Annotated in this window: 100 protein-coding genes, 1 other RNA gene and 4 pseudogenes; 67 read left to right on the top strand and 38 right to left on the bottom strand. The window is 59.2% G+C overall.

Annotated elements, in window-relative coordinates:
- From ALO80_RS10900 to ALO80_RS10855, 10 genes and pseudogenes are all read left to right on the top strand, one after another.
- A partial coding sequence (locus ALO80_RS10900; RefSeq protein ID WP_055009017.1) for a primosomal protein N' occupies positions 1-1985 on the top strand: 1985 nt, incomplete at its 5' end.
- A 97-nt stretch (positions 1986-2082) separates the two neighbouring features.
- Positions 2083-3819, top strand: a complete 1737-nt coding sequence (gene argS, locus ALO80_RS10895; RefSeq protein WP_055009012.1) for an arginine--tRNA ligase — start codon at positions 2083-2085, stop codon at positions 3817-3819.
- 1 nt (position 3820) lies between these two features.
- Positions 3821-4516: an SPOR domain-containing protein gene (locus ALO80_RS10890; protein ID WP_002551645.1), complete on the top strand. Its 696-nt coding sequence runs from the start codon at positions 3821-3823 to the stop codon at positions 4514-4516.
- Positions 4517-4929: 413 nt separating this feature from the next.
- The gene (gene hslV / locus ALO80_RS10885) at positions 4930-5460 is read left to right on the top strand and encodes an ATP-dependent protease subunit HslV (RefSeq protein WP_003392345.1); all 531 of its coding nucleotides are present in this window, start codon (positions 4930-4932) and stop codon (positions 5458-5460) included.
- 66 nt (positions 5461-5526) lie between these two features.
- The gene (gene hslU / locus ALO80_RS10880; protein ID WP_055009011.1) at positions 5527-6864 is read left to right on the top strand and encodes an ATP-dependent protease ATPase subunit HslU; all 1338 of its coding nucleotides are present in this window, start codon (positions 5527-5529) and stop codon (positions 6862-6864) included.
- Between the two features lie 108 nt (positions 6865-6972).
- Positions 6973-7347: a gamma-butyrobetaine hydroxylase-like domain-containing protein gene (locus ALO80_RS10875; RefSeq protein WP_162839041.1), complete on the top strand. Its 375-nt coding sequence runs from the start codon at positions 6973-6975 to the stop codon at positions 7345-7347.
- Positions 7348-7658: 311 nt separating this feature from the next.
- The gene (gene phaC / locus ALO80_RS10870; protein ID WP_055009009.1) at positions 7659-9338 is read left to right on the top strand and encodes a class II poly(R)-hydroxyalkanoic acid synthase; all 1680 of its coding nucleotides are present in this window, start codon (positions 7659-7661) and stop codon (positions 9336-9338) included.
- Positions 9339-9401: 63 nt separating this feature from the next.
- The gene (phaZ, locus tag ALO80_RS10865; protein ID WP_055004897.1) at positions 9402-10259 is read left to right on the top strand and encodes a poly(3-hydroxyalkanoate) depolymerase; all 858 of its coding nucleotides are present in this window, start codon (positions 9402-9404) and stop codon (positions 10257-10259) included.
- A gap of 143 nt (positions 10260-10402) precedes the next feature.
- Positions 10403-12089, top strand: a pseudogene (phaC, locus tag ALO80_RS10860) (class II poly(R)-hydroxyalkanoic acid synthase).
- Between the two features lie 66 nt (positions 12090-12155).
- Positions 12156-12770 carry a TetR/AcrR family transcriptional regulator gene (locus ALO80_RS10855; protein WP_055009008.1) on the top strand — a complete coding sequence of 205 codons (615 nt, stop codon included), beginning with the start codon at positions 12156-12158 and terminating at the stop codon, positions 12768-12770.
- Between the two features lie 285 nt (positions 12771-13055).
- On the opposite strand, the gene ALO80_RS10850 is transcribed toward ALO80_RS10855, so the two are convergent.
- From ALO80_RS10850 to ALO80_RS10840, 3 genes are all read right to left on the bottom strand, one after another.
- Positions 13056-13829 (bottom strand): phasin family protein, encoded by a 774-nt coding sequence (locus ALO80_RS10850; RefSeq protein WP_055009007.1) that lies wholly within the window; start codon positions 13827-13829, stop codon positions 13056-13058.
- Positions 13830-13839: 10 nt separating this feature from the next.
- The gene (locus ALO80_RS10845; RefSeq protein ID WP_055009006.1) at positions 13840-14313 is read right to left on the bottom strand and encodes a phasin family protein; all 474 of its coding nucleotides are present in this window, start codon (positions 14311-14313) and stop codon (positions 13840-13842) included.
- A gap of 104 nt (positions 14314-14417) precedes the next feature.
- The gene (locus ALO80_RS10840; RefSeq protein WP_055009016.1) at positions 14418-14696 is read right to left on the bottom strand and encodes a polyhydroxyalkanoic acid system family protein; all 279 of its coding nucleotides are present in this window, start codon (positions 14694-14696) and stop codon (positions 14418-14420) included.
- A gap of 143 nt (positions 14697-14839) precedes the next feature.
- Here ALO80_RS10840 and ubiE point away from each other — a divergent pair, with 143 nt between their 5' ends.
- The 13 genes and pseudogenes from ubiE (at position 14840) to ALO80_RS32510 (ending at position 25105) form a co-directional block, all read left to right on the top strand.
- Complete coding sequence (gene ubiE / locus ALO80_RS10835; RefSeq protein WP_002551635.1) at positions 14840-15610, top strand: bifunctional demethylmenaquinone methyltransferase/2-methoxy-6-polyprenyl-1,4-benzoquinol methylase UbiE; 771 nt, start codon at positions 14840-14842, stop codon at positions 15608-15610.
- The gene (locus ALO80_RS10830) at positions 15610-16233 is read left to right on the top strand and encodes a ubiquinone biosynthesis accessory factor UbiJ (protein ID WP_054988130.1); all 624 of its coding nucleotides are present in this window, start codon (positions 15610-15612) and stop codon (positions 16231-16233) included. Before ubiE ends, ALO80_RS10830 begins: the two co-directional genes overlap by 1 nt.
- Positions 16230-17849 (top strand): ubiquinone biosynthesis regulatory protein kinase UbiB, encoded by a 1620-nt coding sequence (ubiB, locus tag ALO80_RS10825; protein WP_055004899.1) that lies wholly within the window; start codon positions 16230-16232, stop codon positions 17847-17849. The genes ALO80_RS10830 and ubiB overlap by 4 nt, the downstream gene beginning before the upstream one ends.
- Before the next feature lie 67 nt (positions 17850-17916).
- Entirely contained in the window at positions 17917-18309 is a 393-nt protein-coding gene (gene hisI, locus ALO80_RS10820) for a phosphoribosyl-AMP cyclohydrolase (protein ID WP_054988132.1), read from the top strand.
- 2 nt (positions 18310-18311) lie between these two features.
- Complete coding sequence (locus tag ALO80_RS10815) at positions 18312-18644, top strand: phosphoribosyl-ATP diphosphatase (protein WP_054988133.1); 333 nt, start codon at positions 18312-18314, stop codon at positions 18642-18644.
- 44 nt (positions 18645-18688) lie between these two features.
- Positions 18689-18964, top strand: a complete 276-nt coding sequence (locus tag ALO80_RS10810) for a twin-arginine translocase TatA/TatE family subunit (RefSeq protein ID WP_055004900.1) — start codon at positions 18689-18691, stop codon at positions 18962-18964.
- Between the two features lie 4 nt (positions 18965-18968).
- The gene (gene tatB / locus ALO80_RS10805; RefSeq protein WP_055009005.1) at positions 18969-19451 is read left to right on the top strand and encodes a Sec-independent protein translocase protein TatB; all 483 of its coding nucleotides are present in this window, start codon (positions 18969-18971) and stop codon (positions 19449-19451) included.
- Positions 19448-20248 carry a twin-arginine translocase subunit TatC gene (tatC, locus tag ALO80_RS10800; RefSeq protein ID WP_005743129.1) on the top strand — a complete coding sequence of 267 codons (801 nt, stop codon included), beginning with the start codon at positions 19448-19450 and terminating at the stop codon, positions 20246-20248. The genes tatB and tatC overlap by 4 nt, the downstream gene beginning before the upstream one ends.
- Positions 20245-20952 (top strand): 16S rRNA (uracil(1498)-N(3))-methyltransferase, encoded by a 708-nt coding sequence (locus tag ALO80_RS10795; protein ID WP_055009004.1) that lies wholly within the window; start codon positions 20245-20247, stop codon positions 20950-20952. The genes tatC and ALO80_RS10795 overlap by 4 nt, the downstream gene beginning before the upstream one ends.
- Before the next feature lie 90 nt (positions 20953-21042).
- Positions 21043-22104: pseudogene (locus ALO80_RS32725) on the top strand (methyl-accepting chemotaxis protein); the annotation flags it as partial.
- Positions 22096-22959 carry a methyl-accepting chemotaxis protein gene (locus tag ALO80_RS32720; RefSeq protein WP_445940057.1) on the top strand — a complete coding sequence of 288 codons (864 nt, stop codon included), beginning with the start codon at positions 22096-22098 and terminating at the stop codon, positions 22957-22959. The pseudogene ALO80_RS32725 and the gene ALO80_RS32720, both read left to right, overlap by 9 nt.
- 202 nt (positions 22960-23161) lie before the next feature.
- Positions 23162-24247, top strand: a pseudogene (locus ALO80_RS32515) (methyl-accepting chemotaxis protein); the annotation flags it as partial.
- Positions 24230-25105, top strand: a complete 876-nt coding sequence (locus ALO80_RS32510) for a methyl-accepting chemotaxis protein (protein WP_408003282.1) — start codon at positions 24230-24232, stop codon at positions 25103-25105. The pseudogene ALO80_RS32515 and the gene ALO80_RS32510, both read left to right, overlap by 18 nt.
- Positions 25106-25363: 258 nt before the next feature.
- Here the strand turns inward: ALO80_RS32510 and mdoH are convergent, their stop codons facing one another.
- The 4 genes from mdoH to pip form a co-directional block, all read right to left on the bottom strand.
- Positions 25364-27946 (bottom strand): glucans biosynthesis glucosyltransferase MdoH, encoded by a 2583-nt coding sequence (mdoH, locus tag ALO80_RS10780; RefSeq protein ID WP_055009001.1) that lies wholly within the window; start codon positions 27944-27946, stop codon positions 25364-25366.
- Positions 27939-29867, bottom strand: a complete 1929-nt coding sequence (locus ALO80_RS10775) for a glucan biosynthesis protein G (RefSeq protein WP_055009000.1) — start codon at positions 29865-29867, stop codon at positions 27939-27941. Before ALO80_RS10775 ends, mdoH begins: the two co-directional genes overlap by 8 nt.
- 263 nt (positions 29868-30130) lie before the next feature.
- Positions 30131-30577 (bottom strand): D-aminoacyl-tRNA deacylase, encoded by a 447-nt coding sequence (dtd, locus tag ALO80_RS10770; protein ID WP_055008999.1) that lies wholly within the window; start codon positions 30575-30577, stop codon positions 30131-30133.
- Positions 30578-30616: 39 nt separating this feature from the next.
- Positions 30617-31588 carry a prolyl aminopeptidase gene (gene pip, locus ALO80_RS10765; RefSeq protein WP_055008998.1) on the bottom strand — a complete coding sequence of 324 codons (972 nt, stop codon included), beginning with the start codon at positions 31586-31588 and terminating at the stop codon, positions 30617-30619.
- Between the two features lie 280 nt (positions 31589-31868).
- Here pip and ALO80_RS10760 point away from each other — a divergent pair, with 280 nt between their 5' ends.
- The 6 genes from ALO80_RS10760 to ALO80_RS10735 all read left to right on the top strand — a co-directional run bounded on the left by ALO80_RS10760 (position 31869) and on the right by ALO80_RS10735 (position 41008).
- Entirely contained in the window at positions 31869-34319 is a 2451-nt protein-coding gene (locus ALO80_RS10760; RefSeq protein WP_055008997.1) for a glycogen/starch/alpha-glucan phosphorylase, read from the top strand.
- Between the two features lie 281 nt (positions 34320-34600).
- Complete coding sequence (locus ALO80_RS10755) at positions 34601-37402, top strand: DUF2339 domain-containing protein (RefSeq protein ID WP_055008996.1); 2802 nt, start codon at positions 34601-34603, stop codon at positions 37400-37402.
- Between the two features lie 26 nt (positions 37403-37428).
- Positions 37429-38778: a DUF3999 domain-containing protein gene (locus ALO80_RS10750; protein WP_055008995.1), complete on the top strand. Its 1350-nt coding sequence runs from the start codon at positions 37429-37431 to the stop codon at positions 38776-38778.
- A 134-nt stretch (positions 38779-38912) separates the two neighbouring features.
- Entirely contained in the window at positions 38913-39923 is a 1011-nt protein-coding gene (locus tag ALO80_RS10745; protein ID WP_054988144.1) for a class 1 fructose-bisphosphatase, read from the top strand.
- 248 nt (positions 39924-40171) lie between these two features.
- Positions 40172-40426, top strand: a complete 255-nt coding sequence (gene bamE / locus ALO80_RS10740; protein ID WP_054988145.1) for an outer membrane protein assembly factor BamE domain-containing protein — start codon at positions 40172-40174, stop codon at positions 40424-40426.
- 3 nt (positions 40427-40429) lie between these two features.
- On the top strand, positions 40430-41008 hold the full coding sequence (locus ALO80_RS10735) for a lipocalin family protein (RefSeq protein WP_054988146.1): 579 nt from the start codon (positions 40430-40432) through the stop codon (positions 41006-41008).
- Between the two features lie 181 nt (positions 41009-41189).
- Here the strand turns inward: ALO80_RS10735 and ALO80_RS10730 are convergent, their stop codons facing one another.
- Positions 41190-42554, bottom strand: coding sequence for a formimidoylglutamate deiminase (locus tag ALO80_RS10730; protein WP_055008994.1), 1365 nt, complete (start codon positions 42552-42554; stop codon positions 41190-41192).
- A 201-nt stretch (positions 42555-42755) separates the two neighbouring features.
- Between ALO80_RS10730 and hutC the strand changes: the two genes are divergently transcribed.
- The 6 genes from hutC to ALO80_RS10700 all read left to right on the top strand — a co-directional run bounded on the left by hutC (position 42756) and on the right by ALO80_RS10700 (position 47299).
- Complete coding sequence (gene hutC / locus ALO80_RS10725) at positions 42756-43466, top strand: histidine utilization repressor (protein ID WP_162491436.1); 711 nt, start codon at positions 42756-42758, stop codon at positions 43464-43466.
- Positions 43463-44059: a HutD/Ves family protein gene (locus ALO80_RS10720; protein ID WP_055008993.1), complete on the top strand. Its 597-nt coding sequence runs from the start codon at positions 43463-43465 to the stop codon at positions 44057-44059. The genes hutC and ALO80_RS10720 overlap by 4 nt, the downstream gene beginning before the upstream one ends.
- Positions 44060-44109: 50 nt before the next feature.
- Positions 44110-45285 (top strand): Na+/H+ antiporter NhaA, encoded by a 1176-nt coding sequence (gene nhaA / locus ALO80_RS10715; RefSeq protein WP_055008992.1) that lies wholly within the window; start codon positions 44110-44112, stop codon positions 45283-45285.
- Between the two features lie 105 nt (positions 45286-45390).
- Complete coding sequence (locus tag ALO80_RS10710; protein ID WP_055008991.1) at positions 45391-45924, top strand: DUF3455 domain-containing protein; 534 nt, start codon at positions 45391-45393, stop codon at positions 45922-45924.
- A 104-nt stretch (positions 45925-46028) separates the two neighbouring features.
- Positions 46029-46595, top strand: coding sequence for a sigma-70 family RNA polymerase sigma factor (locus ALO80_RS10705; RefSeq protein ID WP_055008990.1), 567 nt, complete (start codon positions 46029-46031; stop codon positions 46593-46595).
- The gene (locus tag ALO80_RS10700) at positions 46592-47299 is read left to right on the top strand and encodes an anti-sigma factor (RefSeq protein WP_055008989.1); all 708 of its coding nucleotides are present in this window, start codon (positions 46592-46594) and stop codon (positions 47297-47299) included. The genes ALO80_RS10705 and ALO80_RS10700 overlap by 4 nt, the downstream gene beginning before the upstream one ends.
- A gap of 12 nt (positions 47300-47311) precedes the next feature.
- Here the strand turns inward: ALO80_RS10700 and epsC are convergent, their stop codons facing one another.
- Positions 47312-48265 (bottom strand): serine O-acetyltransferase EpsC, encoded by a 954-nt coding sequence (gene epsC / locus ALO80_RS10695; protein ID WP_055008988.1) that lies wholly within the window; start codon positions 48263-48265, stop codon positions 47312-47314.
- Between the two features lie 196 nt (positions 48266-48461).
- Between epsC and ALO80_RS10690 the strand changes: the two genes are divergently transcribed.
- The 12 genes from ALO80_RS10690 (at position 48462) to ALO80_RS10635 (ending at position 60950) form a co-directional block, all read left to right on the top strand.
- Positions 48462-49460: a D-cysteine desulfhydrase gene (locus ALO80_RS10690; protein WP_055008987.1), complete on the top strand. Its 999-nt coding sequence runs from the start codon at positions 48462-48464 to the stop codon at positions 49458-49460.
- Between the two features lie 219 nt (positions 49461-49679).
- Complete coding sequence (gene tcyJ / locus ALO80_RS10685) at positions 49680-50477, top strand: cystine ABC transporter substrate-binding protein (RefSeq protein WP_055008986.1); 798 nt, start codon at positions 49680-49682, stop codon at positions 50475-50477.
- Positions 50474-51142, top strand: coding sequence for a cystine ABC transporter permease (gene tcyL, locus ALO80_RS10680; RefSeq protein ID WP_082427053.1), 669 nt, complete (start codon positions 50474-50476; stop codon positions 51140-51142). Before tcyJ ends, tcyL begins: the two co-directional genes overlap by 4 nt.
- Before the next feature lie 3 nt (positions 51143-51145).
- Positions 51146-51889, top strand: a complete 744-nt coding sequence (gene tcyN, locus ALO80_RS10675) for an L-cystine ABC transporter ATP-binding protein TcyN (RefSeq protein ID WP_054988156.1) — start codon at positions 51146-51148, stop codon at positions 51887-51889.
- A gap of 574 nt (positions 51890-52463) precedes the next feature.
- The gene (locus tag ALO80_RS10670; protein ID WP_055008985.1) at positions 52464-53183 is read left to right on the top strand and encodes a hypothetical protein; all 720 of its coding nucleotides are present in this window, start codon (positions 52464-52466) and stop codon (positions 53181-53183) included.
- A gap of 544 nt (positions 53184-53727) precedes the next feature.
- A complete protein-coding gene (locus tag ALO80_RS10665; protein ID WP_223813513.1) occupies positions 53728-54900 on the top strand; it encodes an SfnB family sulfur acquisition oxidoreductase in 1173 nt (390 codons plus the stop codon).
- Positions 54901-54925: 25 nt separating this feature from the next.
- Positions 54926-56131, top strand: a complete 1206-nt coding sequence (locus ALO80_RS10660) for an SfnB family sulfur acquisition oxidoreductase (protein ID WP_055008984.1) — start codon at positions 54926-54928, stop codon at positions 56129-56131.
- Positions 56131-57489: an LLM class flavin-dependent oxidoreductase gene (locus tag ALO80_RS10655; RefSeq protein ID WP_055008983.1), complete on the top strand. Its 1359-nt coding sequence runs from the start codon at positions 56131-56133 to the stop codon at positions 57487-57489. The genes ALO80_RS10660 and ALO80_RS10655 overlap by 1 nt, the downstream gene beginning before the upstream one ends.
- Positions 57490-57720: 231 nt before the next feature.
- On the top strand, positions 57721-58509 hold the full coding sequence (locus tag ALO80_RS10650) for a MetQ/NlpA family ABC transporter substrate-binding protein (protein WP_055008982.1): 789 nt from the start codon (positions 57721-57723) through the stop codon (positions 58507-58509).
- Positions 58506-59636, top strand: a complete 1131-nt coding sequence (locus ALO80_RS10645; protein WP_055008981.1) for a methionine ABC transporter ATP-binding protein — start codon at positions 58506-58508, stop codon at positions 59634-59636. Before ALO80_RS10650 ends, ALO80_RS10645 begins: the two co-directional genes overlap by 4 nt.
- The gene (locus tag ALO80_RS10640) at positions 59626-60270 is read left to right on the top strand and encodes a methionine ABC transporter permease (protein ID WP_002551596.1); all 645 of its coding nucleotides are present in this window, start codon (positions 59626-59628) and stop codon (positions 60268-60270) included. The genes ALO80_RS10645 and ALO80_RS10640 overlap by 11 nt, the downstream gene beginning before the upstream one ends.
- A gap of 56 nt (positions 60271-60326) precedes the next feature.
- Positions 60327-60950 (top strand): class I SAM-dependent methyltransferase, encoded by a 624-nt coding sequence (locus ALO80_RS10635; protein ID WP_055005570.1) that lies wholly within the window; start codon positions 60327-60329, stop codon positions 60948-60950.
- A 275-nt stretch (positions 60951-61225) separates the two neighbouring features.
- Here the strand turns inward: ALO80_RS10635 and ALO80_RS10630 are convergent, their stop codons facing one another.
- From ALO80_RS10630 to ALO80_RS10585, 10 genes are all read right to left on the bottom strand, one after another.
- Positions 61226-64327, bottom strand: coding sequence for an efflux RND transporter permease subunit (locus ALO80_RS10630; protein ID WP_055008980.1), 3102 nt, complete (start codon positions 64325-64327; stop codon positions 61226-61228).
- Complete coding sequence (locus tag ALO80_RS10625) at positions 64324-65409, bottom strand: efflux RND transporter periplasmic adaptor subunit (RefSeq protein ID WP_054985501.1); 1086 nt, start codon at positions 65407-65409, stop codon at positions 64324-64326. The genes ALO80_RS10630 and ALO80_RS10625 overlap by 4 nt, the downstream gene beginning before the upstream one ends.
- Entirely contained in the window at positions 65406-66524 is a 1119-nt protein-coding gene (locus ALO80_RS10620; RefSeq protein ID WP_055008979.1) for an efflux RND transporter periplasmic adaptor subunit, read from the bottom strand. Before ALO80_RS10620 ends, ALO80_RS10625 begins: the two co-directional genes overlap by 4 nt.
- A gap of 291 nt (positions 66525-66815) precedes the next feature.
- A complete protein-coding gene (locus ALO80_RS10615) occupies positions 66816-67367 on the bottom strand; it encodes a hypothetical protein (RefSeq protein ID WP_055008978.1) in 552 nt (183 codons plus the stop codon).
- Between the two features lie 150 nt (positions 67368-67517).
- Positions 67518-68243, bottom strand: coding sequence for an RHS repeat-associated core domain-containing protein (locus ALO80_RS10610; protein WP_055008977.1), 726 nt, complete (start codon positions 68241-68243; stop codon positions 67518-67520).
- Positions 68244-68345: 102 nt separating this feature from the next.
- Positions 68346-68561, bottom strand: coding sequence for a DUF6124 family protein (locus ALO80_RS10605; RefSeq protein WP_055008976.1), 216 nt, complete (start codon positions 68559-68561; stop codon positions 68346-68348).
- A 595-nt stretch (positions 68562-69156) separates the two neighbouring features.
- Positions 69157-70176, bottom strand: a complete 1020-nt coding sequence (locus ALO80_RS10600; protein ID WP_055008975.1) for an ABC transporter substrate-binding protein — start codon at positions 70174-70176, stop codon at positions 69157-69159.
- Between the two features lie 45 nt (positions 70177-70221).
- Complete coding sequence (locus tag ALO80_RS10595; protein WP_055008974.1) at positions 70222-71088, bottom strand: ABC transporter permease; 867 nt, start codon at positions 71086-71088, stop codon at positions 70222-70224.
- Positions 71089-71281: 193 nt separating this feature from the next.
- The gene (locus ALO80_RS10590) at positions 71282-72163 is read right to left on the bottom strand and encodes an ABC transporter ATP-binding protein (RefSeq protein ID WP_055008973.1); all 882 of its coding nucleotides are present in this window, start codon (positions 72161-72163) and stop codon (positions 71282-71284) included.
- Positions 72164-72179: 16 nt separating this feature from the next.
- Positions 72180-73076, bottom strand: a complete 897-nt coding sequence (locus tag ALO80_RS10585; RefSeq protein ID WP_055008972.1) for a TauD/TfdA dioxygenase family protein — start codon at positions 73074-73076, stop codon at positions 72180-72182.
- Between the two features lie 219 nt (positions 73077-73295).
- Here ALO80_RS10585 and ALO80_RS10580 point away from each other — a divergent pair, with 219 nt between their 5' ends.
- The 4 genes and pseudogenes from ALO80_RS10580 to ALO80_RS10565 all read left to right on the top strand — a co-directional run bounded on the left by ALO80_RS10580 (position 73296) and on the right by ALO80_RS10565 (position 79996).
- Entirely contained in the window at positions 73296-76394 is a 3099-nt protein-coding gene (locus ALO80_RS10580) for an autotransporter domain-containing protein (protein ID WP_055008971.1), read from the top strand.
- Between the two features lie 318 nt (positions 76395-76712).
- Positions 76713-78016, top strand: a pseudogene (locus ALO80_RS10575) (DUF6861 domain-containing protein).
- Between the two features lie 10 nt (positions 78017-78026).
- A complete protein-coding gene (locus tag ALO80_RS10570) occupies positions 78027-78644 on the top strand; it encodes a GAD-like domain-containing protein (protein ID WP_055008970.1) in 618 nt (205 codons plus the stop codon).
- Between the two features lie 116 nt (positions 78645-78760).
- A complete protein-coding gene (locus ALO80_RS10565; protein WP_055009013.1) occupies positions 78761-79996 on the top strand; it encodes an alpha/beta fold hydrolase in 1236 nt (411 codons plus the stop codon).
- Between the two features lie 171 nt (positions 79997-80167).
- Here ALO80_RS10565 and ALO80_RS10560 read toward each other — a convergent pair whose 3' ends face one another.
- From ALO80_RS10560 to ALO80_RS10545, 4 genes are all read right to left on the bottom strand, one after another.
- On the bottom strand, positions 80168-80950 hold the full coding sequence (locus ALO80_RS10560; RefSeq protein WP_054985514.1) for a MetQ/NlpA family ABC transporter substrate-binding protein: 783 nt from the start codon (positions 80948-80950) through the stop codon (positions 80168-80170).
- A gap of 200 nt (positions 80951-81150) precedes the next feature.
- A complete protein-coding gene (locus ALO80_RS10555) occupies positions 81151-82101 on the bottom strand; it encodes a sigma 54-interacting transcriptional regulator (RefSeq protein WP_055008969.1) in 951 nt (316 codons plus the stop codon).
- A gap of 80 nt (positions 82102-82181) precedes the next feature.
- Entirely contained in the window at positions 82182-82763 is a 582-nt protein-coding gene (locus ALO80_RS10550; RefSeq protein ID WP_055008968.1) for an alpha/beta hydrolase, read from the bottom strand.
- A 214-nt stretch (positions 82764-82977) separates the two neighbouring features.
- Positions 82978-84261: an MFS transporter gene (locus ALO80_RS10545; protein ID WP_055008967.1), complete on the bottom strand. Its 1284-nt coding sequence runs from the start codon at positions 84259-84261 to the stop codon at positions 82978-82980.
- Positions 84262-84896: 635 nt separating this feature from the next.
- On the opposite strand from ALO80_RS10545, the gene ALO80_RS10540 reads away from it, so the two are divergent.
- Positions 84897-85889 carry an AraC family transcriptional regulator gene (locus ALO80_RS10540; RefSeq protein ID WP_055008966.1) on the top strand — a complete coding sequence of 331 codons (993 nt, stop codon included), beginning with the start codon at positions 84897-84899 and terminating at the stop codon, positions 85887-85889.
- Between the two features lie 230 nt (positions 85890-86119).
- Here ALO80_RS10540 and ALO80_RS10535 read toward each other — a convergent pair whose 3' ends face one another.
- The 4 genes from ALO80_RS10535 to ALO80_RS10520 all read right to left on the bottom strand — a co-directional run bounded on the left by ALO80_RS10535 (position 86120) and on the right by ALO80_RS10520 (position 90549).
- Entirely contained in the window at positions 86120-87349 is a 1230-nt protein-coding gene (locus ALO80_RS10535; protein ID WP_055008965.1) for a 2-octaprenyl-3-methyl-6-methoxy-1,4-benzoquinol hydroxylase, read from the bottom strand.
- Positions 87350-87400: 51 nt separating this feature from the next.
- Complete coding sequence (gene ubiH, locus ALO80_RS10530; RefSeq protein ID WP_055008964.1) at positions 87401-88588, bottom strand: 2-octaprenyl-6-methoxyphenyl hydroxylase; 1188 nt, start codon at positions 88586-88588, stop codon at positions 87401-87403.
- Positions 88585-89919 carry a Xaa-Pro aminopeptidase gene (gene pepP / locus ALO80_RS10525; RefSeq protein WP_054985521.1) on the bottom strand — a complete coding sequence of 445 codons (1335 nt, stop codon included), beginning with the start codon at positions 89917-89919 and terminating at the stop codon, positions 88585-88587. The genes ubiH and pepP overlap by 4 nt, the downstream gene beginning before the upstream one ends.
- Positions 89920-89994: 75 nt before the next feature.
- Positions 89995-90549, bottom strand: coding sequence for a YecA/YgfB family protein (locus ALO80_RS10520; RefSeq protein WP_054985522.1), 555 nt, complete (start codon positions 90547-90549; stop codon positions 89995-89997).
- Between the two features lie 150 nt (positions 90550-90699).
- Between ALO80_RS10520 and ALO80_RS10515 the strand changes: the two genes are divergently transcribed.
- From ALO80_RS10515 to ALO80_RS10505, 4 genes are all read left to right on the top strand, one after another.
- Complete coding sequence (locus tag ALO80_RS10515; RefSeq protein ID WP_002551573.1) at positions 90700-90909, top strand: TIGR02449 family protein; 210 nt, start codon at positions 90700-90702, stop codon at positions 90907-90909.
- The gene (locus ALO80_RS10510) at positions 90906-91235 is read left to right on the top strand and encodes a cell division protein ZapA (RefSeq protein WP_055008963.1); all 330 of its coding nucleotides are present in this window, start codon (positions 90906-90908) and stop codon (positions 91233-91235) included. Before ALO80_RS10515 ends, ALO80_RS10510 begins: the two co-directional genes overlap by 4 nt.
- Before the next feature lie 30 nt (positions 91236-91265).
- Positions 91266-91444, top strand: a non-coding RNA gene (gene ssrS, locus ALO80_RS29370) — 6S RNA.
- A 94-nt stretch (positions 91445-91538) separates the two neighbouring features.
- Positions 91539-92150: a 5-formyltetrahydrofolate cyclo-ligase gene (locus ALO80_RS10505; protein ID WP_054985523.1), complete on the top strand. Its 612-nt coding sequence runs from the start codon at positions 91539-91541 to the stop codon at positions 92148-92150.
- Positions 92151-92195: 45 nt separating this feature from the next.
- Here ALO80_RS10505 and ALO80_RS31595 read toward each other — a convergent pair whose 3' ends face one another.
- Positions 92196-92348 (bottom strand): hypothetical protein, encoded by a 153-nt coding sequence (locus ALO80_RS31595; RefSeq protein WP_004655149.1) that lies wholly within the window; start codon positions 92346-92348, stop codon positions 92196-92198.
- A gap of 194 nt (positions 92349-92542) precedes the next feature.
- On the opposite strand from ALO80_RS31595, the gene ALO80_RS10500 reads away from it, so the two are divergent.
- Positions 92543-92992, top strand: coding sequence for an EVE domain-containing protein (locus ALO80_RS10500; protein WP_055008962.1), 450 nt, complete (start codon positions 92543-92545; stop codon positions 92990-92992).
- A gap of 6 nt (positions 92993-92998) precedes the next feature.
- Here the strand turns inward: ALO80_RS10500 and ALO80_RS10495 are convergent, their stop codons facing one another.
- Positions 92999-93406 (bottom strand): flagellar basal body-associated protein FliL, encoded by a 408-nt coding sequence (locus ALO80_RS10495; protein WP_054985525.1) that lies wholly within the window; start codon positions 93404-93406, stop codon positions 92999-93001.
- A gap of 130 nt (positions 93407-93536) precedes the next feature.
- Here ALO80_RS10495 and ALO80_RS10490 point away from each other — a divergent pair, with 130 nt between their 5' ends.
- The 4 genes from ALO80_RS10490 to ALO80_RS30645 all read left to right on the top strand — a co-directional run bounded on the left by ALO80_RS10490 (position 93537) and on the right by ALO80_RS30645 (position 98164).
- Positions 93537-94520: an NADPH:quinone oxidoreductase family protein gene (locus ALO80_RS10490; protein WP_055008961.1), complete on the top strand. Its 984-nt coding sequence runs from the start codon at positions 93537-93539 to the stop codon at positions 94518-94520.
- Positions 94521-95426: 906 nt separating this feature from the next.
- Complete coding sequence (locus tag ALO80_RS10485; protein ID WP_055008960.1) at positions 95427-97058, top strand: S-type pyocin domain-containing protein; 1632 nt, start codon at positions 95427-95429, stop codon at positions 97056-97058.
- The gene (locus ALO80_RS10480; RefSeq protein WP_055008959.1) at positions 97055-97324 is read left to right on the top strand and encodes a bacteriocin immunity protein; all 270 of its coding nucleotides are present in this window, start codon (positions 97055-97057) and stop codon (positions 97322-97324) included. Before ALO80_RS10485 ends, ALO80_RS10480 begins: the two co-directional genes overlap by 4 nt.
- Positions 97325-97372: 48 nt before the next feature.
- Positions 97373-98164, top strand: coding sequence for a hypothetical protein (locus ALO80_RS30645; RefSeq protein ID WP_055008958.1), 792 nt, complete (start codon positions 97373-97375; stop codon positions 98162-98164).
- Between the two features lie 71 nt (positions 98165-98235).
- Here the strand turns inward: ALO80_RS30645 and ALO80_RS10470 are convergent, their stop codons facing one another.
- Together ALO80_RS10470 and ALO80_RS10465 are read right to left on the bottom strand one after the other, a co-directional pair.
- Positions 98236-98871, bottom strand: coding sequence for a hypothetical protein (locus ALO80_RS10470; protein ID WP_055008957.1), 636 nt, complete (start codon positions 98869-98871; stop codon positions 98236-98238).
- Complete coding sequence (locus ALO80_RS10465) at positions 98868-99533, bottom strand: TonB family protein (RefSeq protein ID WP_375232989.1); 666 nt, start codon at positions 99531-99533, stop codon at positions 98868-98870. The genes ALO80_RS10470 and ALO80_RS10465 overlap by 4 nt, the downstream gene beginning before the upstream one ends.
- A gap of 273 nt (positions 99534-99806) precedes the next feature.
- Between ALO80_RS10465 and glpT the strand changes: the two genes are divergently transcribed.
- The gene (gene glpT, locus ALO80_RS10460; protein ID WP_055008955.1) at positions 99807-101156 is read left to right on the top strand and encodes a glycerol-3-phosphate transporter; all 1350 of its coding nucleotides are present in this window, start codon (positions 99807-99809) and stop codon (positions 101154-101156) included.
- Here glpT and ALO80_RS10455 read toward each other — a convergent pair whose 3' ends face one another.
- The 6 genes from ALO80_RS10455 to ALO80_RS10430 form a co-directional block, all read right to left on the bottom strand.
- Positions 101157-101825: a gamma-glutamylcyclotransferase gene (locus ALO80_RS10455; protein ID WP_054985530.1), complete on the bottom strand. Its 669-nt coding sequence runs from the start codon at positions 101823-101825 to the stop codon at positions 101157-101159.
- Positions 101826-102033: 208 nt separating this feature from the next.
- A complete protein-coding gene (locus ALO80_RS10450) occupies positions 102034-103002 on the bottom strand; it encodes a CDP-6-deoxy-delta-3,4-glucoseen reductase (protein ID WP_055008954.1) in 969 nt (322 codons plus the stop codon).
- Entirely contained in the window at positions 103002-104468 is a 1467-nt protein-coding gene (gene ubiD / locus ALO80_RS10445; RefSeq protein WP_055008953.1) for a 4-hydroxy-3-polyprenylbenzoate decarboxylase, read from the bottom strand. Before ubiD ends, ALO80_RS10450 begins: the two co-directional genes overlap by 1 nt.
- A gap of 127 nt (positions 104469-104595) precedes the next feature.
- Entirely contained in the window at positions 104596-105855 is a 1260-nt protein-coding gene (gene rho, locus ALO80_RS10440; RefSeq protein WP_002551560.1) for a transcription termination factor Rho, read from the bottom strand.
- Positions 105856-106086: 231 nt separating this feature from the next.
- Positions 106087-106416, bottom strand: a complete 330-nt coding sequence (gene trxA, locus ALO80_RS10435) for a thioredoxin TrxA (RefSeq protein ID WP_055008952.1) — start codon at positions 106414-106416, stop codon at positions 106087-106089.
- A 120-nt stretch (positions 106417-106536) separates the two neighbouring features.
- Positions 106537-107241 (bottom strand): FadR/GntR family transcriptional regulator, encoded by a 705-nt coding sequence (locus tag ALO80_RS10430; protein WP_055008951.1) that lies wholly within the window; start codon positions 107239-107241, stop codon positions 106537-106539.
- Positions 107242-107491: 250 nt separating this feature from the next.
- Between ALO80_RS10430 and ALO80_RS10425 the strand changes: the two genes are divergently transcribed.
- The 5 genes from ALO80_RS10425 (at position 107492) to ppx (ending at position 112304) form a co-directional block, all read left to right on the top strand.
- Positions 107492-108277, top strand: coding sequence for a transporter substrate-binding domain-containing protein (locus tag ALO80_RS10425; protein ID WP_055008950.1), 786 nt, complete (start codon positions 107492-107494; stop codon positions 108275-108277).
- Positions 108278-108306: 29 nt separating this feature from the next.
- Complete coding sequence (locus ALO80_RS10420; RefSeq protein ID WP_055008949.1) at positions 108307-108972, top strand: amino acid ABC transporter permease; 666 nt, start codon at positions 108307-108309, stop codon at positions 108970-108972.
- On the top strand, positions 108969-109619 hold the full coding sequence (locus tag ALO80_RS10415; RefSeq protein WP_054985537.1) for an amino acid ABC transporter permease: 651 nt from the start codon (positions 108969-108971) through the stop codon (positions 109617-109619). Before ALO80_RS10420 ends, ALO80_RS10415 begins: the two co-directional genes overlap by 4 nt.
- On the top strand, positions 109606-110340 hold the full coding sequence (locus ALO80_RS10410) for an amino acid ABC transporter ATP-binding protein (protein WP_054985538.1): 735 nt from the start codon (positions 109606-109608) through the stop codon (positions 110338-110340). The genes ALO80_RS10415 and ALO80_RS10410 overlap by 14 nt, the downstream gene beginning before the upstream one ends.
- Positions 110341-110801: 461 nt before the next feature.
- Positions 110802-112304: an exopolyphosphatase gene (ppx, locus tag ALO80_RS10405; protein WP_054985539.1), complete on the top strand. Its 1503-nt coding sequence runs from the start codon at positions 110802-110804 to the stop codon at positions 112302-112304.
- Here the strand turns inward: ppx and ppk1 are convergent.
- Positions 112291-113875, bottom strand: a 1585-nt coding sequence (gene ppk1 / locus ALO80_RS10400) for a polyphosphate kinase 1 (RefSeq protein ID WP_054985540.1), incomplete at its 5' end; no start/stop codon positions are given. The genes ppx and ppk1 overlap by 14 nt on opposite strands.

The following is a 113875-nucleotide window of genomic DNA, read 5'->3' as shown; positions in this document are numbered from 1 at the left end:
CTGCGTTGTTCAGGCTGTGCCTGTGGACATCGCAGTATTACCAGCACAGCCTGGGCGACACGTTGAGCTGGGCCTTGCCCGTGCTGCTGCGTCAAGGTGAACTGGCCGAAAGCCGCCAGGAGCGCTTCTGGCACGTGGCACCGGGTGCCAGTGCCGATGATCCGCGCATCGCCCGCGCGCCCAGACAGCGTGAGGCGCTGACGACCCTCGCCCAGCACCCGCACGGCGTGGCGCATCAACTGCTCAGCAAACTGATGCTGAACAAGGACAGCCTCAATCTGCTGCTGGCCAAGGAACTGGTCTACGTCGAAGTGCGCAGTCATGCGCCCAGTGCACGTCACGAACACTGGCTGGCCCAGCCAGAACTGCCGCTCAACACCGAGCAACGCGCCGCTTACGAAGCGATCCGTGCCGGCTTCGACAGTTTTCATGCGTTCCTGCTGGCAGGCGTTACCGGCAGTGGCAAGACCGAAGTCTATCTGCAACTGATTCGCGAGACCCTCGAGGCAGGCAAGCAGGCGCTGGTGCTGATCCCGGAAATCAACCTGGGGCCGCAGACCCTGGCGCGCTTCGAGCAACGTTTTAATGCGCGCATTGCACTCGTGCACTCGGCCGTCAACGACCGCGAACGACTCGACGCCTGGCTGGCGGCGCGCGATGGCGAGGCCGACATCATCATCGGCACGCGCTCGGCGCTGTTCACCCCGATGAAAAACCCTGGCCTGATCATCATCGACGAAGAACACGACGGCTCCTATAAACAGCAGGAAGGGCTGCGCTATCACGCTCGCGATCTGGCACTGGTGCGGGCGCGTCAGGAAAACATCCCGATCGTCCTCGGCTCCGCCACGCCCTCCCTGGAAAGCCTGCACAACGCTTACACCGGGCGCTACGGCCTGCTGCGTCTGAATCAGCGAGCGGGCGGTGCACAGCAACCACGGTTCATGCGCCTGGACGTCAAGAGCAGGCCGCTGGACAGCGGCATTTCCGGGCCGATGCAACAGGCCATTGGCCAGACCCTCGCGGCAGGCCAGCAGGTATTGGTGTTCCTCAACCGTCGTGGCTTTGCGCCGACATTGCTGTGCCATGACTGCGGCTGGATGTCCGGCTGTCAACGCTGCGATGCGCGCATGACCGTCCACCAGCGCTCGGGCGAGCTGCGCTGCCATCACTGCGGTTACGTCGAGCGCGTGCCGCGCCAGTGCCCATCGTGCGGCAAGGTGGACTTGCGACCGGTAGGCGCGGGCACCGAGCGCGCCGAAGAGCGGCTGGCAATTCTGTTTCCCGACTATCCCGTTCTGCGCGTCGACCGCGACAGCACGTCGCGCAAGGACGCCATGAATCAGTTGTTCGCGACCATCCAGCGCGGCCAGCCGTGCATTCTGGTCGGCACGCAAATGCTCGCCAAGGGTCATCACTTCCCCCGCGTGACGCTGGTGTCGATTCTGGATGCCGACGGCGGACTGTTTTCCGGAGATTTCCGCGCAAGCGAGCGCATGGCGCAGTTGATCGTGCAGGTTGCAGGCCGGGCCGGACGCGCTGAAGAGCCGGGCAAGGTGATCATCCAGACCCATCTGGCCGATCACCCGCTATTGATTCAACTGACCGAGCAGGGTTACTTCGCGTTTGCCGAACAGGCCTTGAGCGAACGTCGCTCGGCGGGCCTGCCTCCGTTTTCGCACCTTGCCCTGCTGCGTGCCGAAGCCCACAAACCCGGACAGGCCGAAGCGTTTCTCGATCAGGCCTGCAGCGACGCCGAACAACGGGTTGCGCAGTTGGGCCTGGGCGGTATCGAGCTGCTGGGGCCGGTTCCCGCACCTATGGAGCGCCGTGCCGGGCGTTACCGGGCGCAACTGCTGATACAGTCCAGTGCACGCGCGCCACTGCACAAATTGCTTGCCACCTGGCTGCTTGCGCTGGAGCAAATGCCCAGCGGGCGACAGGTCAGATGGTCACTGGATGTGGACCCGGTGGATCTTTATTAAGTCACGCCGTTGGCAAGCAGGCTTGAGCAACGGATAATGCGGAGTTTTTCCACCCGCGCATCGAAGCGCCACCGCGCTTGCGGTCGAAGAGAGCCTCATGAAAGACACGATTCGCCAGCTGATTCAACAAGCCCTGACCCGTCTCGTCACCGAGGGCGTCTTGCCAGAAGGGCTGACGCCGGCGATCCAGGTCGAAAACGCCCGCGACAAGACGCACGGCGACTTCGCCAGCAATATCGCGATGATGCTCGCCAAACCTGCCGGGATGAAGCCGCGCGACCTGGCTGAAAAACTGATCGCCGCGCTGCCTGCCGACGAGCAGGTCAGCAAGGTCGAAATTGCCGGTCCGGGCTTCCTTAATTTCTTCCAGAACACTGCCGCACTGGCCGCGCGCCTCGACACTGCGCTGGCCGACGCGCACCTCTCGGTGCGCAAGGCCGGCGCTGCTCAGCGCGTAGTGGTCGACCTGTCGGCACCGAACCTGGCCAAGGAAATGCACGTTGGCCACTTGCGCTCGACCATTATCGGTGACGGCGTGGCGAACGTTCTGACGTTCCTCGGCGACACGGTCATTCGTCAGAACCACGTGGGCGACTGGGGCACCCAGTTCGGCATGCTGCTGGCCTACCTGCAGGAAAAACCCGCGACCAGCGACGAGTTGTCCGACCTGGAAGACTTCTACCGCGCCGCCAAGCAGCGCTTCGACGAGTCCGAAGCGTTCGCCGAGCGCGCGCGTGGCCTGGTGGTCAAGTTGCAGGCCGGCGATGCCGAGTGCCTGGCCCTGTGGACGCGCTTCAAGGACATTTCGCTGTCGCACTGCCAGGAAACCTACGAGCGCCTCAACGTCAAGCTGACTCCGGCAGACGTGATGGGCGAAAGTGCCTACAACGATGACCTGGCCAATGTCGTCAACGACCTGAAAGCCAGTGGCCTGCTGGTCGAGAGCAATGGCGCGCAGTGCGTGTTCCTCGAAGAATTCCGCACCGCCGATGACACGCCCCTGCCGGTGATCGTGCAGAAGGCCGGTGGCGGTTATCTGTATGCCACGACCGATCTGGCGGCCATCCGCTACCGCAGCAAGGTGCTCAAAGCCGACCGCGTACTGTATTTCGTCGATCAGCGTCAGGCCCTGCACTTCCAGCAGGTATTCGAAGTGGCGCGCCGCGCCGGTTTCGTCCATGACGGCATGCAGCTCGAACACATGGGCTTCGGCACCATGAACGGGGCCGACGGTCGCCCGTTCAAGACCCGCGATGGCGGCACGGTCAAGCTCATCGACCTGCTCGATGAAGCCGAAGAGCGCGCCTACTCGCTGGTCAAGGAAAAGAACCCGGAAGTCGCCGAAGCAGAATTGCGCAGCATTGCCAGGGCAGTGGGCATCAGCGCAGTAAAATATGCCGACCTGTCCAAGCACCGGGCCAGTGATTACAGCTTCAACTTCGATCAGATGCTGAGCTTCGAGGGCAATACCGCGCCTTATCTGCTGTACGCCTATACCCGTGTGGCCGGTGTGTTCCGCAAGCTGGGCACGCCGTTCGATGCCGGCAAGGGGCAGATTGTCCTGGCCGCGCCGCAGGAGCAGGAATTGGCTGCACGTCTTGCGCAGTTCACTGAAACATTGAATAACGTCGCAGAAAAAGGCACACCGCACGTACTTTGTGCTTACCTGTATGACCTTGCGGGTCTGTTTTCGAGCTTTTATGAAAACTGCCCGATCCTTGGTGCGGAAAACTCCGATCAGCAACAGAGCCGTCTGCGTCTGGCTGCCCTGACCGGCCGCACCCTCAAGCAAGGCCTGCACCTGTTGGGTCTGGAAACTCTGGAGCGTATGTAAGTTGGCAGTTGCGAAGAAGAAACCGGCACCCAAGCGGGGCGCCAGCCGTTATCAGGCACCCGCGAAGAAGCCGATTCCAGGATGGTTGTGGCTGGCGATTGGCTTGACCGTGGGCGCATTCGTGGTCTTTCTGATGAAACTCGAACCGGGCGGCGAAGACGTCAAGCGGGTCAAGGCAGACGCCAAGGCCGCGAAAATCGCCGAAGCGAACAAGACTCCGCCCAGCCCGACGGCTCCGGTCAAACCCAAGTACGACTTCTATACGCTGCTCCCGGAATCGGAAGTGATCGTGCCGAACGAAGCCGTGCCGGAAAAGACGCCACCGCCCGTGGCACCGACTGCGCCGGTCTCGCCCGAACAGGCAGCCAAGATCGATACGGCACGTGCCCAGGCAGCCCTCAGCGGTCTGACGCCACCACCGGCACCACCGGTCGCCACGACCAAGCCGGCAGCGGTCACGACGTTTTTCCTGCAGGCGGGCTCGTTCCGCAAACAGGCTGACGCCGAAAAAGTCCGCGCGCAGATCATCCTGCTGGGCCAGACATCCACCGTCGAATCAGGCACCGTCAAGGATGAAACCTGGTATCGCGTACTGGTCGGCCCGTTCAGCAACCGCGAACAACTGACCACTGCCCAGAAACAACTGGCAAGCGGCGGATTCAGTAACCTGTTGCTGCAACAGCGCCAGAGCCGATAGTCAAAGTACCTCTGTTTCCGTGCTGATCGCGATGTTTCGATGAGTGCGGAAACAGAGGCTTCTGCCCGAAGGGCGTAGGAGCGGACTTGTGCGCGATCTGCCGGGAACCAGCAGCAAAACCAGCCGCATCGGTGTATCAGACCCAGCCGAGGCAGCCTGTTTGGGGGCCGCTTCGCAGCCCATCGCGGACAAGTCCGCTCCTTGCCCGTTGGGCAGAATCAAAACGGCCTTCTGTCCGCTACAAAAACCGGGAGATCGCGGACAAACGAAGCGTCGCCCGGCCCGCTTAAAGGGTTGGGACAAGAATCATACGGTCATTCCCCCCGATTCATCCCCAAGGTTGAAATACTCACCCACACCCCCATATGAGTTTGCATCAGGGCATTTTCGCCCCGCAGTGTGGAGACTCTCCCTTGACCACCATCGTTTCAGTGCGCCGCCACGGTAAAGTCGTCATGGCTGGCGACGGCCAGGTTTCTCTGGGCAACACCGTTATGAAAGGCAACGCCAAGAAGGTGCGCCGTCTTTATCACGGCGAAGTGATCGCCGGGTTCGCTGGCGCGACCGCCGATGCATTCACGCTGTTCGAACGCTTTGAGGCCCAGTTGGAAAAACACCAGGGGCATCTGGTTCGTGCAGCGGTCGAACTGGCCAAGGACTGGCGTACCGATCGATCGCTGAGCCGTCTCGAGGCCATGCTGGCAGTCGCCAACAAGGATGCTTCGCTGATCATCACCGGCAACGGCGATGTCGTAGAGCCCGAGGATGGCCTGATCGCCATGGGCTCCGGCGGCGCATTTGCTCAGGCCGCCGCGCGCGCCCTGCTGCTCAAGACCGACTTGTCGGCACGTGAAATCGCCGAGACTTCCCTGCATATCGCCGGCGACATTTGCGTGTTCACCAACCACAACATCACTATTGAGGAGCAGGACCTCGCCGGTTAAGCCCCTGCCGGGCCGCACCGTTTGTGGCCCTGTCGGCTTTACCGTACTTGAGGACCGTGAATAACCATGTCCATGACTCCCCGCGAAATCGTCCATGAACTCAATCGCCATATCATCGGCCAGGACGATGCCAAGCGCGCCGTTGCCATTGCCCTGCGCAATCGCTGGCGCCGTATGCAACTGCCTGAAGAGCTGCGCGTAGAAGTAACACCCAAGAACATTCTGATGATCGGCCCGACCGGTGTCGGCAAGACTGAAATTGCCCGCCGCCTGGCCAAGCTCGCCAACGCACCGTTCATCAAGGTAGAAGCGACCAAATTCACTGAGGTGGGTTATGTCGGCCGCGATGTCGAGTCGATCATCCGCGATCTGGCCGATGCGGCAATCAAGCTTCTGCGCGAACAGGAGATCATCAAGGTCCGCCACCGCGCCGAAGACGCAGCCGAAGACCGTATCCTCGACGCCCTGCTACCGCCTGCCCGCGTCGGCTTCAATGAAGACCCGGCACAGAGCAGCGATTCCAACACGCGTCAGCTGTTCCGCAAGCGTCTGCGCGAAGGCCAGCTGGACGACAAGGAAATCGAGATCGAGATCAACGAAGCTGTAGGTGTCGATATCTCCGCGCCGCCTGGCATGGAAGAAATGACCAATCAGCTTCAGAGCCTGTTCGCCAACATGGGCAAAGGCAAGACCAAGAGCCGCAAACTCAAGGTCAAGGACGCGCTCAAGCTGGTACGTGAGGAAGAAGCGGGCCGTCTGGTCAACGACGAAGAATTGAAGGCCAAGGCTCTTGAAGCGGTCGAGCAACACGGTATCGTGTTCATCGACGAGATCGACAAGGTTGCCAAACGCGGTAATTCGGGCGGTGTCGATGTATCCCGCGAAGGCGTTCAGCGCGACCTGCTGCCGCTGATCGAAGGCTGCACCGTGAACACCAAGCTGGGCATGGTCAAGACTGATCACATCCTGTTCATCGCGTCAGGCGCGTTTCATTTGAGCAAACCGAGTGATCTGGTCCCTGAGCTGCAAGGCCGCCTGCCGATTCGCGTTGAGCTCAAGGCGCTGTCGCCGCAGGATTTCGAACGCATCCTCAGCGAGCCACACGCGTCGCTGACCGAACAGTACCGTGAACTGCTCAAGACCGAAGGCCTGAAGATCGAGTTCAAGCCTGAAGGCATCAAACGTCTGGCCGAGATTGCCTGGCAGGTCAACGAGAAGACCGAGAACATCGGTGCCCGTCGTCTGCACACGCTGCTTGAACGCCTGCTTGAGGAAGTCTCCTTCAGCGCCGGTGACCTGGCCATCAGCCCTGACGCAGCGCCGATTGAAATCGATGCAGAATACGTCAACAGCCACTTGGGCGACCTGGCTGAAAACGAAGACCTGTCGCGGTATATTCTTTAAGCACGAGCTGCAAGCGGTTAGCTGCAAGCTGCAAGAGGTCGTTCACTCCTGCAGCTTCTCGCTCCTGCTTGCAGCTTAAACTTGAAGCTGCTCTTTTTGAGGCTGCCTTTGATGCTCCCCACCGCCATCCAGCTGCACAAAGCCTCCAAGACCCTGACACTCAAATACGCGCCGGATGAGGAATACCATCTGCCCGCCGAATTTCTGCGGGTACATTCCCCTTCTGCCGAGGTTCAGGGCCACGGCAAGCCCATCCTGCAATTCGGCAAGCTGGGCGTCGGCCTGACCAAGGTCGAGCCGGCCGGGCAATATGCACTGAAACTGACCTTCGACGACGGACACGACTCAGGACTGTTCACCTGGGATTACCTGTACGAACTGGCAAAGCGCCAGGAGTCTCTGTGGGAAGACTATCTGCAAGAGTTGAAAAAGGCAGGCAAATCCCGCGACCCTTCCGAACAAGTCATCAAGCTGATGCTCTGATTTTTCCAGCCGCGCGCCGCTCTGCAACCTCCCTCGCCCAACCTCACCACTCGCCGTTTTAGGACGCGCTTTCTAATAGATTTTGTTTCAATGTTCCGCGCAGCGGCCAATGAATGGCTGACGCTGCTTGCGATTTTTTTAAATCTCGGGTAACCAATGATTCTGGCAGATTCCATGCATCAACATCGGTGCGGGAAAACAGCCGGCAAGGCATATGAGTTAAACGAGCAGTAGTACTGGCTGACCGCCTGTGTCACTGGTTCACAGGCAAGGAATGTCGGTGTTCGTCTCAAGACAATGGAGCGTCGTAGATGAGTAACGCGAAAGACGATGACCTGCAGCGCCAGGCTTCCGAGCACACCCTGGGCCTAAATCCGGTCGTTGGCCTGCGACGCAAGGACTTGCTGAGCACTGCGCGCATGGTTTTGCGTCAGGCTTTCAAGCAACCGATCCACAGCATCAAGCACGTCGCGCACCTGAGCGTCGAACTCGGAAACGTGATATTCGGCAAATCTGCCTTGCAACCCACGCCGGAAGACCGTCGCTTCGCCGATCCGGCCTGGAGCCAGAATCCGCTGTATCGCCGCTATTTGCAGACTTACCTGGCCTGGCGCAAGGAATTGCATGACTGGATCGGTGGCAGTGACCTCACCCCACAAGACATCAGTCGTGCGCACTTTGTGATCAACCTCATGACCGAGGCCATGTCACCGACCAACTCTGCCGCCAACCCGGCAGCCGTGAAGCGCTTCTTCGAAACCGGTGGCAAAAGCCTGCTCGATGGCCTGTCGCATCTGGCCAAGGACCTGGTGAACAACGGCGGGATGCCGAGCCAGGTCAACATGGACGCATTCGAGGTCGGCAAGAACCTGGGCACCACCGAAGGCGCTGTGGTGTTTCGCAACGATGTACTGGAGCTGATCCAGTACACGCCGATCACCGAGCAGGTTCATGAGCGACCGCTGTTGGTGATCCCGCCGCAGATCAACAAGTTCTATGTCTTCGACCTGAGCCCGGAAAAAAGCCTGGCGCGGTTCTGCCTGCGCAGCAATGTGCAGACCTTCATCATCAGTTGGCGCAACCCGACCAAGGCTCAGCGCGAATGGGGGTTGTCGACCTACATCGAGGCGCTCAAGGAAGCGGTCGATGTGGTGCTGGCGATTACCGGCAGCAAGGACATCAACATGCTGGGTGCCTGCTCCGGCGGCATCACCTGCACGGCACTGCTGGGTCACTACGCAGCCTTGGGCGAGAAGAAAGTCAACGCCATGACATTGCTGGTCAGCGTGCTCGACACCACACTGGACACCGAAGTCGCGCTGTTCGTCGACGAGCAGACCCTGGAAAGCGCCAAACGCCATTCCTATCAGGCAGGCGTACTGGAAGGTCGTGACATGGCCAAGGTGTTCGCCTGGATGCGCCCCAATGACCTGATCTGGAATTACTGGGTCAACAATTACCTGCTGGGCAACGAGCCGCCGGTCTTCGACATTCTGTTCTGGAACAACGACACCACACGCCTGCCCGCCGCCTTCCACGGCGATCTGATCGAGATGTTCAAGAACAACCCGCTGACCCGCGCCAATGCGCTGGAAGTCTGCGGCACACCGATCGACCTCAAGCAGGTAACGGCCGATGTGTTCTGCCTGGCGGGCACCAACGACCACATCACGCCGTGGGGCTCCTGCTACAAATCGGCACGCCTGTTTGGCGGCAAGACCGAGTTTGTACTGTCCAGCAGCGGCCATATCCAGAGCATTCTCAACCCGCCGGGCAACCCCAAATCGCGTTACATGACTCACGACGAGCTGCCTGCAACGCCCGCCGAGTGGCAGGAAAACGCTACCAAGCACACCGATTCCTGGTGGCTGCACTGGCAAGAGTGGCTGACCACGCGCTCGGGCAAGTTGAAAAAAGCACACGCCGGACTTGGCAATAAGGCTTATCCGGCAGCCGAGGCAGCGCCCGGAACCTACGTTCACGAACGTTAGACCCGGCCGTCTTGAGAAAACCCGGGCTGCGTTCCCGGCGGTTCAATCAACAGGGCTTCGCGCATGCCGCAACCGTTTGTTTTTCGCTCCATCGACCTGAACGGTCACACCATCCGTACCGCCGTGCGCCCGGGCAAAAGCCATCTGACACCGTTGCTGATCTTCAATGGCATCGGCGCCAACCTGGAACTGGTGTTTCCGTTTGTCGAAGCGCTGGACCCGGACCTTGAAGTCATCGCCTTCGATGTACCGGGCGTTGGCGGCTCGTCGACACCCAACCGCCCCTACCGTTTTCCGGGGCTGGCCAAACTTGCAGCGCGCATGCTCGATTACCTCAACTACGGGCAGGTCAATGCAATTGGCGTTTCCTGGGGGGGCGCCCTGGCTCAGCAGTTCGCCCACGACTACCCGGAGCGCTGCAAGAAACTGGTGCTGGCGGCTACGTCGGCAGGCATGGCGATGGTGCCGGGCAAGCCTCGGGTACTGTGGTTGATGGCCAGTCCGCGGCGCTATATTCAACCGTCGCATGTGATCCGTATTGCGCCGGAGATCTACGGCGGCGCTTTTCGACGCGACCCCAATCTGGCGGCCAATCATGCTGCCAAGGTGCGCTCGTCCGGCAAACTGGGCTATTACTGGCAATTGTTCGCCGGCATGGGCTGGACCAGCATTCACTGGCTGCACAAGGTTCACCAGCCGACCCTGGTGCTCGCCGGCGACGACGACCCGTTGATCCCGCTGGTGAATATGCGCCTGTTGGCCTGGCGAATACCCAATGCCCAGCTACACATAATCGATGACGGACATTTGTTCCTGATCACCCGTGCCGAAGCCGTTGCGCCGATCATCATGGGTTTTCTGCAGCAGGAACGGCAGCGTGCGGTCATGCATCCGCAGCCCACGCCTCCCAAGGCACGCTGAGAACAGCGCAAGCTCCGCGCCCAGGAATAACCGTTTCACCATTGCGTATTACCAGGAGTATTGACCGCGCAGAGCGACGCAAGCCCGTCGCAACGAAGGCCCGCGTCACCCCATGAGTTGCCCGACGAAGGAGTGTTGCCCTCATGCAAGAAAAACCGGCGAAGGTTGCCACAGCCGCACCTGCAAGCTTTATCAATGCGCAGAGCGCGATTACCGGGCTGCGCGGTCGAGACTTGCTTTCCACCTTGCGCAACGTCGCAGCCCAGGGTCTGCGGCACCCGATTCGCAGCGCTCGCCACGCCCTGACATTGGGCAGTCAGTTGGGGCGAGTGGTGCTGCTGGGCGAAACACTCTACCCGCATAATCCCAAAGACGCCCGCTTCGCCGACCCGACCTGGCGTCTCAATCCGCTTTATCGCCGGGGCCTGCAGGTCTATCTCGGTTGTCAGCATCAAGTCAGGCAGTGGATCGATGATAGCGATCTGTCCACAGAGGACCGGGCACGGGCGCACTTTCTCTTCACGCTGATCAACGATGCGCTGGCACCGTCCAATACCCTGTTCAATCCACAGGCCGTCAAAGAGCTGTTCAACTCGGGCGGCACCAGCCTGATCAAAGGCCTGAGCCACATGGCCGATGACCTGTTGCACAACAACGGGCTGCCCAGCCAGACCACTAAAGACGCGTTCGAAGTAGGCCGTAGCGTGGCGACCACTGCCGGTGCAGTGGTGTTTCGCAATGACATGTTCGAGCTGATCCAGTATCGGCCAATGAGCGAAAAGCAGTTCAGCCGCCCCGTCCTGATCGTGCCGCCGCAGATCAACAAGTTCTACATCTTCGATCTCAGCCCGGCCAACAGCTTTGTTCAATATGCACTCAAGAACGGCCTGCAGACCTTCGTCATCAGCTGGCGTAACCCGGATGTGCGTCACCGGGAGTGGGGGCTGTCCAGTTACGTTGGGGCGACCGAACACGCCATGAATGTCTGCCGGGCGATAACCGCTGCCCGTGAGGTCAATCTGGTGGGCGCTTGCGCGGGGGGGGCTGACCATTGCCGCGTTGCTGGGTCACTTGCAGGCCAAGCGCCAGACCCGCCGCGTGGCCAGTGCAACCTACATGGTCAGCCTGCTGGACAGTCAGATCGAAAGCCCTGCCACGTTGTTTATCGACGAGGAAACGCTTGAAGCGGCAAAGCGGCGCTCCTATCAACGAGGCGTGCTGGAAGGCAGCGAGATGAACCGGGTATTTTCCTGGATGCGCCCCAACGACCTGATCTGGACTTACTGGATCAACAATTATCTGCTGGGCAAATCACCGCCGCCATTCGACATTCTCTACTGGAACAACGACACCACGCGCCTTCCCGCTGCGTTGCATGGTGATCTGCTGGACTTTTTCAAGCACAACCCGCTCAGTCATCCGGGCGGGCTGGAGGTCTGCGGTACACCCATCGACCTGCAGAAAGTCACGGTGGACAGTTTCAGCATCGCCGGGATCAACGATCACATCACACCATGGGACGCGGTCTACCGCTCGACGCTGCTACTGGGCGGTGAGCGCCGCTTCGTTCTGTCCAACAGCGGCCATGTGCAGAGCATTCTCAACCCGCCGGGCAACCCGAAGGCCAATTATGTCGAGAACAGCACACTCAGCAGCGATCCACGCGCCTGGTATTACGACGCGCAACACCATGAAGGCAGTTGGTGGCCAAACTGGCTGAAGTGGATTCAGGAGCATTCCGGTGCCGAGCACGAAACCAGGATAGAGCTGGGCAACGCCAGCTACCCGCCGATGGAAGCCGCACCCGGGACCTATGTGCATGTGCGCTGAAGCGCTGGATGACGCCCTGCACGATCGGGCAATGCTGCCCCTCTGACTCCTGAACAAGAAGACCGGATGAAAACCCGCGACCGTATCCTTGAATGTGCCTTGACGTTGTTCAATCAACAGGGCGAGCCCAACGTTTCCACGCTGGAAATTGCCAATGAAATGGGGATCAGCCCTGGCAACCTGTATTACCACTTTCATGGCAAGGAGCCTTTGATTCTGAGTCTTTTCGAGCGGTTTCAGAACGAGCTGGCTCCGCTGCTGGATCCGCCCTCGGATGCCAGGCTTGAGGCCGAGGACTACTGGATGTTTCTGCACCTGATTGTCGAGCGTTTGTCGCACTATCGTTTTCTGTTTCAAGACCTGTCCAACCTCGCCGGAAGGCTGCCAAAACTGGCTCGCGGTATTCGCAATCTGCTCAACTCGATCAAGAAAACCCTTGCCTCGCTGCTGGCCCGCCTGAAATCCAGAGGGCAGTTGGTCAGCGAAACCCAGGCGCTGGGGCAGCTGGTGGAACAGATCACCATGAACCTGCTGTTTTCGCTGGATTACCAACGCATTCTGGGTCGTGAGGGCGACGTGCGGGTGGTGGTCTACCAGATCATGATGCTCGTGACCCCGCACTTGCTGCCGACTTCAAGGCAGGCGGCAGAACAACTGGCGATGGAGTACCTGGGTGGGTAAACACGAGCGCCATAGTGTTCTCTTGAACACTATGGTTGCTCACTCCAGCGTGGCAAGGCCTGGAGTGCAGCTGCGCGCCGCATACTGAACGCCCACGGCCCGCCGCCAGAATCAAAAGCGGATTCGCGGTTGCGACGTGACTGAGTATCACGCTGCGCTCGGCAAAGCGGTTTCTGTAGGAGCGAACCGCCTTCGGCCACAGGCCACAGCATTGTCAGAGTCATTCGGGGAATCAAAAAAGCCCGGCCTGCTTGGCAGGCCGGGCTTTCAGGTTACAGCCGGTGATCAGGACTGGCTGGCGGGTGTCGTCGGTGCTGCGGTCGGGGCTGATGCCGCAGGAGCAGAGCCGGTTGCCGGAGTCGTCGATGCAGCAGGCTTGGCGGCGGGTTTGCGGGCAGCCGGTTTTTTCGCCGCAGTCGGCTTGGCAACCGCCTTGGCCTTGCTGGCTGTAGCCGTAGTGGCCTTGCTGGCTGCATCGACCGGCTTGGCCGCGGCTTTCTTGACTGCCGGCTTGGCCGCAGCGGTTTTGGCAGCGGCTTTATCTGCCGTTTTGGCGACGGTTTTGGCCGCGGCTTTGACCAACGGTTTGGCCGCAGTCTTCGGTGCAGGTTTGGCCGCCACCGAACGCGAAGCAACCGGTCTGGCCTTCTCGCCCGTCAACAACTCGATCTGCCGGGTCAACTGGTCGACCTTGCTGTGCAGCGCCTGAACTTCATTGCGGCTCGGCACGCCCAGACGCGAAATAGCACTGTTAAGGCGCTTGTCAAAAGCCCCTTCCAGCTCATTCCATTTGCCAACCGCGAGGTCTTTTACGTCGCCGACCCGCGACTTGGCTGTCTTGGCGGTGTCCTTGACCTCGTCCAGTTGCTTCTGCGCCTCGACCTTGGTCTGCTTCTCGGCTTTCTCGCCATCCTTTACCAGCGTCTCGAACAGCTTGCTGCCGTCGTTGCTGATCTTGGAATAGGCACCCAGACCAGCCAGCCAGATCTGGCGAGAGTATTTCTCGACCTCACCAATCCATGAGCTGCCGTCTTTATCGGTTTTTTTCTTGCCAGCCATCCTGCTCTCCTTATTGTCCAGACTCTGAACGTACGAATCGTTTCGACCCGGAGCGTTCGAGCTTTTTGGGCCCGACACGTTCAAGCAATGCCGTCAGCTCGTCGAGCTTGGCAGAGAGCGTGTCAACGTCATGTTTAGACGGGATTGCGATGCGGTTCAAGGCTTTTGCGACACGACGGTCGAAAGCGCCCTCGATTCTGCCGAGTTGCGCACCGACACGACCTTTGGCGTAAGACACTTCGCCCTTGATCGAGTCGATTTCGCTGTTGGCCGCAAGACGCGTTTCATCAACCGTTCTGACGACGTCCTTTTCCGCCTGCTCGCCAGTCTTGATCAGGTCCTTGACGTACTGCGTGCCTTCCTCGTTGACTCTGGAATAGGCGCCCAGACCTGCCAGCCAGATCTTGCGGGCATACAACCTGACGTCGGAAAGCGTGGAGGACTGCTGGTCTTCGATCTTTTTCTTCGTGTTCACTCTGGCCATGGTGCACCTCATGCTCGAAAGTTGAAGGAACCGCCCCGGAACGGGCATGAACACAAAGTTACGGAGAAAAATTAGAATGCTCACCCTAGGGTGCGCCGCAGGCTTCAGGCCGCCAGGGCTTTATCCAGTACCCGCTCGACTTCTGCCTTGATCGACCCGCTCATGGCCGACAGAATGAAGTTCAGCTCAATGTCGATGCGGATCAACGCTTCTTCGACTTCGACCTTGCCTTTGGCACCCTTGCCTTCCAGTTTCACGGTATCGCCCGCCCATTCGTGGGCCAGCCCGTATTTGTCGGAAAGCTTCTCGACCAGTTGCTCGGCCTTCTCGCGAGCCTTTTCCCGGCCCAGGGTGTGCGGGCGTTCAACGGTTATCTTGGCCATGCAGGCTTCCTTGATGGTCATGTGAAATGCGGCGCAACTATATACACCCGCCTGCATCCAAGAAAGCGTTGCTGGTGAGCCTTGTCAAGACAAAGCCGGCCCTGGCGATTAGAATGGCCCGCACTCTATTCCGGTGAAGCGATATGAACGATCAGCGCAAAGGCAGCGATGCCGAACCTACGACTCACTTCGGTTACAAAAATGTACCGGAAAGCCAGAAGGCAGAAAAAGTCGCTGAGGTTTTCCATTCGGTTGCGGCCAAATACGACCTGATGAACGACCTGCTGTCCGGTGGCATGCATCGCCTGTGGAAGCGTTTTGCAATCGAGCTTTCAGGTGTCCGTACCGGCAACCGCGTACTGGATATTGCCGGCGGCACGGGCGACCTGACCCGCAAATTCTCGAATCTGGTCGGCCCGACCGGCCAGGTCGTGCTGGCCGACATCAACGCCTCGATGCTCAAGGTCGGTCGGGACCGCCTGCTGGACCTTGGCGTGTCGGGCAATGTCGAGTTCGTCCAGGCCGACGCTGAAAAGCTGCCGTTCCCGGACAACCATTTCGACTGTGTGACCATCGCCTTCGGCCTGCGCAACGTGACGCACAAGGAAGACGCCCTGCGCTCGATGCTGCGCGTGCTCAAGCCCGGTGGACGCCTGCTGGTGCTGGAGTTCTCCAAGCCGACCAACAAGCTCATGTCCAAGGCGTACGACGCCTATTCCTTTGCGTTCATGCCGTTGATGGGCAAGCTGGTCACCAACGACTCGGAGAGTTACCGCTACCTGGCCGAATCGATCCGCATGCACCCCAACCAGGAAACCCTCAAGTCGATGATGGTAGAAGCCGGTTTTGACCGCGTTACCTACCACAACATGACTGCGGGCGTCGTGGCCTTGCACCGCGGTATCAAACCCTGATGTTGCTTCGGGGGCTGCTCGCCAGTATCGAGCACGGCATCAATCGCGTGCTGCGTCTGGACAGCACGGCGCTACCGCGCATGGCACGGCTGTCCGGTCATGTCATCGCTGTGGACTGTCGCGATCCGTCCCTGAAAATCTTCATCCTGCCCAGTGACGAAGGTCTTCTTCTGGCCGCTGACTGGGCTGCCGACGCCGATTGCACGTTGCGCGCACCGGCCTCCAGCCTGCTGCGTCTCGCCCTGAGCAAGGACAAGACCGCCGTGCTGCATGGCCCTGACGTCGAACTCGACGGAGACAGTGGCGTGCTGCTCGAACTGGTCGGCATTCTTCAGGACCTGGAACTGGATTGGGAACACGAACTGTCCAGCTGGATCGGCCCGGTGGCCAGCCAGTTGCTCGGCAGCCGATTGCGCAGCAGCGGGCGCTGGACGCGTGAAAGCCTCAACAGCCTCAGCCAGAACGTTGCCGATTACCTCAGCGAAGAATCCCGCACGCTGGTGGGCAAACACGAAGCCGAAGCACGATTTGCCGAACTCGATCGGATCAAACTCGATCTGGACCGTCTCGAGGCGCGCTTTGCCCGCCTTGCCCACTCCCTCAATACCAGCGATAACGCATGAAGCTGCTTGCCGTCCGCCGTCTGTTTCGCATTCAACGTGTCGTTATCCGCTATCGCCTCGATGACCTGTTGTTCGCCCTGCCCTTGCCGTGGTGGCTGCTCGCGGTGCGTTTCGTGCTGCCCTGGCGCTGGCTGCCACGGCGCAAATCCGAGCTGAGCCGTGGCGTACGCTTTCGTCTGGCATTGCAGGACCTGGGGCCGATTTTCATCAAGTTCGGGCAACTGCTGTCCACCCGCCGCGATCTTCTGCCCGAAGACATCGCCGACGAACTGATGCTGCTGCAGGACCGCGTTCCACCCTTTGATCAGCAATTGGCGATCAAGCTGATCGAAGAGCAGCTTGGCGCGCGCATCTGTGATGTATTCAGCCGTTTTGACGAAACACCGCTGGCATCGGCTTCGGTTGCCCAGGTGCATGCAGCCTGCCTGAAGACCGGCGAAGAAGTGGTGGTGAAAGTGGTACGCCCCGGCCTCAAGCCGGTCATTGGCCAGGACCTCGCATGGCTGTTCATTCTCGCCCGCACGGCCGAGCGCGTCTCGGCCGACGCCCGCCTGCTGCACCCGGTGCAGGTGGTGATGGATTACGAGAAAACCATCTATGACGAGCTGGACCTGCTGCGCGAAGCGGCCAACTCCAGCCAGCTGCGGCGTAACTTCGAAGGCTCCGACCTGCTTTACGTACCACAAGTCTACTGGGACTGGTGCCGTCCGAAAGTGCTGGTCATGGAGCGCATCTACGGCCTTCAGGTCACCGACCTGGCCGCACTGGCCGACCAGCGTACCGACATGAAGCTGCTGGCCGAGCGCGGTGTGGAGATCTTTTTTACCCAGATATTCCGTGACAGCTTCTTCCACGCCGACATGCACCCCGGCAATATTTTCGTCAGCACCGTGAACCCGTGGAGCCCGAAATACATTGCCATCGACTGCGGAATCGTCGGCAGCCTGACACCGGAAGATCAGGATTATCTGGCCCGTAACCTGTTTGCCTTCTTCAAGCGTGATTATCGTCGGGTTGCGCAACTGCACATCGATTCGGGCTGGGTGCCGGCAGAGACCAAGCTCAACGAGTTCGAAGCTGCAATCCGTACGGTCTGCGAACCGATTTTCGAGAAGCCGCTCAAGGATATTTCCTTTGGCCAGGTGTTGATGCGCCTGTTCCAGACTGCACGCCGCTTCAATATGGAAGTCCAGCCGCAACTGGTTCTGCTGCAGAAGACTCTGCTCAATATCGAAGGGCTGGGTCGTCAGCTGTACCCCGATCTGGACCTGTGGAGCACCGCGCAGCCGTATCTGGAGCGCTGGATGCGTGAACGGGTCAGCCCGAAAACCCTGTTGGGCAATCTGCAATCACAGGTCGAGCAACTGCCGCATATCGCCGGCATGACCCGCGATCTGCTGGAGCGCATGTCTCGCCCTCACGCTTCGGATCCGCCACGGCCCTGGCACGAGCGCAAGGACGAGCCGGTCCTGCGGCTTATCGGCGCTGCGTTGCTGGTGGGCGGCGCGATACAGGGCTGGGTGATGAGTGAGGCAGCCACCCAACTGCTGACGCTCACCGCGTGGCCAGCTGCAATCATGCTGATCGCCGGGCTGTATCTGATCGTTCGCCGATAGCCAGCAGCGTATGGCGCTGGCACACTGTTCAATCCGCCGGGCATGAAAGCCGGCTGCCGGAGTAGATATGAAAGACTGGCTGGACGAGATTCACTGGAACAGCGACGGTCTGGTGCCTGCAATCGCTCAGGATTACAAGACCGGCCGGGTATTGATGATGGCCTGGATGAACCGCGAGGCCCTGAGCCTGACGGCATCCGAGAATCGTGCCATCTATTGGTCGCGTTCGCGTGGCAAACTCTGGCGCAAGGGTGAAGAATCGGGGCATGTGCAAAAGCTGCATGAACTGCGTCTGGACTGCGACGCCGACGTCATTATCCTGATGGTCGAGCAGATCGGTGGTATCGCATGCCATACCGGCCGTGAAAGCTGCTTTTATCGAGTGTATGAAAACTCAGGCTGGAAGACCGTCGACCCGGTTCTGAAAGATCCTGATGCCATTTACCACGCAGGCCACTGAACATGACTGATACGTTGTCCCGTCTGGCCCAGGTGCTGGAATCACGCAAGGACGCCGCTGCCGACAGCTCCTATGTCGCCAGTCTGTATCACAAGGGCCTGAACAAGATTCTGGAAAAACTCGGCGAAGAGTCGATCGAGACCATCATTGCTGCCAAGGACGCGGCGGTCAGCGGTGATTGCAGTGACGTGATCTATGAAACCGCCGACCTATGGTTTCACAGCATGGTGATGCTCGCCGCGCTGGGCCAGCACCCACAAGCCGTGCTCGATGAACTGGACCGCCGATTCGGCTTGTCCGGCCACGCGGAAAAAGCCGCTCGCACAGCAGAGTAACGCTCTCCCCTTTCAAGCTTGAAATCTTTTACGAGGACTGTTTCATGGGTATTTTTGACTGGAAACACTGGATCGTCATCCTGATTGTCGTGGTACTGGTTTTCGGGACCAAGAAACTCAAGGGCCTGGGCAGCGATGTGGGTGAGTCGATCAAGGGCTTTCGCAAGGCCATGAATGATGACGACAAGCCAGCCGAACAGCCTGCACCTCAACCCCAGCAGGCACAGCCGACGCCTCAGGGCTCGCCGCTGAATCAGCCGCATACCATCGACGCGCAGGCACACAAAGTCGACGAGCCGATCCGCAAAGACCAGGTTTAAGCCCATGTTCGGTATCAGCTTCTCTGAACTGCTGCTCGTCGGCCTGGTTGCCTTGCTGGTACTGGGTCCCGAGCGCCTGCCGGGTGCTGCACGCACCGCAGGCTTATGGATCGGCCGGTTGAAGCGCAGCTTCAATGCGATCAAACAGGAAGTTGAACGTGAAATCGGGGCTGACGAAATTCGTCGGCAGTTGCACAACGAGCACATTATTTCGCTGGAAGACGAAGCGCGCAAAATGTTCGCTCAGAATCAGCACCCCGAGACCACGTACGAGCCGGTAAGCCCGCCGCCGGCAGCGTCCCCTGCCGAAGCGCCGACCGCCACCGCCGCACACAACGAGGGCACGCCCCACGAGCTCGGCCCTGCGCAACCTGCGGCACCGAAAACCGCACTGTCGCTGGAGAAAACCGCGAAGCCAGACGACGCTGGCACACCGGCCCCGGCACCTTCCGCCCACGATTCGTCATTGCCACCGCGAGCCCCATGAGCGCTGATATCCCGGAAAACGATCAGCAAATGCCGCTGATCTCGCACCTCACCGAGCTGCGTACACGCCTGTTGCGCTGTGTAGCGGCAGTGTTCCTGATTTTTGCCGGTCTGTTCTACTTCACGCAGAAGATCTACACACTGGTCTCGGCACCGTTGCGCGTCTACCTGCCTGAAGGCGCGACGATGATTGCCACCGATGTGGCCTCGCCCTTCATCACGCCATTCAAGCTGACCATGATGGTCGCGCTGTTCCTGTCCATGCCGGTCATCCTGCACCAGATATGGGGCTTTATCGCACCGGGCCTGTACAAGCATGAGAAGCGCGTTGCGGTGCCGTTGCTGGTGTCGAGCATCATCCTGTTCTACGCAGGCATGGCTTTCGCCTACTTTCTGGTCTTTCCGCTGATTTTCCACTTTTTCGCCAGCGTGACACCGGAAGGCGTTTCGATGATGACGGACATCGCCAGCTATCTGGATTTTGTGATGACGCTGTTCTTCGCCTTTGGCGTGGCCTTCGAAATCCCGGTGGCCGTGGTGTTGCTGGTCTGGATCGGTATCGTCGACGTCAAATACCTGAAGAAGATCCGCCCTTACGTGATCATCGGCTGCTTCGTGGTCGGCATGATCCTGACTCCGCCGGACATCTTCTCGCAGACACTGCTGGCGGTACCGATGTGGCTGCTGTTCGAGCTGGGCGTATTGTGCAGTTCGATGATCAAGAAGCGTGGCGAGCATCCGGACGATCAGGCCGAGGACGCTGACAAGCAGGATCAGCCGCCCGCGACTACACCGTGAACCTGCTGCTGCTCGAGGAAGCCGATTTCATTGCGGCTGACCGTGTGATCCTGCGTGATCGCCGCCTGAAGCACATGCAGGAGGTGCACCGCGCAGAGGTCGGCGACAGTCTGCGCGTGGGCCGCATCAATGGCCTGCTGGGCAGTGCCGAACTGCTGCGTCTTGAACCTCATGAAGCAGAGCTGCGCGTTGCTCTGGATACCACGCCGCCGGCAAAACTGCCTCTGACCCTGTTGCTGGCGCTGCCACGCCCCAAGATGTTACGACGGGTATTCCAGACCATCGCGACGATGGGTGTGCCGAAAGTCATCTTGCTGAACAGCTACAGGGTCGAAAAAAGCTTCTGGCAAACACCGTTTCTGGAGCCCGAAGCAATCCGCGAGCAGTTGATTCTGGGTCTGGAGCAGGCGCGCGACTCTGTGCTGCCTGAAATCGTGATCGAAAAGCGCTTCAAGCCTTTCGTTGAAGACCGTTTGCCACAACTGGCTGCCGGTACTCTGGGCCTGGTCGGCCATCCCGGCGACTTCCCCTCCTGCCCACGCGCCATCTCGCAACACGTTACCCTGGCTATCGGCCCCGAAGGGGGCTGGATCCCTTACGAAATCGACCTGTTGCGTCAGTCAGGTTTGCAGCCGGTGCAACTGGGCGAGCGCATACTGCGCGTCGAAACTGCGGTAACAGCGCTTCTCGCTCGCCTGTTCTAGCCTCCTTAGTGTCAACTAAGCCGCTTCAGTTAGATGATACGCGGCCGATGTAAGTACATTCGTAAGAGAACAGACATCTAAGGAGCGGTCATGTCTAGTGGGTTATCTCAACGCCTCGCTAACGCGAGCGTAAGCTTGAAACTGGCCATCGGCTTTGGGCTGGTCCTGCTGATGACACTGATGATCTCGGCCACCGGCTGGTTCAGCAATCAGTCACTGATCAGCCGCGGGGACCGTGTCACAGCGATTGCAGAGGTGAACGAGCTGACCCTTCAGTTGCGCATCAACCGGATGCGCTATGAGACGCTGTATAACGCAGAGACGGCAGCGGAAGTCAGAAGTACGCTCGATCAGCTCGACGCTGCGCTTCAAACCGCCCGAAACCTGCTGCGCACCCCAGAGAATATTCAGTTGCTGGACGGCCAGATCCAGTCAACCCGCGAGTATCGCCAGTCGTTTGAAGAGATGACCAAGGCTATCGACACTCGCGAGGCAAGCCGCAGCCAGATGGGCGACAACGCCGACAAGGCGGTGGCTGAGGCCGACAAGATCGAAGCCGAGCTGCTCAAGGCCGATAATATCCTTGCCTTCAACGGCATCGTCGGGGTCAGCAAGCTGATTCAACAGGCGCGCTTTCAGGTCCGCGGTTACACCTACAGCGGCCGTCCCGACTTTGAAAAGAATGCCAATCAGGCGATTGACGATGCTATTACCGGGATAAACACTCTGGCGGGCGATATTTCTTCCGACTACATGCCATCTCTGCAACAGGCCATTGCCGGTCTCAAGGGCTATCGCGCCGCTGTAGGCCAATACCGTGATGCGCAGGCCGCCAGCAGGGTAGCACTGGAAAAGATGACCACGCTTGGTGTCAGCATGCTGGCCACCAGTAATGATCTGATCGCCAGACAGAACAAGAGCCGCGACGCAGACAGCGAAAAGTCGGTCACGATGATCGCGGCAGCTACCGCGCTGGCCTTGGTGCTGAGCATCCTGGCCGCGTGGGTCATCACCCGCCAGATCACCACACCGCTGCGGGAGACCCTTGAAGTCGTGGAGCGGGTTGCCTCCGGCGACCTCAGTCGTAACCTCAAGGTTGATCGCAAGGATGAGCTGGGCAAGCTGCAAAGCACGATCCAGCGCATGACTGTCAGCTTGCGCGAGCTGGTGGGCGGGATTCGCGACGGTGTGACCCAGATCGCCAGTGCAGCGGAAGAGCTGTCGGCAGTGACCGAACAGACCAGCGCCGGGGTCAACAGCCAGAAGGTCGAGACCGATCAGGTGGCCACGGCCATGCATGAGATGACCGCGACCGTGCAGGAAGTCGCACGCAACGCCGAGGAAGCCTCTGAAGCTGCGGTGGCCGCTGACCAGCAAGCCCGTGACGGTGAGCGAGTGGTCAACGAAGCCATCGCGCAGATCGAGCGCCTGGCGTCTGCGGTGGGCAATTCCAGCGAAGCGATGGGTGCTCTGAAACAGGAAAGCGACAAGATCGGCAGTGTGCTGGACGTCATCAAGTCGGTCGCGGAACAGACCAATCTGCTGGCCCTGAACGCCGCCATCGAGGCCGCCCGCGCCGGGGAAGCGGGTCGTGGCTTTGCCGTGGTCGCCGATGAAGTACGCAGTCTGGCGCAGCGCACACAAAAATCGACCGAAGAAATCGAAGCACTGATCGCCCGCCTGCAAAGCGGCACACAGCAGGCCGCAACGGTCATGGACAGCAGTCGCGAACTGAGCACCAGTAGCGTGGAGCTGACGCGCCGTGCCGGCGGCTCGCTGGAGAACATCACCAAAACCGTCTCGGCAATCCAGGCGATGAACCAGCAGATCGCAGCGGCGGCCGAAGAGCAGAGTGCCACGGCTGAAGAGATCAACCGCAGCATCATCAATGTGCGCGACGTGTCCGAACAGACGTCTGCCGCCAGTGAGGAAACCGCGGCCTCCAGTGTCGAGCTCGCAAGACTGGGCAACCATCTTCAGTTGCTGGTGAGTCGCTTCACTGTCTGACCACAGAGGCTCCAGCCCGCGCCAGCACTGAGCGCGGGCTTCTTTTACCCGGAAAACGTGACACCCGTCACCCCCTCTTCGTACTCGGAAATCTCCTACGACCGTCTCAGGTCACGCACTGAATCACCCTGCCGATGCGCTCACAACGCATGTTCCGACTCGCTCGTGACGTGCTTCTGTTCGCTCATTGCAGGAGATTCAAATGTTCCGACTGATCAATCAAGCGCTCGGCAACATGAACGTCAGATTCAAACTGTCCCTGGGTTTCGGCCTGGTACTGTTATTGACGCTGATCATCACGCTGACCGGCTGGCATGGCCTGTACACCATGATCGAACGATCCGAGTCACTTTCGGACATCGCTCAGCTCAACAGCCTGACCAAAGACCTGCGCGCCGAACGAATCACCGACCGCGTAGAAAAGACACCGGAAAGCACGGCACTGGTGACAGACAAGCTCAATGAAATGAAAGCCCAGCTCACGTCGCTGCACCGACAGAGCGTAGAGGCAGAAACCATTGTGCTGCTCAACGGACAGTTCGAGACGTTGAGCAGGATCGAGAAAACCTTCACGGAGATCCGGGCCAACCGACAGATCCGCAACCAGATTCGCGCGCGCCTGGAACAAGCGTCAGAACAGGCTCTCGAGGCGATCGCACAGGTTGAAACAGAGGTCCTCAAGAGCGTAAGTCAGGAACAGGACAGCAGTGAGCAACTGGAGGAATTCACCAATATTTCCCAGCTCAGGCAGCAGGTCCAGATCGCTCGTTATCAGGTACAGGCGTATACCTTCACCACTCGGGAAGCGGATGAAACTGCAGCCATCACGGCCATTGACGAAGCGCTCAAGGAAATCGGGCAGATCGCCCAGGACAAGGGCAACGAAAGCCTTCAGGGCCTGGTACCCGCAACCGCAGCGCTGCAGGGCTATCGGGAACGGCTGAACGAGTTCAAACAGATTCAGGCCAAAGCCGAGGCCGACCAGGAAATCATGGAAGGTCTCGGTGGGACGCTACTGGACTCCGTCGCCGCGCTGAACCGCCTGCAAAACGCCCAGCGCGACAGTGAAGCTGCGAACTCCAGCGCTACGCTGAGCAGCGTCGCGGGCCTGGCACTGCTGATCGGATTACTCGCGGCCTGGGTCATGACCCGACAGATCACTGTGCCGTTGCAGCAGACACTGACTGCAGCGGCACGCATCGCGCAGGGCGATCTCAGCCAGAACATGTCGGTAACGCGTCGTGATGAAATGGGTCAGTTGCAGAGCAGTATGCAGACCATGACCATCAGCCTGCGTGAACTGATCGGCGGCATCAGTGCCGGTGTATCGCAGATCGCCAGCGCGGCCGAGCACCTGTCGGCGGTCACCGAACAGACCTGTGCCGGGGTCAACACCCAGAAGGACGAGACCGATCAGGTGGCCACGGCCATGAATGAAATGGCAGCGACCGTTCAAGAGGTCGCGCGCAATGCGCAAGAGGCGTCTCAGGCAGCCGCCCAGGCGGATCAACAGGCCCGCAGCGGCGACGAAGTGGTCGGTCGGGCAATCAGTCAGATCGAACAATTGGCGCGCGAAGTGATGAACTCCACCCAGTCAATGAATGAGCTCAAGCTGGAAAGCAACAAGATCGTCGGCGTTCTCGACGTGATCAAGTCCGTTTCGCAGCAAACCAACCTGCTGGCCCTGAATGCGGCCATCGAGGCCGCTCGCGCAGGCGAGGCCGGGCGAGGTTTCGCGGTGGTTGCCGATGAAGTGCGTGGCCTGGCGCAACGCACACAAAAGTCTACAGAAGAGATAGAAGAGTTGATCGCCGCACTGCAAAACGGTACCCAGCAGGTCGCAACCACGCTGGATAACAGCCGCACCCTGACCGACAACACCGTTGAACTGAGCCGCCGTGCGGGCAGCGCGCTGGAGCAGATCACCCGCACAGTGGCGACCATCCAGCACATGAACGAGCAGATCGCTACCGCCAGCGAAGAACAGAGCGTGGTCGCGGAACAGATCAACCGCAACGTCATCAGCGTCCGCGATATTTCCGAACAGACCGCCGCAGCCAGCGAGCAAACCGCAGCCTCCAGCGTCGAACTCGCCAGGCTGGGAACGCACTTGCAGACACTGGTCGGGAAATTCAGGGTGGGTTGATAGATCTGCGACGCAAGGATTCCGACGCTGGGGCGCTTGGAGTTATACACCAGCCTGCTTTTGATTCTGCCCAACGGGCGCAGGAGCGGACCTGTCCGCGAAGGGGTCGCCAAGCCTTCCGAACATGCATCGCCTGAACGACCGTCTTCGCGAACAAGTTCGCTCCTACCCCTCGCCTGCGTGGCTCTTTGCCACAAAGCCCAATAAAAAAGCCCCTGACGCGGTAAGCGTCAGGGGCTTTTTCGTAGCCGGGCGATCTTAGACCGGGACCGGCTCCGAGGAGTTGCCAACAGGCTGCAAAGGCAGCAACGGCGCATGTGGATCAGCTTCGATGGAAGCCCTCCAGGCGGCGAGCCATTCTTCGTGACCTTCACTCCAGACGCGCTCATGCAGACGGCCAAGGGCAACCGGGTCGCTCAGCAGCATCAGGCGCTCCTGATTACCGAGTTTTGCCGGCCCCACCTTCAACGCCTGATCGACACGTTCCATACGTACCACTTCGATCGGCTGCGCCTGACGGTGGCGCGAAGTTGCCAGCGCGCAGGCCAGAGCATTCTGCCGAGGATCGACCACTGCACGTATGAAGCCTTGCTTCAGGGCGTGCCAGCGATTCTCATGGGTGTACTGATCGGTAGAAACCAGCTCTTGCGGCGGCTCGAACTCTTCAGGGATCAGGAAGAATTTCTCGTCACGCGCCTTGAGGCCCAGGTTGGTACGGCTGGAAATCACCGAAACCGGAATCGACAGCATCAAAGAGACCACAATGGGTGCGAGCCACCACAGGAAGCTCGGGTTCAACCAGAACACCAGCAAGGCCCAGCACGCGCCCAGCAATGTCTGCGGACCATGACGCTTCACCGCTTCGATCCAGGGTGTGGAATCGTCGTCGCGTTGCGGCGAGTTCCAGGTCGCAGCCCAGCCCAGGAAAGCGGCCAGTACGAAGCGTGTGTGGAACAGCATACGCACCGGTGCCAGCAGCACCGAGAAGAGCATTTCCAGCAGCATCGAAACGGTGACCTTGAACTTGCCACCGAAGCCTTTCGCGCCTTTGGCCCAGATCAGAATGACGCTGAGCAGTTTAGGCAGGAACAGCAGGACAATGGTGGTGGAGAACAACGCAACGGCCTTTTCCGGGTGCCATTGTGGCCACAACGGATACAACTGACGCGGTTCAAGGAAGTAGGTCGGCTCCATCAGCGTGTTCACCGCCAGCAAGGCCGTGGACAGCACGAGGAAGAAGAACCACAACGGTGCCGACAGATAGGACATCACGCCCGTCAGGAACACCGCACGGTGAACCGGGTGCATGCCCTTGACCAGAAACAGCCTGAAGTTCATCAGGTTGCCGTGGCACCAGCGACGGTCACGCTTGAGTTCGTCCAGCAGGTTAGGCGGCAGCTCTTCATAACTGCCCGGCAGGTCATAGGCAATCCATACACCCCAGCCGGCACGGCGCATCAGCGCAGCTTCGACGAAGTCGTGAGACAGGATTGCACCGGCGAAGGCACCTTTACCAGGCAGCGGCGCCAGGGCGCAATGCTCGATGAACGGCTTCATGCGGATGATCGCGTTGTGGCCCCAGTAGTGGGATTCACCCAACTGCCAGAAGTGCAGGCCGGCCGTGAACAGCGGGCCGTAAACGCGAGTGGCGAACTGCTGCATGCGTGCATACAGCGTGTCCATACCCGACGCACGTGGCGCGGTCTGGATGATACCGGCATCAGGAGTCGCTTCCATCAGACGCACCAGACTGGTCAGGCACTCACCGCTCATGACGCTGTCGGCATCCAGCACGACCATGTAACGGTATTCACCGCCCCAACGACGGCAGAAGTCGTCCAGGTTGCCGCTCTTGCGCTTTACGCGACGGCGACGACGGCGATAGAAGATCTTGCCGAAACCTTTGGTCTCGCGACACACATCCAGCCAGGCCTGTTGCTCGGCCACGGCAATGTCAGTCTCGTTGGTGTCGCTGAGGACGAAGAAATCGAAGCGGTCCAGATCACCTGTAGCGGCTACCGACTCGAACGTTGCCCGCAGACCGGCGAAAACCCGTGGCACGTCTTCATTGCAGATCGGCATGACCAACGCGGTGCGCGCGCCGGCTTCGATAGGCTCGTTACCTGCGCTGGCACCCGAGATGCGGTACTTGTCACGACCGGTGAGCAGTTCAAGAAAGCCCATCAGAGCGGTCCAGAAACCCGCCGATACCCAGCAGAACAGAATCCCGAACAGCAACAGAATGCTTGTCTGCAAGGCATAAGGCATGACCTGCAAAGCGGTCTGCACGAAGGTCTGACGGGTGATTTCGTCGAGCGAAACCAGCGACCAGCCCTGATACGGCAGGATGCCCTTCATGTACCAGCCAGCCACAATCGTCTGGCCCAGCATCAGGATCAGCAGAATGTAACGACGGATCGACCCCACGGTGCGCCAGCGTGCCTTCGGCAGATCACGCGGCAGATCGTCGTGATCCGGTTTGGGCGGATTGGTCTTGCCGGTCAGCCGACGCCAGCCACGGACCAGAATGTTGGTACGCCAGGGCTCTGGCACGACCTTCGTTCGGCGAATGGGCGGTGTAGCCTTCAGGCACAGCCGACCGCTGGCATCGACGCCGAGCATCTCGGCGTCTTCCAGCTGGTCTGCGGTCGTCAGCGTAAGACGGCGACCTACCGAAGCCTGAGCGGCCTCGGCAGGATCATTGACCGGCTGCGCAGAAAGACGCTCATGCAACTCGGCGAAGGTCTTGCAGCCGGCAAGTTCTGCCCGCTGCTCGTCGCTCATCGGTAAATGCGCCAGGTACTCGTTCAGAGACACTGGCACCGGTAGAGAATTACTCATCGCTTGGCAACTGATAGCTCCAGGTCTCGGTCATGACTTGCAACGTCTTGGCCGGTTCCGGATGGGTGGGTGCTGCCTCGGTTTCAGGCTGCTGAATCTCTTTACCGTCCTTGTCCTTGGCTGCGTCAGCCTTGGCGACGTCGGCTTTGGCTGCATCGGCTTTGGCTGAATCGGCTTTGGCAACTTCGCCTTTACCTTTCGCAGCGTCGGCCTTGCCTGCTTCAGGCTTGGCGGCTTCTGGCTTCGGTGCGTCGGCCTTGGCGATTTCTACCTGGTCGTTGGCAGACTCCTTGGCAACTGCCGGCTTGGCAGCTTCCTTGGCGGCGGCCTTCTTCTCGTCTGCTTTATCTGCAACGAGCAGCGCAGGCTCCTTGCCGGGTTCGGCAGGGATTTCACGCAGCAGGTAGGCGCGCATCTCGGTTGGCTTGCCGGCGTCCTTGACCTTCACACGCAGGGTCAGGCGGTAGCCTTTGGTGACCGGGTTGTAACGCAGGTTGTTTTCCACCAGCTCGACGTTGTCGTCAGTGGTTACCTGGCTACGAATAGTCTTGTCTTCCGGCAGTGCGGCCAGTACCGGGCCCACGAAGTCGACCAGGAAGGCAAGGCTGCCGTCCGGTTGACGGATCAGGTTGGACTGACGCACGTCACCGATGGAACGTTGAGTCTGCTTGACCCAGCCCAGATCCGGGGAGTGAATCGAGTTTTCCTGCATGGTCCAGTGCAGACGGTAATCGAATGCCATTTCCTTGCCCGGCTCCGCCAGAGTCTCGGGTTTCCAGAAGGCTACGATGTTGTCGTTGGTCTCGTCGGCAGTCGGAATTTCGACCAGTTCGACAGTACCCTTGCCCCAATCGCCCTTCGGCTCGATCCAGGCGCTTGGACGCTTGTCATAGCGGTCATCGAGGTCTTCGTACTGACTGAAATCGCGACCACGCTGCAACAGACCGAATCCACGCGGGTTCTCGACCGAGAAGCTGCTGATGGACAGGTGTTTAGGGTTATTCAGCGGACGCCACAGCCACTCGCCGTTGGCTGCCTGAATCGACAGACCGCTCGAATCGTGCAGCTCGCGACGGTAGTTGGGCACACGCGAAGGCTGGTTTGCGCCGAACAGGAACATGCTGGTCAGAGGAGCAACGCCCAGCTTGTTGACCTTGTCACGCAGGAACATGCGCGATTTCACGTCAACCAGGGTGTTGGTGCCGGGACGCAGGGTCAACTGATAGGCACCGGTGGCACGCGGCGAATCGAGCAGCGCGAAGATCACCAGATGGTTGTCATCCGGGCCCGGTTTTTCGATCCAGAATTCCTTGAAGCGCGGAAACTCTTCACCGGATGGCGATGCAGTGTCGATCGCCATGCCTCGTGCGGACAAGCCATAGACCTGGCCCTTGCCGATCACGCGGAAATAGCTCGCGCCCAGCATGGTCATGATTTCGTCCTGCTTGTCATCCTTGTTGATCGGATACAGGACACGGAAACCGGCATAACCCAGTTTCTCGGTGGATTTGGGGTCGATCTTCAGATCGCCGAAGTCAAAACGATTCGGGTCGTACTTGATTTCGTCGACGCTGGTCGCGGTCACTTCGTTGATCTTGACCGGCGTGTCGAAGTGCATGCCCTGATGGTAGAACGACACCTTGAACGGCGTCTTCTCGCCCGCCCATTCGGCCTTGTCATCACGGAAGCGGATCTTCTGATAATCGGCAAACTTCATTTCGCGCAGCTCGTTCGGCAGATTGCTCTTAGGAGCCTCGAACTTCTGCCCGGCCATTTCCTTGGCCTTTGCCGCTACATCATCAAGATTGAACGCCCACAGCTGACCTGCGCTGAACAGGCATACAAGGGCCGAGCTTGCCAGAAGTGCACTACGCAACCGCTTGACAGGTGTCTTTGGAGCATCACAGGGACTAACAATCACGAGCAACCCTCGCCGAAAAACAGATGAAAAAACCAACGGCCAGCTATCAATGCCGGGTTGGCGAGCATTGTTCCGACTCCGAATGGGCTTAATGATTCCCCAATCCGGTGTCAGAACCGCTTTTGTCATACCAAATGGACCAACAGTGTCGATCCCCGTAACGCGCGATTATCCAGCAGCGCGCGCTACAGCGCATCAGGTATGACAGAAATTTATTTCCCACACGACCGGTAAACTCAGGGGAGAAACGATGGTATCGTAGCCTATGTATCGAACAAAAATGTCACAGGGCCATCATTTATTAGATGCACCTGCATGTCCGCACCAAATTGGCCCGCGGCCACGGCGGTATGCGCGATTCTGGCCTGGCTCAATAGATAGTCGAACAGCTCGGCGCCCAGTGCCGGGGCGGCGGCTTTCGAGAAGCCCGCACGCAGCCCGCTTTTGGTATCCGCCGCCAGTGTGAACTGGGAAACCAGCAACAACCCGCCACCCACATCCCGTAAAGACAGATTCATCTTGCCCTCGGCATCGCTGAACACTCGATAGTTGAGCAGCTTGTGCAGCTTGTGCAGCAACTTATCGGCACTGGCGCGGGTGTCTTGAGGCTCTATGCCTACCAGCACCAATATGCCCTGATCAATAGATCCAACGACCTCGGTGCCCACTTCGACGCGTGCATTTTGCACGCGCTGCAACAAACCTTTCATAGATGCCTTTTCAGATTCGGAACGGTTACCAGGTCACTGTCATGCTTCTTCAGGCGGCAGATCGAGCAGGTTGCGTGCAACTTGCGCGGCGGCACGCACCAGCGCGTCGGCGATACCGGATTCGGAAGCCGAATGCCCAGCCTCGCGAATAACCTGCAGTTCGCTGCCGGGCCAGTTCTGATGCAGCTCCCAGGCATTGTCCAGCGGGCAGATGACGTCGTAACGACCATGGACGATTATCGCCGGCAGATGGGCAATTTTCGGCATGTCGCGGATCAACTGGTTTTCTTCGAGGAAGGCCTTGTTCATGAAGTAGTGGCATTCAATGCGCGCAATGGAAAGCGCACGGTGCGGATCGGCAAAGCGGTCGACCACCTGTGGATTGGGGCGCAAGGTTGCGCAACGCCCTTCCCAGGTCGACCAGGCTTTGGCGGCGTGCATCTGGGCGATCTGGTCCGGCCCCGTGAGCCGCTTGTAGAAGGCAGCCAGCAGGTTGTCGCGCTCATCCACCGGGATCGGTGCAACATAATCCTGCCAATAGTCAGGGAACAGACGGCTGGCACCTGCCTGATAGAACCAGTCGATTTCCTGCTGACGAGCCAGAAATATGCCCCGCAGGATCAACGCGTGCACGCGATCGGGATGGGTCTGGGCATAAGCCAGCGCCAGCGTCGAACCCCACGAGCCACCGAACAGGACCCATTTGTCGATCCCGAGGTGCTCGCGAATCAGCTCCAGGTCTTCTACCAGCTTCCAGGTGGTGTTGTTCTCGAGGCTGGCGTGCGGTGTGGAGCGACCGCAGCCACGCTGATCGAACGTTACGATGCGATACAGGTTGGGGTCGAAGTAGCAGCGGCTATGCGCATCGCATCCGGAGCCGGGGCCACCGTGAATGAACACCACTGGCAAGCCTTCTGGCGAACCACTTTCATCGACGTAAAGCACATGCGGTTGTTCCACGGCCAGATCGTGCCGGGCGTAGGGTTTGATCTGCGGGTACAAAGTCTGCATAAGTGCTCCATAAGTCCAGTTCAGAGGCTTCTATTGTTCTGCCGTGGGGCATCATAAACCCGAAACGAAGAATCAGCATGCTGCACGTCATTGATCGGGATGGAACGATCGATGCAAGCGTTTTGCCAATTTGAACAGTCCGCGAACCAGAGCCGTCGCGCTGGGTCGAAGCGAGAGCTGTGCCTGCAATTATTTCTGCTATTTTCAGGAAATAACTGACGACACGCCTACAGTCTAAGAATCCCGTTTTCCATTCGTCAGACTACTTGAGGTTGTACCGATGTCTCAGGAACCACTTGTTCGTGACGCTGATGTGGCTGCTTTTCGCGCCGCTGTGCTCGCCAAACTCACCTATTCGGTGGGCAAGGACCCCGACCATGCGTTTGAGCATGACTGGTTTGAAGCTGTTGCCCTTGCTGCCCGTGACCACATGGTCGAACACTGGATGGACCACACGCGGCAGATTTACCGCAAGGTCCAGAAGCGCGTGTACTACCTGTCTCTGGAATTTCTGATTGGCCGGTTGCTTTACGACAGCCTGAGCAACCTGGGACTGCTGGAAGTCGCACGCGAAGCATTGACCGAGTTGGGCGTGGACATCGAGCGTATCCGCTTGCTTGAACCCGATGCGGCACTGGGCAACGGCGGCCTGGGACGTCTGGCGGCGTGCTTCATGGAGAGCATGTCGACGCTTGGCATTGCCGGCCATGGTTACGGCATCCGTTACGAGCATGGGCTGTTTCGCCAGGGGATCGTCGATGGCTGGCAGCAGGAGCAGACTGAAAACTGGCTGGACTTCGGCAACCCGTGGGAATTCGAGCGCCCTGAAGTGGTGTACTCCATCGGCTTCAGCGGCAGCGTCGACACGGTCGTGACCGAAGCGGGCGATTCCCGTCAGGTATGGCGTCCGGGCGAAACCGTTCGCGCCATTGCCTATGACACCCCGGTGGTCGGCTGGCGCGGCAAGAGCGTCAACACCCTGCGCTTGTGGCGTGCCCGTGCGGTAGAAGACCTGCATCTGGAGCGTTTCAACGCGGGCGACCACTTCGGAGCCGTTGCCGAGGTAGTGCGCGCAGAAAGTATTTCCCGCGTGCTCTACCCGAACGATGCAACCGAAGCAGGTCAGGAACTGCGCCTGCGTCAGGAATACTTTTTCGTTTCCGCGTCGCTGCAGGACTTGCTGCGCCGCCACCTGAACCAGCACGCCACGCTGACCGATCTGCCGGAACATGCGGCGATCCAGATGAACGACACGCACCCCTCGATCGCGGTGGCCGAGCTGATGCGTCAGTTGATCGACAACCACAATATCCCGTGGGATACGGCCTGGAAAATCACGGTCGGCACCCTCGGCTATACCAACCACACATTATTGCCGGAAGCGCTGGAAACCTGGTCGGTCGGCCTGATGGAGCGGATGCTGCCGCGCCACATGCAGATCATTTACCTGATCAACGCACAACACATCGACACACTGCGCGACAAGGGTGTTCACGATGTCGACGTGCTGCGCGCGGTATCGCTGATCGAAGAAGACAATGGCCGTCGGGTGCGCATGGGCAACCTGGCCTTCCTTGGCTCGCACAGCGTCAACGGCGTTTCTGCGCTGCACACCCAGCTGATGCGCAAGACCGTGTTCGCCGAGCTGCACAAGATCTATCCGGACCGGATCAACAACAAGACCAACGGCATCACCTTCCGCCGCTGGCTGTTCCAGGCCAACCCGAAGCTGACCGAAATGCTGGTCGAAGCGCTGGGCGAGGACGTTCTGGACAACGCCGAAACCCGTCTCAAAGAGCTTGAGCCATTTGCCGAGAAGTCGTCGTTCCGCAAGCAGATGGCTGATCAACGTTTGCACAGCAAGCGTGCGCTGGCGGCGATCATTCACGAACGCCTGGGTATTGCCGTTAATCCTGCAGCGATGTTCGACGTTCAGGTCAAGCGTATCCATGAATACAAACGCCAGTTGCTGAACCTCTTCCATACCGTTGCGCTGTATCAGGCCATTCGCGCCGAGCCAGGCACCGACTGGGTCCCTAGGGTGAAGATCTTTGCCGGCAAGGCTGCGGCCAGCTATCACTCGGCCAAGCTGATTATCAAGTTGACCAATGACATCGCCCGGACCGTGAACAACGATCCGACGGTGCGCGGCCTGCTGAAAGTGGTGTTCATGCCCAACTACAACGTCAGTCTGGCGGAGAGCATCATCCCTGCAGCCGACCTGTCCGAGCAGATTTCCACGGCTGGTCTGGAGGCATCAGGAACCAGCAACATGAAGTTCGGCCTCAATGGCGCGCTGACCATCGGCACGCTGGACGGTGCCAACGTGGAAATGAGCGAGCAGGTCGGGCTGGAGCACATGTTCATCTTCGGCATGTCCTCGCAACAGGTCGAAGCCCGCAAGCGCGCAGGCGAATTCGATGCGCATGGCGACGTTGCGGCGTCTGGACGACTGAACGATGTGCTGCAGGCGATTCGTGGTGGCGTGTTCTCGCCGGATGATCCAAACCGGTACGTGGGGCTGATCGATCAACTGCTGGCGTATGACCGCTTCCTGGTCTGCGCCGACTTCGACTCGTACTGGGCAGCCCAGGGCAAAGTCGAAGAGCGCTGGCACGACTCCAAGGAATGGTGGCGCTCGGCAGTCCTCAACACTGCCCGCATGGGCTGGTTCTCCTCGGACCGGACCATTCGCGAGTACGCCGGCGATATCTGGAAGGCGCTGGACTGACGTCAGCCTGAACATACTCACAGCTCTCGTTACCACGCTTCGGCGTGGTAACGCAGTTCTGTAACGCGGAGCGTCACCCAAGGCATTCCCACGCTGGAGCGTGAGGAACGATAGGCATCCAGTGACCCCCATGACTATCTTCAGCACGCCTGAGTCTCGTGAGCGATGAAGCAGGCGTCCAGTGCCCCATCGTGCCCTGCATAAAACATTACAAGCGATGTCCGCCCGCCCCTATATACTGCGCCTGATAAACCTTCACACACCGAAAAGGATGTCGTCGCGTGCTTTGGATTTGTCTGGTGGGCGGTGCAGCGCTGGGCTACTCGCTGAGTTATGACGAGTGGACAGGCGCGCTGATTGGCGCAGTCATGGGCTGGGCGGTCTGGGCCGGTATTCACATGCGCCTGCTTGGCAGGCAATCCGCTGATCAACGGCAGCAACTGCTCGCAACCCGCCAGTCCCTCGATGCCCTTGAACAGCGTCTGAGTGCGCTCGAACGCCAGTCCACCCCCGGCGTACCGCCTGCACAGGACCCAGCACCACTTCCAGCGGATGCCATCATCATAGAAGCGCCCACGGACGGCCCCGAGCTGATCTGGGACCTGCCCGACGAAGAGCCTCAGACAGCAACGCATGTCGAGTCCGCCCCGGAGAGCCGCTACCCGCCGAAAACGGCACGCCCCCCTCTGCTGGACAGCGCCGTTACCCATGCAAAAAACTGGCTGCTGGGTGGCAATACGGTACTGCGAGTGGGCGTAGTGGTGCTGTTTCTGGGTCTGGCCTTTCTGTTGCGCTATGCCACCGAAGGCATGATTGTGCCGATTGAGGCGCGTTATGCCGGGGTCGCCGCCAGTGCGCTGGCACTGCTCGCCCTGGGGTGGCGGCTGCGGTTGCGCAATGCCCCTTACGCGCTAGTGTTGCAAGGCGCAGGTGTCGGCGTGTTGTACCTGACCGTCTTTGCCGCGATGAAATTGCACCCGCTCCTCGATCCGGCACTGGGCTTTGCGCTGTTGGTAGCGATCACCAGCTTTTCCGCCATTCTGGCGCTGACGCAGAACTCCCTGGCTCTGGCCTGCGCCGGTGCGCTGGGCGGCTTCGCGGCACCGCTGCTTGCATCGACCGGACAAGGCAGCCATGTCTCACTGTTCAGCTACTTTGCCCTGCTCAACGCGGGCATCATCGCCATCGCCTGGTTCAGGGCCTGGCGCATTCTCAACCTGATCGGCTTTTTCGGCACGTTCGGTATCGGCTTCGCCTGGGGTATCAAAGCCTACACACCGGCCTTGTTCTGGAGTACCGAGCCCTTTCTGGCTCTGTTCTTCGTGATGTACCTGGCCATCGGCCTGCTGTTTGCACGTCGCAAGCTGCTGGAACTCGATACGTCACCGCCTGATGGCAATCGCGAGACGCTGCTGCGCTGGTCTGCCCGCCAAGGCGATTACGTGGACGGCACGCTGTTATTCGGCACCCCCCTTGCAGGTTTTGGCCTGCAATACGCGCTCGTCGAACACCTGGAGCTGGGGGCAGCATTCAGTGCGCTTGCGCTGGGCCTGATCTACATGGGCCTGGCACGCTGGCTGGCAAAGCGCGCATCCGACAGAACCTTGCTGCTCATGGAGACCTGCCTGGCGCTGGGTGTAGCATTCGCCACCCTGGCGATTCCGCTGGGCCTTGGCTCGCAATGGACGACCTGCGCCTGGGCCGTGGAAGGCGCTGCGGTTCTCTGTCTGGGCTTGCGTCAACAGCGCAGACTGGCACAGGCTTTCGGTCTGCTGCTGCAAGTGTGCGCCAGCGCGATGCTGATCAGTGACTCGGGCAGTTCCAGCTCGGCTGACGATTACTGGACACCGATGATTCTGGCCGTCGCGGCACTGTTCAGCGCCTGGAGTATGTTTCGCTTCAACACGTTGACTGTCATCGATCAGAAAATCGCCAGAACGGTGCTGACGGTATGGGGCGCGATCTGGTGGACGGTTTCACTGATCAGCGTCGTACAACTTTATGCTGACCTCGATGTGCAGACCTCTCTGTTGTTGATAGCAGCATCGCTCAGCGCGGCACTCTGGGCGATGCTGGCATTGCGTTTGCGCTGGCCAGACCTCGCCGCACTGTGCAGCACGCTCACGCCAGTCAGCGCCATTTTGTTACTGGGCTCGCTGAGCGAGCTTTATCACCCTGCCGATCACTGGGGCTGGCTGGCCTGGCTGGTTGTATTCGCCGTTCATCTGCTGACCTTGCGCTATCTGGCGGACGGGCTGCCCATTGTCGCGCAACGTATTGCTCACACCGCAGGCTGCCTGCTGCTGATCGCGGTGCTGGCACTGGAACTGCGTTTCGGCCTGCTGCAATTGTCCGAGTCTTACAACGCCTGGCGCTGGCTGGGCTGGGCGATTCTACCCAGCCTGTTCCTGCTGGCGATGAGCTCAGGACGTCAATGGCCCTGGCCGGTGAGAGCCTGCCCCGAAGCTTATCATACCGGGGCCGCTGCGCCGCTGGCGGCCTTGATGCTGACGTGGTTCTGGCTGGTGAATACGTTCAGCGACGGTGCGGCAGATCCGTTGCCTTACCTCCCGCTGATCAATCCGCTGGAAATCGGCCTGTTGCTGGCTCTGACCGGGGTATGCCTGTGGATGCGCAATGACCTCAAGCGCCCCCGCAACGAACCCTTGCTGGTTGCAGGTGCCTCACTGTTCGCGCTCGTCACGGCAATGGTCATGCGCACGGCCCATCATTGGGCCGATGTGCCCTGGAACACCGAGGCGCTGCTTGAATCGATGCGTGTTCAGGCCGGGTTGTCGATCGTCTGGACGCTGATGGCGCTGGCCCTGATGATCGGCGGTCATGTGCGCGCCAATCGCGAGCTCTGGCTGGGCGGCGCGGCACTGATCGGGGTGGTGGTGGTCAAGCTGTTCTTCGTTGAGCTGAGCAATCGCGGTGGCATGGAGCGCATCGTCTCGTTCATCGGTGTTGGTATTCTGTTACTGGTGGTGGGATATTTCGCACCATTACCGCCAAAACACGCTGCCAGAGCGGTCGATGAAGAACCCGGCCCAGGCCAGACTGCGGCACCGGATACGCTATGAGGAAAACGTTCTTGAGTCATCCTGCCATGAAGATCGCCGTGCTTGGCCTGGCCTTGTGCACGGCGATAACCGCCGTCGCACAGGACAAACCGGCGGACTTTGCCAGCCAGACCCCGTTGAGCCTCAGCGGTGACGGGCCGTGGTATCGCATCGAGTTGCCGCTTGCCGTCCAGCTGAATGCCCGTCAGACCGATCTGGGCGATGTCCGCGTATTCAACGCCGAGGGTCAGCCGCAAGCCTATTCGATTACCCCGCGACAACCCGCGCGCGAGCAGGAGCCTGCGCCGATCCCGGTCAAATGGTTCGCCCTGTACAGCACGCAGGAAGCAGGCGATAGCGCGCCCGTCATCCGTATCGAGCGTTCGAGCAACGGCAGCGTGATCGAAGTCCAGCCGCAAAGCGACATCGAAGCCGGCGAAGAGGTGCTGCGCGGCTGGCTGCTGGATACCAGCGCAATCAAGGCACCGCTGGAGCAACTGGTCATCGACTGGAGCACCGAGCGTGAAGGTTTTCAGAACTTCAGCATCGAAGCCAGTGATGACCTGCAGCACTGGCGCAACTGGGGCGAGGGGCAAGTCGCACGATTGTCGTTTGCCGACGAGGTGGTCGAGCAGCGTGAAGTCGGCCTGCCCGGCCAGAGTGCCCGCTACCTGCGGCTGTTATGGCGCGCCCCGCACAGCGCGCCGCTGCTGATCTCCGCCCACCTGTTCAGCGCCAGCACGGACAGTCCGACCCCGGCGCTGACCTGGTCACCGCCGGTGAAGGGCAGTGTCGAAAGCCCCAACGAATATGTCTGGCAACTGCCGACCGGCTTGCCGGTAGCGCGCGTCAAGGTCGACATCACCCAGCCCAACAGCCTGGCACCCGCCACGCTTTACGGTCGACTCGATGCCAAACAGCCTTGGCAGCCGATCAGCAGCGGCCTGCTGTACAGGTTGTCGCAGAACAACAGCGACGTCTTGCAGGACCAGCTGCAATTGTCCGGGCGCATGGTTCAGCAGCTCAAGCTGGTGGTGGATGATCGCGGCGGCGGGCTGGGCAGCGAAGCGCCGCAGTTGAGCGTGGCCGTGCCTGCCACGGAAGTGGTGTTTCTGGCGCGCGGTGAAGGCCCGTTCACGCTGGCGATCGGCAACCCAGGCGTCAAGGCTGCCAACCTGTCGCTGGCCACGCTGATTCCTGACCTGAGTGCGGAAAAGCTCGCGACTCTCGGCACAGCGAGCCCAGCCACCGCCACCGTGGCCAACATGGCTGCGGCGCCGATTGCCGTGCCACAACCTACTGACTTCAAACGCCTGGGGCTTTGGGCCGTGTTGCTGCTTGGCGTGGTGTTTCTCGGCTGGATGGCGTTCAGCACGCTGCGCGCTGCAAAACGGTAAAACGGGCGGCCTGTCAGGTGCGGTTCGCCCGACATCTGAACTGAAACAGTCTTAAGCCAGTCTGATAGCAGTATTACGTCGCCACTCGCGTTAAACTGCGCGGGTTTTCATACCCCCTATTTTCGGAGCTATCCATGTCCCGCGTTACACTAAGTCGTTACTTGATTGAGCAGACTCGCAGCAACAACACTCCTGCCGATCTGCGCTTCCTGATCGAAGTTGTGGCGCGTGCATGCAAGGAAATCAGCCACGCCGTTTCCAAGGGCGCGCTGGGCGGCGTACTGGGCAGCATGGGCACCGAGAACGTGCAGGGCGAAGTGCAGAAAAAACTCGATGTGATCTCCAACGAGATTCTGCTCGAAGCCAACGAATGGGGTGGTCACCTGGCCGGCATGGCGTCCGAAGAAATGGACAACGCCTACCAGATCCCGGGCAAATACCCGAAAGGCGCGTACCTGCTGGTTTTCGACCCGCTGGACGGCTCGTCGAACATCGACATCAACGCTCCGGTCGGCACTATCTTCTCGGTACTGCGTTGCCCGAACGAATACCTCAGCCAGAACGAAGCACTGAACGAAAAGGCCTTCCTGCAGCCAGGCACCGAACAGGTAGCCGCCGGTTATGCCATCTACGGTCCGCAAACCATGCTGGTGCTGACCCTGGGCGACGGCGTGAAAGGCTTCACACTGGACCGTGAAATGGGCAGTTTCGTGCTCACTCACGAAGACATCAAAATTCCGGAGTCCACTCAGGAATTCGCGATCAACATGTCCAACCAGCGTCACTGGGAAGCCCCGGTACAGCGCTATGTAAACGAGCTGCTGGCCGGTGAAGACGGTCCACTGAAAAAGAACTACAACATGCGCTGGGTCGCTGCGATGGTAGCCGACGTGCACCGTATCCTGACCCGTGGCGGCCTGTTCATGTACCCGCGTGACAGCCGCGAGCCTTCCAAGCCGGGCAAACTGCGCCTGATGTACGAAGCCAACCCGATGTCTTTCCTGGTCGAACAGGCTGGCGGCGCGTCCACCGACGGTCATCAGCGCATTCTCGACATACAGCCGGAAGGTCTGCACCAGCGCGTAGCGGTGTACCTGGGCTCGAAAGAAGAAGTCGAGCGCGCTACCGCGTATCACAAAGAGTAAGACGGTTTCCTGATACGCCCTGTTGATTCAGCCTGGCTGAATCAACAGGAGCCAGCAAATGCTCGGGCCAACGAGCATTCGATGATCCCCTCGGCACAGGCCTGCGAGCCAACCGTCTGATCTACGGCACAAATCCTTGCGCCGTCCGGGAACCAGATTCCCTTTTTCTCTTCTAAGCTTGCGGTACTGCGCCAGACAGCATCAGTCTGCACTGCGACGCGACCCCCTTCCGTTCAGGAGCAACATCCATGTCCTTGCGCACTGTCGCGTTACTCTCGTTCTGCGTGTTTCTGGCTGCCTGCAGCAAGATCACCCAGGAAAACTACTCCAAACTCTCCGCGGGCATGCCCAAGGCTCAAGTCGAGTCCTTGCTGGGCAGCCCGACGGAATGTTCCGGCGCACTGGGCATGTCCAGCTGCACCTGGGGCGATCAGAACACCTTTATCAGCGTGCAGTACGCGGCAGACAAGGTTGTGTTGTTTTCGGGTCAGGGTCTGAAATAAAACATGATCAAGGTACTGGTACGTTTTGGAATTTTTGTCATGGCCAGCTTTCTGGCCATCGGTTTTGCCCACTCGGCTGACAACCTCGAGCCAAGAACTGTCGACAGCGTCGACCTCAAGCAGTACCAGGGCACCTGGTACGAAATCGCCCGCCTGCCGATGTTCTTCCAGCGCAAGTGCGCCCAGTCCGAGGCGCTGTACACGCTAAAGGATGATGGCAACGTCGCTGTGACCAACCGCTGCCGCACTATTGAAGGCAAGTGGGAAGAAGCAACAGGCACTGCCTCGCCGCAAGTGCCGGGCAAGACCGACAAGCTTTGGGTGGTGTTCGATAACTGGTTCTCACGTCTGCTGCCCGGCGTAGCCAAGGGTGACTACTGGATTCTGGACGTCAGCGAAGGCTACCGGACCGCCGTGGTCGGCAATCCGGACCGCAAATACCTGTGGCTGCTGTCGCGCACGCCGACGGTGTCTGCATCGGTCAGGGAAAACATGCTGAGCAAGGCTCGTCAGCAAGGCTACGATACTTCCCGCCTGATCTGGCGCGAGGATGATTCGAAGATCGGCAAGGGCGAGAAGTAACCGAATCGGGATTCTGGCCAAGCCCGGTAGGAGCGAACTTGTTCGCGAAGACGGTCGTTCGAACGATAAATTTCAGAACGCTTTCCGGCCCCTTCGCGAACAAGTTCGCTCCCACGGCCTTCGGCCAGAATCAGAAGCGGACTCGTGGATAACGCCAAGTGCTCGGCGTCCTGTTATTGCGTCAGCCCAGTAATTCCCTCAACACCTGCGCGAATTCGCGGCTGCTCTGTTCTTGCGCGGCGTGTCGCCCTTCACGTATGACCCACTGTCCGTTGACCGCCACATCGCGGATCTGTCGGTCGCTGCCGGCGAACAGCCAGCGGTTGAGGATGGCGTCGCCCGAAGCTGTCGCTATGTAGGGGTCGTTGCCATCCAGTACCAGCCAGTCGGCGCGCTGCCCCACTTGCAGCGTGCCGGTCTGCTGCCCCAATGCCTGCGCGCCGCCGACAAGCGCGGCGTCGTACAGCGTGCGGCCAACCATGGGCTGATCGCTGCGATACAGCCGGTTGCGACGCTGATCACGCAAACGCTGACCATATTCCAGCCAGCGCAGCTCTTCGACCACGCTGAGCGAGACGTGGCTGTCCGAACCAATCCCCCAGCGACCGCCCTGCGCAATGTAGTCCACTGCCGGAAAGATGCCGTCGCCAAGGTTCGCCTCAGTGGTCAGGCATAACCCCGCCACCGCGCCGCTTTGCGCCATCAGCGCCACTTCGTCCGCCTCTGCATGAGTCGCATGGACCAGACACCAGCGGTTATCCACAGGAGCGTTTTCATACAGCCATTGCAGCGGTCGCCGACCGCTCCAGCTCAGGCAGTCATCCACCTCCTTCTGCTGTTCTGCGATATGAATATGCACGGGACATTGCCGGTCGCTGGCCGAAAGCACCTCACTGATCTGCTGCGGCGTGACCGCACGCAACGAGTGGAAACACAGACCGAGTTGCTGGGCGGGCTGTGCTGCCAGAACCGGACGCAGTCGGGCGTGTAGATCCAGATAGCTGTCAGTGCTGTGGATAAACCGGCGCTGCCCTTCATTGGGTGCCTGCCCGCCAAATCCCGAGTGGCTGTACAGCACCGGTAGCAGCGTCAGGCCGATACCGACCGAACTCGCCGCCTGGCTGATCTGCAGTGCAAGCTCGGCAGGGTCAGCGTAGGGCTTGCCAGTGATGTCCTGATGCACGTAATGAAATTCGGCAACCGAGGTGTAACCGCCCTTGAGCATCTCGATATACAACTGGCGAGCGATGACACCCAGCTGCTGCGGGCTGATGCGCCCGACCAGGCGATACATGAGGTCGCGCCAGGTCCAGAAACTGTCGTCAGGATTGCCCGCCACCTCCGCCAGACCGGCCATTGCACGCTGAAACGCGTGGGAATGCAGATTCGGCATGCCAGGCAACAAAGGCCCGCTGACTTTTTCAGCGCCCTGCTGATCCGCATTGGCCTCGACGCGCGTCAAAATACCTGCCTGGCTGACCTCCAGACGCACGTTGCTGGCCCAGCCGTCGGAGAGTAACGCGCGCTCGGCAAAGAAGGCTGACATTGACTTCATACCTCATCACTGTAATTTGTATATACATATACAGACGTTTAGGCGACCGGTAAACCGTCTGCACGCTTGCCGAGCAGCAGGTTAATGGTTAGCGTGTTCGCTTTGCAGCGTCTGAACGATCGCAAAAACCTCATCCCCAACAAGGACTCATACGTGTCGACTCCGCCCGCCGCTTCTTCCCTGGCAGCCCAGATGGGCGAAAGTCCCGCACCCTTGTACGCCCGCGTCAAACACATGATCGCCCTGCAGATCCAGAACGGCACCTGGCCACCACATCATCGGGTGCCGTCGGAAAGCGAACTGGTGACGCAACTGGGCTTCAGTCGCATGACGATCAACCGGGCGCTGCGTGAACTGACGGCCGAGGGACTGCTGGTGCGCATGCAGGGCGTCGGCACCTTTGTTGCCGAACCCAAGAGCCAGTCGGCGCTGTTCGAGGTCCATAACATTGCTGACGAGATTGCCGCCCGCGGTCATCGCCATACCTGCAAGGTCATGGTCCTCACGGAAGAGGCTGCGGGCTCCGAACGTGCGCTGGCGCTGGACATGCGCGAAGGTCAGCGGGTCTTCCATTCGTTGATCGTGCATTACGAGAACGACATTCCGGTGCAGATCGAAGACCGCTTCGTCAACGCCCAGGTCGCTCCGGATTACCTCCGGCAGGACTTCACCCTGCAGACGCCTTATGCCTACCTGTCGCAGGTTGCGCCGCTCACCGAAGGCGAGCACGTGGTCGAGGCGATCCTGGCCGAGATCGATGAATGCAAACTGTTGCAGATCGATGCCGGAGAGCCCTGCCTGTTGATCCGTCGCCGTACCTGGTCCGGCCGCCAGCCCGTCACCGCTGCGCGCCTGATCCACCCCGGTTCCCGCCATCGCCTGGAAGGACGCTTTACCAAATGAGCCAGACCCATATCCTGCGTGCCGTCGACTACCCGCGCATGCCGTGGAAAAACGGCGGCGGCAGCACTGAAGAAATCGCTCGCGATGCTGGCCAGGACCTGGACGGTTTCGGCTGGCGCCTGTCGATTGCCGACATCGAAGCCTCGGGAGGCTTCTCGTTGTTTGCCGGTTATCAGCGCATCATTACCGTCTTGCAAGGCGCGGGCATGACGCTGGAGGTAGACGGCGTCGGCAGTCGCCCGTTGCTGCCATCGGACCCGTTTGCGTTCAGCGGTGACAGCACTGTCGGTTGCACGCTGCTGGACGGGCCGATTCGTGACTTCAATCTGATCTATGCTCCACACCGTTACACGGCACGCCTGCACTGGATAGACGTACGTCATCCACAGCGGCTGTTCAGTTCAGCCGGCACGTTCGTGCTGTTCAGCATGGCCGAGCAGGTAGCGATCAGCGTAGACGGCCAGCCGTGGGAAATCCTTGGCAAACATGACTGCGCTCGGGTAGATAACACCGGCGGTTTGCTGGAAGTCGAATTGCAATCACCTCGTGCCAGTCGTTGCTGCCTGATCGAGCTTACTGCTACGGGCCTGTAACGCACCTCTGACGCTTTCAAACAAAAACAGCTTTTTGCTCAAGGACGACCATGACTCAGTTTTCCAACCGGGAAACGCCCAGAAGCGTTGCCATCCTCACCCGCTTCCTTGCTTCTGAATCTGCGGGCGGCATCGTGCTGATGGCAGCTGCACTGGCGGCGTTGATCGTTGCCAACTCGCCCCTTTCAGCCGATTACTTTTCGGTCCTGCACAGCGTCTGGCTGGGTCTTTCGGTCGAGCTGTGGATCAACGACGGGCTGATGGCGATCTTCTTCCTGATGGTCGGGCTGGAGATAAAACGCGAAGTTCTGGCTGGCGGGCTCGCGACCTGGGAACAGCGCGCCCTGCCCGGTTTTGCAGCAGCGGGCGGCATGCTGATACCCGCACTGATCTACATCGCAATCAATTGGAGCAACCCGCAAACCCTGAGCGGCTGGGCAATTCCGGCGGCCACTGACATCGCCTTCGCCCTCGGGGTACTTTCGCTGCTGGGCGATCGGGTACCGACCTCGCTGAAGGTCTTTCTGGCCGCGCTGGCAATCCTCGACGATCTGGGTGCCGTGACCATCATCGCCTTCTTCTACAGTTCCGGCCTGAACCTGCCGATGCTGGGCGCAGCGTTCCTCACGCTGGCGGTATTGATCATAATGAACCGATTGAACGTGCGCCGCCTGCCGGCTTATCTGCTGCTCGGCGCGCTGCTGTGGTACTTCGTCCTGCAATCGGGCGTGCACGCCACGCTGGCCGGTGTCGCGCTGGCATTGTGCATCCCGATGGGCAAACCCGAGGAAGAAGCCCGTTCGCCACTGCTGTTGCTCGAAGAAAAGATGCATTACTGGGTAGCCTTCGCGGTGGTACCGATCTTCGGCTTCGCCAACGCAGGTGTATCGCTTTCCGGCATCACCCTGGCAAACCTGATTGATCCGGTGCCGCTGGGTGTCGCATTGGGGCTGTTCGTGGGCAAGCAGATCGGCGTGTTTCTCGCTGCAGTGCTGGCTATCCGTGCCGGTCTGGCCGTATTGCCGGAGGGCAGCAACCGGGTACAACTGTACGGCGTCGCGATACTGTGTGGCATCGGCTTCACCATGAGTCTGTTCATCGGCAACCTGGCGTTTCCTGGTTCGCAGCACCTGATCGACGAGGTGAAAGTCGGCGTGCTGATCGGCTCGGGCCTTGCGGCAATCGTCGGTGTTTTGCTGCTGCGCAGCCGTTTCAGCCGGCACTGAAAAAATATTTTCGAATCACTGCATCCAGACGGACTTCTCGCGGGTAGTACATTCAGCAGCCACTTCGAGTTGCTGAGCGCGGTTAAACCCTCTGGAGATTTCTGCATGAACGCAAAACGCTTGCTCTGCCTTGCTGGTAGCACCCTGGCTTTCACCTGCCTGTCATCCATTGCCACGGCTCAGACTGACCTGCCCGAAAGCGTCCGGGTACCGGCCGGCAACAAAATCAGCCTGCAGACCACCGGGGTTGGTGAGATCACCTACGAGTGCCGCGCCAAGGCCAACATGCCCAATGAGCTGGAATGGGCGTTCGTCGGTCCCAAGGCTGTACTCAATGACAAAAGCGGCAAACAGGTTGGCACCTACTACGGTCCACCGGCTACCTGGGAAGCCAAAGACGGCTCCAAACTGACCGGCACTCAGGTTGCCGTGGCTCCGTCGAGTGCTGGCAACCTGCCGTACCAACTGGTCAAAGCCAACCCGGCTGAAGGCAAGGGCGCAATGACGGGCGTCACTTACATCCAGCGCGTGGCTTTGAAAGGCGGCGTGGCCCCGGCCAAAGCGTGCGGGGAAAACAACAAGGGCGCGAAGGAAGTGGTCAAGTACCAGGCGGATTACCTGTTCTGGACCGCAAGCTGATCACCGTCATTAACCGGGTGACCGCGCAATCGGTGAGCTATGCTGCTGCGCGGGAGCCTCGTGATGTCAACGAGGCAGCAGTCTTCCTTTGATGGCGGATCATCTTGTCCTCGCACGAATCCCTTTTTGATTACGAAGCTACGTTGCAGGCCTGCGCTCGCGGTGAGACGCAGGCCTTGCAGCGCCTTTATCAACAGGAAAGCGCCCGGCTGCTTGGCGTCGCGCAGCGGTTGGTGCGTGACCGGGCGCTGGCTGAAGACATCGTGCATGACGCGTTCCTGAAAATCTGGACCCATGCCGCCAGCTTCGATGCCTCGCGTGGTTCGGCACGCGGCTGGGTGTTCAGCGTGACCCGTCACCTGGCGCTCAATACGTTGCGTAACAAGGCTCGCGAAGTGCGCACCGAGGATGACGGCAACGAAGATCATCATGAACAGGCGACCCTGGAAGGCTGGCAGGAAATCGGCGATGCCTTCGATTGGCGAGTCAATCCGGGGCGGATCACTGCATGCCTGGAGCAACTTGAGCCGGTGCGCCGCAACTGTGTTTTTCACGCTTACGTAGACGGTTATACGCATCAGGAAATCGCGCAGAAAGTCGGCGCGCCATTAGGTACGGTCAAAGCCTGGATCAAGCGCAGCCTGACGGCTTTGCGGGAGTGCATGGGATGACCCGACCTTCAAACGACAATCTTCATGAGCTGGCAAGCGAGTATGTGCTCGGCACGCTGTCGGCGCAGGGCAGGCTCGACGTACAGCGCCGCCTGCCCCGCGAACCTGACTTGCAGGCAGCCATCGACGCCTGGGAGCAACGCCTGCTGCCCCTGACCGAACTGGCCGAACCGGTCACGCCTTCACCCGCCCTGTGGGGCCGCATCGAACGCAGCCTGCCGAAGCGGGCCGCGCCCGCCAGGGCAGTGAAAACACAACGGCTGCGCTGGTGGGACAACCTGTCGATATGGCGAGGGCTGGCGGGGGCCGGGCTGGCTGCATCGTTGGTGCTGGGCATGGCATTGCTGACCCGCGCACCGGCGCAGCCATCCTATCTTGTGGTCCTCGTCGGGCCACAGGACAAGGCGCCCGGGTGGGTCGTGCAAGCCAGCAATTCGCAAGAAATCCAGCTTATTCCGCTAGGCGTGTTCGAGGTTCCGGCCGACAAGGCGCTGGAGTTCTGGACCAAGGGTGACGACTGGCAAGGTCCGGTTTCGCTGGGGCTGGTCAAACCGGGACAAAGCCTGCATGTTCCGCTCGACAAACTGCCGCCGCTACAGCCCAACCAGTTGTTCGAACTGACGCTGGAGAAATCCACCGGTTCGCCAATCGGCAAACCCACCGGGCCGATTCAGTTCATCGGCCGGGCGGTGAAAGTGATTTGAGGCGAAAGCCGCCTACGTGCGGCTGCAATCGTCCTGTTGCAGCAGATTGGCCTGGGTCAGGTTGCAGCCCGCTGGTACGCTGCGGGTCAACCAGACATTGCCGCCAATGGTCGAACCCTTGCCGATAGTGATGCGGCCCAAAATGGTCGCACCCGCGTAGATCACCACGTCGTCCTCGACGATAGGATGCCGCGCGTGGCCTTTCTGCAACTGGCCGTCCTCATCTGCCGGGAAGCGTTTGGCCCCCAGGGTCACGGCCTGATAGATCCGCACCCGCTCACCGATAATCGCGGTTTCGCCGATTACCACGCCTGTGCCGTGATCGATAAAGAAGCTCGGACCGATCTGCGCCCCCGGATGAATGTCGATACCGGTCGCAGAATGAGCGATTTCCGAGCTGATGCGCGCCAGTAACGGCAACCCGGCGCGATACAGATGGTGAGCCAGACGGTGATGAATCACCGCCAGAATGCCGGGGTAGCAGAGCAGCACCTCATCAACACTGCGTGCTGCCGGGTCACCGTGATAGGCGGCCAGGACATCAGTGTCGAGCAACAGACGAATGCCTGGCAGCGCCGTGGCAAAATCCTGAATCAGCGCAAGCGCGCGCGCATCGATGCCCTTGAGGTCTTCGCCCTGCTGATGGGCCACGTAGCGCAGTTCCAGCCGGGCCTGGGCCAGCAACGCGTTGAGCGCGACATCCAGGGTGTGGCCTACATAAAAATCTTCGCTTTCTTCGCGCAGGTCCACCGGACCAAGCCGCATCGGGAACAGCGCGCCACTCAGGGCTTCGAGAATATCGCCCATCGCTGCACGTGAAGGCAGCTCACGTCCACCGTGCTCACCGCTCACTCGCCGGTTGCGCGCCCGCCAGTCTTCACGCGCACTGCGCAACTGGCTGACGATCCGCTGCAACTGCCAGTGGCTGGAGCGGCCGTCGGCGGATGCTTCTGGAATATCGCTCACGCTTGACTCTCCTTGATGTGAAGGTGGCGACCGACAGTGCTGGTCGCTGCTATGGCCACTCTACGGCAAACATTCAGACGAAAAAAACAACAATTTCTGTGGGAATACACTAAGCGGGCCGTGAGCACAGATAAGTTGCCGTGCGGGAAACGTCTGCCTATAGTCCGGTGACTCTTTACACGGCTTATCGACCACCATGATCAAAAATCAGCTTGCCCGCTTCAATCGCCTGGAATTGATCAGCGCGCCAACGGCTCTGGAAAAGCTTGAGCGCCTGTCGGTCTGGGCAGATCGCGATATCTACATCAAGCGGGATGACACCACGACACTGGCACTGGGCGGCAACAAGGTCCGCAAGCTTGAATACCTGGCCGCGGATGCGCTGGCGCAGGGTGCCGACACTCTGATCACCGCCGGTGCCATCCAGTCCAATCATGTGCGCCAGACTGCAGCGCTGGCTGCGCGTCTGGGCCTTGGCTGTGTGGCGCTGCTGGAAAACCCCATCGATACTGAAGACCCCAGTTACCTGAAAAACGGCAATCGCCTGCTGCTGGAACTGTTCGATGCCAAGGTCGAGCTGGTGGAAAACCTCGACAACGCCGATGAACAACTGCATGCGCTGGCTGCGCGCCTGCGCTCCAGCGGCAAGAAGCCTTATCTGGTGCCTATTGGTGGCTCAAGCCCGATCGGTGCGCTGGGTTACGTTCGCGCCGGGCTGGAACTGGCCGAACAGATCAAACAGACCGGCGTCGATTTCGCGGCAGTGGTGCTGGCCTCGGGCAGCGCAGGCACCCACAGTGGCCTGGCATTGGCGCTGGCTCACGAATTGCCGCAATTGCCGGTGATCGGCGTGACCGTGTCGCGCAGCGAAGAGGCTCAGTTGCCCAAAGTACAGGGGCTTGCCGAGCGCACGGCGGAGCTGCTCGATATGGCGCTGCCCGAACACTTCAAAATCGAATTGTGGGACGAGTATTTTGCCCCCAGGTATGGCGAACCGAACGCCGGTACGTTGTCTGCCATCAAGCTGGTAGCCAGCCACGAAGGACTGTTGCTCGACCCGGTCTACACCGGCAAGGCCATGTCCGGTCTGCTGGATGGCATTGGCCGTCAACGCTTCAACGACGGCCCTCTGATCTTTCTGCACACGGGCGGCGCGCCAGCGCTGTTTGCCTATCCGGATGCGTTCGACCAGTGATTTTTCAGCCAACGTGCTTTTTATGCCTTTTATGAGGATAAATAACTTTTTTTGTTATTTTTCCTCATAAGCAGATGGCTATATAGTCGCGCCCGGCAGACCACAACACTTGACCTTACACCTGACGTAACTGCCTGAAAAAAGCTGAATAATCAGCACGAAGTTGCTTGAGTCGGGTCATAAAATGGCCAGACACTTCCATACCAACAAGGGGCTCGCATGAACATTTCCGCTATTCGTCGCACGTTTCTTTTCTCCGCACTGGGCTTGATGCTCGGTGCCGGTATCGCCGGGCAAGCCATGGCTGGCGAGCAATTGCAGAAAATCAAGGATAGCGGCACTCTGAATGTGGGCCTTGAAGGCACCTACCCGCCATTCAGCTTTGTCGATGAAAACGGCAAGCTGACGGGCTTCGAAGTCGAGTTTTCCGAAGCGCTGGCCAAGGAACTGGGTGTAAAGGCCAAAATCCAGCCATCGAAATGGGACGGCATTCTGGCCGCTCTGGACTCCAGGCGTCTGGACGTGGTGATCAATCAGGTAACCATTTCCGACGAGCGCAAGAAGAAGTACGACTTCTCCGAGCCCTACACCGTGTCCGGCATCCAGGCGCTGGTTCTGAAGAAGAACGCCGACGCGATCAAGGAGCCTAAAGACCTGACCGGCAAGAAAGTTGGCGTGGGTCTGGGTACTAACTATGAACAATGGCTGAAAGCTAACGTTCCGGGCGCAATCGTCAAAACCTATGACGATGACCCGAGCAAGATCCAGGACCTGAGCGTAGGTCGTATCGACGCGATCCTCGTCGATCGTCTGGCCGCCCTGGAAATGGCCGCCAAGACGAAAAGCAAACTCGTTCCCGCAGGCGACGCGTTCTCCCGCCAGGAATCGGGCATTGCCCTGCGCAAAGGCGAGCCTGAGCTGCTGGCGGCCATCGACAAGGCCATCGACAAGCTGCGTGCCGACGGTACGCTGAAGAAATTGTCGGAAAAGTACTTCAACGCTGACGTCACACAATGATTGAAGAGAGCCTTCAGCTCGCGCTGGACTCCGCGCCCTTCCTGCTCAAGGGCGCGTATTACACTGTCTTCCTCAGCCTGGGCGGGATGTTTTTCGGGTTGTTGCTGGGCTTCGGCCTGGCACTGATGCGCCTGTCGCGCTTCAAGCCGGTGAACTGGATAGCACGCATCTATGTGTCGTTCTTTCGAGGTACGCCGTTGCTGGTCCAGCTGTTCGTGATTTATTACGGCCTGCCGGAGCTGGGCATCCAGCTCGAACCGCTGAGCGCGGCACTGATCGGTTTTTCGCTGAACATGGCCGCCTATGCCTGTGAAATTCTGCGCGCAGCCATCGGCTCCGTGGAGCGCGGGCAGTGGGAAGCTGCCGCAAGCATTGGCATGACGCGCTGGCAGACGATGCGTCGCGCCATCCTCCCGCAGGCAGCACGTACGGCCTTGCCGCCGCTGGGCAACAGCTTTATCTCACTGGTCAAGGACACCGCGCTGGCAGCCACCATCCAGGTACCGGAGCTGTTTCGCCAGGCGCAGTTGATCACCGCGCGTACATTCGAAATTTTCACCATGTACCTGGCCGCCGCACTGATCTACTGGATCCTTGCCACGGCGCTCTCGCACTTGCAAAACAAGCTGGAAGCCAGGGTCAACCGGCATGATCTGGAGACCTGACCGATGATAGTCGTTGAAAAACTCACCAAGGAATTCAAGGGCAATCAGGTGCTCAAGGGCATTGATCTGCGTATCGAAGCCGGGGAAGTCGTCGCCATCATCGGGCCCAGCGGTTCGGGCAAGACCACCCTGCTGCGCTGCCTGAATCTGCTCGAAACACCTGACAGCGGCCGGATCAAGGTGGGCGACATCGAGATCGATGGCACCCGCTCCATGAACCAGCAGCAAGGATTGATCCGCCAGTTGCGCCAACAGGTAGGGTTCGTGTTTCAGAACTTCAATCTGTTCCCGCATCGCACCGCACTGGAAAATGTCATTGAAGGTCCGGTGGTGGTCAAGAAGGTGGCACGGGAAGCCGCCGAGGCACTGGGCAGGAAGCTGCTCGCCAAGGTAGGCCTGACCGGCAAGGAAGATGCTTATCCGCGTCGCCTCTCCGGCGGGCAGCAACAGCGCGTGGCGATTGCACGGGCACTGGCGATGGAACCTCAAGTCATTCTGTTCGACGAGCCGACCTCGGCACTGGACCCCGAGCTGGTTGGTGAGGTGCTGACAACGATCCGTGCCTTGGCCGAAGAGAACCGCACGATGGTAATCGTTACCCACGAGATGAGCTTCGCACGAGAAGTCGCCAACCGGGTGATCTTCATCGACAAGGGGGTGATCGTCGAGCAGGGTGAAGCCAGGTCGCTGTTTGCCAATCCCCAGGAGGAGCGCACCCGACAGTTTCTCGAGCGCACTCGCGCCTGAACCTGCAGATCGCCTCTTGCAAAGCAGCGTCCATTCAATGGCGCTGCTTTTTTCTTACATTTCAGGAGGCATCAATCGTTCAATATCCTTGCTCGATTCCTGCGTAATTTTCCGAAAAATCATCGAAATAATAAAAACGACCTACGTCAGTTCTGATAGCTGACTCGTAGTCGGCCAGCCTGCGGCAGGCCTTCCTTGCCGAACACGCCCTCCTGAACAACCCTCTACCCGTTACTGCCTGTTGCTATTGATACTTTGTGGTAGGACGGTTGTTTATCGCAGAGTCAACAGTTCTAAATATACCGTGTAGGAAGTATCTGGTTTTCAAGTAAAACACGGACAAACGCCACTCGCATATTGACAAGCGTTCACAAAGCCCATTAGCTCACACACTTAGATCATTTAGTCAGGCAGCAAACTTTCAAGCGCGCATTTCATACTGTTTGTAATGTTTGCCACACCTTGGATATTTAAGGTACTTATCTCGCTGCCTGAATTGCTTCACTTATTACTTGACCCTGACAACTTACGACAATTCTTTACTTTAATTACTGATTATCAGGAGTACCCAAACATGCGAAAAAACCTTTGCAAGGCTGCCCCCATGGGCTTGCCAGCCCCTTCCATACCGCTGGCCAGCCGACACGGCATCGGCGTGAGAATCGCCTCTCAACTCCTTGTCCATGTGCCCCCCTACGAAGGCATGGACGAGGGTGACCTGATCGAACTGTTCTGGGACGGCTGTTACGTCGCGTCAAAAATCTTGAAGGCATCCGACCTTGGCAAACCCAGCGTCCTACGTGTACCGGAAAGCTTTCTACAGAACGGTAAGGCAAGGACTTACTACCGGGTCATGAAGATAGGTGGCGTGCCCGTGACCTCGCCTTGCCGCAAGCTGTGGGTCAAGCTCAACGTACCGGGAGGGCGACTGATCGGTGCCAATACGGAAGAAAACCAGGGGCTGGCACCGCTGTATGTCGCACCATCGGTCATACGCCGCGGGCTGTCGCGCCGACATCTGGAAGGCGGCCTGCCGATGACCATCGAGCCGTATCTGAATATGGCTGCTCACGACGAGATCACCGTGCGCTGGGGCGATCTGCGCATGGACCTGCCGCCGCTGGCTGTCGAAGATGTCGGTGAGCCTGTCGATCTGGTCATACCGCCTGCGCTGATAAGGGAAGGCGGTGAAGAGCAGCAACTTGAAGTGACTTACTGCGTGATCGACCGCGTGGGCAACAACTCCCTCTGGGCACCGCCCCGGCTAATAAGAGTTCAGCCACTGGGTGATTAAACTGATTGAATACTGCCCATGGAATAACCGGGGACGTGTCAGAAATGTTTGTACGTGGCCAGCACAGGGCTGGCGATAGTCGAAAAACCAGACGTTATCACCCCGCACCCATCATTATTGTTTTGTACCGCTGCCGAGCGTTCAAGAAAGTGCGAAATAGTTCAGACGTCAGCTGTATTCATTTCGCACTTCATTGTGCCCATCAGTCTGTCGCCTGATGGGGCGCAGGGTGAGGCACTGAGCGGACATTGGCGACAGACAATTACCGTCTATGCTTATTCCAAAAAGCACGTTTTAAAAACTTTTATACACGCTTAGGGTATATGCACCGGACCACCGGACATCGTGATGTTTTCCAGCCGCACTTGATGCGGTCTACTGCTACGAGGTTCCGATGGTCCCTTTCACAACTACCCCTGTGGATAAACCCAGGGCCGTAACGATTGACGGTGAGCGACGCGAGTCTGATCCGGCGACGTTAGCGGTTCAAAGCGTCGAGGTTTCACAAGAACCTGACGTTGCTCCCCGTCTGCTCCCGGCCAAGGTGTTGCAAAACGACGCCGAAGCCATAGCCGCCGCCCACGAACTGGCAGCGTCAGCGCAGATCAATGCCGCCAACCGCGACCGGCAACGCGCGTTGCCGTGGGCTGAAATCGAACAATTCACTCGTAGCGGGCTGGGCAGTATTTCCATACCCCGTGCGTACGGTGGTCCGCAAGTCTCGTTCGCCACGGTGGCCGAGGTGTTCAGGATCATTTCTGCTGCCGATCCCGCCCTGGGGCAAATCCCGCAAAACCAGTTTGGCATTCTGCACCTGCTGCAGGGCAGTGCCACCGAGCAACAGAAAAAGACATTGTTCCAGAGCGTGCTGGACGGCTGGCGTATCGGTAACGCCGGTCCCGAGCGCGGCACCAAAAACACACTGGAACTCAAGGCACGGATCACCAGCCATGGCGACCATCTGGCCATCAGCGGGCAGAAGTTCTACTCCACCGGCGCGCTGTTCGCACATTGGGTTGCGGTCAAGGCACTCGATGATCAGGGTCGGCAGATCATGGCCTTTGTCAAACGCGGTACGCCGGGGCTGCGCATTGTCGATGACTGGTCGGGCTTTGGCCAACGCACCACCGCCAGCGGCACCGTGCTGCTCGACAACGTTGCCGTCGACGCCGGGCAGGTGGTCGATAACTGGCGTCTGTCCCTGACGCCCAACATTCAGGGTGCGGTATCGCAGTTGATCCAGGCGGCGATAGACGCGGGCATTGCTCGCGGTGCAATCGATGATGCGATTGCGTTTGTTCGCGAGAAATCCCGTCCATGGATCGATGCCAAGGTCGAGCGTGCCAGCGACGACCTGTATGTGATCGCAGACATTGGCAAGCTGAAACTTGAGTTGCACGCCGCCGAAGCGCTACTGCGCAAGGCGGGCCAGGAACTCGACGAGATCAACGCGACGCCCATCGACGAGCACTCGGCAGCACGCGCCTCCATCGCCGTGGCGCGTGCCAAGGTATTGACCACCGAAATCTCGTTGCTGGCCAGCGAAAAGCTGTTCGAACTGGCAGGCAGCCGCGCGACGCTGGCCGAGTTCAATCTCGACCGCCACTGGCGCAACGCGCGGGTTCATACCCTGCACGACCCGGTGCGCTGGAAATACCACGCAGTCGGTACCTGGCATCTGAACGGCACTCTGCCTGCCCGTCATTCCTGGATCTGAACCAGACCACTGGAGAACACCCTTCATGAGTTTCAACCCACAAGCGCGCGACAACGCAGCGCTGATCACCAGTGACGCTCAGGCCCTGCGAACCGCCCGCGAACTGGCCTCGCACTTCAAGACCGACAGCGCGCAACGCGACCGCGAGCGCCGCCTGCCCCATGCCGAACTCGACCTGTTCAGCCAGTCCGGCCTGTGGGGCATCAGTGTCCCTAAGGCCTTCGGCGGCGCGGGTGTCTCAAACGTGACGCTGGCCAGGGTGATCCAGCTGATTTCCGAAGCCGATGGTTCTCTGGGGCAGATCCCGCAGAACCATTTCTATGCCCTTGAAGTGCTGCGCGTGAACGGCAATCCACAACAGCAGGTGCGGCTGTATGCCGAGGCACTGGCTGGCGTGCGGTTCGGCAATGCGCTGGCCGAGCTGGGAACCCGGACCGCACATGACCGCACCACTCGCCTGACCCGCGACGGTGACGGTTATCGCATCAACGGCCGCAAGTTCTACGCCACCGGGGCGCTGTATGCGCAACGTATTCCCACCTCGGTCATTGACGACGAGGGCGTGCAGCAATTGGTTTTCGCCGCGCACGACAGTGAGGGGCTGACCGTCATCGACGACTGGAGCGGTTTCGGGCAACGCACCACGGGCAGCGGCTCGGTGGTGTTCGACAATGTGTACGTCAGCGCGAACGACATCGTGCCGTTTCAAAGCGCTTTCGAGCGCCCCACTACGGTCGGCCCGCTGGCGCAGATTCTCCATGCAGCGATCGACACCGGCATCGCCCGCGCAGCCTTCGAGGACGCCCTGACGTTCGTGCAGACGCGTACCCGACCATGGATCGATTCAGGTATCGAAAAGGCCGTGGATGACCCTCTGACGCTGCACAGCTTCGGCAAACTCGGTATTCGCTTGCACGCCGCCGAGGCGCTGTTGGAAAGGGCCGGGGAGTTTCTCGACATTGCTCAGGCAGACAGCAATGCCCGGACCGTGGCCGCTGCCTCGATAGCCGTTGCCGAAGCCCGCGCCATCAGCACGGAGATTTCCCTGGCGGCCGGTAGCACGCTATTCGAGCTGGCCGGCAGCCAATCGACTCTCGCCGGGCACGGCCTGGATCGTCACTGGCGCAATGCCCGCGTTCATACCCTGCACGATCCGGTGCGCTGGAAGTTTCACGCCATCGGCAATTACTACCTCAACGACACCAATCCTCCGTTGCGGGGGACGATCTGATGGCGCGCAAGAAGATCCTTCTCAATGCGTTCAACATGAACTGCATTGGCCATATCAATCATGGCCTGTGGACACATCCGCGTGACACCTCCACACACTTCAACAGCCTGGAATACTGGACCGACCTGGCCAGGCTGCTGGAACGCGGATTGTTTGACGGGCTGTTCATTGCCGATATCGTGGGGGTGTACGACGTCTACCAGAACTCGGTCGACGTGACCCTGAAGGAAGCTATCCAGTTACCGGTCAACGACCCGCTGCTGCTGGTCTCGGCCATGACTGGCGTGACGAAACACCTGGGCTTCGGCCTGACCGCCAACCTGACCTACGACGCGCCCTATCTGTTCGCCAGGCGCATGTCGACGCTGGATCATCTGAGCCGTGGCCGGGTGGGCTGGAACATTGTCACCGGTTACCTCGACAGTGCGGCGCGGGCGATGGGGCTGAGCGAGCAGAACGAGCACGACCGCCGTTACGATCAGGCGGACGAGTACCTGGAGGTGCTGTACAAGCTCTGGGAGGGTAGCTGGGAAGACGACGCAGTCATCAACGACCGCGAGCAGCGTGTCTATGCCCAGCCGGGCAAAGTCCACAAGGTACGGCACAAAGGCGAGTTCTATCAGGTCGAGGGTTATCACCTGTGCGAACCGTCGCCGCAACGCACCCCGGTGCTGTTTCAGGCCGGCAGTTCGGAGCGTGGTCTGCAGTTTGCCGGACAGAACGCGGAATGCGTGTTCATCAGCGGCCAGAACAAAGCTGCCACCCGCGAGCAGGTCGACAAGGTGCGCGCCAGCGCAGTGAAGGCCGGACGCAACGCGGAGGACATCAAGGTGTTCATGGGCCTCAACGTGATCGTTGCCGCCAGCGAGGCGCTGGCTCGCGAGAAGTACGCCGAATACCGCCGTCATGCCAGCGCCGAAGCAGGCGTGGCGCACTTTGCAGCGTCGACCGGGATCGATTTCTCGGAATACGAACTGGACGAGCCCATTCAGTACGTGAAGAGCAACGCCATTCAGTCCGCGACCAAAAACCTGAAGAACAACGACTGGACGCGCCAGAAACTGCTCGATCAGCACGCGTTGGGCGGCCGTTATATCACCCTGGTCGGCTCGCCTGAGCAGGTCGCCGATGAGCTGGAATCGTGGATTGCAGAAACTGGCCTGGATGGATTCAACCTGACCCGCATCGTCACGCCGGAGAGTTATGAGGACTTCATCGACCTGGTGATCCCGGAGCTGCAACGCCGCGGCTCCTACAAGACCGCTTACGAAGACGGCAGCCTGCGCAAAAAACTGTTTCCGGAAGGTACGGATCGTTTACCGCAACGGCATGCGGGAGCAACACACCGAAGTATTTGATTACGACATGCGCGCCCACGCTGAAGCGCTCAGCGTTATACACAGATTTTGTGGGAGCAGACTTGTCCGCGAAGACGGTGATTCAGACGATTTACTTTCGGAGAATATACCGGCCCTTTCGCGAACAAGTTCGCTCCCACGGCCTCCGGCCAGAATCAAAAACAGGTCTGTATATAAGGATGAGCTCAGGGCGTGGGAACGAGACTTAGGGATTTCTTAAAGGACCGCACCATGAGCAAAACCCTCGCTGCACTGGCCCTCGGCCTGTTGACCCTGACCGCTTACGCTGACGACAAACCGTTGAAAGTCGGCACCACGGCAGCTTTCGCCATACCGCTCGAAGCCGCTGTCGAAGAGGCGGGCAAGCAGGGCCTGAAAGTCGAGCTGGTCGAGTTCACCGACTGGATCGCCCCCAACGTCACCCTCGCTGCGGGCGACATCGACGTGAACTACTTTCAGCACGTCCCGTTTTTGAACAATGCCAATGAAGCCGCGGGTTTCGGGCTGGTGCCCTACGCGCCGGGGATCATCAACAACGTCGGTCTGTACTCGAAAAAGTACAAGAGCTTCGATGAGCTGCCGACTGGCGCAACCGTGGCCATCGCCAACGACCCGATCAACAGTGGACGCGGCCTGCAACTGCTGGCCAAGGCCGGGCTGATCAGCCTCAAGGAGGGCGTCGGCTACAAGGCGACCGAAGAAGACATCACCGCCAACCCTAAAAAGCTCAAAATCATCCAGGTCGAGGCCGTGCAGCTGGTGCGTGCTTACGATGATGCCGATCTGGTGCAGGGCTACCCCGCTTACATCCGCCTGGCCAAGACCTTTGCGGCCGATTCGGCCATCCTGTTCGACGGTCTGGACCACCCGGAATACGTCATTCAGTTCGTGATCAGACCGGATCACAAGGACGACCCGCGGCTGGCGAAATTCGTCGACATCTACCAGCACTCGCCTGTCGTTCGCGCCTCACTCGACAAGGTCAACGGCAAGCTTTATCAGGCGGGATGGAAAGAATGACCGCAACCGCGCAACGCCAACTGCCACTCGACACACCGGGCGCAGGGCAACTGGCGCAACAGGCCGAGCTGCACCCGGAGCTGAACCGCGCCCATGTGCGCTTCATCAACCTGGGCAAGACCTACGACGGCCAGCAAGGTCCGGTCGAGGCGCTGGGCAATATCGACCTGGCTGTCCAGCGCGGCGAGATCTTCGGCATCATCGGTCGCAGCGGTGCCGGCAAATCATCGCTGATCCGCACCATCAACCGCCTGGAACAGCCCAGCAGCGGCCGGGTGCTGATCGATCAGGTAGACATCGGTGAGTTCGACGAAGACAAGCTGGTGGAGCTGCGCCGGCGCATCGGCATGATCTTTCAGCACTTCAACCTGATGTCGGCCAAGACCGTGTGGCAGAACGTCGAGCTGCCGCTCAAGGTGGCTGGCGTGCCCAGAGAGCAGCGTCAACGCAAGGTCGCGCAGTTGCTGGACCTGGTGGGTTTGCAGGACAAGCACAACGTATACCCCGCGCAACTGTCCGGCGGGCAGAAACAGCGTGTCGGCATCGCTCGCGCACTCGTGCACGACCCGGCGATCCTGCTGTGCGACGAGGCCACTTCGGCGCTGGACCCGGAAACCACTCAGTCGATCCTCGGCCTTCTGCGCGAGATCAATCAGCGCCTGGGCCTGACCATTGTGCTGATCACCCATGAAATGGCGGTAATCCGTGATATCTGCCACCGCGTGGTGGTGCTGGAACAAGGCCGGATAGTCGAGCAAGGGCCGGTCTGGCAAGTGTTTGGCGACCCGCAGCATGAGGTCAGCAAAACCTTGCTGGCACCGCTGCAAACCGGGTTGCCCAAGGAATGGGCAGAGCGTCTGAGCGATCAACCGCAACGGCCAGACGCGGCCCTGTTGCTGGATGTGCATTTTACCGGTGTGAGTGACCAGGGGCCGGACCTGGCCGCGCTGTTTACGGCGCTGGGCGGCAAAGTGCAATTGCTGCAAGGCGGGGTCGAGCGGATTCAGGACCGGGCTGTCGGCCATCTGGTCCTGTCGATCACCGGATCACCCTATGCATGCGCCGAGTTGCTGGCACGTGCCCGTCAATTGGCACCCCGCGCGGAGGTACTGGGTTATGTGGGTTGATCGTTTGCTGCAAGGCACCCTAGACACCTTTCTGATGGTCGGCGTGTCGTCGTTGATCGCGTTGCTGCTGGGCATCCCGCTGGCGGTGATTCTGGTCACAAGCTCCAAAGGCGGCATCTACGAAGCACCGGGGATCAACCGGGTGCTGGGTGCCTTCGTGAACCTGTTTCGCTCGATACCCTTTCTGATCCTGATGGTTGCGCTGATCCCCTTCACACGGATGATCGTCGGTACTACATACGGGGTGTGGGCAGCCGTTGTGCCCCTGACCATCGCGGCCACGCCGTTCTTTGCACGAATCGCCGAAGTCAGCCTGCGTGAGGTCGATCATGGTCTGGTCGAGGCGGCGCAAGCGATGGGCTGTCGCCGCTGGCATATCATCTGGCATGTGCTGCTCCCGGAAGCGCGTCCGGGCATCGTCGGCGGCTTTACCATCACGCTGGTGACGATGATCAACTCGTCGGCCATGGCCGGTGCCATCGGCGCAGGCGGGCTGGGCGATATCGCCTATCGCTATGGCTATCAGCGCTTCGACACGCAGGTGATGCTCACTGTGATTGTCTTGCTGGTGGCCGTAGTGGCGCTGGTACAGCTGGGCGGCGACCGATTGGCACGCAGCTTCGACAGGCGCTGAGCAGCGACAGCGCAGCGGGGGTATATTGGCGGTCTTCCTTTGCCGGACCGCCCTTTATGACGCTCGACCCTCAGACCCTTGCGCAGATTACCTCGACCACCGTCAGTCATTACAACCGTGTAGCCGACGACTTCCGCGAAGGCACCCGCGATCACGATGTCAGCCAGAATATCGATGCATTGCTGCGCCACATCGAAGGCCCGGGACCGTGGCAGATTCTCGATTTCGGCTGTGGGCCGGGGCGAGACCTGAAAACGTTCACGGCAATGGGACATGTCGCGGTCGGGCTCGACGGCTCCGAACGTTTCGCCGAAATGGCCCGCACCGAGACCGGTTGCGAAGTGTTGCAGCAGAACTTCCTTGAACTTGACCTGCCGCAAGGCCGTTTCGATGGCATCTTCGCCAATGCGGTGCTGTTCCACGTCCCCAGGCAGGAACTGCCACGTGTACTGCGTCAGCTGCATGCCACGCTCAAACCGGGCGGCGTACTGTTCAGTTCCAACCCGCGTGGTGAGAATCAGGAAGGCTGGAACGGCGAACGTTATGGTGCATATCACGACCTCGAAACATGGCGCGAACTGCTGACCGAAGCAGGGTTTACCGAACTGGAGCACTACTACCGTCCCGCCGGGCTGCCGAGGGATCAGCAGCCTTGGCTGGCGAGTGTCTGGCGGCGCTAGACTGCCTTTCATGCTCCGTGTCATACACAAGTCTGTTTTTGACTCTGGCCGAAGGCCGTGGGAGCGGACCGGGCGACGCTTCGCTTGTTCGCGAAAGGGTTGGTATAGCCGCCGAAAATGCAGCGCCTAAAACATCGTCTTCGCGAACAATGCGGATCGCCGCCCCGGTCGCCCCCACGCCCTGCGGGCAGAAGCCTGAAAGCCCCATCTTGCGGGCGTTTCAGAGCTTGCATATAACGCTGAGCGTTGGAGAGTGCGTCTCGCTCCAACGCATATCAATGCGCTGGCTGCGCGTGTTCACCCTCGTCATTGTCCGCCGCTTCCTGACGCTGTTCATCGGTGGGTTCCTTGATGCGATACCAGGCCACATACAACGCGGGCAGGAACAGCAACGTCAGCAGGGTGGCGATGATGATGCCGCCGATCATGGCGTAGGCCATCGGCCCCCAGAACACTTCCCGAGCGATAGGGATCATGCCCAGACTGGCCGCTGCCGCCGTCAACAGAATTGGCCGGCGGCGATGTTCGGTGGCTTCGACCACCGCGTCCCAGGGCAGGTAGCCACTGCGCTCGTAGGCGTCGATCTGGGTCACCAGAATGACCGAGTTGCGGATGATGATACCAATCAGCGCCAGCACCCCGAGAATAGCCACGAAACCCAGTGGCGTGCCGGTCGGGATAAGCGCCAGCACCACACCGATCAAGCCCAGTGGCGCGACACTGGCCACCAGAAACATCTTCTGCACGCTGTGCAGCTGGATCATCAGGAACGTTGCCATGAGGAACAACATCAGCGGCGCAACGCTGGCAATCGGCCCTTGCGCCTTGCTGCTTTCCTCGACCGTGCCGCCGGTCGCAACCTTGTAGCCGACCGGCAGGCCAGCGGCAAACTTGTCGATTTCCGGTTGCAACTGTTTGACCAGATCGGTCGGCTGAATCGCGTCTCGCACGGCACCTTTCACGGTAATGGTCGGCTGGCGATCGCGACGCCAGACCAGCGGCTGCTCCAGCTCATAACCGACCGTGGCAAAGGCCAGCAACGGAATGGAAGTACCGCTCGGCGTCACGATTTGCAGGTTCTGCAGGGTTTCCGGTGTACCGCGCTCGGCATCTTCGGCACGTCCGATCACGTTGATCAGATAGATATCGTCACGCACCTGGGTCACGGTAGAACCGCTGACCACGCTGTTCATCAGCTTGGCAACGTCTTCGGACGACAGACCCAACTGCCGGGCCTTGTCCTGATTGATGTCGATGCGCAGCACCTTGCCTGGCTCGTTCCAGTCGTAGATCACCTCGCCCACATGCGTGTTCTGATCGAGCAGCGTAGCCAGCTCGATGGCGTGCTGACGCACCTTGTCGATGTTCTCGCCGCTGACGCGATACTGCAACGGACGACCCACCGGAGGGCCCATCTCCAGCGCCTGCACATACGACCCGATGCCGACGAAGTCATCACGCAGGCGTTTTTGCAGGCGGGCAGTCAACGCGCCACGCTCTTCCAGGCCTTTGCTGACAATCACCAGCTGGGCGTAGAACGGGTTTTCCAGTTGCTGATCGAGAGGCAGGTAGAAACGCAACGCGCCCTGGCCGATATAGGTGCTCCAGCGCTCGATGTCCGGATCGTCCTTGAGGCTCGCTTCAAAACGATCCACCACCTTGCGCGTCTCGTTGATCGAGGCGTTCTGCGGCAGGTTCAGATCGACCAGAATTTCCGGGCGGTCCGACGACGGGAAGAACTGGTTCTGCACGAACTGCATGGAGAACAGCGACGCAGCGAACAACCCTATCGTGATGCCAATCGCCAGCCAGCGATGACGCATGGCCCAGAGCATGCTGCCGTTGAATGCCCGGCCTATGCGGCCGGGCTCTTCGGATTTCGGCTTGATGTTGGCGCTCAGAATATGCACGCCGATCACCGGTGCAAACAGCACGGCAACCAGCCACGAGACCAGCATCGCCACAGCAATCACGGCAAACAGCGTGAATGTGTATTCCCCCGCCGAGCTGTTGTTCAGGCCGATCGGCACAAAGCCGGCCACAGTCACCAGCGTACCGGTGAGCATCGGGAACGCTGTCGAGGTGTAGGCGTAAGTCGCGGCCTGCTCCTTGGATTCCCCCATTTCCAACCGTGTGACCATCATTTCCACGGTAATCATGGCGTCATCCACCAGCAGGCCGAGGGCAATGATCAGCGCGCCAAGGGAGATCCGTTGCATGGTGATGCCGCTGTATTCCATGAACACGAACACCATCGCCAGCACCAGCGGAATCGAACACGCGACCACCAGTCCTGCGCGAAACCCGAGGCTGACGAAGCTGACCAAAAGCACGATGATTACCGCCTCGAACAACGCGCTGGTGAAGCCGCCCACAGCCTTGTTCACCACCTCGGCCTGATCCGACACCTTGTGCACGCCAATGCCGACTGGCAGCTCCGCCGTTGTGGCGTCCATACGCTCATGCAGCGCCTTGCCGAACGACTGGATGTTGCCGCCCTTCTGCATCGCGATGGCCAGACCGATCGCCGGTTTGCCATCGAAGCGGAACAGCGGTTTGGGCGGATCGGTGTAGCCACGGGCTATGTCAGCAATGTCGCTCAGACGGTAAAAACGGTCATTGATGCGCAGATTGACTGCAGCCAGATCCTTTTCGGACGCGAACTGGCCGGAGGTACGCACCGAGATACGCTCCGGCCCGGCTTCGATCACCCCGGCAGGCGTCACCGCGTTCTGTGATTGCAGGCTTTGCACCACCTGGCTCTGGTCGATGCCCAATGCAGCGAGTTTGCGGGTCGAGAAGTTCAGGTACAGCACTTCATCCTGCTGACCGATCATCTCGACCTTGCCCAGACCGGGCACTTCGCGGATGTCGGCGCGAACCTTCTCGACGTAGTCACGCAACTGACGCATCGAGAAACCGTCTGCGGTAAACGCATAGATCGAGCCGTACACATCGCCGAACTCGTCGTTGAATGACGGGCCTTGCAGCCCCTGCGGGAACTGGCCACGAATGTCATCGACCTTCTTGCGCACCTGATACCAGATCTCCGGTATCGCCTTGGCGCTGGTGGTGTCACGCAGGTACACGAAGACCGTGGACTCGCCCGGTCGGGTGTAGCTCTTCACGTAGTCCAGTGAGTCCAGTTCTTCGAGCTTCTTCTCGATGCGGTCAGTGACCTGCTTCAGCGTCTCGTCCACGGTCGCGCCAGGCCAGCGAGTCTGGATAATCATGGTCTTGATGGTGAAGGACGGGTCTTCCTCGCGCCCCAGCTTCATGTAGGAAAACACGCCCATCAACAGCGCGACGAACATCAGGTACCAGACGAACGACTGATGCTTGATGGCCCACTCGGATAAATTGAAATTCCCTTTCATCGCGGGCTTTCCTCATCGACTTTGACTTTCTGACCCGGTTTGAGGCTGTTGACGCCCGCGCTTACCACTTTTTCACCCGGTTTGACGCCATCGGTCAGCACGAAGGAGTCGCTGTCACGGCTGGCAATATTGACGGCTCTGGGGTTGACCGTCTGACTCTGCGGATCGACGATCCAGATCTGGCGTTTGCCATCGACTTCCTGCAGGGCATTGATCGGCAGACGCATGCGCGGCGTGATGGTCGAGCTGAGCGTCACACTGATGGCCGTGCCCAGTCGGAACGCTGCGGGGGTTTCTGCCAGCGACAGACGCGCACGGCGAGTACGCGTGGTGCGGTCGGCCTGGGGTTCGATTTCACGGATGATCGCCGTGGTGTTGACTTCCGGGTGCAGCTGACTGGCGACGGTGAATACCACGTCGGACGGCAATTGGTCGGCCAGGGTATCGGGCAGGTCGATCACCGCTTCCTTGATGTCCGGCCGCGCCAGGGTCACGACTTCCTGCCCGGCAGTCACGACTTGCCCGGCCTCGACTTTCCATTCGGTGACCACGGCATCGTGATCACTGCGCAGCTCGCTGTAGCTCAACTGATCGCGCGCCTGTTGCGCGGCCGCCCTGGCCTGCTCCAGTGACGAATTGGCAGTCTTCAGGTCGGTCAGCGCGATGTCCAGTTGCGCCTGGGCACCGACGCCGCGGTCGAACAGCTCCTGCTGACGACGGGCATTGGCCTGGGCGTTGATCCACTGCGCCTGCACATTGGCCAGATCGCCCTGGCGGGCACGCACGGTGTTCTGCTGGTCGGTCGGATCAAGGGTCGCAAGCAAATCGCCTTTTTTTACTTCACTGCCGACGTCGACGTTGCGCCGGGCAATACGACCCGCCACACGAAAGCCCAGCACACTTTGATAGCGCGCCTGGATATTGCCTGCGAAGCGTCCGAAGTCCTGAACGGATTCAGGTCGGGCGTCAATGAAGACGACCGGTCGTACCGGCTCTGGAGGGGTTTCGTCCTTGCCACAGCCACTCAACAGAAAGCCGCTCGACAGCAGGCCGCCCAGCAACAGGAATGACAGGCGATTCATGGCTGCACCTGCGCATTCTGTTGTCCGGGTTGCTCGGCAATCTCGACCTGCATGTCCGGGTGTAGCAATTGTCCACCTGCCACCACGACTTTCTCTCCACTTTTTAGCCCGGCGCCGATGATGACTTTAGAGGTCAGGTAACGGGTGACGGTAACCTTGCGCAAGTTGACCTTGCCCTGCTCGTCGACCACCCACACGGCGGGCTTGCCCAACTGCTCGCCAAGGTCCTTGGTCAGTGCCGCCCAAGGCAGTTCGACACTGGCATTGGCCGGAGCGCTCAGCGCTACGCTGACCACCGAGCCGAGGTCCATGCCGTCGGGCAACGGGTCCAGCGCGATCTTGACCTGCAAGGTGCCGGTTTGCGCCGACACCGCCGGGGTCACTTCACGCACCTTGCCGCTGACTTCGATAGCCGGATTGTCGAGGAGCGTGACCTGCACGGGCTGATTGGTCGGCGGCTGAACGAACAGCGATTCGTACACATTGAACACGGCATCCCGATCACCGTCGCGCGCCAGATCGAAAATCGGCACCGTGGCCTGCACCACTTGCCCGACTTCGGCCTGACGCGCCGTGATCACACCCGGCGCATCAGCGGCCAGTGCGGTATAACCCAGCTGCTCACGCGCATTGGCCAACTGCGCCTGTGCCGCCTTCAACGAGCTTTCACTGCCGTGCAAGGCGGCCTGGGCAGAGTCATATTCGCTGCGGCTGGTGTAGCCTTTGGGCAGCAGTTTCTGCTGGCGGACAAACGCTGCGCGGGCCTGACTCACGCGGGCCTGCTCGGCGGCCACGGAGGCGGCGGCCGAATCGACATTGATCTGCAGGTCCTTGGGGTCGAGCCGGGCCAGAATCTGCCGTGCAGTGACCCGGTCACCCACATCGACATTACGCTGAATGATCTTGCCGTTGACCCGGAATGAAAGACGGGTCTGCACCCGCGCCTGAACATCACCGGTCAGGGCGACGCTGGCAGCAAAGTCAGCGCTTTTCACCGTTTGCACATAGACTCGCGGCAACTCCGGGGCAGCCGGTTTTTCCTCGCCACAGCCCGCCAGCGCCGCCAGGGCAACGGCGAGACCGAGTGTAATCAGTCCAGAAGGAAGAACGGGCATGCAGACTCCTTGTGCGGCTGCCGGGTGCGGGCGCGATAGGGCGAGAGAATAACGTGAGCATGCGACTTTGTGCGAGGGGGAGGGTTCATTGGGTAAAGAGCTTTTGCACTGCAATCGCTCGAAGTGGGCCAGACCTGCCGTGCTTTTTGACCAAAAAAGCAGGAATGAGTGGTCTGACGAGGACTACCATCCGGTAGTACCTCAGAGACGCCGACTGAAAAGCGCAGGGGCGCTGGTGCACATGAGTAACTGCACGCCGTGCCCCTTGCCTCCACAATTATTTATTCAGCACTATTCTTTGTAGATTTGCACACAGGATAGCTTCCCATCAATACCGTTTTTGTACTTCCCCTCAAAATAGACCAACCCGTCCGTTACTTCACCCAACGGAAGATCGGGTGCCAGAGAGTTAGGCCAGAAGTTCTCTATAACCTTGCTCAATCTGTATTTATAAAAATCGTCATCAAAACGATTACCGTCATCGCATCTATCGTCATAAAAACCGATGACGGTGGGCCTTCCGTCTATAGGGTAAACGTTACTTAACCTGTAAGCCGTAGCATTATCATTCCCACAACTGTAGTCGCTGCCCATTTGCAAAAGTTGCTCCTTCCATGGAAGGCTGCATGTCATTTTCCACCCTCCAGGAGCACTGCTGTCTCTTTTCCATAATTCCAGCGCAGCACTTTTACCGGCTGACGGTGGCACTTCAAGAGGTACTGTCGAGACGACCATGCGAGGCTGGCACCCCAGCAAGGCTGACAACACTGTCACCATCGCAACCGTCTTGATACGGGCACTGTGCGGCCTGCACAATTTGCTGATATATCCCGCCGTCTTCATTTCATTACCTCTCCATGGTGTTAACACCGGAATTCCGTTTGGAGCAACATGGCATTACCTGTTGCAGGGAACCTCAGAGTGGCACAACGGGATGGCAGCCAATACTATCAAGCGTACTAGGCATTCAAGAGCCCCTCCCGATGCTATCTCTTAAAGCCGGGTTACTTGAATAACGGCCCGGCGTGCTGCGCGCTTGGCAAGCTCTGTGCGAGCAAGATTCACGCTGCGCGCAACCAGGGTCGGCACGGAAAAAGCGACAGCAATCGCCGCCAACGGACGCGCTGCCTCTGAATCAGGATCAATACTTCTGACAATATAGGAAGAGGCCCATGTCACGCCGGCTGCAACCGCCCCTACCGCAACAGCTGCTGAAATCTTCTCGGTCGTGTTGGCTGATCTCCGGGGCGCTGTCGCAATGGCGTTCAAATCAAACGTTGCATTCGGAGTGGGCTTCACTTTCACCCCTCGGAGCACCGCTTTCACTGATGACCGAGCCAGCAATAAGCCAATGCCTGCAGTAAGAAGCCCCGCAGCGATGTAGGTCGACGTAAGCAATACGTCTATGAACTCACGCCCGTCAGGATCGCTGCGATTGACCGGATCCCCCGCACAGTACGCATACGCATTCAACCCGCCCTTGCCGAACGGGCTCAGGCTGTCGGGGCTGTTGAAGCGCATGAGCACCGGGTTATAGGCGCGATAGCCATTGCCCAACAGGTAGTGGCCGGTGCTGGAATCAAGCAGCTCGCCATTGAACCCCGGCAGCGCACCGGACTGACGGGCTGCACGAGCGATAGCACCGGCGAGCGAGGTACGGGTTGCGATGCGGTCCAGCGCATCGTAGCTGTATCGGCACAGGCTGATTTGCTGAGGCATGACGAGTAACCGGTTGCGATGGATGAGGCAAGGCGTGCCTCACTGACCCTCACAATGAAGGGTTAAGCAGGCATCAGCTACTCGTAGAATTGCTAGGTAACCTCAATGCCTCTGAACGCATTCCAGCGAGCGCTCGAGCTCGGCCTTGGCCATATTGATCAGATGCACCACCGAGAACGCCAGATCACGTTTCAGGCCATTGAGGCGGTCACCGGTTTCATAAGCGCTGGCAGAAGCACAGCTCAGTATTTCGCTGACCTGTATCAGGGAGTCTTCGAGGGATGAAGGGTTTGGGGGGGACGGAGTTGAGTTGATCATCGCTTGTTCCTTTAGCTGAAAAGGCCACCGAATGCTTGCTGCCAAACAAACAAGGGTGGCGACTTTGACGCGGGTTAGCAGACCGGTGTGGAACAAGCGCAAGCAACCGGCGCACCCGAAGGTGCCCCACGCAAAGCCGCCATAAACGGCACTTGCGCCACTTGTATCCACAAACAGGCTGCTAAACCCGATCGCTGAAAACCCAGCGACCGACGCAGCCTAGTGTGCAGATTTGGCAGGCGCAAGGCCCCGGGATTTTCTAGGAAAGGTCATACGCAGGAAAGAGAAAAGGCCGAAAGAAAGGTCCTTCAGGACAGATTTTTCGTGAGCGGAAGTAACCTGATTCTTTCAGAAGAGGACGCAGAGCGTCCAGAACGGCATTCCTACGCGGAGCGTTGGAACGATAGCTTATCTCCCGGACGCCTCTCGTTCATCACGCTCCGCGTCATACATTCAGGAGGACGCAGAGCGTCCAGAAATGCATACCCACGCAGAGCATGGGTACGATGATGTTCCCGAGATCACCTCTCGTTCCTCACGCTCCAGCGTGGGAATGCCCTTCATGACGCTCCGCGTCATCTTCAAACCGCGCCGATCAGCTACCCTCAGTGCCGTGCGCTTCTTCGAAGAAGTAGTCCTTCCAGCTCGCCGCCTTGTTTTTCAGCACGCCCAGTTCATGCAGTTTTTCGGCGTAGATGAAGGTGCGCTGCGGCGTGACGGTGAAGTCGATTTCCGGGTCGGCGACGATTTTCTCTACCAGTGGCAACGGCAGTCTGGATTGCTCGACGCGGATGTACGTCTGCGCGGCAGCGGGCTTGTCGGCCTTGATGATCTTCTCGGCTTCGGCCAGCGCGTCGTAGAACGCCTTGTAGGTCTTGGGGTTTTCGTCGTGGAATTTCTGGGTGGTATAGAGCACGTTGAACGTCGCCTGACCACCCAGTACGTCATAGGAACTGAGCACCTTGTGAACGCTGGGGTTTTCCAGCGCCTGATACTGGAACGGCGGGCTGGAGAAGTGCGAGTTGATTTCCGAGCCGCCCGCCAGCAATGCTGCAGTGGCATCCGGGTGCGCCAGGCTCACCGAGATGTTGTCGAATTTCTTGTAGTTGTCGTTACCGAATACCTTGGCGGTCTCGATCTGCAACGTACGCGACTGAAAGCCTACACCGGCGGCAGGTACGGCAATGCGGTCCTTGTCGGTGAAGTCCTTGATGGTCTTCACGTCAGGGTTGTTGGTCAGCAGGTAATTGGGCATCGAGCCCAGCGAGGCAATGGCCTTGACGTTCTGCTTGCCCTTGGTACGGTCCCAGACGGTCAGCATCGGCGGCACGCCTGCCGACACCACGTCCAGCGCACCGGCCAGCAAGGCTTCATTCATTGCGGTCGCGCCGGAGATGCTGTTCCAGTCGACCTTGATGTCCAGGCCCTGCTCCTTGCCATGCTTCTCGATCAGCTTCTGATCGCGCACCACGTCGAGGATCAGATAGCCGATACCGAATTGCTGAGCGATGCTGATCTTGCCTTCAGCCTGTGCGCCCGTGCCGAACAGTGCGCCGAACAGGCCAAGCGTGGTCGCCAACACAGTCAGTGTCGGGCGTTGAAATCGAGTTTTCATATGTGCTTACCCTGATTTTTCAATAAAAGACTGTGTAACGGCGCTTCAACGCTGCATGCCCCAGCGCTTGACGGTCAGACGCTCGATGTTGGCAAACAGCAGGTTCTCGACGAGCAGGCCGATAAGGATCACCGCCGCGAGACCGGCAAAGACCTTGTCGGTATACAGCTCGTTACGATTCTGGAAGATGTACCAGCCCAGACCGCCCTTGCCGGATGACGCACCAAACACCAGCTCGGCAGCGATCAGCGTGCGCCAGGCAAAAGCCCAGCCGATTTTCAGACCGGCGAGGATCGATGGCAGCGCAGCAGGGATCAGGATGTGCCAGACAAAGCGCAGGCCTTTGAGGCCATAATTGCGCCCGGCCATGCGCTGGGTTTCCGAGACGCCCAGAAAGCCCGCGTAGGTATTGAGCGCGAGTGCCCACAGGACCGAATGCACCAGCACGAAGATCAGGCTGTTCTGGCCCAGCCCGAACCACAGCAACGCCAGCGGCAGCAGCGCAATCGCAGGCAGCGGGTTGAACATGGCGGTCAATGTGCCAAGCAGGTCGCGCCCCAGTTGGGTGGACACTGCCAGGGTGGTCAGGGCGAAGGCCAGAACAATACCGATCAGATAGCCTTGGATCAGTACGGTCAGGGAGATCCAGACCTTGCCCGGCAGCTCGCCGGAAATCAGCCCGTCATAAAAGGCGGCAGCCGTTTGCAGAAAGCTGGGCAACAGCAGGTCGTTGTTCTGCACGCGCGCGGCCAGCTCCCAGAGCACGGCAAGGGCGACCATGATCACGCACTTGCGTACCCAGCTCAGTTGCCAGATGCGCTGGGCCAGCGGCAGGTCGCGGGCCAGATCTTCCTGAGTGAACGGCTCAAGAGTGACTTCGTATTCTTCGCGAGCAGGAGGTGCGAGGCTCATGGTTTGGGTTCTCGGTAGTCGTAAAAAGCGTATGCAGAACGTTCTAATAAACGGGCTTTTGTGGGAGCGGACTTGTCCGCGAAAAAGCCGGTACGCTATCCGAAGATGCATATTCTGAACTACCGCCTTCGCGGACAAGTCCGCTCCCACAGAAGACCCGTTCGCTCCCACGCCCTACGGGCAGAAGCGCGTATCAATAAGCGATCCGGATGTCCTGAAAATTCAGCTCTTGCTCGACCGGTCCGGCCTCGCCTTCGTCGAACAGCAGGCGATGAATGCGTTGCGCGGTTTGCTGGAAACCGACGCCGCCGAGACTTTTCAGGTCGTATTGATGGCTGTTGATTTCCGCCCGTACACGGCCAGGATGCGGCGACAGCAGCAGGATGCGGTTACCGACCACCAGCGCTTCTTCAATTGAATGTGTAACGAACAGCAGCGTGAAACGCACCTCTTCCCACAGCTCCAGCAGTTCTTCCTGCATCTTGCGGCGGGTCAGTGCATCAAGCGCGGCGAATGGCTCGTCCATCAAAAGGATTTTCGGTTGCATGGCCAGGGCCCTGGCAATCGCCACACGCGCTTTCATACCGCCAGAAAGGGTGTGCGGATAGGCATCGGCAAACGCACTAAGGCCGACTTTCTCCAGGTAATAGCGCGCCCGCTCCAGCGCTTCGGGGCGTTTCAGGGTGCGTGACGCCAGCAGCGGAAACATGACGTTCTCGATCACGGTTTTCCACGGCGGCAACTGGTCGAATTCCTGGAACACCACGATGCGGTCCGGACCGGGCTCGGTGACCTGATGGCCCGCCAGACGTATCTCGCCCTCGCTGGGCCGAATGAACCCGGCCACCGCTTTGAGCAAGGTCGACTTGCCGCAACCCGATGGGCCGAGCAAGACAAAACGGTCGGCCGGGTCGACTTCGAAACTGACTTGATGCGTCGCTCGCACCACTCGTTCCGGAGTGCGGTATTCCAGGCTGACGCCGCGGACTTGCAACAAGGCTTCAGTGCTGTGCTGAACAGCCGGTTGCGTTTGGGCACTCGTGCTGGCCGTGTGGCCTTGCGCGACAGCATTCATGAACAGCTCTCCTGAATCAAAATGGCGCAGTGCCTTGAATGGTCGTGCGATGCAGTTTGCGTCGCAGATGGGCCGGGCAGCCGGCAGCCAGATGAATCAGAGAACGGTTGTCCCAGAACACCATGTCGTTGGCTTGCCACTGGTGCCGATAGATGTGCTCGGGCTTCACGCTGTGGGCGTAGATCTCGTTGAGAATCTGACGACTCTCGTCTTCCGGCAGATCAAGAATCCGGGTGGTGAAACCTTCGCTGACAAACAGCGCCTTGCGACTGGTCTCAGGGTGAGTGCGGACAATCGGGTGGCTGACCTCGACCACTTGGGCCAGTTGCTCGGCGGTCAGGGTCGGACGCCAATTGGCGGCGTTATGACCTTCGGCGTAGCGTGCGGTGTAGCTGTGAACCGCTGAACGCCCTTCGACTGCATCGCGCAGGTGTTGCGGCAATGTGTCCCACGCCAGATGCATGTCTGCAAACAGCGTATCGCCGCCTTCACTTGGCAGCTCCTGAGCGTAAAGCATCGAGCCCAGGCTCGGCAGCTCTTTGTAAGACAGGTCCGAATGCCAGTATTTGCCGGCATCGCCCAGGCCCACAGGCTTCTCGTTCTCGACAATGTTGGAGACGATCAGGATTTCCGGGTGGTTGGCCAACAGAAACTGCTTGAGCACATGGATCTGCAGCACCCCGAAGCGACGGCTGAAATCGATCTGCTGTTGCGGCGTGATCTGCTGATCGCGGAACACCACGACGTGGTGATCCAGATGTGCCTGATGCACACGAGCGAAGTCGGCATCGTTCAACGGCCTGGACAGATCCAGCCCAACGATTTCAGCGCCCACCTTTTCGGTGAATGGACGCACATCGAACGATTGCGAAGCAGGTTGAGCGCACGATGAAGCGAGGGAGGCTGCTGGCATGAGAACTCCGACTCCAGAACAGTGTGACTGAAAGACGAAACTCTATAGATATAAGAAAGAGAATTTAAATACCGTTAAGGAATATCTATAGTTCTGAATGCGCCCTGTGGCTTTTTTGAGCGCTATGACTCACATAAATGTGTCACGACAGATACATCGCACTGTAAGACCGCCTTGCTAGGGTCGGCGCCTTATTCGAACTGAGTACAGGCGCTCGCCATGCGATGTAACAAACCGGTTACCCACGTAATGATGTCGTCGTTGATCCTTTCACTGCTTGCGGTATCGGTACAGGCAGCGAGCCGTGCAAATGACAACCGGATCAATGGGGTCGATCTGCTTTCCGGGTTCGATACCTTGTGGACGACCGGAGCGACCTGGGATACCGGCACGCCGACTGCCCTTGGCCAGAGCCTGCTCAAGCGCAACCTGCAGATTGTGGTCGACCGCGCCAATTCGCGCACACTGGCGCAGGAAACCGCCGCCTACTTCGATGACCGCCGCGACCAGAGCTACAGCGCCATCAGCGGCCTGGGCTCGTTGAGCGATGCCTACAAAGCAGGTTCGGGTGCCTTCACAACCATCACGCAATTCGACGACAGCAACAAAACCGTCAAATACGACGACAAGGGCAACGGTGCGGGCAGCTCGTCTTCGGCACTGGGCAAGGTCGTCGATCTGGTCGGTGCCGTGCGCAATGATGCCTCCACGACACCGGCCAAGTCCCACTACCTGTATCCACGACCATGGCGGCAGAGCCTGGACGGACAGAATCTGGCATTCGTGGTCGCCCCGTCCCTGCGTCCGGCCGAAAGCACCACGCCGGCCAGTGACTCGGGGTTCCCGAGCGGCCATACCAACGCCGCCTACCTGTCAGCCTACGCATTGGCCTATGCGATTCCCGAACGGTTCAGCGAGTTGATGCTGCGCGCTTCGGAAATCGGCGACAACCGTATCGAAGCGGGCATGCACTCGCCCTTCGACGTGATCGGCGGGCGCATTACGGCGACCTACTTCGCCATCGACAACCTGTCCAATACGACCAACGCCCAACTGCGCGCCGACGCTCGCGCACAGGCGCTGGCCTATTTCACGACGCAGTGTGGCGGTGACGTCAACAACTGTATGGCGGCCATCGACCCGGCGACCGACCGCACCTCTCAACACGCACAGGACAAGGCGCTGTACACCTCGCGCATGACGTACGGTTTCGATCCGGTTGGCCCGACCAACCTGGCTGCGGTGGTGCCGACCAACGCCGAAGTGTTGCTCGAAACACGCTTCCCGTACCTGAACGCCAGCCAGCGTCGCGAGATTCTGGCGACCACAGAAATATCTTCAGGCTATGCGGTGATCGATCAGTCAGGTGGCTACGGTCGCTTGAACCTGTATGCCGCAGGCGACGGCTACGGTGCATTCAACTCCAACGTCACCGTCAACATGAACGCCAGTCTGGGTGGCTACAACGCTATCGACGCCTGGCGCAACGACATCAGCGGCAGCGGCGCACTGATCAAGAACGGCACCGGCAACCTGATACTGACCGGCAATAACACTTACTCGGGCGGCACGCTGATCAACGGTGGCACCCTGACCGGTCACGCCCAGGCCTTCGGCAGTGGCACGATCACCGACAACGCAACGCTGGTGCTTGATCAGTCAACCAACGACACCCTCGCCAATACACTGACGGGCAGCGGCGCGTTGATCAAGCGCGGTGCCGGTTCGCTTAACCTGACCGGCAACAGCACCCTGTCCGGTGCGACCACCGTGCAGGCCGGTCGACTGGCGGTGAACGGTAACCTGGGCAACTCCATCGTCAGCGTGCAGCAAGGCGCGACGCTGGGTGGCAACGGCAGCGTCGGCGGCATCAATGTCGCTCAGGGCGGCGTGGTTGCACCGAGTAATTCGGTCGGGCAACTGAACGTCAACGGTGACGTCAATCTGGCTCAGGGCTCGGTCTATCAGGTGGAATCGGACGCTAACGGCAATGCCGACCGCATTGTCGCCAGCGGTCGCGCGACCCTCAATAACAGCACGTTGTCACTGGTTGAAGGCGGTAACTGGCTGGCCGCGAGCCGTTACTCGATCCTCTCGGCAGCGGGTGGCGTCAGCGGCAGGTTCGTCGCTGCGCAAACCAGTTTCGCGTTCCTCACGCCGACACTGGACTACACCGCGACCGATGTCGGGCTGACACTGGATCGCAACGCACAAACCTTCGCCAGTCTGGCGACCACGCGCAATGCCAGGGCGGTCGCACAGGGCCTGGACAGCGCGGGCGTAGGCAATGCGCTGTGGCGTCAGGTGGTGCAGGATGATGCGTCGACGGCGCAGGCTACGTTCGGCGCGCTGTCCAACGAGCTGCATGCGTCGACACAATCTGCGCTGATCGAAGACAGCCGTCTGGTGCGCAACGCCATGAATGATCGCCTGCAGCAAGCGCAATCTGCGCAGTCATTCGGCAGCACCACACAGACTCTGGCCGGCGATGCTTCACGTGGCGTGGTCTGGACCCAGGCCATCGGTGCGACCGGTCAAACCGACAGCAGCCGTGACGCCTCGGGCCTCGAAACCCGCAGCAGCGGCCTGTTGTTCGGCGCCGACGTACCGCTCGACGAGACCTGGCGCATGGGCGCGCTGGCCGGTTTCAGCAACAGCAGCTTCGACCTGCGTCATGCCTCCGGCTCCACCGACAGCGACAACTACCACCTGGGTGTCTATGGCGGCGCGAAATGGGGCCAGCTGGGCCTGCGCCTTGGTGCCGTGCGCACCTGGCACGAACTGACTGCCAAACGCACACTGGACTTGCCAGGCTCGTCCGAGCACTTCAAGGAAGACTACAAAGCGGCAACCAATCAAGTCTTCGGCGAACTGGGTTATTCCATCGAGATGGGCAACGCGCTGCTTGAACCCTTCGCCAACCTGGCGCACGTACGCCTCGACACCGACGCCTTCGACGAGAACAGCAACGCCATCCGCCTGGAGAACAAATCCCAGGACAACCACATCACTTTCAGTACCCTGGGCCTGCGTGCCGCGACCCGTTTGAGCGCTGGCAGCGTCGTGATCAAACCCAACGCCACACTGGGCTGGCGTCGCGCCTACGGTGACGTCACTCCGGAAAGCCGCTCAACCTTCAGCGGCGGCAGCACCTTCGAACTGTCCGGCGCCCCCATTGCCCGCAGCGCAGCCGTGCTCGGCGCTGGCGTAGATCTGGGGTTGAGCGACACCTTGAGCGTGAGCCTGAGCTATGACGGTCAGGTGAGCAACGATGCATCGGATCAGTCGCTGAATGCGCGGGTGACGCTGGCGTTCTAAGGCTGAAAGTCTTCAACTGTGCAGCTCTCAAAAAATCGACAAATCGCGAACAAGCGAGGCGTCGCCCGGTCCGTGCACATAACGCGCTTCTGCCCGGAAAGCGTGGGAGCGGACTTGTCCGCGAAGGGCTGCGAAGCGGCCCCAGAACCGGCCACCTTGGTTGTATCTGGTGTATTGAGGCGGCCGGTTTTGCTGCCGGTTCCCGGCAGTTCGCGGACAAGTCCGCTCCTACTAATTCAGAGAGCTGCATGCGGAACATTGCGACTCAACGCGTAGGACCCGTCAGAAACACCCAAAGAACGGCGCTTCAGCCGAAGCATGGGCTACCAGCCTGGAGCCAGCTTCCAGCGCCAACTCAACAATGAGCCGGTTTCAACACTACAGCTCAACCTAAGACGCGTCGGCAATATCAGAAGCGCGTTCAACCGCGGCGAATTGGAAGCGGCCCGTCGGCTAGGGCGGCGTTTCGCAGATATCGACATCTCCAGCATCATCAACGACCTGATAGACGTGGTTAGCCAAATGGCCATGATCGTCGCGGGCAGTGCGCTCGCCGGTGGCGCAATAGGTGCGGGAGTCGGCAGCTTTTTCTTTGGTGCAGGCGCCGTCCCCATGGGCATGGCGGGTGCCGCAATCGGTCTGGAACTCAGCACCTGGATCCTTGGCATTCTCGGCCTGGCATCCATTGCCGAATTCTTCGTCGACGGCCTTCCTCGTATTGTCGAAACTACACGCGTGGCATCGCCATCGCCTGGGAAGGCACCCGTGGCGAGCCTGGCCTCAACCCTTTCGGCGGCGATGATCCCCAGGTTGTAGACCGCGCCGCCTATCACATCGCCCAAGGCCACGAAGAAGTGGTGGTGCTGCTACTGGGCGCCATCGTCGCCTACCTGACGCGCGGCCGAGGCAATGCAAGCGTGCTTGCCAATGAAATGCAAGCCAGTAAAAAAGGTGCGAAGCTGGGCCAATGGATGCTCCAGCACGAAGACGCCCTGACAAGACACCCCGACCTGCAAAACGCCGGCCCTCGTAAAAGTGCACTGGACAAACAGGAACCGCCACCGCCACCGCCCAATCGACGTGCGGACGAGCCCGATCCGAAAAGACCGTCAGGCATGCCTGAGCACAAGGTGCCATGCTTTAACGTGAGCGATAAGCACCTCGACCGAATTCCTGAGTTTGATCGTCAACTGGCGGGCCAGGAGAAGGGGTTGAAAAATTTGACGGTTGAAGAGTATTTAAAGGGGCGGGAGGCGTTTAAGAACGGGGAAGCGCTGAGGGATCCCGTAGTGGCAGCGAATGCTCGTAAATTACTTGGCGGCAGGATGGAAGACCAGCTTTTAGACAAGCTCATAAGTGAAAATATTTCTCCTGAACAGGCTTTAATTATGGCAAAAAAAATAACAGAACAGAAAATGGCAACGTTAGCGGCCCTGCATAACCCCGACCTAGTTGCTGGTGGTCGAGACGTTATTACCGACTTAGGCGATCGGCGCATTAACGCTAGCATTGGTCCACAATGGCAAAGCCGTATCGGGAGCTTAGATAAGGCGGCTAGCCAAGTACCCGCTGCTATTCAAAATATTACAAAAATCAATGCCAAACTTGAAAGATGTAAATAGGAAGATAACTATGGACGAGTATTATGACCTTTTTCTCAAAAAATTTGCCCCCCCAACCAAGCGTCAAGAAGTTCCAAAATCAAGTATTGCCAGATATAAAGGCAAACTCCCCGACCAGTTAATTCACTACTGGGAGGAATACGGCTGGTCGGGTTTTGGCAATGGAATTTTGTGGGTTGTCAATCCTCAAGACTATCAAGCCATTTTGGATCAGTGGATTTCAAGTACAGAACTCCCTCAACATGACAATTATTATGTCATCGCCCGCAGTGCGTTTGGAGAGCTTTATGTTTGGGGAGAGGAAAGTTGCTATAGCCTTTCGATCACTAGCTATATGTCAAGATACTCAATCCGAAATTCCGCATTTACGGGAAGCAAATCCGACCTTGGAGTTAAAGTTTTTTTCTTATCAATGAAGCCCGAGATCATCAACGTTGCGGATTTGTTTGAGCCAGCCTTAGAGGCACTGGGAGAGCTTGATAGTGATGAGATGTATGGATTCGTACCTGCTATAGCCCTTGGTGGCTCTATAAAGTTGAAAAACTTACAGAAAGTAAAAACTCTCGAACATCTGGAATTTCTGTCCCAGCTCTCACCGCTCCAGGACTGGGGTTTTCCTGACGTTTAGCCCTCATGCCCCTTCGCCGGATCGGGCCGAAGGAACGGGCTGAGTTCATGGGTGACGTCAGCGCTCTGATCGGCTTAAATCGAAGCTCACACGTTAAAGGCTTTGGAGAAGTGATGATGCACTCATTGGTGTGGTCGTCAGCTGCCCTGCTGTTCGCACTGCTGACCGGCTGCAGTGGTACGCCTCAAGCCACCTCAGAAGCAGTGCCCGGAGACGGCGGCGTGCCGGGCTTTTACACTTGGACAGGCGACCTGCCGTCCAGGCCCGGGGAGCTGCTGCGTTCTGAGCCGCTCACGCCACAGCAAGGTCTGAAAAACGCCGCGCTGAACATTCGTATTCTGTATACCTCGACTGACGGCCGCAGCAATGGGCTCATTGCGGTGTCGGGTGCATTGTTCATTCCTGAGGGCACGCCGCCAAAGGGCGGATGGCCGCTGATGGCGTGGGCGCATGGCACGGTTGGTAGCGCGGATGTCTGCGCGCCTTCATTTGCCCGGCGCAGTGATCGCGATACGCGCTACCTGAATGAATGGCTCGGGCGGGGCTATGCGATTGTGGCGACCGACTATGAGGGATTGGGGACGCCGGGGCTGCATCCATTCGGGCTGAGCAGCCCGTTGGCTTATGGTGTGCTCGACAGTATTCGCGCGGTTCAGAGGGCGGATTTCAATTTGTCCTTGCGGGTTGTCGTGTTTGGTCAGTCGCAGGGCGGTCGTGCGGCGTTTGCGACGGCTGTCTACAAGAAGACTTACGCACCGGAGTTGAATATTGTCGGCGTGGTTGCGACCGGGACGCCGTATCCGATGGCTCAATCGCGCGAGAAACATCCGGCACCGGACCCCTTCCGCGATCAGGTCTCACCATCGCTGGCCTATAACCTGTTGCGACTGAGCACCGCAGCGCTGATCGATCCGTCGTTTGTGCCTACCGATTATCTGAGCGATCGGTCGAAGCCCGCGTTCGCAACCAGTCAGCGTGAATGCCTGCAAACCATTGAGCGCAAGGTCGTCGCGGATGGACTGACCTTCAACAACAGTTTCAAACGCTCACCCGATCCAGCGCTTGATCAGGTCAATCGCCACTCGGACTACCCGACGCTAAAGACGGACATTCCGGTTTTTATAGGCACGGGCGGCAAGGATGTCATTTCACCTGTTCGCAGCCAGATCGCGCTGGTCAAGGATGCGTGCAAGGCAGGCGACCGCGTTGAGTGGCATTACTACCCGCAACTGGATCACTCGGGAGCGGTGAATGGCTCTCTGCCGGACTCGACACGTTTTGTCGAGAAAGCGTTTTCGGGAGAGTTTATGGCGGGGAATTGTGGGGCGACTGAGTCGATGCCTCAGCGCTGATCTTCAGCCAGGCACCTGGCGTTCCTCACGCTGCAGCGTGGGAATGCCCTGGGTGACGCTCAGCGTCACAAATCTGCGTCGCGCCGCACATTCAAGATCGGACACGGAGCGTCCAGAACGACATGCGACGCGGAGCGTCGCACGATCGTTGGGGGAACGAGAGTCAGTGGGTCAGAACGCAGGCAGTACCGCGCCGTCGTACTTCTTGTTGATGAAGTCTTTCACTTCCTGACTGGTCAGCGCCTTCGAGAGTTTCTCGATGGCATCGGTGTGGGCGTTGTCTTCGCGGGTAACGAGGAAGTTCACGTACGGCGAATCCGCACCTTCGATGATCAGCGCATCCTTCTTCGGATTGAGCTTGGCTTCCAGCGCGTAGTTGGTGTTGATCAGGGCAAGGTCAACCTGGCTCAAGGCGCGTGGCAGTACAGCCGATTCCAGTTCGCGGAACTTGAATTTCTTCGGGTTGGTCGCGATGTCTTTCGGCGTGGACAGCGCGTTGGTCGGATCTTTCAGAGTGATCAGGCCACCTTTTTGCAACAGCAGCAGTGCACGGCCTGCGTTGCTGCCTTCGTTTGGAATGGCGATGGTTGCGCCTTCAGGCAGGTCAGCCAGCTTCTTGTATTTGCTGGAGTAGCCGCCGAACGGTTCGACGTGTACGCCAACACCGGTCACCAGGCTGGTGCCTTTGCCCTTGTTGAAGCCATCCAGATAAGGCTTGGTCTGAAAATAGTTGGCGTCCAGGCGCTTTTCGCTCAACTGGACGTTCGGCTGAACGTAGTCAGTGAACACCTTGATTTCCAGGTCTACACCTTCCTTGGCCAACGTTGGCTGGATCAGCTTCAGGATTTCCGCATGCGGCACCGGCGTTGCGCCTACGACCAGCTTTTCACCTGCGTGTGCCAGGCCAATCGAGAACACAGCCGCCAGAGCGGTCAGCAAAAACGTCTTTTTCATGCAATGTCCTTAACGAAATCCAAGAGCGTCATCCATAAATGACCGCTGATATTCAATGGTTTGCCGCAGCGATCCGAACCCTGCGACATCATGCTGACATTACCGGTGTTTTATATTCCGATAAAATACTTTTTAGTCGAGTGCTTATGCTTTTTTGCATCACGATCCATTGTGCCTGATGACAACCGGTCTGGCGCGCCTCAAACCGTGCTTTTTTCCAGCTCGGAGGTGACTGTTTCCAGCAGTTGCCGGAGCGCAGAGAGCTGCTGACGATCACCCTTTTCGAGCAGCAGATGCGCCTGACGCTCGATCAGGGTAAACGGCGCAGCAATATCCGGCAGATTGATATCCTCAGCCCGGATTTCGTCACCGTTGCTGACCAGCAATGCAAAGTGAATGACGTTCTCCAGCTCTCGGGTGTTGCCGGGCCAGCTGTGGGCCTCCAGCGTGCGTTGTGCGTCTTCGCTGATCAGTTGCACAGGCAGGCTGAGGCGCTGGCTGTAGATCCCGACAAAATATTCGGCCAGCGGCAGAATGTTGCCCGGCTGTTCGCGCAACGCCGGCAGATCAAGGCGGCCCTCGCTCAGGTAGTGATAAAGCCGTTCGTGGAATTTCCCGGCGGCAACGGCCTGCGCCAGATCAATGCTGGTGGCGGCTACCAGCCGCACATCGACCGGGCTCGGCTGGTGCGCGCCCACTCGCGTGACCTCGTGATTTTCCAGGGCAGCGAGCAGCTTGACCTGAATCGGCAGCGGCAGGTCGCCGATTTCGTCCAGGTACAAGGTGCCGCCATTGGCCGAACCGAACCAGCCTGCGCGGCTGCTGACCTTTCCACTGTGGGCTCCGGCGGCATAGCCGAACAATTCGGCGTCGGCATACGTCGGACTGATCGCACCGCAGTTCACTGAAACGAACAAACCCGAGCGATCACTGCCACGATGGATGTGCCGCGCCAGCAACTCCTTGCCGGTCCCGGATTCGCCGCGGATCAGCACCGGTAGCGAACGGGGTGCCAACTGTTCCATTTCTTCGCGCAGCCTGCGCGAGCGCGGATCGATGAACACCAGCGCCTTGGCGCGAATGCTCAGCGGGCTTTTTTCTGCATCGGGAAAGGTCAGCAGCGGCTGACCGAAATTTTCGTGAAGGCTCATGACACACTCCCGCCTGAGCCCTTGCGACGGCTCAAGCGTTTAAAAGACAGGACCCGGCGAGTCCGATAAAAAACTGCCGTTCATGCGCGGCGACGCGCGTGCTGCTCCAAACGGTTTTGCAGCCGGTACAGATAGGCGAAACCTTGCTCCCATCGCTGATGGCCGGATTTGACGTTGATATGCCCGGCCTGACTCAGAAACCCGACCTCTGCGCCCCAATGACGCGCCATTTCCATGGCACGCTGGGAGCTGACCGCCGGGTCGTTGTCAGAGCTGACAATCTGTGTCGGAAACGGCAACAGGTCAGCAGGGATCGGCGCAAAGTTACGCAATGCAGGCGGGCAATTGGGACGTTCGACGTCGGCAGGTGCTACCAGCAGCGCGCCTTGCACCTGACGCAGCGTCTCCAGCGGTGCGAGTTGAGCCCAATGTGCGACGGTCACACAACCCAGGCTGTGAGCGATCAGGATCACCGGCGTGCTGTGCGCTGCAATCGTGCGCTGCAACTCTCCCACCCAGTCCTCACGTCGTGGTTTCAGCCAGTCGGCCTGTTCCACACGTGTGCTGTTGGGCAGGCTGTTCTGCCAGTGGGTCTGCCAATGATCATCAGGAGACCCTTGCCAGCCTGGCACGATCAGATACCGGATCGACTCGTTATGCATGGATTCGCCTCCTGCATGTATGCGTTCATGAGACGAGTATAGGGATGGAAGTTATATTCGCTAAGGAATAAGAAGCTATTTATTAATTCCCAAAACGAATATCAGCCGTCAGACAAAAAAAGAAGCCGCCCCCTGCCTTCGAGGAACGGCCTCTAATAAAAAATCACTTTCAGGGCAAAGAATACCCAGGCTTCGTTACAGGATTACGACGACCTCACGTTGCGGCAACAGTACCAACGCCCTGCTCGCCGACGCCCAGCGCCACGGGTTCGTCGTTCTGCGGGACTTCGCGGGCAACGTTCCATACTATGATCGCGGCAACGATATCGAAAATCGCCAGCACCACGAACAGCGGGCTGTAGCCGATCTTGGTGACCAGCACGCCGAATACCATGGTGAACGCTGCCGCACCAAAAAAGCCGAACATTCCGCCCATGCCGGTAGCGGTGGCCACCTCGTTTTTACCGAATGAATCCGAGGTGATCGAATACAGCGCGCCCGACAGGGTCTGATGCGCGAAACCGCCGATACACAGCAACGCGATAGCGGTATAAGGACTTTCGACCAGCCCGATACAGGCCGGACCGATCATGCATGAACAGCCGAACAGCATGACCATCTTGCGTGACGTGAACAGCGAAACCTTGCAGTACTTGTGAAACAGCGGGCTCAGATAGCCGCCCAGCACGCAACCGATGTCAGCCGCCAGAAACGGCAGCCAGGCGAACATCGCGACTTCCTTGATGTTCATGTGACGCTCGGTCATCAGGTACAACGGAATCCATGCATTGAAGGTCTGCCAGGCAGGTTCGGAAAGAATACGCGCTGACGCAATCGCGTAGAAATTACGGTTCTTGAACAGCCGCTTCCAACTGCCCCTCTGGGCCGGTGCATCCTTGAGGCGCGATTCCTGACCACTGAGGATGTAGTCGCGCTCGGTGTCGCTCAAACGCTTCTGATCGCGAGGGTGTTTGTACAACAGCAGCCACAGACCGCTCCATACAATACCCAGACCGCCGACAATCAGAAACGCCAGTTCCCAGCCGCTTTGCAGAATGGCCCAGACCACCAGCGGGGGCGCAAGCAATGCGCCAAACGACGAACCGATGTTGAACCAGCCGATGGCGACCGAGCGCTCCTTGGCCGGAAACCACTCGGTCGTGGCCTTGACACCTGCGGGCAGGCCCGCCGCTTCGGTCAGCCCGAGCATGCCACGGAAGATTGCCAGACTCTGCCAGCCCGTTGCGAACGCTGCGGCAGCGCAGGCGGCAGACCAGGCAACGGCAAAAATCGCAAACCCCATCTTGGTGCCGATGGCATCAATGACGTAGCCCGCCACCGGTTGCATGATGGCGTAGCACAACTGCCAGGCGACGACGATGTGCGCGTACTGCTCGGTAGAAATGCTTAGCTCGCTCATCAGCGTCGGCGCTGCCACGGACAACGTGTTGCGTGCAAGGTAATTGACGACCAGGCCGGCTGTTACCAGCCCCACCATCCACCACCGAATGCCTTTTATCTTCATCTCTTCACCCTGGTTATTTTTAGATTGGCGATGAGCGTCCCGCGGCCACGACCGTGAGGCGGCTGATTTTATGTAACTTCAGATTACGGTCTTCTCTAAAACGATGTTCGATACATTTCGTCGACAATCGCGTGAAAAAAGCGATTTACGAGATGATCGAGGCTGTGCTGATGCCTGAAAAACCAGACTGGTCATGGAATCGTTACTCTTTGAATTATTTTTATGGTTGTAATTTTTTAAAAGACTTATGTTGTCGTACAACATGGCGCATTTATAGTCATTTGCCGTGCCGGTGTCAAATGGCAGAAATGCCGATCCCCGCTTGCCAAGCGCTAGCGGAGGTTTACTCGGAGGACGGTCTTTTTTTGTTATACGACGACTATGCAGTCGGTGCGTGACCATGTCCGTTTTGGTCTGTTCAGGGGTGCCTGATGGGGACCGCGCATGGGGATCGCAGTCCGTCAGCAAGAAACGCGCCTAAACACTTGCACAACTGTCACAATTGCTTTCATTCTTGCTAGCGGCGTCAGGCAAGGGATTTGCCATTTGAACTGCTGTCGGCACTGGCCCGGCGCTGAATTACCCACATGTCAGGGAGAGGCGTCCGCATGCCTGAGCCAAGCAGTCTCGCCAGCTGGACCCCTGCGCTTCGCAAGCAGCTCGATGCACTGGGCGTAAACAGCGACGCGCTGTGCCAGAGCGCGGGCCTGGACCTGAGCATGCTGGGTGATCCCGGTGCGCAGTTTCCGCCGGACGTCACTGCCGCACTTTGGCAACAAGCAGTGCAGGCCAGCCTCGAACCGGCTCTGGGCTTGCGTGTATCGCGTTTTGTCAGCCCGACGGCGTTCCACGCGCTGGGCTACACACTGGTGGCCAGCGGCTCACTGCGTGAAGTTTTCGAGCGCATCGTACGTTACCGCTCAATGGCTGAGGACTCTCTGGAACTTGATTTCAGAACGGTTGGCGAGCGCTATGAATTCCGCTTCGGCACGCCGAAATCGTGTCAGTTGCCGGCCCATGAGTTGCTCGATGCATTTGCCGCCATCTACGTGCGCACCTGTCGCAACCGCTTAGGCAGGGGCTACGCGCCGCTGGCTGTGCATCTACAGCGTCCCGCGCCCGACAATCCGCAACCCTGGCAGGACCTGTTCCGCGCACCGCTGGTGTTCGCGGCACCGGAGAACTTGCTGGAGTTTGCTGGCGATCAGTTCGACAGCCACCTTGATGACGGCCCGGTACAAGTGAACGGGCAGGAACCCAGTGGCGATCCGCTGCCTTCGCTGATCTGGGAGCAGCGCGTGCGCTCTGCCATCGAGACTCTTCTGCCGGACGGTGAACCGACCGCCAGAAACATCGCCGAAGCCCTGCACCTGAGCACGCGCAGCCTGCAACGTCATCTGGCCGACGAGGGCTGCTGCTACGACCTGCTGCTCAATCAATGCCGCCAGAACCTGGCGTTGTTGCACATGAACGACCCGCAAAGCTCGCTGAGCGAAATCGCTTACCTGCTGGGCTTTACCGACACCAACAGCCTGAGCCGTGCCTTCAAACGCTGGACCGGACTGACCCCTGGTCAGTATCGCAGCGGCGTGGTGCGCTGAGCGCTGAGGGGGGGCGCACCCTGATGCCCATGCTCCACGCGGGCCTGCGTCCGATCACGAATGTGTGGCGTGGCAGAATTGTGACGCGAAGCGTCACGAAAGGCATTCTCACGCTGGAGTGTGAGGAACGATCAGTGTTTACAAGGACACCATCGTGTCAGTGCGCTCAAGAACACCATCGTACCCATGCTCCGCGTGGGTATGCAGTTCTGGACGCTCTGCGTCCGATCCTAGCGTGCTTCGATCCGCGCCAGTTCAGGTAGATCCCCCGACAGCCCCAACGCCTCGCGCACGAAGAGCGCCTTGGCTTCGGGCATTCGGTTGACCATTTTCAAGCCGGTATTACGCAACCAGCGCAGTGGCAGCGGGTTAGCCTGGAACAGCCGTTCGAAACCTTCCATTGCAGCCATCAGCGCCAGGTTGTGCGGCATGCGACGACGCTCGTAGCGACCCAGCACACGCATGTCAGACCAGCGTTCGCCGCGCACGGCAGCATGGGTCAGGACTTCTGCCAGCACGGCGGCGTCGAGAAAGCCCAGGTTCACGCCTTGCCCGGCCAGCGGGTGAATGGTGTGCGCCGCGTCGCCAATCAGGGCCAGGCCCCTGGCAACGTAACGCTTGGCGTGACGCTGACGCAGTGGCACGCATACGCGCGCATCGGCAGACAGCACCTGACCCAACCGCCCCTCGAATGCCTGCTCCAGCTCGCCGCAGAACAGATCGTCGTCCAGCGCCATCAGGCGCTCGGCTTCGGCAGGTGTGACCGACCAGACGATGGAGCACCAGTGCTCGCCTTCCCTCTCCAGCGGCAGAAAAGCCAGCGGGCCGTCATCGGTAAACCGCTGCCAGGCGGTTTGCTTGTGAGAGTCGGCGGTCTTCACGCTGGTAACGATGGCGTGATGCAGGTAATCCCATTCACGCGTCGGCGTTTCGGTCAGGCGGCGCACCGCCGAATTGGCACCATCGGCAGCGACCACCAGAGGCGCACGCAACTGGCGACCATCCGCAAGGGTCAGCAGCCAGTCATCGCCGGAGTGACGCATCTGCTCAAGCCGCGCATTGGCCAGTAAACCGATGTCGCTGTCATGCAGGCGGTCGAGCAACGCATCCTGCACTACACGATTCTCGATGATATGACCCAGCACATCAGCGTGCACACTGGAGGCCGAGAAGTGAATCTGCCCGGTGCCGCTGCCATCCCAGACCTGCATGTGCGCATACGGGCTGATGCGTCGCGCCGCAATGCCGTCCCATACGCCCAGCCGATCAAGAATCCGCTGGCTGGCCGCCGACAAGGCGCTGACCCGCGGCTCGAAGGTGGACTGTTGATCAAAGGGCTTGACGCTCATCGGCCCACCGTCGACCACCAGCACATCGAGACCGCTGCCCTGCAACGCCAGGGCCAGGGCGCTACCGACCATTCCAGCTCCGACAATCAGCACATCTGCGCGCGTTTCCATGGTCAAACCGTTCTCGCTTGCGGCCGAAGCCCTGTGTTTAAAGTCTGTAATTCACACATCGGATCGAGTCCCCAGACCCATGGCCTGACGGGCAAACCAGCGTTTGGCGGCTGGCAACAGGTCCAGGCCCAGCAAGCCGAGATTACGTCCGGTGGCAACTGCCGACTGAGTGCTGCCGAACAGGCGCGTAACCTTGTCGGAGAACCCCACCGTCAATTGTTGATCCTGGCGCTGGCGCTCCCGGTAGCGCTGCAGGGTAGGCAGATCACCGAGCGGGGCGTCGCTGTCGAGCAGCGTCTCGGCCAGTGCATCGGCGTCGCGCAGCGACAGATTGAAACCCTGACCGGCGATCGGATGCAGGCTGTGCGCCGCGTTACCCAGAATCACCAGATTAGAGCGTACCTGCTCCTCAGCCTCGACCAGCGCCAACGGGTAGACATGTCGCGCACCGACCTGACGCAGCGTGCCCAGACGATAGCCAAACACGCCCTGCAGTTCTTCAAGAAAACGGCGGTCATCCAGCTCGGCAAGACGCTGCGTGTCGTTGCCGGGCCGCGTCCAGACCAGCGCACAGCGGTTTTCAGGCAATGGCAATAACGCCATCGGCCCGTCATCGGTGAAACGTTCGAACGCCTGTCCGCAGTGCGCTTCGCTCGGTGTGATGTTGGCAATCAGCGCACTCTGGTCGTAGGGCCGCTGGCGCACGCCGATACCCAGCTGCTCGCGCAGGCTGGAGCGACCGCCGTCGGCGAGCACGGCCAGATCACAGTCCAGTTCGGTTTCATCACTCAGGCTCAGGCGATAACCATTGGCCAGCGGCTGCATGTGCCTGACCTCGGCGGGCACTCGCCAACTGACGACATCACGATCCAGCCCCGCCCACAGAGCCTGACCGAGCCATGCGTTTTCGACGACATAACCGAGCGCCGGAACGCCCTCTTCGATTGCAGACAGGCGGGTAGCGCCAAAACGGCCACGGTCCGAAACCTGAATTTGCAGGATCGGCTCGGCGCGTCGGGTTATCTGCTGCCAGAGGCCAAGACGCTCATAGATCCGCCGCGTGCCGAACGACAGCGCAGAGGAGCGCGCGTCGTAGCTGGGTTGCCAGGCTTCACCCGGCGCGAATGGCTCGATCAGCACGATCTTCCAGCCGCGTGCCTTGGCCCCGGCCTGCAGCGAAAGTGCGAGGCTTGCACCCACCAGTCCGCCACCGACGATAGCGATATTGAAGCGGCTCATGCGACCTGTGCCTGTGCAGCCGCCATCAGCGCCTCGATCTCGGCGACGGTCTTGGGCACGCCGCCGGAGAGGATTTCACAGCCCTGCCGGGTTACAACCACGTCGTCCTCGATGCGCACACCAATACCTCGCCATTTCTTCGCGACGTCCAGATTGTCGGGGGATATGTAAATCCCGGGTTCAACAGTCAGCGTCATGCCGACCTCCAGTACGCGCCACTCGCCACCGACCTTGTATTCGCCGACGTCGTGAACATCCATGCCCAGCCAGTGCCCGGCACGGTGCATGTAAAACATCTTGTAGGCCTCGCTCTCGATCAACTGATCGACATCGCCTCGCAGCAGGCCCAGCTCAACCAGCCCGGCGGTAATCACCTTGACCGTTGCCTCGTGCGCCTGGTTCCAGTGCTTGTCGGGACCGATGGCCTCGAAGGCTGCATGCTGTGCCTTGAGCACCAGCTCATAGATGGCTTTTTGCTCGGGTGAAAACCTGCCGTTCACCGGAAAGGTGCGGGTGATGTCGCTGGCATAACAGTCGATTTCGCAGCCTGCGTCGATCAGTACCAGGTCACCGTCCCTGAGCACGGCATCGTTCTGCTGGTAATGCAGGATGCAACCGTTGCGCCCCGAGGCCACGATGGAACCATAGGCCGGCATCTTCGAGCCGCCTTTGCGGAATTCATAATCAAGCTCGGCCTCCAGGCTGAACTCATGCAGACCCGCACGGCAGGCCTGCATGGCTCGTACGTGAGCACGCGCAGAGATGTCTGCCGCACCGCGCATGACTTTGATTTCTGCCGCCGACTTGTAGAGACGCATATCGTGCAACAGATGGTCCAGCGCGACGAACTCCTTGGGCGGCTGGGCACCGAGGTGTGCCTTGGAGCGAATCACGTTGATCCAGTCCATCAGGTGCCGATCGAACTCGGGATTGCTGCCCATCGCCGAATAGACCCGGTCACGGCCTTCGATCAAGCCCGGCAGGATTTCATCGATGTCGTTGATCGGGAATGCATCGTCTGCACCAAAATCCCGGATCGCACCTTCCTGTCCGGCGCGCAGGCCTTCCCACAACTCGCGTTCGGGATTGCGCTCACGACAGAACAATACGTACTCGCCATATTCACGCCCGGGGATCAGCACCACCACGGCTTCCGGTTCGGGAAAGCCGCTCAGGTATTGAAAGTCGCTGTCCTGCCGGTAGATGTGCTCGACATCGCGGTTACGAATGGCAACCGCAGCGGCTGGCAGGATAGCGATGCTGTCAGGCTCCATCTGAGCCATCAGGGCCTTGCGGCGGCGAGCGTACTCGGACTTCGGGATCTGAATCATGGGCAGCAGGCGTCCTGATGGAGGCCACCGGCCAGTGCTGTTGCCAGCACGGACCGGTGTCGCAGTGATGGGCAATCAGTGCAGAGAAGGCTTGGGCTGCGGCGCAGACGGTTCGTTGAATTCGGTAAACAGCAACAATGGGGCTACGCGCATGTACTCCATGACTTCCATGTAGTCGGTCTCGCCATCTTCGGATTCTTCCAGCGCGTCCTGAACCTGGGCAATTGCCGCCAGATCCTCAAGCACAGCCTTGGCCTCGGTGCCGAGCGCCTTGTCGCCAATGGCCAGACCAAAACCCGCCAGAAATCCCTGGCACCATTGGCCCAACGCACCAGCGCGCTCGGTCAGCGGCTCGTCGTCACCCGGCAGCAACAGCACGACAGTCATGTCGTCACCGGTGAGTTCGCCCTTGACCATCTCTTGCAGGCCGACAAGCGCCGCACGGATATTGTCCTGCGGCTCGGTTTCCAGCAGCACCGAAGCATCGGCGAACCAGCCTTCGTTATCGAAACCGGCACCTGCGCAACTGCGCCCCAGCAGCAAGCCATGCAGCTCGGCGGGGGATACCTGGTGACCGCCACTGTTGAGCAGAGTGGCGAACGCTTTGTACGGAGAATTCTGAATGGGCATGGGTAGCTAGTCGCCAAACGGCGCAATGTCTAGAATGAAGGCCTTGTATCCTAGACTATCCGCGCGACAAGATCACCCGGACGGCGGTTCGAGCTTGAGCACAAGCATCGCTCCCCCTGCCATTCATCAGAAAGTATTCAGTGGAAAACAATGGAAGACACCGACCTGCAAGCGCTGATGAAACGTGTGGAGCTGCTCCTGAAGTATGCCGAGCAACTTAAAGGCCAAAACGCACTCTTATTAGCTCAGGAAAAAACCTGGCGCGAGGAACGCGCTCAACTCATTGAAAAAAACGAAATCGCCCGGCAGAAGGTCGAGTCAATGATTTCGCGCCTTAAAGCCCTGGAGCAAGACTCATGAGCAATGGCAACAGCGTTACCGTTCAGATCCTCGACAAGGAATACTCCATCATCTGCCCTCAGGAAGAGCGCACCAACCTGGTCAGTGCCGCCCGTTACCTGGACGGCAAGATGCGTGAAATCCGTAGCAGCGGCAAAGTCATCGGCGCAGACCGCATTGCCGTAATGGCTGCCCTGAACATTACTCACGATCTGCTGCACAAAGAGCATCTGCCTGATGTACAGACCAGCAGCTCGACCCGCGAACAGGTCCGGGATCTGCTCGACAAGGTCGATCTGGTGCTTGCCACAGACACGCCCGGCACACCGGATTCAACTCGGGGCTGATTATTACGGGGCATTTCTGTATACTCGCGCTGCTCCCTGGAGTGCTTGCCAGTCGGTCATGTCCCTGAGCCGATACGCACAACCACGGGGGTTGCACGTTGGGGTTGGTGTGCATGTCCGCTCGACGGAAAGCCTTAAAACCTCCTGCAATCTCCACCTTGAACTTTCGGGTTCAAGGGCTAAACCGACAGCGGTTCGTCGGGGAGTCCATATTCAGTTCGTTGCCAGCCCAGCTGTCTGGCAACGACGATCCTGCTCTGGCTTCAACCTCCTTTCCGGATCAGCCTGCATGACCTTCCGCTCATGATCAGCGCCCAATCGCTCACTCGTCCGCAACTGCGCCGCCAGCTACGCTCCGCGCGCAGGGCGCTGAGTCGCAGCCAGCAACGTGCAGCTGCACGGGACGTTTACCGGCAACTGGCGCAGCACCCTCTTTTTCGGCGTGCCCGACATGTTTCGTTGTACCTGCCGATGGATGGCGAGATCGACCCACGATTGTTGCTGCATGAGGCACAACGGCGCGGCAAGGCCACCTATCTGCCGGTGCTCAATGCCTGGCCACGCACCCGCATGGTTTTTCAGCGCGTACGCCCCGGCGAGACATTCATCCCCAACCGTTTCCGTATCCCCGAGCCGCGCATCGTCAGGGCAAAGCAACGCCCTGTCTGGGCACTCGACCTGATCCTGATGCCCTTGGTAGGTTTCGATGACGAAGGCGGTCGCCTGGGCATGGGCGGAGGTTTCTACGACCGCAGCCTGGCGTATCTGGCGCGCAGAAAGACCTGGCGCAAACCGGTATTGCTGGGTCTGGCTCACGAGTGTCAGAAAGTGGATCGACTGGCGCAGGCCAGTTGGGATGTTCCGCTACAGGGCACGGTGTCCAACAAGGGCTGGTACATGACACAGACGCTCTGATCGTTCAGCCGGCAGGGCAATCAACGATCAGAGCAGGAACAGGGCTTAATGCCTGCCGGGGACTTTTTGCTGTTGTTGAGTGATTTCGACTGGAGCGTCATCCTTGCTGGTCCACAGGCTCTGCGCATAACCGGTTGTCACGACACCCAAGCCAAACAGAATAACCAGAATCCAGAGTAAATCAGGCTTGCGTTTCATTGACTGCCCTCCTTAGGCAAATCAATACGATGTCAGCATCGGTTCTTGTAGAGGCCGTGCAACAGCGTGGAGCTTTAAAGGGCGGCATTTTGCGGTAACGTGAACCGGTACGCAAATAGTGGCGCAAGCCGATTGTCGGTTTGTCATCAAACTGTCGGTAATACTGTGAACTTTTTGTCTCTGGAGTGAGAACAATGGCCTATTGGCTGATGAAGTCCGAGCCTGATGAATTCTCGATCAGCAACCTGCAACGACTGGGCAACGCTCGCTGGGACGGGGTCCGCAATTATCAGGCGCGTAATTTTCTGAGGTCCATGACCGAGGGCGACGAATTCTTTTTCTACCACTCCAGTTGTCCGGAGCCAGGAATCGCCGGTATTGGCAAAATTGCCAAGGCCGCTTATCCAGACCCTACTGCGCTGGACCCCGAGAGCCACTATCACGACGCCAGGGCGACTGCGGATAAAAACCCGTGGAGTGCCATTGACGTCGAATATGTGGATATCTTCAAACACGTGCTAGGGCTGGGTTATCTGAAGCAACAAAGCCAGCTGGAGCAACTGCCTTTGGTACAGAAAGGCAGCCGGCTCTCGGTCATGCCGGTCACCGCCGAACAATGGGCGGCGATCCTGGCACTGCGCTGAAGGGCGTTATTGAACGATGAAGTTATTGAACAGCAAGTCTTCGACAATCGGCTTGCCTTCTTCATCGTTCATCACGCGCTGAACCTGCTTGAGTGCTTCCTGACGAATGTTTTCCTTGGCTTCGGCGCTGCTCATGGAATCCACCGACTGCTGAGTGAACAGCGACACCAGTTGATTACGGATCAATGCGTCATTACGCTTCACGGCAGCCTCGGCATCGGCACCCGTTACACGCAAGGCAATGTCAGCCTTGTAGACGCGCAGCTTAGGGCCGCCATCCAGCGCGTAATTACCCACGAACGGAGGCGTCAGCGAAACATATGCCGCCTTGGGCGCTCCCCCTTCTTCCTTGGCTTCTTCCTGTGCCATAACGGGCAATGACAAGGCCAGCAACATCAGAATCCACGCTTTCACAGTCCACTCCTTAATCCGGTTTGCCACGTAGCTTACAGCTTATGTGTGCTTATCAGGCAGGGCCATGCTTGTTGACCCGGGAACCCGCTTAACTGACTTTATCGGCCATTACCGAAAAAGGAATAGCCCGATGAAAGCCCTGTTATGCAAAGCCTTCGGTCCTGCCAGCACACTGGCGCTCGAAGACGTCCCCGGCCCCGCGATCAAAAAGAACGAAATCCTTCTCGACGTGCACGCCGCCGGGGTCAACTTTCCCGACACGTTGATCATCGAGGGCAAGTACCAGTTCAAGCCGCCCTTCCCGTTCTCACCGGGTGGCGAGGCCGCAGGCGTGATAGCGGCCGTCGGTGAAAACGTCAGCCACCTGAAAGCCGGCGACCGTGTCATGGCACTCACCGGCTGGGGCAGTTTTGCCGAGCAGGTCGCCGTTCCCCACTACAACGTACTTCCAATTCCGCAGGGCATGGACTTCACCACTGCCGCCGCATTCAGCATGACCTACGGGACCTCGATGCACGCCCTTAAACAACGCGGCCACCTGCAACCCGGCGAAACCCTGCTGGTGCTGGGCGCATCCGGCGGCGTCGGCCTGGCCGCCGTGGAAATCGGCAAAGCCCTCGGTGCCCGCGTCATCGCCGCCGCCAGCAGCGCAGAAAAACTCGAAGTGGCCAGAAACGCAGGTGCAGACGAGCTGATCAACTACAGCGAAACCAGCCTCAAGGACGAAGTCAAACGCCTCACCAACGGCAACGGCGCCGACGTGATTTACGACCCGGTCGGCGGCGACCTCTTCGACCTGGCCATCCGCAGCATCGCCTGGAACGGTCGCCTACTGGTCGTCGGCTTCGCCAGCGGCCGCATCCCCGAACTGCCCGTCAATCTGACCCTGCTCAAGGGCGCTTCGGTGGTCGGCGTGTTCTGGGGCTCGTTTGCCCAGCGACAACCGCAGGACAATGCGGCGAACTTCAAGCAGCTGTTTGCGTGGTTTGAAGAAGGGAAATTGAAGCCACTGGTGTCGACGGTTTATCCGCTGGAAAGGGCTGGGGAGGCGATTGATTTGTTGGGGGGACGCAGGGCTGTGGGGAAGGTGGTGGTGTTGGTTGGCAAGACCTGAAGCTCACGCAAAAGCACGCGAGATTCCCTGAGATGTGGGAGATGAGCCGGGCGACGCTTCGCTTGCTCGAGAAAGCGTACTTACAGGGCAACAAGCATTTTCGTTGCCATGCCCGCTCATGCTTTTCTGAAGACTTCGCGTCCAATCCTGAATGTGAGTCATGGTGCGAATTGCGACGCGGAGCCTTACAAAAGGCATTGTTACTGGCACGTGAGAAACGGGAGATATCCGCGAGATCTTCACCGGCGCCACCGACCTCTTCGTGAGCAAGCTCACTCCCACAAGTACGCGGCGCTCACGCTGTCCGTGACTGAAGCTTTGTACGCACCGAGAAGAAATCCTCACACTGCTCGCATAGCCTTCTTTATTAGAAGGTAAGCGCGAAAATATATAAACCACTAAGGCAGCATCTTCAAATAATCACAGTGACTTTAGTGCAGGCAGTAAATTTGCGAACTTACTAAACACTATAAATCAGGAAGTCGGCACATCATCCATACATAATTATGGCTTTTCAGAAAAAAGCCTTTGTTAGCCTATCGCCATACAAAAAAAGGAAATTGTATGAGCGAAAATAACAGTAACGATGACCCTCCGGAAAAAAACATCCTGGTAGACCGGGGTATTCCAATGCGCCCGGATTCGGATTTATCAAAAAACTTTCATATCGGTGCGGAAAGCAACGGCAGCAATTCCGGTTGGAACATTGGAGTCGTGGGTAGCGGCAATGGACCCAGCACTACCGGCCTAGGCCCAGGCCGCGGTCGCCGAAGAGGTATCACTAATAAACAGCTGAGACGTCTATTAAGGCAACAAGAGGCAGAGGCGCATGCGTTGGCCCAGCGGCAAGCGGCAGAACACGCGGCTCATCTCGCAAGACTAGAAGCTGAGGCGCATGCTCGGGCAATGGCGGAAGCCGCCGAGCGAGAGCGCGTTGAAGCGCAGGTGCGCGCACAGGCCGAAAAAGATCAGGCACATCGACAGGCTCTTGAAACGCTGACAGCGTCCTATCCCTCGTTACAATCTGGATTGGCACAAAACTACTTACTGGCTTTTGCATCGCTGCCAAATGATCTTCAAAAAGAAATAGCGTCAGGTCATGATCTAAATGCTGATCCCCCACGCGACGAACAGGCTCTTGAGCTGATACTTCAGAAAAAAATCAGGGTTAACTATTTACTTGCAATCAAACAACCGTTACTGGAAGAGCGTCGCGCTCAGGCTCTGAGTCTCACCGGTCAAGAGCTTGACCATGCTACACAAAAAGACCACCTGAACTATCTGGTGTACTACAGCCAGGGTGATCCTCCACGTGTGCAGCAGGCCCATGAAGCGTGGATACAGGCGTTATCTCAGACCTACGAAGCAAAGCTTCTTGCCGAATCGGTCACGCTGCTCAACGAACAATCAGCAGCGCTTTCCATGCGCCATGCTGAACTGTCGCTGGCCAATAAACCGGCGAGTCAGGAAGCACGACAGGCCGCTGACATCGACAAGTTGTGGTCGGTTATTGCCCCCGCGTCAACCACAACCGCAGCACCAGGCATCAGAACCGTTGCGACCAACATCGCGAAGGATCAACTCATCAGGATTGCGACCAGAACACTGGGCAGCAATCTGGTTACGTTGCTGGCGATGTATCCACAACCGTTGGGCGACGCAGAACTGCCGCCCGCCGTTATCGCCACACCTCTGTCGCAGCTCAACCTGCCGCCGCATATCGATCTGCACTACCTTGCCAGCGTCAACGGCACGCTGGATGTGCCTCATCGACTGACATCCGATGAAGCTGGCACAAGCGGCGCTACACGCTGGGTAGCTACGGACGGTGTGAAAGTTGGTACCAAGGTTCGCGTAAGAACGTTCACCTATAACGCACAGAACAATTCCTACGAGTTTATCCGTGACGGGGAATCGACACCGGCACTGATATGGACGCCAATAGCACGACCGGCGGACAGCTCGACAAGCTCACCCGCAGGACCACCCGCTTTGCCGGTAGATCCAGGCAACGTGGTGACACCTTTTGTACCCGAGCTTGAAGCTTACCCGGCGATTGATCGAGATGATCCTGATGATTACATTCTCATATCGCCGATTGATTCAGGGCTGCCGAATAGCTACCTGCTGTTCAAGGACCCGAGGTCGATTCCGGGGGTTGCGAGTGGGCATGGTGAGGCGGTGACAGCTACCTGGCTGAGAGGGCCGACGGCAAGCCAACCAGCGCCGATTCCTTCCAGTATTGCGGAAAAGCTGAGAGGACGGCCATTTACAAGTTTTGACAAACTGAGGGAAGCGATCTGGCTAGAGGTATCCAAAGACCCGGCGTTGAGCCGACATCTTGGAGAATTAAGCCGTATTGAGGTATCAGATAAACGTGCACCTCTTGTCAGGGCAGCAGATAGGGTGGGTAAACGTTTGAAATATGAAATCCATCACAAGCACTGGATTAGCGAAGGCGGAGCAGTTTACGACTTGGACAATTTGGTAATCATGACGCCGAAAGACCACATTCAAGCTCACAGGAAAAACCAATGAAACTAAAATCTCAATTGAGCGACTATACCGAAGCTGAGTTTATGGAAATCCTGAACGAACTTTTTAACGGCATAAGCGCCACCAAAGAAAATGCTGAAGAATACGTTATTAGCCTTATCGACCACATTGCAGAAGTGACTGAACATCCAGAAAAATCAGATTTATTGTGCTATCCACCCGAAGGCAGAGAGGATAGTGCCGCAGGGGTTATGAAAGAAATAAAAGAGTGGCGAGCAACAAATGGCAAGCCGGGCTTCAAAGATTAAGCACCCCATACACTAATAGCTCAAACACTATAAAAAAGGAAATCATCCATGGAAGAACTACATCATCACCTGCAGCAATTACCTGGCTTTCTGCAAGCCGAGCTTGCGGCTCACGTCGGCGACTGGAGCGGAATACGTTACATCGATATAACCGATAAACACATACTCGCCATCAATCATCTGGTTGCTAGCAAACGCGCTCCCTTGCGACAGGACCACATCGACAATTCGTATTTTTTGTGGGGTACTGATCCCTGGGACAAATCGTCTCTTGAGTTAAACGCGCAGATGCGGGCTATGCCAGGCGGAGTACCCACTGATTTTTACTCTATGACGGGGAACGCCCGCTTTCATATGGAAAGCATCCGCTTTCTAAACGAACTCAAAGGCAATCTCGAATCGCTGCATGCCCGGCTAATAGAGCAGGAACGCGAGTATAACGAGCGCATGGCCCAAGAAGCCGCACACCGCCAAGCCGAAGAAGCCGCGCGCGTGAGAGCCGAGGCGGAAGAGGCAGCTCGCCGACTCGCGGAAGAACAGGCTGCGCAGCAGCGAGCCATAGAGGCCGCGTTCCAGCTTGCACAGCGTCAGGTCGAAGAAGCCGAGCACGCTTTGGCCTTACGTAACGCCGAGGAAGCTCGCGCTAGAGAGGTCGAATCCCGCCATGCGGTCGAGGTAACGTTTGGACCTGAAGCGTCGCGAGAAATCGATAATGCAATCAAGGTGCTGAGGGACACTATCGAAATCGCGATCACCGACTTCTCGAATACGATCAGCGCTCACGGCGCGTTCGGACTGAACCAGCTTAAAATGATTCAACATATAGGCGCTACTCACTAATCGCTCACCCACAATGCCGGGGCCAACGCATTAGCGCTTTGGCCCCGGCACTTCGCTGACGCGCCCAATCCTTACAGCGCCTTCCTCACATTCTCCGGCAAATAATCGACATACCTGCGCATCGGATTTTTTTGGCATTGAGCGACGATGCCCGGTGTCGCCTCTAGCAGCTCAAGAACCAGAGCCTCACGCTCGTCCAAGGTGAGAAACTGCTCTATGACCGGACTGCTCGACAAGTACAATTCTGTCCGCATTAGCGCATCCGGCTTGACATCCTTGCGCCATCTGCGCCCCTCGACCATTTCCGTATTCAACTGCCAGCACCACACCTGCTTCAGCTCGACATTGGATGCCAGCGGCGGGTTGGTATGTGGCCGCCCCGTGAAATTGAACGTGACCGTAACGGCTTCGCCCTCGGGGTGAGAGGCCGGCGGCTCCCAAGGTTCGAAGACCCACTGTTCAACAGCACTTCGGGTCAGGCTGATGAACCTCGGATCGGGTGCCCCGAGCACTTCGAGGAAGCGCACGCCTCCATCGGCCTGAATGAAAACCCTGACGCTGATACTCCTTTTTGCGGAGGAACGAAGCATTGATGTCGGATAGCCCGGCTCAAGCATATACAACGGCACCGGATACGACGGCAACGCCTGTGCTACCCCCGTCCAAAGCAACCCTGTAAGCATCATGCACCCCAGCACACGGCTCATTCCCGGCCCTCCACTTGCTCGGCCAACCCGACCATCAACGCCTTGATCGGCGTCGGCAGATAGTCGCCGTACAGACGATCGGGATTGCTTCGGCAATTGCTGACTATCATCGGTATTGCGGCACCCAGCTGCCCAAGCAAGACCTGGCGTTGGGGCTCGCTACGCAGGTGGGCAACATGGCTGCCGAACAGCGCCTGCCCGGTGTACCAGAACACGTCGACTTTGCTCAGCGGCTCTTTGGGGTAGTCCTGGCGGGCGGATTTCACTTCTTCGTTGAGGTAGCCGCAACGGATGTTGCCGAGGCCGACGTTGACTTCGGTGTTGAAGCGCCGATAGCCGTGGGAGCCGAAAATCACCGGGACGGTGATTGTGGCCAGCGGTGGCGCGCCGACGGTGCCTATCCAGGGTTTATAGCGCCATTGACGCAGTGCTTGCTCCGCTGCTGCGGCGAGCTGCGGATGGCCGCTCTCGACGGCTCTGACTTCGCGGACCTGCCCGTCGGACTTTATCCACAGCTGTGCCCGGACCTTGCCTGCATAGCGAGTCTTGACCAGATCCGGAGGAAACACTGGTGTGGGCGTGTACACCGGCACCAGAAATGACTCCGTCGCGCCAATGGGCGGGGCCAGTGCGACGGCAATCATGAAGGCGGAAATTCTCATTGTTGTATGGGCTCATCGTCTGGGTGCGCCCCGTTGGCGCGATGACGACGATGGTAAAAGGCTCCCGGCAGACCAGTAAGCACACGACTTCCGATAGACCTGTAGGAGCAATCCCAAACGTTTGAAACACATACAAACGTTCGGCAAATGTTCATAAAAGAACAGAAAAACGTCCGTATCTCCTACAAAAAATCAGCCCGGAGGCACTGCTTTTTTCTGTAATGAAAATGTAATATTCGCATTCGCAAAAAAACAATAATCAGGAGCTTCTCCATGTTCGGGTTTTTCCGCCCCGCCAGGCATCAGGCACCCCTTCCAGAAGAAAAGGTCGACAGCACTTATCGGCGTCTGCGCTGGCAAATCTTCGCAGGCATCTTTATCGGCTATGCCGGTTACTACCTGCTGCGCAAGAATTTCTCGCTGGCGATGCCGTATCTGATCGACGAAGGCTATACGCGTGGCCAACTGGGCGTTGCGATGTCGGCCATTGCGATTGCCTATGGCTTGTCGAAATTCCTGATGGGGATCGTTTCGGACCGCTCCAACCCGCGTTACTTCCTGCCGTTCGGCCTGCTGGTTTCTGCCGGGATCATGTTCATCTTCGGCTTCGCGCCCTGGGCGACGTCCAGCGTCACGATCATGTTCGTCCTGCTGTTCATCAATGGCTGGGCGCAGGGCATGGGCTGGCCGCCAAGCGGGCGCACGATGGTCCATTGGTGGTCGCAGAAAGAGCGCGGCGGCGTGGTGTCGGTTTGGAACGTGGCGCACAACGTCGGCGGCGGCCTGATCGGCCCGCTGTTCCTGCTCGGCATGGGCTGGACCAACGACTGGCATGCGGCGTTCTACGTGCCGGCGGCGGTTGCGTTGCTGGTCGCGGTGTTTGCCTTCGCGACCATGCGTGACACCCCGCAATCGGTCGGCCTGCCGCCTATCGAGCACTACAAGAACGATTACCCGGAAGGCTACGATGCCAGCCACGAAGAGGAATTCAGTGCACGAGAGATCTTCGTCAAGTACGTGCTGCGCAATAAATTCCTGTGGTACATCGCGATGGCCAACGTATTCGTTTATCTGCTGCGCTATGGCGTACTGGACTGGGCACCGACTTATCTGAAAGAAGCCAAGCACTTCACGGTCGACAAGACCTCATGGGCCTATTTTCTGTATGAGTGGGCAGGCATTCCGGGCACGCTGATGTGCGGCTGGATGTCGGACAAGATATTCAAGGGCAATCGCGGCCTGACCGGCATGGTGTTCATGTTCCTGGTGACCATCGCCACGCTGGTGTACTGGCTGAATCCTGAAGGCAACCCGACCGTCGACATGATTGCGCTGGTGTCCATCGGCTTTCTGATCTACGGCCCGGTCATGCTGATCGGCCTGCAGGCGCTGGAACTGGCTCCGAAGAAGGCAGCGGGCACGGCAGCGGGCTTTACCGGGCTGTTCGGCTATCTGGGCGGGTCGGTCGCGGCCAGCGCGGCGATGGGCTACACGGTTGACCACTTCGGCTGGGATGGCGGCTTCGTGCTGTTGATCGGCGCGTGCATTCTGGCGATGGCGTTCCTTGCACCGACGCTACGGCACAAACAGGTCGCCAGCACGTCCCGCGACAGCAAGGGCTGATCAGGCAGTCTCCGACTTGCAGCGCTTGAGCCGCGCCTCCAGATTCAGGTCTGGCATGGCGTGGCTGCGCAGGGCCCTGGCGGTCTGTTCCACGTAATCGCGGGTGGTTCCATAGCGTCCACTGGCGCTGGCCAGCACCTGACTCAGCACGCTGTCCGGCAGGTTGCCCGCATAGCTGGGCAAATGCCGCTCCAGCACGAAGCCCAGCGCCTGTACTTTCCTGCCGTCTTCAAGACGGCAGTTGAGCCAGTGCGGACGATACGAGGGATAGGGCATTTCGCGCTCCCACAATGCGAGTAGCGACTTCTCCAGACACTCATCAGGCAACCGGTAGGCGAAGCCGGTACATGAGCCGCCGCGATCCAGCCCGAACACCAGGCCCGGCACTTCCGGCGTACCGCGATGTTCGTGCGACCACAGGTAAAGCCCGCGGTGATAACCGTGCACTCGACCGCGCTGGCTCTCTACGGCGGTGCACTCAGGACGCCAGATCAGTGATCCATAAGCGAACAGCCAGACCGGACCGCCTTTATGAAGGCGCATGGTGGCGTTCATGGATGCGAGCAGTTGCTCGCGGGTAAGCTGCGGACCCAGATCGATAACGGGCGGGTACGTCAGGCCAAGGCCGTCATGCACCGCAGCGGCCAACTCGTTGATTGGATTCTCCATTTGCCTCCCTGACAGTCTGACTGTCAGTCTTTACCGAGCCCCGCTGACTCGCTCGCGGATGAGCGGCATCAGGGTGTCGTGGTTCGGTTGTTGCCACAGACCAGAGGCCTGTCTTTACAAAAAATTGCCTGGCGAACGGCTGACATCGTCATCAGCGATAAGCAGGTAAAGCAATTTACACTCCAGTCAGGTCGCCGTCAGTCCGGCATTATGGACGCGGCGCGTAGGCGAACACGTCTGCGCGCATCTGATGAGCATCCATCCCGGCGCTGACAAGCGCGTCCAGTGTTCCGTAGATCATCGCAGGCGAGCCGCTGGCGTACACATGAACCGCCGACAGATCCGCAATGTCCTCGCATACCGCCTCGTGCAGCAAACCACAGCGCCCTTCCCAGCCACATAGATCGCTGACGACCTTGTGCAGGAACAGATTCGGCAGTGTCGCCCACTCGTCCCAGTGGCTGACCTGATAAAAATCTTCCGGGCGACGGACGCCCCAGTACAGATGAACAGGGTGGCTGAAGCCTGTGGAACGACAGTGTTCGATCAAGCTGTTCATCTGCGCCATGCCAGTACCGGCAGCGATCAGAACCAGTGGCCCGTCCGGCAGCTCGGCAAGGTGGGTATCACCGAACGGCAGCTCGACCCGCGCCATGCGATTGCGCTGCAACTGCTCGATCAGACTGCGCGCACTGTCCTCGCGTACCAGCACATGCAGCTCAAGCTCACGACCGCTGTGCGGTGCCGATGCAATAGAGAACGCCGACTTCTCGCCGTTCTCCCGTTCGATCATCAGGTACTGCCCGGCGTGATAGCGCGGCGGCTTGCCTGCCGGAGCACGCAAGCCCACCCGCCAGACATCACCACCGACCTCGACGCACTCGCTCAACTGACAGGCAAAACTGCGAACCGGCAATTCACCTTTGGCCAGCACACCATCCCAAAGCACGATGCAATCTTCCAACGGCTCTGCTACACACGTATGAATCTCGCCGTGATCAAGCGTCTGACCTGCCTGTTTTACACGCCCCTCGACCAGCAATGCCGCGCAGACATGACAATTGCCGTTGCGACAGCTCTGCGGGCATTCGTACCCCAGGCGCTGTGCGGCATCGAGAATCCGCTCGCCCGGCAGGGTTTCCAGCACCGCACCGGATGGCTGCAAGGTTACGCGCATCAATCTATTCCCAACTGATTCCAGATCTCGTCCACCCGGCGTGTGGTGGCTTCGTCCTTGACGATCGCCCTGCCCCACTCACGCGTGGTCTCGCCTGGCCATTTGTTAGTGGCATCCAGACCCATTTTCGATCCCAATCCGGACACCGGAGAGGCGAAATCGAGGTAATCGATGGGCGTGTTGTCGATCATGACCGTGTCGCGCTTGGGGTCCATGCGTGTGGTGATAGCCCAGATCACGTCGTTCCAGTCACGCGCATTGATGTCGTCGTCGGTGACGATCACGAACTTGGTGTACATGAACTGCCGCAGAAACGACCAGACCCCCAGCATCACGCGCTTGGCGTGACCGGGGTATTGTTTCTTGATGGTCACGACCGCCATGCGGTACGAACAGCCTTCGGGCGGCAGATAGAAGTCGACGATTTCCGGGAACTGCTTTTGCAGAATCGGCACGAACACTTCGTTCAGCGCAACGCCCAGGATGGCGGGCTCGTCCGGTGGACGCCCGGTGTAGGTACTGTGGTAGATCGGCTTGATACGGTGCGTGATGCGCTCGACGGTCAACACCGGGAAGCTGTCGACTTCGTTGTAGTAGCCGGTATGGTCGCCGTAGGGGCCTTCATCGGCCATCTCGCCCGGATGAATCACGCCCTCAAGCACAATCTCGGCGCTGGCTGGCACCTGCAGGTTGCTGCCACGGCACTTGATCAGCTCGGTACGCGACCCACGCAGCAACCCGGCGAAAGCATATTCGGACAGGCTGTCCGGTACCGGCGTCACGGCACCGAGGATAGTCGCGGGGTCGGCACCCAGCGCCACGGCAACCGGATAAGGCTCGCCGGGATGCTTTGCACACCATTCGCGAAAGTCCAGCGCACCGCCGCGATGACTGAGCCAGCGCATGATGATCTTGTTACGGCCAATCACCTGCTGACGATAGATACCAAGGTTCTGGCGCTCTTTATTCGGACCTTTGGTAACGGTCAGACCCCAGGTGATCAGCGGTGCGACATCGCCCGGCCAGCAGGTCTGCACGGGCAGCATGCCAAGGTCGACATCGTCACCTTCAATGACGATCTCCTGGCACGGCGCATCCTTGACCACCTTGGGGGCCATGGCGATGACTTTGCGGAAGATGGGCAGCTTGGACCAGGCATCTTTCAAGCCCTTGGGCGGCTCGGGCTCTTTCAGGAAGGCCAGCAGCTTACCGATCTCGCGCAGCTCACTGACAGCTTCCGCGCCCATGCCCATGGCCACGCGCTCGGGTGTGCCGAACAGGTTGCCCAATACCGGGATATCAAAGCCGACCGGTTTTTCGAACAGCAGGGCCGGCCCCTTGGCACGCAGGGTACGGTCGCAGATTTCAGTCATTTCCAGCACAGGCGAGATCGGCATCTGGATGCGTTTCAACTCTCCGCGCTGCTCAAGCTGCTGCACGAAATCCCTAAGATCTTTGAATTTCATTAACCCGGCCATTTATCCAATAGACGCACATCGTACCTGCTCCAGCCCGCCAAGGCAGCTAATCGGCGATGCGCAGGCAAAAAAAATGGCGCCCCGAAGGGCACCATTTTTTGTTTCAGCCTGCCAGTTACTTGCGCTTCATGGACAGGAAGAACTCGTCGTTGGTCTTGGTCTGCTTGAGCTTGTCGATCAGGAACTCGATAGCCGCGACTTCGTCCATCGGGTGCAGCAGCTTGCGCAGAATCCACATGCGCTGCAGCTCGTCATCAGCGGTCAACAGCTCTTCGCGGCGTGTGCCGGAACGGTTGATGTTGATGGCCGGGAACACACGCTTCTCTGCGATCTTGCGATCCAGAGGCAGCTCCATGTTGCCAGTACCCTTGAATTCTTCGTAGATGACTTCATCCATCTTCGAACCGGTTTCAACCAGTGCGGTGGCGATGATGGTCAGCGAGCCGCCTTCTTCGATGTTCCGCGCGGCACCGAAGAAACGCTTCGGCTTCTCGAGTGCATGGGCATCGACACCACCGGTCAGCACTTTGCCGGAGCTCGGGATGACAGTGTTGTAGGCACGCGCCAGACGGGTGATGGAGTCGAGCAGGATGACCACGTCTTTCTTGTGCTCGACCAGCCGCTTGGCCTTCTCGATCACCATCTCGGCAACCTGTACGTGACGGGTTGGCGGTTCGTCGAACGTCGAGGCAACCACTTCGCCGCGCACGGTACGCTGCATTTCGGTTACTTCTTCCGGACGCTCATCGATCAGCAGAACGATCAGATGCACTTCCGGATTGTTGCGAGTGATGTTCGACGCGATGTTCTGCAGCATGATGGTCTTGCCCGCCTTTGGCGGCGCAACGATCAGACCACGCTGACCTTTACCGATCGGTGCACACAGATCGATCACACGACCGGTCAGGTCTTCGGTGGAACCGTTACCGGCCTCCATCTTCATGCGAATCGTCGGGAACAGCGGCGTCAGGTTTTCGAACAGAATCTTGTTCTTGGCGTTTTCCGGACGGTCGTAGTTGATCGTGTCGACCTTGAGCAGAGCGAAATAACGCTCGCCTTCCTTCGGTGGACGGATCTTGCCAACGATGGTGTCGCCGGTACGCAGGTTGAAACGGCGGATCTGGCTGGGGGAGACATAGATGTCATCCGGGCCGGCCAGGTAGGAAGCGTCTGCAGAGCGCAGGAAACCGAAGCCGTCCTGGAGAATCTCCAGCACGCCATCACCGGATATTTCCTCGCCACTTTTGGCGTGCCGTTTAAGCAGGGAAAAAATGACGTCCTGCTTGCGCGAACGGGCCATATTTTCTATGCCAGCCTGTTCGGCCATTTCGAGCAATTCGGTAATCGGCTTTTGCTTGAGTTCAGTCAGGTTCATATGGGGAATGACGTAATCATGTATGGAGGGGGAAATTAAGCTTTTGGCTTAATGAGGCCGCGCCGCAGAGAAGGCGACAGGATCGCGTACTAAATCGAAAGGAGAGCGTCGGCGACGGCTAGCAGGGGGCAACGGAGAAGCCGTTGCGGGGCCGAATGTACCACCTGTTTTTCCAGGCGTCTAGTACGCCCCCCGAAAAAAACCCCGCTATTTGCGGGGCTTTGAAACGCCTCAGATATTGGCGTCGAGAAACGCGGCCAGCTGCGACTTCGACAGAGCGCCGACTTTGGTCGCTTCAACATTGCCGTTCTTGAACAGCATCAGCGTAGGGATACCGCGCACGCCATGCTTGGCAGGGGTGTCCTGATTTTCATCGATGTTAAGTTTTGCAACAGTCAGCTTGCCTTGGTAAGCGGTAGCGATTTCATCCAGTACCGGGGCAATCATCTTGCAGGGGCCACACCACTCAGCCCAGTAGTCAACCAGCACGGCACCATCAGCCTTGAGAACTTCGGCTTCAAATGTGGCGTCGGTGACGTGTTTGATCAGGTCGTTGCTCATGGAAGTCTCCGAGGTCATAGGCTAAAACGACGCCCATCATAGCGGGCTGCAAGTCATTCAGGAAGCGAAGGTTCATTGAGTCTGGCTATGATGATGCATGACTGGAGTTATGGCACGCGCTCAACCGGAAGGCGAAACGAACACGATACCGGTACGAAGCGCTGCACCACGGATGTGGTCCTGCATAGCCTTTTGCGCAGGCCCCGACGCATGCCGTGCCAGCGCACGGAGGATCTTGCGGTGCTCCTGCCAGGTTTCCATGACCCTTGCTGCACGTATGAACGGCATTTTCTGGCTCTCGAGGAAGATATCGGCACCTGCGGTCACGATTCCCAGCATGGCCTGATTGCCACTGGCGATCAGGATGTGCCGGTGAAATTCGAAATCCAGCCGGGCCGCAGCCTCGAAGTCGCCGGCACGCAACTCCAGACGCATCGCTTCGACATTGTCTTCAAGCACATCCCGTTCGTCAGCGGTGAGGGTGACGGCTGCCAGGCCAGCCGCGAAGCCTTCCAGGGCATATCGCAGCTGGAAAGTGTCGGCCGGTGAAACCTGAGCCTCAAAAGGCCAGGAAAAACCGTTCGTGCGCTGTTCTGGTTCAGAAACAGACTGCACAAATACGCCTTTGCCCGGCTGAACGCTAACCACCCCAAGTGCGCTGAGCGATGACAAAGCCTCACGCAAAGACGCCCGACTGACGCCCAGCAGGACGGCCAGATCACGCTGCGACGGCAGGCTTTCTCCAGGCTTGTAACCTTGCTCGGCAATCAACTTGCGAATGGCCCTGAGGGCTGATTCGGGTACGGCGAGTGAAGTGTTCGGCATCACTGTTCAGGCCAGTCAGTCCAGTAAAAATCCCTTTTATCCCCATACCGAAGATTCGGCAAGCGACGCCCAGCACTGGGGCGACGGGGCTTCAAAGCGCGCCAAAGCAGGGCGCGCCGCCCTTTGACTGGTCAGACCAGTAAGACCATAAACGTCCTGCAAACCTTGAGTTATGGCACGTGACAGCCGGATGGCATGCGCTGTGCACTGGAGACAGGCCAACATCCTACGTTTCGCCCGGAGACTTCATATGACCAAGCGTTACAGCGCCCTGCTTACTGCATTGTTTGCCAGTCTGATGCTGAGCCAGACACCCGCCCACGCCAACGGCCTGGACGACGTTGTAGCGCGCGGCACCCTGAAGGTTGCCGTTCCGCAGGACTTCCCGCCATTCGGCTCGGTCGGCCCGGACATGAAACCTCGCGGGCTGGACATCGACACCGCACAACTGCTGGCCGACAGGCTGAAGGTCAAGCTGGAACTGACGCCGGTCAACAGCACCAACCGCATCCCGTTCCTGACCACCGGCAAGGTTGACCTGGTGATCTCCAGCCTGGGCAAGAACCCGGATCGCGAAAAAGTCATCGACTTCTCCCGCGCTTATGCTCCGTTCTACCTCGCGGTATTCGGTCCGCCTGATTCTCCGGTCAAGGACATCGCCGACCTGAAGGGCAAGACCATCAGTGTCACCCGTGGTGCCATCGAGGACATCGAGCTGTCGAAAGTTGCACCGGAAGGCGCAACCATCAAGCGCTTCGAAGACAACAACTCCACCATCGCCGCCTATCTGGCCGGGCAGACTGACCTGATCGCCAGCGGTAACGTGGTGATGGTCGCCATCAGCGAGCGCAACCCCAAGCGCATTCCGGCGCTGAAAGTGAAGCTCAAGGACTCTCCAGTCTATGTCGGCGTGAACAAAGGCCAGCCGGAGCTGCTGGGCAAGGTGGACGAAATCCTGAACGCCGCCAAGGCTGACGGATCGCTGGAAAAAGCGTCCCAGACCTGGCTGAAGCAACCGCTGCCCGCCGATCTCTGATCACCGCTTTCCGGTCACAGGATTCACCAATGGCTTATCACTTCGACTTTACACCGGTCCTGCAAAGCATCGATCTGCTGATGCGCGGGGCTTTGTTCACGCTGGAACTGACTGCCATTGGCACCCTGCTGGGCGTCAGCCTCGGTATTGTCGGTGCTGTTGTAAGGGCCTGGAAGATCCAGCCCTTTGCAACGATCTTCGCGATCTATGTCGAGCTGATCCGTAACACGCCGTTTCTGGTCCAGCTGTTCTTCATTTTTTTCGGGCTGCCGTCGCTGGGCGTGCAGATCTCGGAATGGCAGGCGGCGGTGCTGGCGATGGTCATCAACCTGGGTGCGTACTCGACCGAAATCGTGCGAGCGGGCATTCAGGCGATCCCCAAGGGGCAGCTCGAAGCGTCGGCAGCCCTGGCGATGAATCGTTATGAAGCGTTTCGCTACGTCGTCCTGATTCCGGCGCTGAGCAAGGTCTGGCCGGCACTGAGCAGCCAGATCATCATCGTCATGCTGGGCTCGGCGGTTTGCTCGCAGATTGCTACCGAGGAGTTGAGCTTCTTTGCCAACTTCATCCAGTCACGCAACTTCCGCTCGTTTGAAACCTACATCGTGACGACGCTGATCTACCTGGCCATGGCCCTGCTGATCCGGCAACTGCTGGCCTGGATCGGGCGTCGCTACATATCGAGGAGCAGCTGATGGATTTCACCCTCTGGGACATCCTGCGCAATCTGCTGATCGGCCTGCAATGGACCGTAGCCTTGTCATTGGTGGCCTTCATCGGCGGTGGCCTGATCGGTTTGCTGGTGATGGGCATGCGCACCTCGGAAAAATCCGGCCCGCGTGTGACCGCCAAACTCTATATAGAGCTGTTTCAAGGTACGCCATTGCTGATGCAGCTGTTTCTGGTGTTCTTCGGTGTCGCTCTGATGGGCATGAACATCTCGCCCTGGGCTGCGGCGGCACTGGCCTTGACGCTGTTTACCAGCGCCTACCTTGCCGAAATCTGGCGCGGCTGCGTGGAATCGATTTCCAAGGGCCAGTGGGAAGCGTCGGCCAGCCTGGCGATGACCCCGTTTGAGCAGATGCGCTACGTAATATTGCCTCAGGCCCTGCGTATCGCGGTTGCGCCAACGGTCGGCTTTTCCGTACAGGTGGTCAAAGGCACCGCTGTGACCTCGATCATCGGCTTTACCGAACTGACCAAGACCGGCAGCATGCTGGCCAATGCCACGTTCGAACCTTTCATGGTCTATGGCTTCGTTGCTCTGGGCTACTTCATCCTGTGCTACCCCTTGTCGCTGTGCGCGCGCCATTTGGAAAGGAGACTGCATGCCTCTGCTTAGAATTTCCGCCCTGCATAAATACTATGGCGATCATCACGTCCTGAAGGGCATCGACCTGTCGGTCGAGGAAGGTCAGGTAGTGGCGATCATTGGTCGCAGCGGCTCGGGCAAGAGCACCCTGCTGCGCACGCTCAACGGTCTGGAGTCGATCAACGATGGCGTGATCGAAGTCGACGGCGAGTATCTCGATGCCGCACGCGCCGACCTGCGCACCCTGCGGCAGAAGGTCGGCATGGTGTTTCAGCAGTTCAACCTGTTCCCGCACCTGAGCGTGGGCGAGAACGTGATGCTCGCGCCGCAGATCGTACAGAAGGTCCCCAAGGCCGAAGCCGCAAGGCTGGCAAAAAAGATGCTCGAGCGCGTGGGGCTGGGCGAGAAGTTCGATGCCTTCCCGGATCGCCTGTCCGGTGGCCAGCAGCAACGCGTGGCGATTGCTCGCGCACTGGCCATGTCACCCAAGGTTTTGCTCTGCGACGAAATCACTTCGGCGCTGGACCCGGAGCTGGTCAATGAAGTGCTCAGCGTTGTGCGCCAGCTGGCAGCCGACGGCATGACCCTGATCATGGTCACCCACGAAATGCGCTTCGCTCGTGAAGTGGGCGACAAGCTGGTGTTCATGCATCAGGGCAAGGTGCATGAAGTCGGCGACCCGAAAGTACTGTTCGCCAACCCGAAAACCCCGGAACTGGCGAACTTCATTGGCACCGTAGAACACGCGTGACAAGACCGGACGCAAAGCGTCCTGAACTGCATGCGACGCGGAGCGTCGCACGATAGTTGGGTCATCGTTCCTCCAGTGTTGGAACGCAGTGTTGGACGCCCCTGTGGGAGAGGACCGGGCGACGCTTCGCTTTTGTGGGAGCGGACTTGTCCGCGAAGGGGCCGGTACATTTCGCGAATATGTATCGCCTGAAACACCGTCTTCGCGAACAAGTTCGCTCCCACGTCCTTCGGCCAGAAGCCTGTAAGCTCAATTCTCCGGACTGTGTATAACGCCGAGCACTCCAACGCGGGAACGCAAAGCATCGGCACGGCAGTGAAAGAGCTATGACGTCGACCTGATAGCCATGCGCCACGTCACAAGAGTAATACCGGGTATTTCCGGTGCCTGAACAGCTTCGCGTTGGCGGCAAGCATGGATCGTGGCACGATGGTCCGGTTATCGAACCGGATTTCCTGACCATGCCGCACTCAACACCCAAGAATTTTTCACTGATCGCCGCCATCGACCTGGGCTCCAACAGCTTTCATATGGTTGTGGCAAAAGCCAATCAGGGCGAAATTCGCATTCTTGAGCGCCTGGGCGAGAAGGTGCAGTTGGCCGCTGGCATCGATGAAGAGCGCCAGTTGACCGAAGAATCCATGCAGCGCGGTCTCGACTGCCTGAAACGCTTTGCCCAGTTGATCAATGGTCTGCCGCTGGGTGCCGTGCGCATCGTCGGCACCAATGCCCTGCGCGAGGCCCGCAACCGCAACGACTTCATTCACCGCGCAGAAGAAATTCTCGGCCATCCGGTGGAAGTCATCTCTGGCCGGGAAGAGGCGCGCCTCATTTATCTGGGCGTCTCTCACACGCTGGCCGACACCCCAGGCAAGCGCCTGGTGGCCGACATCGGCGGCGGCAGTACCGAATTCATTATCGGTCAGCGCTTCGAGCCGCTGCTGCGTGAAAGCCTGCAGATGGGCTGCGTGAGTTTTACTCAGCGCTACTTCCGCGACGGCAAGGTGACACCGGCCCGTTACGCGCAGGCCTACACCGCTGCCCGCCTGGAAATAATGAGCATCGAGCATGCACTGCATCGCCTGAAGTGGGATGAAGCGATTGGCTCTTCAGGTACCATCCGCGCTATCGGCCTGGCACTGAAGGCCAATGGTTATGGCGCCGGCGAGGTCAATGCCGAAGGGCTGGCCTGGCTCAAGCGCAAGCTGTTCAAGCTGGGCGATGTCGAAAAGATCGACTTCGACGGCATCAAGCCTGACCGTCGCGCCATTTTCCCCGCAGGCCTGGCGATTCTGGAAGCCATCTTCGATGCCCTTGAACTCAAGCGCATGGATCATTGCGAAGGCGCGCTGCGTGAAGGCGTGCTCTACGACCTGATGGGCCGCCACCATCACGAAGACGTGCGCGAGCGCACGCTCAGCTCGCTGATGGAGCGTTACCACGTCGATCTGGAACAGGCTGCACGCGTCGAAGCCAAGGCGCTGCATGCGCTGGAGCAGGTGGCCGATAGCTGGGAGCTGCAGCATGAAAGCTATGCCGAACTGCTCAGTTGGGCGGCCAAGGTGCATGAGATCGGCCTGGACATCGCCCACTATCACTATCACAAGCACGGCGCGTACCTGATCGAGCATTCTGACCTTGCCGGTTTCTCACGCGAAGACCAGCAAATGCTCGCACTGTTGGTGCGCGGTCATCGCCGCAATATTCCCAAGGACAAGTTCGCCGATTTTGGCGCTGAAGGCATCAAGCTGATTCGCCTGTGCGTGTTGTTGCGCTTTGCGATTCTGTTCCACCACATCCGCGGCACCCAGGAGATGCCGCGCGTAGTGCTGCGTGCCGACGGTCCGAACCTGGACGCTGAGTTCCCGAAAGGCTGGCTGGAAAACAACCAGCTGACTCAGGCCGACTTCGCGCTGGAAGCGGAGTGGCTGACCCGAGTCGGCATCGTCTTCAGCGTACGCTGAGGACCGGGTTGCTCAGGCGCTCCAGCAGGGTCGCCTGAGCGCTTCGAGCGTTCTGGTTGCCAGTCGGCATACTGCGCACGTAACGCCCGTCAGACTGCAGCAGCCAGCTGTGGGTGTTGTCGGTCAGGTAGCTTTCCAGCTCCTTCTTCACACGCAGAATCAACTTTTTGCCCTCTACCGGGAAGCAGGTCTCGACGCGCTTGTCGAGGTTGCGCTCCATCCAGTCGGCACTCGACAGGAACATCTGCTCGTCGCCGCCATTGAGGAAGTAGAACACCCGTGTGTGCTCCAGGAAGCGGCCGATGATCGAGCGCACGTGGATATTGTGCGAGACCCCCGCAATTCCCGGACGCAGGCAGCACATGCCGCGCACCACCAGATCGATACGCACGCCGGACTGGCTGGCCTTGTACAACGCACGGATGATCTTCGGATCGGTCAGCGAGTTGAACTTGGCGATGATGTGCGCAGGCTTGCCATCGAGTGCGAATTGCGTTTCGCGGGCAATCATGTCGAGCATGCCCTTCTTGAGCGTGAACGGCGCATGCAGCAGCTTCTTCATGCGCAACGTCTTGCCCATGCCGATCAACTGACTGAACAGCTTGCCGACGTCTTCGCACAATGCGTCATCGGAGGTCAGCAGGCTGTAGTCGGTATACAGACGCGCATTGCCGGCATGATAGTTACCGGTCCCGAGGTGCGCGTAACGGACGATTTCACCCGCTTCGCGACGCAGAATCAACATCATCTTGGCGTGGGTCTTGAAGCCGACCACACCGTAGATCACTACCGCACCCGCGGCCTGAAGACGGCTGGCCAGTTGCAGGTTGGACTCTTCGTCAAAACGGGCACGCAATTCGATCACCGCAGTGACTTCCTTGCCGTTGCGCGCAGCATCGACCAGCGCGTCGACAATTTCCGAGTTCGCACCGCTGCGGTACAGCGTCTGGCGCACGGCCAGAACATGCGGGTCCTTTGCAGCCTGACGGAGCAGGTCGACCACCGGCGTAAACGACTCGAAAGGGTGCAGCAACAGGATGTCCTGCTTGCTGACCACGCTGAAAACGTTTTCGCTGTTCTGCAGCAGCTTGGGAATGGCTGGCGTGAACGGCGGGTATTGCAATTCCGGATGGCTGTCCAGGCCGGTAATGCTGAACAGGCGCGTCAGGTTGACCGGCCCATTGACCTGATACAGCTCGGACTCGTTCAGGTTGAACTGCTTGAGCAGGTAGTCCGACAGGTGTTTGGGGCAGGTATCGGCCACTTCCAGACGCACCGCATCGCCGTAACGACGCGAGAACAATTCGCCACGCAGGGCACGCGCCAGGTCTTCCACGTCTTCCGAGTCCAGCGCCAGATCGGCGTTTCGAGTCAGGCGGAACTGATAGCAGCCCTTGACCTTCATGCCCTGAAACAGATCGTCGGCGTGGGCATGGATCATCGACGACAGAAACACGAAGTTGTCGCCAGGCCCGCAGACCTCTTCCGGCACCTTGATGACACGCGGCAGCAAACGCGGTGCCGGGATGATCGCAAGGCCCGAATCGCGACCGAAGGCATCGATGCCTTCG

The organism is Pseudomonas caricapapayae (assembly GCF_001400735.1).
Taxonomy (GTDB): domain Bacteria; phylum Pseudomonadota; class Gammaproteobacteria; order Pseudomonadales; family Pseudomonadaceae; genus Aquipseudomonas; species Aquipseudomonas caricapapayae.
This window is presented reverse-complemented; position numbering and strand designations above follow the sequence as displayed.

What these genes read in the sequence shown, in the direction of transcription:
- argS (WP_055009012.1), top strand. Translation starts at nt 2,083, where the DNA reads ATGAAAGACACGATTCGCCAGCTGATTCAACAAGCCCTGACCCGTCTC.
- hslU (WP_055009011.1), top strand. Translation starts at nt 5,527, where the DNA reads ATGTCCATGACTCCCCGCGAAATCGTCCATGAACTCAATCGCCATATC.
- phaC (WP_055009009.1), top strand. Translation starts at nt 7,659, where the DNA reads ATGAGTAACGCGAAAGACGATGACCTGCAGCGCCAGGCTTCCGAGCAC.
- phaZ (WP_055004897.1), top strand. Translation starts at nt 9,402, where the DNA reads ATGCCGCAACCGTTTGTTTTTCGCTCCATCGACCTGAACGGTCACACC.
- ALO80_RS10855 (WP_055009008.1), top strand. Translation starts at nt 12,156, where the DNA reads ATGAAAACCCGCGACCGTATCCTTGAATGTGCCTTGACGTTGTTCAAT.
- ALO80_RS10850 (WP_055009007.1), bottom strand. Translation starts at nt 13,829, where the DNA reads ATGGCTGGCAAGAAAAAAACCGATAAAGACGGCAGCTCATGGATTGGT.
- ALO80_RS10845 (WP_055009006.1), bottom strand. Translation starts at nt 14,313, where the DNA reads ATGGCCAGAGTGAACACGAAGAAAAAGATCGAAGACCAGCAGTCCTCC.
- ALO80_RS10840 (WP_055009016.1), bottom strand. Translation starts at nt 14,696, where the DNA reads ATGGCCAAGATAACCGTTGAACGCCCGCACACCCTGGGCCGGGAAAAG.
- ubiE (WP_002551635.1), top strand. Translation starts at nt 14,840, where the DNA reads ATGAACGATCAGCGCAAAGGCAGCGATGCCGAACCTACGACTCACTTC.
- ALO80_RS10830 (WP_054988130.1), top strand. Translation starts at nt 15,610, where the DNA reads ATGTTGCTTCGGGGGCTGCTCGCCAGTATCGAGCACGGCATCAATCGC.
- ubiB (WP_055004899.1), top strand. Translation starts at nt 16,230, where the DNA reads ATGAAGCTGCTTGCCGTCCGCCGTCTGTTTCGCATTCAACGTGTCGTT.
- hisI (WP_054988132.1), top strand. Translation starts at nt 17,917, where the DNA reads ATGAAAGACTGGCTGGACGAGATTCACTGGAACAGCGACGGTCTGGTG.
- ALO80_RS10815 (WP_054988133.1), top strand. Translation starts at nt 18,312, where the DNA reads ATGACTGATACGTTGTCCCGTCTGGCCCAGGTGCTGGAATCACGCAAG.
- ALO80_RS10810 (WP_055004900.1), top strand. Translation starts at nt 18,689, where the DNA reads ATGGGTATTTTTGACTGGAAACACTGGATCGTCATCCTGATTGTCGTG.
- tatB (WP_055009005.1), top strand. Translation starts at nt 18,969, where the DNA reads ATGTTCGGTATCAGCTTCTCTGAACTGCTGCTCGTCGGCCTGGTTGCC.
- tatC (WP_005743129.1), top strand. Translation starts at nt 19,448, where the DNA reads ATGAGCGCTGATATCCCGGAAAACGATCAGCAAATGCCGCTGATCTCG.
- ALO80_RS32720 (WP_445940057.1), top strand. Translation starts at nt 22,096, where the DNA reads ATGACTGTCAGCTTGCGCGAGCTGGTGGGCGGGATTCGCGACGGTGTG.
- ALO80_RS32510 (WP_408003282.1), top strand. Translation starts at nt 24,230, where the DNA reads ATGCAGACCATGACCATCAGCCTGCGTGAACTGATCGGCGGCATCAGT.
- mdoH (WP_055009001.1), bottom strand. Translation starts at nt 27,946, where the DNA reads ATGAGTAATTCTCTACCGGTGCCAGTGTCTCTGAACGAGTACCTGGCG.
- dtd (WP_055008999.1), bottom strand. Translation starts at nt 30,577, where the DNA reads ATGAAAGGTTTGTTGCAGCGCGTGCAAAATGCACGCGTCGAAGTGGGC.
- pip (WP_055008998.1), bottom strand. Translation starts at nt 31,588, where the DNA reads ATGCAGACTTTGTACCCGCAGATCAAACCCTACGCCCGGCACGATCTG.
- ALO80_RS10760 (WP_055008997.1), top strand. Translation starts at nt 31,869, where the DNA reads ATGTCTCAGGAACCACTTGTTCGTGACGCTGATGTGGCTGCTTTTCGC.
- ALO80_RS10750 (WP_055008995.1), top strand. Translation starts at nt 37,429, where the DNA reads ATGAAGATCGCCGTGCTTGGCCTGGCCTTGTGCACGGCGATAACCGCC.
- ALO80_RS10745 (WP_054988144.1), top strand. Translation starts at nt 38,913, where the DNA reads ATGTCCCGCGTTACACTAAGTCGTTACTTGATTGAGCAGACTCGCAGC.
- bamE (WP_054988145.1), top strand. Translation starts at nt 40,172, where the DNA reads ATGTCCTTGCGCACTGTCGCGTTACTCTCGTTCTGCGTGTTTCTGGCT.
- ALO80_RS10735 (WP_054988146.1), top strand. Translation starts at nt 40,430, where the DNA reads ATGATCAAGGTACTGGTACGTTTTGGAATTTTTGTCATGGCCAGCTTT.
- ALO80_RS10730 (WP_055008994.1), bottom strand. Translation starts at nt 42,554, where the DNA reads ATGTCAGCCTTCTTTGCCGAGCGCGCGTTACTCTCCGACGGCTGGGCC.
- hutC (WP_162491436.1), top strand. Translation starts at nt 42,756, where the DNA reads ATGGGCGAAAGTCCCGCACCCTTGTACGCCCGCGTCAAACACATGATC.
- ALO80_RS10720 (WP_055008993.1), top strand. Translation starts at nt 43,463, where the DNA reads ATGAGCCAGACCCATATCCTGCGTGCCGTCGACTACCCGCGCATGCCG.
- nhaA (WP_055008992.1), top strand. Translation starts at nt 44,110, where the DNA reads ATGACTCAGTTTTCCAACCGGGAAACGCCCAGAAGCGTTGCCATCCTC.
- ALO80_RS10710 (WP_055008991.1), top strand. Translation starts at nt 45,391, where the DNA reads ATGAACGCAAAACGCTTGCTCTGCCTTGCTGGTAGCACCCTGGCTTTC.
- ALO80_RS10700 (WP_055008989.1), top strand. Translation starts at nt 46,592, where the DNA reads ATGACCCGACCTTCAAACGACAATCTTCATGAGCTGGCAAGCGAGTAT.
- ALO80_RS10690 (WP_055008987.1), top strand. Translation starts at nt 48,462, where the DNA reads ATGATCAAAAATCAGCTTGCCCGCTTCAATCGCCTGGAATTGATCAGC.
- tcyJ (WP_055008986.1), top strand. Translation starts at nt 49,680, where the DNA reads ATGAACATTTCCGCTATTCGTCGCACGTTTCTTTTCTCCGCACTGGGC.
- tcyL (WP_082427053.1), top strand. Translation starts at nt 50,474, where the DNA reads ATGATTGAAGAGAGCCTTCAGCTCGCGCTGGACTCCGCGCCCTTCCTG.
- tcyN (WP_054988156.1), top strand. Translation starts at nt 51,146, where the DNA reads ATGATAGTCGTTGAAAAACTCACCAAGGAATTCAAGGGCAATCAGGTG.
- ALO80_RS10670 (WP_055008985.1), top strand. Translation starts at nt 52,464, where the DNA reads ATGCGAAAAAACCTTTGCAAGGCTGCCCCCATGGGCTTGCCAGCCCCT.
- ALO80_RS10660 (WP_055008984.1), top strand. Translation starts at nt 54,926, where the DNA reads ATGAGTTTCAACCCACAAGCGCGCGACAACGCAGCGCTGATCACCAGT.
- ALO80_RS10655 (WP_055008983.1), top strand. Translation starts at nt 56,131, where the DNA reads ATGGCGCGCAAGAAGATCCTTCTCAATGCGTTCAACATGAACTGCATT.
- ALO80_RS10650 (WP_055008982.1), top strand. Translation starts at nt 57,721, where the DNA reads ATGAGCAAAACCCTCGCTGCACTGGCCCTCGGCCTGTTGACCCTGACC.
- ALO80_RS10645 (WP_055008981.1), top strand. Translation starts at nt 58,506, where the DNA reads ATGACCGCAACCGCGCAACGCCAACTGCCACTCGACACACCGGGCGCA.
- ALO80_RS10640 (WP_002551596.1), top strand. Translation starts at nt 59,626, where the DNA reads ATGTGGGTTGATCGTTTGCTGCAAGGCACCCTAGACACCTTTCTGATG.
- ALO80_RS10635 (WP_055005570.1), top strand. Translation starts at nt 60,327, where the DNA reads ATGACGCTCGACCCTCAGACCCTTGCGCAGATTACCTCGACCACCGTC.
- ALO80_RS10630 (WP_055008980.1), bottom strand. Translation starts at nt 64,327, where the DNA reads ATGAAAGGGAATTTCAATTTATCCGAGTGGGCCATCAAGCATCAGTCG.
- ALO80_RS10625 (WP_054985501.1), bottom strand. Translation starts at nt 65,409, where the DNA reads ATGAATCGCCTGTCATTCCTGTTGCTGGGCGGCCTGCTGTCGAGCGGC.
- ALO80_RS10620 (WP_055008979.1), bottom strand. Translation starts at nt 66,524, where the DNA reads ATGCCCGTTCTTCCTTCTGGACTGATTACACTCGGTCTCGCCGTTGCC.
- ALO80_RS10615 (WP_055008978.1), bottom strand. Translation starts at nt 67,367, where the DNA reads ATGAAGACGGCGGGATATATCAGCAAATTGTGCAGGCCGCACAGTGCC.
- ALO80_RS10610 (WP_055008977.1), bottom strand. Translation starts at nt 68,243, where the DNA reads ATGCCTCAGCAAATCAGCCTGTGCCGATACAGCTACGATGCGCTGGAC.
- ALO80_RS10605 (WP_055008976.1), bottom strand. Translation starts at nt 68,561, where the DNA reads ATGATCAACTCAACTCCGTCCCCCCCAAACCCTTCATCCCTCGAAGAC.
- ALO80_RS10600 (WP_055008975.1), bottom strand. Translation starts at nt 70,176, where the DNA reads ATGAAAACTCGATTTCAACGCCCGACACTGACTGTGTTGGCGACCACG.
- ALO80_RS10595 (WP_055008974.1), bottom strand. Translation starts at nt 71,088, where the DNA reads ATGAGCCTCGCACCTCCTGCTCGCGAAGAATACGAAGTCACTCTTGAG.
- ALO80_RS10590 (WP_055008973.1), bottom strand. Translation starts at nt 72,163, where the DNA reads ATGAATGCTGTCGCGCAAGGCCACACGGCCAGCACGAGTGCCCAAACG.
- ALO80_RS10585 (WP_055008972.1), bottom strand. Translation starts at nt 73,076, where the DNA reads ATGCCAGCAGCCTCCCTCGCTTCATCGTGCGCTCAACCTGCTTCGCAA.
- ALO80_RS10580 (WP_055008971.1), top strand. Translation starts at nt 73,296, where the DNA reads ATGCGATGTAACAAACCGGTTACCCACGTAATGATGTCGTCGTTGATC.
- ALO80_RS10570 (WP_055008970.1), top strand. Translation starts at nt 78,027, where the DNA reads ATGGACGAGTATTATGACCTTTTTCTCAAAAAATTTGCCCCCCCAACC.
- ALO80_RS10565 (WP_055009013.1), top strand. Translation starts at nt 78,761, where the DNA reads ATGCACTCATTGGTGTGGTCGTCAGCTGCCCTGCTGTTCGCACTGCTG.
- ALO80_RS10560 (WP_054985514.1), bottom strand. Translation starts at nt 80,950, where the DNA reads ATGAAAAAGACGTTTTTGCTGACCGCTCTGGCGGCTGTGTTCTCGATT.
- ALO80_RS10555 (WP_055008969.1), bottom strand. Translation starts at nt 82,101, where the DNA reads ATGAGCCTTCACGAAAATTTCGGTCAGCCGCTGCTGACCTTTCCCGAT.
- ALO80_RS10550 (WP_055008968.1), bottom strand. Translation starts at nt 82,763, where the DNA reads ATGCATAACGAGTCGATCCGGTATCTGATCGTGCCAGGCTGGCAAGGG.
- ALO80_RS10545 (WP_055008967.1), bottom strand. Translation starts at nt 84,261, where the DNA reads ATGGTGGGGCTGGTAACAGCCGGCCTGGTCGTCAATTACCTTGCACGC.
- ALO80_RS10540 (WP_055008966.1), top strand. Translation starts at nt 84,897, where the DNA reads ATGCCTGAGCCAAGCAGTCTCGCCAGCTGGACCCCTGCGCTTCGCAAG.
- ALO80_RS10535 (WP_055008965.1), bottom strand. Translation starts at nt 87,349, where the DNA reads ATGGAAACGCGCGCAGATGTGCTGATTGTCGGAGCTGGAATGGTCGGT.
- ubiH (WP_055008964.1), bottom strand. Translation starts at nt 88,588, where the DNA reads ATGAGCCGCTTCAATATCGCTATCGTCGGTGGCGGACTGGTGGGTGCA.
- pepP (WP_054985521.1), bottom strand. Translation starts at nt 89,919, where the DNA reads ATGATTCAGATCCCGAAGTCCGAGTACGCTCGCCGCCGCAAGGCCCTG.
- ALO80_RS10520 (WP_054985522.1), bottom strand. Translation starts at nt 90,549, where the DNA reads ATGCCCATTCAGAATTCTCCGTACAAAGCGTTCGCCACTCTGCTCAAC.
- ALO80_RS10515 (WP_002551573.1), top strand. Translation starts at nt 90,700, where the DNA reads ATGGAAGACACCGACCTGCAAGCGCTGATGAAACGTGTGGAGCTGCTC.
- ALO80_RS10510 (WP_055008963.1), top strand. Translation starts at nt 90,906, where the DNA reads ATGAGCAATGGCAACAGCGTTACCGTTCAGATCCTCGACAAGGAATAC.
- ALO80_RS10505 (WP_054985523.1), top strand. Translation starts at nt 91,539, where the DNA reads ATGATCAGCGCCCAATCGCTCACTCGTCCGCAACTGCGCCGCCAGCTA.
- ALO80_RS31595 (WP_004655149.1), bottom strand. Translation starts at nt 92,348, where the DNA reads ATGAAACGCAAGCCTGATTTACTCTGGATTCTGGTTATTCTGTTTGGC.
- ALO80_RS10500 (WP_055008962.1), top strand. Translation starts at nt 92,543, where the DNA reads ATGGCCTATTGGCTGATGAAGTCCGAGCCTGATGAATTCTCGATCAGC.
- ALO80_RS10490 (WP_055008961.1), top strand. Translation starts at nt 93,537, where the DNA reads ATGAAAGCCCTGTTATGCAAAGCCTTCGGTCCTGCCAGCACACTGGCG.
- ALO80_RS10485 (WP_055008960.1), top strand. Translation starts at nt 95,427, where the DNA reads ATGGCGGAAGCCGCCGAGCGAGAGCGCGTTGAAGCGCAGGTGCGCGCA.
- ALO80_RS10480 (WP_055008959.1), top strand. Translation starts at nt 97,055, where the DNA reads ATGAAACTAAAATCTCAATTGAGCGACTATACCGAAGCTGAGTTTATG.
- ALO80_RS30645 (WP_055008958.1), top strand. Translation starts at nt 97,373, where the DNA reads ATGGAAGAACTACATCATCACCTGCAGCAATTACCTGGCTTTCTGCAA.
- ALO80_RS10470 (WP_055008957.1), bottom strand. Translation starts at nt 98,871, where the DNA reads ATGAGCCGTGTGCTGGGGTGCATGATGCTTACAGGGTTGCTTTGGACG.
- ALO80_RS10465 (WP_375232989.1), bottom strand. Translation starts at nt 99,533, where the DNA reads ATGAGAATTTCCGCCTTCATGATTGCCGTCGCACTGGCCCCGCCCATT.
- glpT (WP_055008955.1), top strand. Translation starts at nt 99,807, where the DNA reads ATGTTCGGGTTTTTCCGCCCCGCCAGGCATCAGGCACCCCTTCCAGAA.
- ALO80_RS10455 (WP_054985530.1), bottom strand. Translation starts at nt 101,825, where the DNA reads ATGGAGAATCCAATCAACGAGTTGGCCGCTGCGGTGCATGACGGCCTT.
- ALO80_RS10450 (WP_055008954.1), bottom strand. Translation starts at nt 103,002, where the DNA reads ATGCGCGTAACCTTGCAGCCATCCGGTGCGGTGCTGGAAACCCTGCCG.
- ubiD (WP_055008953.1), bottom strand. Translation starts at nt 104,468, where the DNA reads ATGAAATTCAAAGATCTTAGGGATTTCGTGCAGCAGCTTGAGCAGCGC.
- rho (WP_002551560.1), bottom strand. Translation starts at nt 105,855, where the DNA reads ATGAACCTGACTGAACTCAAGCAAAAGCCGATTACCGAATTGCTCGAA.
- trxA (WP_055008952.1), bottom strand. Translation starts at nt 106,416, where the DNA reads ATGAGCAACGACCTGATCAAACACGTCACCGACGCCACATTTGAAGCC.
- ALO80_RS10430 (WP_055008951.1), bottom strand. Translation starts at nt 107,241, where the DNA reads ATGCCGAACACTTCACTCGCCGTACCCGAATCAGCCCTCAGGGCCATT.
- ALO80_RS10425 (WP_055008950.1), top strand. Translation starts at nt 107,492, where the DNA reads ATGACCAAGCGTTACAGCGCCCTGCTTACTGCATTGTTTGCCAGTCTG.
- ALO80_RS10420 (WP_055008949.1), top strand. Translation starts at nt 108,307, where the DNA reads ATGGCTTATCACTTCGACTTTACACCGGTCCTGCAAAGCATCGATCTG.
- ALO80_RS10410 (WP_054985538.1), top strand. Translation starts at nt 109,606, where the DNA reads ATGCCTCTGCTTAGAATTTCCGCCCTGCATAAATACTATGGCGATCAT.
- ppx (WP_054985539.1), top strand. Translation starts at nt 110,802, where the DNA reads ATGCCGCACTCAACACCCAAGAATTTTTCACTGATCGCCGCCATCGAC.